Origin of the sequence: Carnobacterium sp. FSL E2-0243 (genome assembly GCF_038003605.1) — a bacterium.
In the GTDB taxonomy this organism is placed as follows: Bacteria; Bacillota; Bacilli; order Lactobacillales; family Carnobacteriaceae; genus Carnobacterium; species Carnobacterium maltaromaticum.
Genome location: NZ_JBBOPM010000001.1, coordinates 3,287,275 through 3,402,617, shown reverse-complemented (window position 1 = coordinate 3,402,617; position 115,343 = coordinate 3,287,275). Strand labels below are relative to the sequence as shown.

90 protein-coding genes, 3 rRNA genes and 1 other annotated feature (2 of these 94 only partly in view) are annotated in these 115,343 nt (G+C 35.6%); of the genes, 80 read left to right on the top strand and 13 right to left on the bottom strand.

Features of this window, described 5'->3' with window-relative positions:
* Nucleotides 1-1,155 carry the start of a 5'-nucleotidase C-terminal domain-containing protein gene (locus tag MHI00_RS17745; protein WP_445662557.1) on the bottom strand. Its footprint begins 1,608 nt before the window's first position, so 1,155 of the gene's 2,763 nt are visible here — the first part of the coding sequence; its start codon is at nt 1,153-1,155; the stop codon falls past the left edge of the window.
* A gap of 267 nt (nt 1,156-1,422) precedes the next feature.
* Entirely contained in the window at nt 1,423-2,061 is a 639-nt protein-coding gene (locus tag MHI00_RS15915; RefSeq protein ID WP_341114856.1) for a PepSY domain-containing protein, read from the bottom strand.
* A 156-nt stretch (nt 2,062-2,217) separates the two neighbouring features.
* Between MHI00_RS15915 and MHI00_RS15910 the strand changes: the two genes are divergently transcribed.
* From MHI00_RS15910 to MHI00_RS15855, 12 genes are all read left to right on the top strand, one after another.
* Complete coding sequence (locus tag MHI00_RS15910; protein ID WP_332490478.1) at nt 2,218-2,754, top strand: GNAT family N-acetyltransferase; 537 nt, start codon at nt 2,218-2,220, stop codon at nt 2,752-2,754.
* Between the two features lie 236 nt (nt 2,755-2,990).
* On the top strand, nt 2,991-3,632 hold the full coding sequence (locus MHI00_RS15905; RefSeq protein ID WP_057001552.1) for a FadR/GntR family transcriptional regulator: 642 nt from the start codon (nt 2,991-2,993) through the stop codon (nt 3,630-3,632).
* Nucleotides 3,619-4,788 (top strand): MFS transporter, encoded by a 1,170-nt coding sequence (locus MHI00_RS15900; RefSeq protein ID WP_229252431.1) that lies wholly within the window; start codon nt 3,619-3,621, stop codon nt 4,786-4,788. The genes MHI00_RS15905 and MHI00_RS15900 overlap by 14 nt, the downstream gene beginning before the upstream one ends.
* Nucleotides 4,789-4,916: 128 nt before the next feature.
* Nucleotides 4,917-5,690 carry a nucleotidyltransferase domain-containing protein gene (locus MHI00_RS15895; protein ID WP_341114846.1) on the top strand — a complete coding sequence of 258 codons (774 nt, stop codon included), beginning with the start codon at nt 4,917-4,919 and terminating at the stop codon, nt 5,688-5,690.
* 247 nt (nt 5,691-5,937) lie between these two features.
* On the top strand, nt 5,938-6,654 hold the full coding sequence (rsmG, locus tag MHI00_RS15890) for a 16S rRNA (guanine(527)-N(7))-methyltransferase RsmG (protein ID WP_229252432.1): 717 nt from the start codon (nt 5,938-5,940) through the stop codon (nt 6,652-6,654).
* 88 nt (nt 6,655-6,742) lie between these two features.
* Nucleotides 6,743-7,651 (top strand): nucleoid occlusion protein, encoded by a 909-nt coding sequence (gene noc / locus MHI00_RS15885; protein WP_010051881.1) that lies wholly within the window; start codon nt 6,743-6,745, stop codon nt 7,649-7,651.
* Nucleotides 7,652-7,810: 159 nt separating this feature from the next.
* Nucleotides 7,811-8,575: a ParA family protein gene (locus tag MHI00_RS15880; protein WP_010051883.1), complete on the top strand. Its 765-nt coding sequence runs from the start codon at nt 7,811-7,813 to the stop codon at nt 8,573-8,575.
* Nucleotides 8,565-9,458 carry a ParB/RepB/Spo0J family partition protein gene (locus tag MHI00_RS15875; RefSeq protein WP_015077828.1) on the top strand — a complete coding sequence of 298 codons (894 nt, stop codon included), beginning with the start codon at nt 8,565-8,567 and terminating at the stop codon, nt 9,456-9,458. Before MHI00_RS15880 ends, MHI00_RS15875 begins: the two co-directional genes overlap by 11 nt.
* Nucleotides 9,459-9,491: 33 nt before the next feature.
* Nucleotides 9,492-9,680, top strand: coding sequence for a DUF951 domain-containing protein (locus MHI00_RS15870; protein WP_010051885.1), 189 nt, complete (start codon nt 9,492-9,494; stop codon nt 9,678-9,680).
* 32 nt (nt 9,681-9,712) lie between these two features.
* Nucleotides 9,713-10,813 (top strand): redox-regulated ATPase YchF, encoded by a 1,101-nt coding sequence (ychF, locus tag MHI00_RS15865; RefSeq protein ID WP_010051886.1) that lies wholly within the window; start codon nt 9,713-9,715, stop codon nt 10,811-10,813.
* A 106-nt stretch (nt 10,814-10,919) separates the two neighbouring features.
* Nucleotides 10,920-11,606 carry a DUF1129 domain-containing protein gene (locus MHI00_RS15860; RefSeq protein WP_015077826.1) on the top strand — a complete coding sequence of 229 codons (687 nt, stop codon included), beginning with the start codon at nt 10,920-10,922 and terminating at the stop codon, nt 11,604-11,606.
* 166 nt (nt 11,607-11,772) lie between these two features.
* A complete protein-coding gene (locus MHI00_RS15855) occupies nt 11,773-12,915 on the top strand; it encodes a DUF916 and DUF3324 domain-containing protein (protein ID WP_341114840.1) in 1,143 nt (380 codons plus the stop codon).
* 118 nt (nt 12,916-13,033) lie between these two features.
* Here MHI00_RS15855 and MHI00_RS15850 read toward each other — a convergent pair whose 3' ends face one another.
* The gene (locus tag MHI00_RS15850) at nt 13,034-13,384 is read right to left on the bottom strand and encodes an antibiotic biosynthesis monooxygenase (protein ID WP_010051889.1); all 351 of its coding nucleotides are present in this window, start codon (nt 13,382-13,384) and stop codon (nt 13,034-13,036) included.
* 440 nt (nt 13,385-13,824) lie between these two features.
* Between MHI00_RS15850 and MHI00_RS15845 the strand changes: the two genes are divergently transcribed.
* Both MHI00_RS15845 and MHI00_RS15840 read left to right on the top strand, forming a co-directional pair.
* Complete coding sequence (locus MHI00_RS15845; protein WP_010051891.1) at nt 13,825-14,385, top strand: hypothetical protein; 561 nt, start codon at nt 13,825-13,827, stop codon at nt 14,383-14,385.
* Between the two features lie 121 nt (nt 14,386-14,506).
* Entirely contained in the window at nt 14,507-15,067 is a 561-nt protein-coding gene (locus MHI00_RS15840; protein WP_010051893.1) for a sugar O-acetyltransferase, read from the top strand.
* A gap of 54 nt (nt 15,068-15,121) precedes the next feature.
* Here the strand turns inward: MHI00_RS15840 and MHI00_RS15835 are convergent, their stop codons facing one another.
* From MHI00_RS15835 to MHI00_RS15825, 3 genes are all read right to left on the bottom strand, one after another.
* Nucleotides 15,122-16,579, bottom strand: coding sequence for a glycoside hydrolase family 1 protein (locus MHI00_RS15835; RefSeq protein WP_332629656.1), 1,458 nt, complete (start codon nt 16,577-16,579; stop codon nt 15,122-15,124).
* 72 nt (nt 16,580-16,651) lie between these two features.
* Nucleotides 16,652-18,076 carry a PTS transporter subunit EIIC gene (locus MHI00_RS15830; protein ID WP_010051896.1) on the bottom strand — a complete coding sequence of 475 codons (1,425 nt, stop codon included), beginning with the start codon at nt 18,074-18,076 and terminating at the stop codon, nt 16,652-16,654.
* Between the two features lie 313 nt (nt 18,077-18,389).
* Nucleotides 18,390-18,974, bottom strand: a complete 585-nt coding sequence (locus MHI00_RS15825) for a nitroreductase family protein (protein ID WP_187958218.1) — start codon at nt 18,972-18,974, stop codon at nt 18,390-18,392.
* A 330-nt stretch (nt 18,975-19,304) separates the two neighbouring features.
* Between MHI00_RS15825 and MHI00_RS15820 the strand changes: the two genes are divergently transcribed.
* The 26 genes from MHI00_RS15820 (at nt 19,305) to MHI00_RS15695 (ending at nt 53,921) form a co-directional block, all read left to right on the top strand.
* Nucleotides 19,305-20,207 (top strand): helix-turn-helix domain-containing protein, encoded by a 903-nt coding sequence (locus tag MHI00_RS15820; protein WP_187958217.1) that lies wholly within the window; start codon nt 19,305-19,307, stop codon nt 20,205-20,207.
* A gap of 155 nt (nt 20,208-20,362) precedes the next feature.
* Complete coding sequence (locus MHI00_RS15815; protein ID WP_010051899.1) at nt 20,363-20,593, top strand: hypothetical protein; 231 nt, start codon at nt 20,363-20,365, stop codon at nt 20,591-20,593.
* Nucleotides 20,594-20,612: 19 nt separating this feature from the next.
* Entirely contained in the window at nt 20,613-21,878 is a 1,266-nt protein-coding gene (locus MHI00_RS15810) for an efflux RND transporter periplasmic adaptor subunit (RefSeq protein WP_135057478.1), read from the top strand.
* Nucleotides 21,862-22,560 carry an ABC transporter ATP-binding protein gene (locus tag MHI00_RS15805; protein WP_015077818.1) on the top strand — a complete coding sequence of 233 codons (699 nt, stop codon included), beginning with the start codon at nt 21,862-21,864 and terminating at the stop codon, nt 22,558-22,560. Before MHI00_RS15810 ends, MHI00_RS15805 begins: the two co-directional genes overlap by 17 nt.
* Nucleotides 22,547-23,806, top strand: coding sequence for an ABC transporter permease (locus MHI00_RS15800; RefSeq protein ID WP_187958225.1), 1,260 nt, complete (start codon nt 22,547-22,549; stop codon nt 23,804-23,806). The genes MHI00_RS15805 and MHI00_RS15800 overlap by 14 nt, the downstream gene beginning before the upstream one ends.
* Nucleotides 23,807-23,884: 78 nt before the next feature.
* Entirely contained in the window at nt 23,885-24,556 is a 672-nt protein-coding gene (locus MHI00_RS15795; protein ID WP_187958216.1) for a response regulator transcription factor, read from the top strand.
* Nucleotides 24,553-25,998 (top strand): sensor histidine kinase, encoded by a 1,446-nt coding sequence (locus MHI00_RS15790; RefSeq protein ID WP_187958215.1) that lies wholly within the window; start codon nt 24,553-24,555, stop codon nt 25,996-25,998. Before MHI00_RS15795 ends, MHI00_RS15790 begins: the two co-directional genes overlap by 4 nt.
* A gap of 436 nt (nt 25,999-26,434) precedes the next feature.
* Nucleotides 26,435-27,268 (top strand): ABC transporter permease, encoded by an 834-nt coding sequence (locus MHI00_RS15785; RefSeq protein WP_010051965.1) that lies wholly within the window; start codon nt 26,435-26,437, stop codon nt 27,266-27,268.
* Complete coding sequence (locus MHI00_RS15780; protein WP_010051966.1) at nt 27,261-28,040, top strand: ABC transporter permease; 780 nt, start codon at nt 27,261-27,263, stop codon at nt 28,038-28,040. Before MHI00_RS15785 ends, MHI00_RS15780 begins: the two co-directional genes overlap by 8 nt.
* Nucleotides 28,041-28,063: 23 nt before the next feature.
* A complete protein-coding gene (locus MHI00_RS15775; RefSeq protein ID WP_341114826.1) occupies nt 28,064-29,104 on the top strand; it encodes an ABC transporter ATP-binding protein in 1,041 nt (346 codons plus the stop codon).
* A gap of 26 nt (nt 29,105-29,130) precedes the next feature.
* Nucleotides 29,131-30,189, top strand: a complete 1,059-nt coding sequence (locus MHI00_RS15770) for an ABC transporter substrate-binding protein (protein ID WP_010051971.1) — start codon at nt 29,131-29,133, stop codon at nt 30,187-30,189.
* Between the two features lie 97 nt (nt 30,190-30,286).
* Entirely contained in the window at nt 30,287-31,999 is a 1,713-nt protein-coding gene (locus MHI00_RS15765; RefSeq protein ID WP_341114823.1) for an adenine deaminase C-terminal domain-containing protein, read from the top strand.
* Nucleotides 31,996-33,315, top strand: coding sequence for an amidohydrolase (locus tag MHI00_RS15760; protein WP_229252442.1), 1,320 nt, complete (start codon nt 31,996-31,998; stop codon nt 33,313-33,315). Before MHI00_RS15765 ends, MHI00_RS15760 begins: the two co-directional genes overlap by 4 nt.
* 134 nt (nt 33,316-33,449) lie before the next feature.
* Entirely contained in the window at nt 33,450-34,046 is a 597-nt protein-coding gene (locus MHI00_RS15755; RefSeq protein ID WP_010051975.1) for a TetR/AcrR family transcriptional regulator, read from the top strand.
* A gap of 139 nt (nt 34,047-34,185) precedes the next feature.
* Complete coding sequence (locus MHI00_RS15750; RefSeq protein ID WP_010051976.1) at nt 34,186-35,262, top strand: ABC transporter permease; 1,077 nt, start codon at nt 34,186-34,188, stop codon at nt 35,260-35,262.
* Nucleotides 35,263-35,266: 4 nt separating this feature from the next.
* Nucleotides 35,267-35,935 (top strand): ABC transporter ATP-binding protein, encoded by a 669-nt coding sequence (locus MHI00_RS15745; RefSeq protein WP_341114818.1) that lies wholly within the window; start codon nt 35,267-35,269, stop codon nt 35,933-35,935.
* A gap of 105 nt (nt 35,936-36,040) precedes the next feature.
* On the top strand, nt 36,041-36,520 hold the full coding sequence (locus MHI00_RS15740) for a glutathione peroxidase (RefSeq protein ID WP_087115065.1): 480 nt from the start codon (nt 36,041-36,043) through the stop codon (nt 36,518-36,520).
* A gap of 91 nt (nt 36,521-36,611) precedes the next feature.
* A complete protein-coding gene (locus MHI00_RS15735) occupies nt 36,612-38,066 on the top strand; it encodes a helix-turn-helix domain-containing protein (protein WP_341114815.1) in 1,455 nt (484 codons plus the stop codon).
* A gap of 395 nt (nt 38,067-38,461) precedes the next feature.
* Nucleotides 38,462-40,012, top strand: coding sequence for a helix-turn-helix domain-containing protein (locus MHI00_RS15730; RefSeq protein WP_341114813.1), 1,551 nt, complete (start codon nt 38,462-38,464; stop codon nt 40,010-40,012).
* On the top strand, nt 39,996-40,220 hold the full coding sequence (locus MHI00_RS15725) for a hypothetical protein (protein WP_332629619.1): 225 nt from the start codon (nt 39,996-39,998) through the stop codon (nt 40,218-40,220). Before MHI00_RS15730 ends, MHI00_RS15725 begins: the two co-directional genes overlap by 17 nt.
* 87 nt (nt 40,221-40,307) lie before the next feature.
* Nucleotides 40,308-41,291, top strand: coding sequence for a WxL domain-containing protein (locus tag MHI00_RS15720; protein ID WP_341114810.1), 984 nt, complete (start codon nt 40,308-40,310; stop codon nt 41,289-41,291).
* 27 nt (nt 41,292-41,318) lie between these two features.
* Nucleotides 41,319-41,978 (top strand): WxL domain-containing protein, encoded by a 660-nt coding sequence (locus MHI00_RS15715; protein ID WP_341114808.1) that lies wholly within the window; start codon nt 41,319-41,321, stop codon nt 41,976-41,978.
* A gap of 35 nt (nt 41,979-42,013) precedes the next feature.
* Nucleotides 42,014-42,712 (top strand): WxL domain-containing protein, encoded by a 699-nt coding sequence (locus MHI00_RS15710; protein WP_341114807.1) that lies wholly within the window; start codon nt 42,014-42,016, stop codon nt 42,710-42,712.
* Between the two features lie 84 nt (nt 42,713-42,796).
* Nucleotides 42,797-43,933: a DUF916 and DUF3324 domain-containing protein gene (locus tag MHI00_RS15705; RefSeq protein ID WP_341114805.1), complete on the top strand. Its 1,137-nt coding sequence runs from the start codon at nt 42,797-42,799 to the stop codon at nt 43,931-43,933.
* A gap of 38 nt (nt 43,934-43,971) precedes the next feature.
* Nucleotides 43,972-49,491, top strand: coding sequence for a hypothetical protein (locus MHI00_RS15700; RefSeq protein WP_341114803.1), 5,520 nt, complete (start codon nt 43,972-43,974; stop codon nt 49,489-49,491).
* A gap of 674 nt (nt 49,492-50,165) precedes the next feature.
* Nucleotides 50,166-53,921: a hypothetical protein gene (locus tag MHI00_RS15695; RefSeq protein ID WP_341114801.1), complete on the top strand. Its 3,756-nt coding sequence runs from the start codon at nt 50,166-50,168 to the stop codon at nt 53,919-53,921.
* Between the two features lie 49 nt (nt 53,922-53,970).
* Here MHI00_RS15695 and MHI00_RS15690 read toward each other — a convergent pair whose 3' ends face one another.
* Entirely contained in the window at nt 53,971-55,410 is a 1,440-nt protein-coding gene (locus MHI00_RS15690) for a helix-turn-helix domain-containing protein (protein ID WP_016356297.1), read from the bottom strand.
* A gap of 485 nt (nt 55,411-55,895) precedes the next feature.
* Between MHI00_RS15690 and MHI00_RS15685 the strand changes: the two genes are divergently transcribed.
* The 8 genes from MHI00_RS15685 (at nt 55,896) to msrA (ending at nt 67,636) form a co-directional block, all read left to right on the top strand.
* Nucleotides 55,896-57,227, top strand: coding sequence for a haloacid dehalogenase-like hydrolase (locus MHI00_RS15685; RefSeq protein ID WP_332489704.1), 1,332 nt, complete (start codon nt 55,896-55,898; stop codon nt 57,225-57,227).
* Nucleotides 57,228-57,438: 211 nt separating this feature from the next.
* Complete coding sequence (locus tag MHI00_RS15680) at nt 57,439-58,989, top strand: Mur ligase family protein (RefSeq protein ID WP_341114797.1); 1,551 nt, start codon at nt 57,439-57,441, stop codon at nt 58,987-58,989.
* A 123-nt stretch (nt 58,990-59,112) separates the two neighbouring features.
* On the top strand, nt 59,113-59,802 hold the full coding sequence (locus tag MHI00_RS15675) for a response regulator transcription factor (RefSeq protein WP_010050017.1): 690 nt from the start codon (nt 59,113-59,115) through the stop codon (nt 59,800-59,802).
* Nucleotides 59,803-59,855: 53 nt separating this feature from the next.
* On the top strand, nt 59,856-60,989 hold the full coding sequence (locus MHI00_RS15670; RefSeq protein ID WP_015075269.1) for a sensor histidine kinase: 1,134 nt from the start codon (nt 59,856-59,858) through the stop codon (nt 60,987-60,989).
* 132 nt (nt 60,990-61,121) lie between these two features.
* Entirely contained in the window at nt 61,122-62,441 is a 1,320-nt protein-coding gene (locus MHI00_RS15665; RefSeq protein ID WP_010050021.1) for a serine hydrolase, read from the top strand.
* Between the two features lie 214 nt (nt 62,442-62,655).
* A complete protein-coding gene (locus MHI00_RS15660; protein WP_341114792.1) occupies nt 62,656-65,268 on the top strand; it encodes a cation-translocating P-type ATPase in 2,613 nt (870 codons plus the stop codon).
* A gap of 93 nt (nt 65,269-65,361) precedes the next feature.
* Nucleotides 65,362-65,605, top strand: a binding site (T-box leader).
* A gap of 79 nt (nt 65,606-65,684) precedes the next feature.
* Nucleotides 65,685-66,968 carry a serine--tRNA ligase gene (gene serS / locus MHI00_RS15655; RefSeq protein ID WP_010050025.1) on the top strand — a complete coding sequence of 428 codons (1,284 nt, stop codon included), beginning with the start codon at nt 65,685-65,687 and terminating at the stop codon, nt 66,966-66,968.
* 137 nt (nt 66,969-67,105) lie between these two features.
* Nucleotides 67,106-67,636 carry a peptide-methionine (S)-S-oxide reductase MsrA gene (gene msrA, locus MHI00_RS15650; RefSeq protein ID WP_087115583.1) on the top strand — a complete coding sequence of 177 codons (531 nt, stop codon included), beginning with the start codon at nt 67,106-67,108 and terminating at the stop codon, nt 67,634-67,636.
* 131 nt (nt 67,637-67,767) lie between these two features.
* Here msrA and MHI00_RS15645 read toward each other — a convergent pair whose 3' ends face one another.
* Entirely contained in the window at nt 67,768-69,240 is a 1,473-nt protein-coding gene (locus MHI00_RS15645) for a helix-turn-helix domain-containing protein (protein ID WP_341114787.1), read from the bottom strand.
* A 584-nt stretch (nt 69,241-69,824) separates the two neighbouring features.
* Here MHI00_RS15645 and MHI00_RS15640 point away from each other — a divergent pair.
* From MHI00_RS15640 to MHI00_RS15575, 14 genes are all read left to right on the top strand, one after another.
* Complete coding sequence (locus tag MHI00_RS15640; RefSeq protein ID WP_016356301.1) at nt 69,825-70,529, top strand: Crp/Fnr family transcriptional regulator; 705 nt, start codon at nt 69,825-69,827, stop codon at nt 70,527-70,529.
* Nucleotides 70,526-70,747 (top strand): hypothetical protein, encoded by a 222-nt coding sequence (locus MHI00_RS15635; protein WP_015075277.1) that lies wholly within the window; start codon nt 70,526-70,528, stop codon nt 70,745-70,747. Before MHI00_RS15640 ends, MHI00_RS15635 begins: the two co-directional genes overlap by 4 nt.
* Nucleotides 70,748-70,776: 29 nt before the next feature.
* On the top strand, nt 70,777-71,823 hold the full coding sequence (locus MHI00_RS15630; protein WP_016356302.1) for a WxL domain-containing protein: 1,047 nt from the start codon (nt 70,777-70,779) through the stop codon (nt 71,821-71,823).
* A 45-nt stretch (nt 71,824-71,868) separates the two neighbouring features.
* Nucleotides 71,869-72,519 (top strand): WxL domain-containing protein, encoded by a 651-nt coding sequence (locus MHI00_RS15625; RefSeq protein ID WP_229251603.1) that lies wholly within the window; start codon nt 71,869-71,871, stop codon nt 72,517-72,519.
* 23 nt (nt 72,520-72,542) lie between these two features.
* Nucleotides 72,543-73,196 carry a WxL domain-containing protein gene (locus MHI00_RS15620; protein WP_229251604.1) on the top strand — a complete coding sequence of 218 codons (654 nt, stop codon included), beginning with the start codon at nt 72,543-72,545 and terminating at the stop codon, nt 73,194-73,196.
* A gap of 44 nt (nt 73,197-73,240) precedes the next feature.
* Nucleotides 73,241-73,957 carry a WxL domain-containing protein gene (locus MHI00_RS15615; RefSeq protein ID WP_015075282.1) on the top strand — a complete coding sequence of 239 codons (717 nt, stop codon included), beginning with the start codon at nt 73,241-73,243 and terminating at the stop codon, nt 73,955-73,957.
* A gap of 298 nt (nt 73,958-74,255) precedes the next feature.
* A complete protein-coding gene (locus MHI00_RS15610) occupies nt 74,256-75,428 on the top strand; it encodes a DUF916 and DUF3324 domain-containing protein (RefSeq protein WP_341114777.1) in 1,173 nt (390 codons plus the stop codon).
* 97 nt (nt 75,429-75,525) lie between these two features.
* Nucleotides 75,526-76,959 (top strand): helix-turn-helix domain-containing protein, encoded by a 1,434-nt coding sequence (locus MHI00_RS15605; RefSeq protein ID WP_341114775.1) that lies wholly within the window; start codon nt 75,526-75,528, stop codon nt 76,957-76,959.
* Nucleotides 76,960-77,001: 42 nt separating this feature from the next.
* Nucleotides 77,002-77,634: a histidine phosphatase family protein gene (locus MHI00_RS15600; protein WP_015075287.1), complete on the top strand. Its 633-nt coding sequence runs from the start codon at nt 77,002-77,004 to the stop codon at nt 77,632-77,634.
* Nucleotides 77,635-78,224: 590 nt separating this feature from the next.
* Nucleotides 78,225-79,779, top strand: a 16S ribosomal RNA gene (locus MHI00_RS15595).
* A 391-nt stretch (nt 79,780-80,170) separates the two neighbouring features.
* A 23S ribosomal RNA gene (locus tag MHI00_RS15590) occupies nt 80,171-83,092 on the top strand.
* Nucleotides 83,093-83,348: 256 nt separating this feature from the next.
* Nucleotides 83,349-83,464: ribosomal RNA gene (gene rrf / locus MHI00_RS15585) — 5S ribosomal RNA — on the top strand.
* Together the 16S, 23S and 5S rRNA genes form the textbook arrangement of a ribosomal RNA operon.
* Nucleotides 83,465-83,768: 304 nt before the next feature.
* Nucleotides 83,769-85,124: a L,D-transpeptidase family protein gene (locus MHI00_RS15580; RefSeq protein ID WP_010053619.1), complete on the top strand. Its 1,356-nt coding sequence runs from the start codon at nt 83,769-83,771 to the stop codon at nt 85,122-85,124.
* Nucleotides 85,125-85,268: 144 nt separating this feature from the next.
* The gene (locus MHI00_RS15575; RefSeq protein ID WP_015075290.1) at nt 85,269-86,705 is read left to right on the top strand and encodes a 6-phospho-beta-glucosidase; all 1,437 of its coding nucleotides are present in this window, start codon (nt 85,269-85,271) and stop codon (nt 86,703-86,705) included.
* A gap of 207 nt (nt 86,706-86,912) precedes the next feature.
* Here MHI00_RS15575 and MHI00_RS15570 read toward each other — a convergent pair whose 3' ends face one another.
* Entirely contained in the window at nt 86,913-89,225 is a 2,313-nt protein-coding gene (locus MHI00_RS15570) for a glycosyl hydrolase family 18 protein (RefSeq protein ID WP_341114771.1), read from the bottom strand.
* A 43-nt stretch (nt 89,226-89,268) separates the two neighbouring features.
* On the bottom strand, nt 89,269-90,738 hold the full coding sequence (locus MHI00_RS15565) for a glycosyl hydrolase family 18 protein (RefSeq protein ID WP_057001032.1): 1,470 nt from the start codon (nt 90,736-90,738) through the stop codon (nt 89,269-89,271).
* 417 nt (nt 90,739-91,155) lie between these two features.
* Between MHI00_RS15565 and MHI00_RS15560 the strand changes: the two genes are divergently transcribed.
* From MHI00_RS15560 to MHI00_RS15490, 15 genes are all read left to right on the top strand, one after another.
* On the top strand, nt 91,156-93,210 hold the full coding sequence (locus MHI00_RS15560) for a BglG family transcription antiterminator (RefSeq protein ID WP_341114768.1): 2,055 nt from the start codon (nt 91,156-91,158) through the stop codon (nt 93,208-93,210).
* Between the two features lie 15 nt (nt 93,211-93,225).
* Complete coding sequence (locus MHI00_RS15555) at nt 93,226-93,513, top strand: PTS sugar transporter subunit IIB (RefSeq protein ID WP_010053631.1); 288 nt, start codon at nt 93,226-93,228, stop codon at nt 93,511-93,513.
* A gap of 12 nt (nt 93,514-93,525) precedes the next feature.
* Nucleotides 93,526-94,896: a PTS ascorbate transporter subunit IIC gene (locus tag MHI00_RS15550; protein ID WP_015075294.1), complete on the top strand. Its 1,371-nt coding sequence runs from the start codon at nt 93,526-93,528 to the stop codon at nt 94,894-94,896.
* Nucleotides 94,897-94,928: 32 nt separating this feature from the next.
* Nucleotides 94,929-95,642, top strand: coding sequence for a transaldolase (locus MHI00_RS15545; protein ID WP_010053633.1), 714 nt, complete (start codon nt 94,929-94,931; stop codon nt 95,640-95,642).
* A gap of 351 nt (nt 95,643-95,993) precedes the next feature.
* A complete protein-coding gene (locus MHI00_RS15540) occupies nt 95,994-97,262 on the top strand; it encodes a murein hydrolase activator EnvC family protein (RefSeq protein ID WP_341114764.1) in 1,269 nt (422 codons plus the stop codon).
* Nucleotides 97,263-97,840: 578 nt separating this feature from the next.
* Entirely contained in the window at nt 97,841-98,704 is an 864-nt protein-coding gene (locus tag MHI00_RS15535) for a shikimate dehydrogenase (RefSeq protein ID WP_057001029.1), read from the top strand.
* Between the two features lie 64 nt (nt 98,705-98,768).
* Entirely contained in the window at nt 98,769-99,779 is a 1,011-nt protein-coding gene (gene aroF / locus MHI00_RS15530; RefSeq protein WP_015075297.1) for a 3-deoxy-7-phosphoheptulonate synthase, read from the top strand.
* A 28-nt stretch (nt 99,780-99,807) separates the two neighbouring features.
* On the top strand, nt 99,808-100,875 hold the full coding sequence (aroB, locus tag MHI00_RS15525) for a 3-dehydroquinate synthase (protein WP_317913247.1): 1,068 nt from the start codon (nt 99,808-99,810) through the stop codon (nt 100,873-100,875).
* Between the two features lie 53 nt (nt 100,876-100,928).
* Nucleotides 100,929-102,095: a chorismate synthase gene (gene aroC / locus MHI00_RS15520; RefSeq protein ID WP_010053641.1), complete on the top strand. Its 1,167-nt coding sequence runs from the start codon at nt 100,929-100,931 to the stop codon at nt 102,093-102,095.
* 277 nt (nt 102,096-102,372) lie between these two features.
* Nucleotides 102,373-103,488 (top strand): prephenate dehydrogenase, encoded by a 1,116-nt coding sequence (locus tag MHI00_RS15515; RefSeq protein ID WP_081039705.1) that lies wholly within the window; start codon nt 102,373-102,375, stop codon nt 103,486-103,488.
* 11 nt (nt 103,489-103,499) lie between these two features.
* The gene (gene aroA / locus MHI00_RS15510; protein WP_057001026.1) at nt 103,500-104,786 is read left to right on the top strand and encodes a 3-phosphoshikimate 1-carboxyvinyltransferase; all 1,287 of its coding nucleotides are present in this window, start codon (nt 103,500-103,502) and stop codon (nt 104,784-104,786) included.
* Between the two features lie 23 nt (nt 104,787-104,809).
* Nucleotides 104,810-105,313, top strand: a complete 504-nt coding sequence (locus MHI00_RS15505; RefSeq protein ID WP_341114759.1) for a shikimate kinase — start codon at nt 104,810-104,812, stop codon at nt 105,311-105,313.
* A gap of 42 nt (nt 105,314-105,355) precedes the next feature.
* Complete coding sequence (pheA, locus tag MHI00_RS15500; RefSeq protein WP_015075301.1) at nt 105,356-106,204, top strand: prephenate dehydratase; 849 nt, start codon at nt 105,356-105,358, stop codon at nt 106,202-106,204.
* 233 nt (nt 106,205-106,437) lie between these two features.
* A complete protein-coding gene (locus MHI00_RS15495) occupies nt 106,438-108,126 on the top strand; it encodes a peptide ABC transporter substrate-binding protein (RefSeq protein WP_010053647.1) in 1,689 nt (562 codons plus the stop codon).
* A 185-nt stretch (nt 108,127-108,311) separates the two neighbouring features.
* The gene (locus MHI00_RS15490) at nt 108,312-108,776 is read left to right on the top strand and encodes a hypothetical protein (RefSeq protein ID WP_015075302.1); all 465 of its coding nucleotides are present in this window, start codon (nt 108,312-108,314) and stop codon (nt 108,774-108,776) included.
* 105 nt (nt 108,777-108,881) lie between these two features.
* Here the strand turns inward: MHI00_RS15490 and MHI00_RS15485 are convergent, their stop codons facing one another.
* On the bottom strand, nt 108,882-109,094 hold the full coding sequence (locus tag MHI00_RS15485; protein WP_015075303.1) for a zinc ribbon domain-containing protein: 213 nt from the start codon (nt 109,092-109,094) through the stop codon (nt 108,882-108,884).
* Nucleotides 109,095-109,367: 273 nt separating this feature from the next.
* Here MHI00_RS15485 and MHI00_RS15480 point away from each other — a divergent pair, with 273 nt between their 5' ends.
* Both MHI00_RS15480 and MHI00_RS15475 read left to right on the top strand, forming a co-directional pair.
* Nucleotides 109,368-110,798, top strand: coding sequence for a PTS mannitol transporter subunit IICB (locus MHI00_RS15480; RefSeq protein ID WP_341114753.1), 1,431 nt, complete (start codon nt 109,368-109,370; stop codon nt 110,796-110,798).
* A 23-nt stretch (nt 110,799-110,821) separates the two neighbouring features.
* A complete protein-coding gene (locus MHI00_RS15475; RefSeq protein WP_010053655.1) occupies nt 110,822-112,894 on the top strand; it encodes a BglG family transcription antiterminator in 2,073 nt (690 codons plus the stop codon).
* Between the two features lie 90 nt (nt 112,895-112,984).
* On the opposite strand, the gene MHI00_RS15470 is transcribed toward MHI00_RS15475, so the two are convergent.
* Nucleotides 112,985-113,761: a MurR/RpiR family transcriptional regulator gene (locus MHI00_RS15470; RefSeq protein ID WP_341114750.1), complete on the bottom strand. Its 777-nt coding sequence runs from the start codon at nt 113,759-113,761 to the stop codon at nt 112,985-112,987.
* Nucleotides 113,762-113,997: 236 nt separating this feature from the next.
* Between MHI00_RS15470 and MHI00_RS15465 the strand changes: the two genes are divergently transcribed.
* Nucleotides 113,998-114,390, top strand: coding sequence for a hypothetical protein (locus tag MHI00_RS15465; protein WP_010053658.1), 393 nt, complete (start codon nt 113,998-114,000; stop codon nt 114,388-114,390).
* A 187-nt stretch (nt 114,391-114,577) separates the two neighbouring features.
* On the opposite strand, the gene MHI00_RS15460 is transcribed toward MHI00_RS15465, so the two are convergent.
* Nucleotides 114,578-115,343: the 3' portion of a peptidylprolyl isomerase gene (locus MHI00_RS15460; protein ID WP_341114748.1), read on the bottom strand. The gene runs 188 nt beyond the window's last position; 766 of the gene's 954 nt are visible here — the last part of the coding sequence; the start codon falls outside the window, past its right edge; it ends in the stop codon at nt 114,578-114,580.

Here is a 115,343-nt window from a genome sequence, read left to right as displayed (position 1 = left end):
ACTTTGCACAATTCTTGTCTTCCCAACAACCCCATTTGTATATTGATGATTGTGTCCAGCAAAGAATGCATCCACACTGTTATCAGGGCGTGCTGTATTAACCTTATCCATGATATCAGCAGCTTCACCAGAAACGACTTGATTGGTGCTAACAGCAGGAACGTGAGCTAAAACAACAATCGCATTGACGCCTTGATCTTGTAAGATTTTATCATATTTGGCAATGGTTTCGGCTTCATCAAGGAAGTTGTAATCTTGATAGTGTTGTTTAAGAACTAAATTAGGAATTTCAGTAGTGACGATGCCAATAAAGCCAACTTTAACTTCTTTATCGCCATCTTTAACTGTTTTAATTGTATAGGGTTCCCAACCATAAGGGATATTTCCATTTTTATCAGTCATATTTGCAATTACAATATCTTGAGTTGACGCTTCATGGGTGTAATCTTCTGTAATTTGATTGAATTCACCAGGTAAAGGAGCTTGTCCGGTCATAATTCGATTAAATTCACCAAGTCCCTCATCAAATTCATGATTTCCAAGTGTGCCAATTTCAAAATTCATTTTATTTAAAACTTTTATAGTAGGTTCATCTTGTAGCAAACCAGAGTTAGCCGGGCTAGCTCCAACCATATCCCCAGCTTGAACACGAATCGTTGTGCCATCAGGCTTTTCAGATTGGAAATTAGTTTGAGCATTGTTCAAATAAGTTGCTAATAGTGCCGCTTTTCCAGCTTTGCTAAACGCGGTTCCTTCGATATAGGCTGTTCCGGTCGTGCTTAAAGCCCCATGGAAATCATTGATTCCCAATAGTTGAAGAGGGATCGTTTTTTTCTCAGGTGCAGCTTCAGGTTGCGGATCTGCAATTGTGGGTGCATCTGTAATTGTTGGTGTAGCTACATCCTGTTTCAGTGGTTCTTGCTCAGTTTCTGGAATAGGAGGAGTGATTGGAGTTTCTGCAGGTGGTACAGTAATCGCTTCTTCTTCTGGTGCACTAACTTCAGGACTAGTTGTCGATTCATCAGGTAAAGAAGTGGTTTCCTCCGTGGTGACAACGGTCTCATTTGCTAAAACTGGAGGCGCAAAACTACTGATACTTGAAGAAACTAATCCAACAATTAACAGCTTACTTAAAAAACAATTAAACTTTTTCATTTACTAATCAAGCTCCTTTTAATTTTTATTTCCCAACAGTAAAATTTTAACATTAAAGCTAAATTTAAACAATATAGTTCGTTAATAAAACGCTAACAATTTTAAAGAACGCTTTAAAATACTGTTTATTTTTATATTCACGATTAATTGTGAAAAAAATAAATAGGTTGAAAGGTCTCCAACAAATTGTTTTTTACGAATGACAACTAAAAAAAGCGTGGGAATCATCAATAATCTGATGATTCCCATGCTTTTGATAGTTTAGTTTTAATCGTCTTGTTCAGTTTGTAAAATATCCCCACTAACAGAATCAATTTTAACTTCTGTTTCGTTCGATCCATTTTTAATGGTTACTTCATAAAAAGTCTTTTGAACTTCTTGGCTTAGTTTCCATTCAGTAATATCACCTTGCTTATTCGCTTCAGAAAATGCGGCTTCCATTGCTTTTTGAGGTGAAATAATGTTATCTAATAACAGAGCATCATTTTTTCTAGCTGCACCATTTGCATCTTCGGAATCTAAGCGCTCTTCTTTTTGTTTACTTATTTCTTTCGTATCTGCATCGATAAATAGCTCATATTCTTTAGCATCATCAACACCTTCGATTTTGTATCCATAGGCGCCAAAGTTCGTATCAAATTCAATACTCGTAATGGCTACATCAGGGTGCTCTTTTGAAAATAGTTGAATAGCGTCATCTAAGCTAACTTTAAATTCTTGATTTAATAAGCTAGAAGTAGATGTTGTAGAAGGACTACTTTCGGTAGTAGATGAAGCTACTTGTGAGTTAGATGTTGCTTGATTGTTGTTATTTGTTGATGTTTCTTTTGTATTTCCATTTCCACAGGCACCTAGAAGTGCTACTGTTGCGATTGAAATCATACCGAGTACTATTTTTTTGTTCATTTTTAAACATCCCCTTTTCTTATACTAACTATTAAAATAATAACAATTATTGATAATGGGAACATCAGACTATAGTCTGATTTGTTCCTAGGACTATTTTAAGTTACACTAATGTTATCAAAATCGGCTATTTAAGGCAAGTAGGAGGGGTTAATAATGGAAATTAGAACAATTGAAACAGAAGATTATGCAGAAATAAAAGTGTTAATTCAAAAAGCTTTTGAAAACGAGGAACATAGTGATGGTGATGAACAACTTTTAGTGGAACGCATTCGCAAAGAAAAATCATACCAAAAAGAGTTTGAGGTTATTGCTTTAATCAATTCTGAAATTGTTGGACATGGACTATTAAGCCCGGTCATTATTGAACAAAAAGAGAGTTCACTAATTGAAGGTGCTGTTATGGCACTTGCGCCCTTAGCAGTAAAAAAAGAATATCAAGGCAAGGGGATTGGTCGGGCTATTATAGAAGAATTAGAAAATAGAGCCAAGACTGCAGGCTATCAAGGTCTAAGTATTTTAGGAGACCCTGGTTACTATCAAAGATTCGGCTACTTCCCAGCAAAAATCAAGCAAATTGAAGCTCCTTTTGAAATAGAGTCGAATTATTTTCTTATTAAAGAACTAACTGAAAATAGCTTGGAAAATTGTCAGGGGATCGTACGTTACTTACCAGCATTTGGATTGAATTAATTAAAGAATAGCACAAAAAAACGCGGGCAAATTAGTTGCTCGTGTTTTTTTGTGCTAGTTATTTTATTCATAAATTAATAATTTATATTAAATTCTTCAGACACTAAAAATTAACGTGAATTAGAAAAGATAAGTTGATTTACAGCTCTTTTTTTTAGTGAAATTAATTGCATCGTATTTGTAGAAGTGATATGATGATTTTGTAATCATCAGATGATTTGAAAGGTGAGGATAGTATGAGTAATAGAAATCTAGTCAATCAAACAATTCAGAAGTTAGAAAATCTTTTAGGAGAAGGAACTTACCAAGTAGGCGATAAGTTGCCTGTTGAAAAAGTGCTAGCAGAAGAGTGTGGTGTCGGACGTTCAACCTTACGAGAAGCGGTTAAGATTTTAGAACATGCAGGGGTTTTAACTGTGAAACAAGGTTCAGGGACATACGTCAATCAACATCGCGTTGCCACCTATTCAACGGAACAATTATTGGAAATTCGTGAAATGTTAGAAGTTCAATCGGGTAAACTAGCCACATCAAGGTTCACTACAGAAGAACTAATGGAATTAAAAGAAGTCTTATTTGAGCGAAATGAAGCGCTAGAAAAAGGACAGTTTGCGCATTATGTTGAAGCTGATTTAAATTTCCATTGGTTAATTGTAAAAGCGAGTCGCAACCCATTTTTAATTCGGTGGTATCAAGAAATCTTACCTGATTTGAAACAAACGTTAAGTTCATTTGTCTTACGAACAGACAACTATTCAGATAATACCGAGTTACACCAAGTGATCTTTCAAGCTTTAGTAGAACAGGATGAAGCAACTGTAGTGGCTGCAACTTTAGAGAATAATCAGAGGGAGTTAGTTCGTTATGCAAAAAAATGAGAGACGATTAGTTGGCTTGATTTTTGTTGTGGCGTTTAATTTGAGGGTAGGAATTTCCTCAGTACCGGCGCTATTAGAATTAATTAAAAAGGATCTAGGTATTTCTAATTTTCAAAGTAGCTTAATTACAAGTATTCCTGTCATTTGTATGGGTGTTTTTGCATTGACCGTCCCTTATTTTCAAAGAACTTTGGGACGACGTCGAACGATTTTTTTTAGTTTACTTATTTTGGGACTAGGAACATTAGCTCGATTTTTTGTAACAAGTTACAATCTTTTTTTAGTTACTGCATTTATGATTGGTTTTGGAATTGCCATTATCGGCCCGTTGCTATCGGGTTTTATTAAAAGTAATTTTCCCTTTAGATCTGGTTTAATGATTGGTGTTTATTCATTAAGTATGGGCTTAGGTGCTTCTCTTAGTTCAGGCTTAGTTTTGCCACTAACTGAACATTTTAAAGGGAATTGGGGAATATCTCTCGCTTTGTGGGGTGTTTTTGCACTTATAGCTGCCTTGATTTGGCAAATGTTTTCTCCAGTCGAGAGTCAACGTAAATCAGCAAAATCAACGTCTTTTTCTTTACCGTTAAAAAATAAAAAAGCGTGGAAATACACACTGTTTTTTGGAATCCAGTCTGGAATTTTTTATGGAATGACGACTTGGTTAGCCCTAACAGCGTTAGAAAAAGGAGCAACAACCTTACAATCAGGTTATTTTTTAACGTTGTATACAGTTATTCAGATGCTTTGTAGTTTCATTATTCCAACTTTAATGGATCAATTTGGTAAAATGAAGCAGTGGATGTTTTTTTCAAGTGGGCTAGTATTTATTGGTGCCGGTATGATTGCTCTTGCTCCTAGTGTTGTTTTTTTCGTATTAGGAATTATTTTAGCAGCTATCGGACTAGGAGGTTTATTTCCAATTGCTGTCTTATTACCTATTAGAAACACAAAAACAGCCGAGGAAACCAGCTTATGGACCAGTATGATTCAGTCATTTGGCTATATATTAGGCGGATTTATGCCTGTTTTAATGGGAGCAGTAAAGGATACAACTGGTAGCACAATTGCCCCGTTTTTGATAATGGTGTTGCTAAGTAGTGTATTGTTAATACTATCATTCAGTGAGAAAAATGAGCCGTCAATCGATTTATAAAATTGAATAGTTAAATCATATACGTTATACTTAAATAGAACTTATTCAGTAGGCTAGGCATGGTAATTTGTACGAATGCTTGCTGAATAAATACTTAGTATTAAAATGAATGAAGAAAGGGAAATAATATGGATACTAAAATGAAAGCGAAAATAAAAAAATCGTTAGCCTTGATTGAAAAAGGGCATGATATAAAGATTCTATATGCAGTTGAATCTGGTAGCCGTGCCTGGGGGTTTCCATCTGAGGATAGTGATTATGATGTCCGTTTTATTTATGTTCATACAAAAGAATGGTATTTATCAATAGCTCCGAAACGTGATGTGATTGAATACCCTATTGATGATGAATTAGATATTAGTGGCTGGGATTTACAGAAAGCTTTAAAATTGTTACGAAAAAGCAATCCATCTTTAATCGAGTGGCTAAATTCATCAATTATTTATCTAGAAACGGGTGATTTAGCGAGCCAGTTAAGAACGTTAGCTCAAACTCACGTCTCACAAAAACAATTAATGTATCATTACTACCATATGGCTCGTGGCAACTTTCGCGATTATTTGCAAGGAGAGCATGTGAAAATCAAAAAATATTTTTATGTATTGCGACCAGTTTTAGCTTGTTTATGGTTAGAAAAATATCAAGAAGCACCTCCTGTTCTTTTTGATCAGTTATTGACGTTGCCAGATTTGGACTCAGAATTAATTGCGGAGGTCGAAGCCCTTTTGATTCGGAAAAAACGTGGGGATGAGCTCGATTTAGAAAACCAAAATCCTATTTTAAATCAATTTATTGAAGAGCAATTGACACAATTAGAAGTGATTTTAAAATCAGAAAAAGATCAGCCGTCAATGCTAAGCTATGCATTATTGGATGAACTTTTTACTAAATACATGTTGTAGCAAATAAAGGCGCAAAGGATGAGGATCCTGTGTGCCTTTATTTGCTGAATATCAAAGAAATAAAAATTGAAATACAGTGATTTTTACAAAAAATAAACTAATTCCTTCATTATATGTTCAAAAATAGCAAGTAATTAAAAAAAAGTTGAAATAATCATTGCACTTCACAGGTATTTGTATTAAAGTTAGAAAGATAGAGTTGTGAAACAAAAGTGTGTTTCACGTTATCAAAAAGGAGCGTGAATTCGTGAATCCAGAAGAATTTAAGGAAGCCCTTCTTGAAAAGGGAATTCCATTAACTGATAAACAAATGCATCAATTCAATCAGTACTTGAAGTTATTACAAGAGTGGAACGAAAAAATTAATTTAACTGCCATAACGGAAGAGGAAGAAGTGTATTTAAAGCATTTCTATGACTCAATCTTAGCTGGCTTATATGTGGATTTTAAAACAGGGGTCCAAAGCTTATGTGATGTAGGTGCTGGTGCTGGTTTTCCAAGCATCCCCCTAAAAATTGTCTTTCCGAGTTTATCGGTGACAATTGTTGATTCATTAAATAAACGTATCCAATTTTTAAATACGTTAGCAAATGAATTAGAATTAGAAGATGTTCATTTTTATCATGATCGTGCTGAAACATTTGGTCAAAACAAGCAGTTTCGTGAAAGCTTTGATTTTGTGACAGCCCGTGCAGTGGCAAAAATGAGTGTTCTGACGGAATTGTGTTTACCTTTAGTCAAAAAAGGTGGGCTTTTTATCGCGTTAAAAGCGAGCAATAGTGATGAAGAAATGAAGGAAGGCGACCGTGCTATTCGTTTATTAGGCGGTAAAGTTCGAGAAGACATTGTCTGTCAATTGCCTCGTGAAGCTGGAGAACGTCATATTATTTTAATTGATAAGAAGAAAGAAACACCAAAAACTTATCCAAGAAAACCAGGAACACCTAATCGTAAACCCTTATAATCAATTTGACAGTTACAACGACTATTACAAACGAAAAAAATTTGTTACAATAGTATTATTGGAATAGATGACTGAAGGAGAGAAAAAGATGGCTTTGTCTGATTTATTTGGTTCAGGAAAATCAAAAAAGAAAACTGAAGAAAAACTTGATAAAGTTGTGCCGGAAGTAGTCAATGATACTATTGTAAACGAAGAGGCGCATCAAACGATTCAACGAATTGAAGCGAAACAAATTATTCCCAATCGATTCCAACCACGTAAGATTTTTAACGAAGAGAAGTTAAATGAACTTGCTCGGACCATCCATATTCATGGGTTAATTCAACCAATTGTTATTCGGGAGTATGCACCTAATGAATATGAAATCATTGCTGGTGAACGTCGTTTTAGAGCGATGATGCTTTTGGAATGGACAGAAGTTCCAGCAATTGTCCAAGAGATGACGGATACCGAAACCGCATCAGTAGCGTTGATTGAAAATTTACAGCGGGAAGAACTGACTTCTATTGAAGAAGCCAAAGCGTATCAAGGATTGCTTGAGTTAAATGGGATTACTCAGGAAGCATTAGCTCAGAGAATTGGGAAAAGTCAATCTTTTGTAGCGAATAAATTACGTTTATTGAAGCTTTCTACTCCAGCTCAACAGGCCTTGTTAACGCAAGAGATTTCTGAACGTCATGGTCGAAGTTTATTAGCATTAGATGAAGAAAACCAGGGAATTGTAGTTAAAACAATTATTTCTGAAAAGTTAACCGTTAAAGAAACAGAAGAGTTGGTTAAAAAAATCATTGCTGAAAAAGCGGGACCTGAACAGCCTAAGAAAAAAAAGCGCAAAAAAGGAATCTCGAAAGATGTTCGTTTAGCGTTGAATACAATTAAAAAATCAATCACTATGGTAACAGATACAGGGATTGATATGAAAACCGAAGAAGAAGATTTAGAGGATGTCTATCGGATTACGATTGAAATTCCAAAAAGTAAAACCAATGACAAATAATGAGCGATAAATGAATTTCTTCATTTTGAAAGATGCGTAGGAGAATAAGCACGCATCTGCGGCCTATTCTCCTACGTATTTTTATCATATAACGCAGGACCATTAAATAGTTAGTCTGATTTAACAATCACGACTTCTCAATAAATTGGAGGAAAAACAATGGCACGAATTATATCAGTTGCAAACCAAAAAGGTGGCGTTGGAAAAACCACTACTACAGTTAATTTAGGTGCATGTTTAGCCTATTACGGTAAAAAAATACTACTTGTTGATATTGATGCCCAAGGAAATGCTACTAGTGGTTTAGGAGTGCGCAAAGCAGATGTTGAAAAAGATATCTATGATATTCTAGTCAATGAAACTCCAGTTGATGAAGTTGTACTTGAAACATCTCGGGAGAACTTATGGATTGTCCCAGCGACGATTCAATTGGCAGGTGCTGAAATTGAATTAACAACGCAAATGGCTCGTGAATCTCGATTGAAACAAGCTTTAGCCAAAGTCAGTGATGACTATGATTATATCTTGATTGATTGTCCTCCTTCCCTAGGCCATTTAACGATTAATGCTTTTACAGCTAGTGATTCGATTTTAATCCCAGTCCAATGTGAATACTATGCGTTAGAAGGGCTTAGCCAGTTATTAAATACTGTTCGACTGGTTCAAAAACATTTTAATCCTGATTTGAAAATTGAGGGAGTTTTACTAACTATGCTAGATGCCCGTACGAACTTAGGGTATGAAGTTGTTGATGAAGTCAAAAAATATTTCCGCGAGCGTGTTTATAAAACAATTATTCCGCGAAATATTCGTTTATCAGAAGCACCAAGTCACGGCTTATCTATTATTGATTACGATGCACGTTCAAGAGGCTCCGAAGTTTATTTAGAGTTAGCAAAGGAAGTGTTAGCACATGGCGAATAAAAATAGTAAAGGTTTAGGTAGGGGTATTGATGCGCTTTTTGGCGATTATTCTGAACTCGATGAGATTGATGTAACCAATGAAATGGTCAAAGAAATTCCACTAGAAGAAATTCGCCCGAATCCATATCAGCCACGTAAAACATTTGATGAAGAAGCCTTAAATGAACTTGCTGACTCGATTCGACAATCAGGCGTTTTTCAGCCGATTATTGTTCGTGAATCAACGATAAAAGGCTATGAAATCATTGCTGGCGAACGTCGTTTTAGAGCATCTAAGTTAGCTGGGAAAGCGACAGTTCCTGCAATCATTCGTGCGTTTGATGAAGAGAGAATGATGGAGGTTGCGGTTCTAGAAAACTTGCAACGTGAAGATTTGACCTCACTTGAGGAAGCTGAAGCATACGATATGCTGATGAAAAAATTAAAGTTAACTCAAGAAGAAGTTGCCAAACGTTTAGGAAAAAGTCGTCCTTACATTGCGAACTATTTGCGTTTATTAGGTTTGCCAGAGTCTGTCAAAAAAATGCTCCAAAGCGATGAGATTTCAATGGGACAAGCCAGAACTTTACTGGGCTTGAAAGATAAGCGCATGATTATTAAAATTGCCAATAAAGTTGTTCGTGATAATTTAACGGTTAGACAATTGGAACAATTAGTTAACCAGTTAAATCAGCCTAAAGAAGTCGAACAAAAGTCTAATAAAGCAGAGAAAAAACCTTACTATATCCGTGAAAGTGAAGATCGCTTGATGGATAAATTTGGTACAGCTGTTCAAATTAGTGACAAAGGCAATAAAGGTAAAATTGAAATTGAGTATTTATCAACAGATGACTTAACTAGAATTTTAGATATTCTAGAAATTCAATTTGATGATGAAGAATAAAGCTTGAATTTAGAATGAGTGGGTGTGATGAAGATGTATCAATTGAACGATAGCGTTGAGATGAAGAAGCCACATCCATGTGGCACAAATCGTTGGCTAATCATTCGAATGGGGATGGATATTCGAATCAAATGTGAGAAATGTGGTCATATGGTTCTAATGCCTAGAAGAGAATTTGAAAAGAAAATGAAAAAAGTATTACAAACAGCAGACACAAAATAAAAGAACTTAGAAAAGGATCGTGTGAATTAGATATGGCATTAACAGCAGGAATTGTAGGATTACCAAACGTAGGGAAATCAACCCTTTTTAACGCAATTACAAAGGCAGGGGTAGAAGCAGCAAACTATCCTTTTGCAACAATTGATCCAAATGTGGGCATGGTAGAAGTTCCAGATTACCGTTTAGCCCGTTTAACAGAATTAGTAACACCAAAGAAAACTGTTCCAACAACGTTTGAATTTACAGATATTGCTGGGATCGTAAAAGGCGCCAGTAAAGGTGAAGGATTAGGAAATAAATTCTTAAGTCATATTCGCCAAGTAGATGCAATTTGTCATGTTGTTCGTTGTTTTGATGACGAAAATATCACTCACGTTGATGGACGAATTGACCCGATTGCCGATATTGAAACCATTAATTTAGAATTGGTTTTAGCCGATTTAGAGTCTGTTGAAAAACGTCATGCACGAGTTGGAAAATTAGCTCGTACGAAAGACAAGGATGCATTAGCAGAATTTGCAGTTTTAGAAAAAATTAAACCTGTTTTAGAAGAAGGTAAATCTGCACGTACGATTGAGTTTAATGAAGAAGAAGCTAAAATTGTTAAAAGTCTATTTTTATTAACCATTAAACCCGTTTTATATGTAGCCAATGTTTCAGAAGATGAAATTGGAGATGCAGAAGAAAATGAATACGTGAAACAAGTTCGTGAATTTGCAGCAACTGAAAATTCAGGAGTAAATGTTATTTGTGCTCGTATTGAAGAAGAAATTGCAGAATTAGATGATGATGAAAAAGCTGAATTTTTAACTGAGTTAGGAATTAAAGAATCCGGTTTGGATCAATTAATTCGTTCAGCTTACGACTTATTAGGGCTAGCAACATACTTTACAGCTGGAGTACAAGAAGTTAGAGCATGGACATTCGTTAAAGGCATCAAAGCACCACAAGCAGCTGGAATTATCCATTCTGACTTTGAACATGGCTTTATCCGTGCTGAAACAGTCTCTTTTGCTGACTTAGATAAATATGAGAATATGGCAGCAGCAAAAGAAGCAGGTCGTGTTCGTTTAGAAGGTAAAGAATATATTGTGCAAGATGGGGATGTTATGTTATTCCGCTTTAATGTATAATATAGTAATAAAATGAATGGCGGAAATCAAAAAATGGTCTCAGCTACTCATCAGTTTAAATTTTGCCAAATGCAGCTTTAACGCATGTTGAAAGGGGCCTTACTACGTGGAACAAGATACACAAAAGAATGTAGAAATCCAAAATGAAGAGTTGTACCGAAAGTTAACGAAGCGTAACGAACAATATATGATGAGCCTAGATAAAGCTTTAGATGCGGCTAATCTAACCGAAGATCGTAAGCGCGAAATCTATAGCGAGATGTTACCAGTTTTAGTTGAGGGCCAAAAAACAGGTCAGACAGCGCGCCAATTATATGGAACGGTATCTGAACAAATTGGTAAAGTTTTAGATGGACCTAGAAAAGCTGAAGCTAATGCACCTTCTAAAGATTGGATGATTTTTGTTGACGGTGGGTTAATGATGGTAGCTTTAATGTCCTTAGTTATGGGGGCAACTGGTTTAATTGGAAAGAGCCAAGGTGGAAGTGAGATGGGAATTGCCACTCTTGCACTAAACTTTGTTGGTGGTGGTTTAGTAGTCCTACTAATTGCTAAAAACACACCTAATCGTGATGGTAGCAACAAGAAAAAAGGTGGAATTTTCCGCTATATCTTAGTTGTCGGAGCGGCGATGATGGCTTGGTTATTAATTATGACCTTCTCAATGGCCTTTTTACCGGCTTCAATCAACATTATCTTGCCACCAATCGGCTACTTAATTGTAGCAGCCGTAGCTTTTGCAGGGAAAATGTATTTCAAAAAAACATTCAATGTTCGTGGTGGAATTTTTTAATCAAGAAACAACAAGCACACTGTCATTTCGATGATGATGTGCTTTTTTTGTCTAAAGAATGAGTATAGATGTGTTAAATTATCCAAAATACGATTTATAGAGTATGATGTATTTAAGTTGAGAATAATTTTGTTATTTTATTAATTAGAAAGGTGGAAGAATCATAATGAAAATCACTAAAAAAATGGCACTGTTTTTAATGAGTATTGGGTTATTATTCATGAGTTTTTCGATGCGTGTATCTGCAGAGGAAAATCCATCCAATGTCGCGATATCTGCTGTAATACCTGACAATCAAATTGATAAGAATAAAACGTATTTTGATTTATTAATGACACCAGGTGAGGAACAAGAACTCGAGGTTGTTTTGACGAATAGCTCAGATGAAGCTATTACTATGGAATCATCTGTAAATTCAGCTATTACGAATGACAATGGCGTTGTAGACTATAGCCAAGCAAAACCTAAGTATGATAAAACGCTAAAGCATCCTCTTTCAAGTATTGCAACATTTGAAAAGGAGCAAGTGATTCCAGCTAACTCCAAGAAAACAATGAAGATTAAAATTAAAATGCCTGAAACGGAAATTAAAGGCATTATTGCTGGTGGAGTCTATTTATCAGCTAAAGATAATGAAGATGCAGCAAAAAACGGTGATTCAGGCGTACAAATAAAAAATAAATATGTGTATGTTGTTGGAATCCAATTACGCACTCGTGAAGATATTTCTGATGTGCAACCAGATTTAGTTTTAGATAAAAAATTAATTCAGCCAAAACAAGTCAATTATCGCAATTATTTAGGCATCAATTTGCAAAATAAAGAACCCGTATTTATCCGTGATTTAACTGTTGAAGCTAAGATTTATAAAAAAGGCAGTAACGAAGTTTTTGTTGAATCAAAAAATGAAAATTTAAAGATGGCGCCTAATTCAAATTTTAATTATGGCGTAAACTGGAATAATAAAGAGTTTGAAGCAGGGACATATCGTGCGAAAGTTACTGCAATTGCCAAAGATTATGACAATAAAACATGGAATTGGGATGAAGAGTTTACAATTACGGCAAAAGATGCAAAAGACTTAAATGAAAAAGCCATTGATCTTGAAGTCGAAAAAACACCAATCTGGATTTATTTTGCTATTGCTGGTGGGATTTTACTGCTATTAATTGTGATCATCTATCTGATTAAACGTCATATAGATAAGAAGAAAGAAGCGCAACGTAAAGCTCAGTTGCGTAAAAAAAGAGAACTGAAAAAGAAAAAAGAAGCACAAAAAAAGAGAGTACAACACAAAGAAAATGATTAAATCTAGTTAGTAAGTTAGAAGCAGTAAAGTGTTAGGGAGATATAAAGAATAAATCAAAGAGCTAACTCAAAAGATGGTAAATACACATCCTTTGAGTTAGCTTTTTTGGTTGTTATAATTAACCTTCTAAAACAGGTTCTTGACTTAAAACTGTTTCAAATTCAGCAATTTCATTTGAAATAATTCCGGTTCTATGGGCATGTTGTTCACGGGTATCAGCCGTTCTACCATGAGCTTTTTTAAAGCCATCTGTTTTTAGCCAAGCTTTTTGATTCGCTTCATTATCCCAACGACTTGTTACGACAATCTCTGAATAATCAGGATGAGTGTCTTTTTTGCGCCACAATTCAAATCCTAAAAAACCTTCAATTCCAGCGATACTAGCTTGTGCATGTCCACCATTAAAGCGTGTAACAACTTGATCTACATGCTCTTTTTCTATTTTAATTGTATTTGTAACAATAAACATAGTCTATTCCTCCTCTTCATTTTGCTGTTGCAAGTAAGTAATTGTATTAATTGAGAGCGATTCTCAATTAAAGGAACTTAAAAATAAGTATAGCTAGTTAAAAGAGTGTTGTCAATCATTAAAAGTATTGAATTATCAAGGTTTATTGTTACTAATTACACATGATATACTTAAATTGAGACTAGTATTTATAAATAACGAGATACTCCAATTGAAAAAATTATACCGTAACTCTAAAATCCATTTCAAATTCAGAGCCAGTTAGGAATTTTTAGATCAATAGTTGCTTAGAGAAATCGTTTTATTTTTACCATATCACTATCAGTAAAATAAAGTTTTATGTTATACTATAGTTAAAGTTTGTGAGTTGATTAACGGATTTAAATAACCTTAAATCAAACTAACTGACAAATTAAAATTAGTAATGGAGGGTTATAGTTATGAAAATGAAAAAAATAGCATTTATTGCTTCAGTTTTATTGTTATCAATTGGAGTTGCAGCTTGTGGAAATGGTTCGAAAGATTCAAAAGATTCATCTTCAAAAGCAGCTTCATCAGCTAGTTCTGAAGAAGTTGTAACAGGAGCATCAATTAGTGATAAACCTGAGGATATCATCCATGGTTTAGGACCAGATGGTAACTGGATTTTTGCATTAACTGGCGATGCTAAGTTAACAGAAGATTTAGTTGTATCAGGAACTTTTTACGATAAAAATGACAAATCAAGTGATGTTTACCGTAAATTAGCTTTATACACACAAGATGCAGATAAAAAAGTAACAGGCGAATTCAAATTAACTGTACCAAAAATGATTGTTGAATCACCAAACTTTAAAATCCAAAACGGAACAATTGTTGGTGATGTACAAGTTTCTGCAGAAGGTTTTGAATTAGCTGACTCTACAGTTGAAGGAAATGTAACTTTTGATACGCAAGAATTGAAAGATTCTGCTAAATTAGATACAGGTAAAGTAACTGGAACAGTTGAAGTTGCTAAATAATTAAGTGAATGAATCAAAACTTGATTGGCACCTATTTTTTAGGTAAACCAATCAAGTTTTTTTGTATGACTAATTTAGATACTGACGACTATTTTAAATAAATGTTAAGGGGGAGAAGGGAATGAGTTTACAAGAACAAGTTAATTCAGGGAAACCATATGACGATTTTTCTACAGAAGCAGTTTTGGCTCGTGATGTTGCTAAGGGATTAACGCGGAAATATAATAATAAAATCAACTTAGAAGGTACTTATGATCTAAGTATCCTGACAGAGCTTCTTGGCAAGCATGGTCAACAATGTATGATAGAATCTAATTTTAGATGTGAATTTGGCTTTAATATCTCGATAGGTGAGAATTTTTTTGCCAATTACGATTTAATTATTTTAGACTGTAACCAAGTTACAATTGGAAATGATGTCTTATTTGGGCCAAGGGTGGGGTTATACGCAGCCAATCATGCTCAGAACCCAATTGATCGTGCAGCTGGAGAAGTCTATTCAAAACCCATCGTAATTGGCAATAAGGTCTGGCTTTGTGGAGACGTATCAGTAGCTCCCGGAGTGACGATTGGTGATAATAGCATTATTGGAACTGGAAGTGTTGTTACTAAGGACATTCCTGCCAATGTTGTTGCTGCAGGAAACCCATGTAGAGTGATTAAAAGTATCGTTGATGAATAAAAAGATAGCAAAAAAGCATCTTACTCAAAAAATGAGTAAAATGCTTTTTCACTGTTAAGCTAAATCTGTCCCATTACTAGCAATTACTTGTTTATACCAATTAAATGAATCCTTACGAGAACGTTCCAGTGTTCCGTTGCCGTAGTCATCTTGATCTACATAAATAAATCCATAACGCTTAGACATTTCATTCGTACTCGCGCTGATTAAGTCAATACATCCCCAAGGTGTATAGCCGATTAGATCGACGCCGTCTTTAATCGCTTCAGACATTTGCTCAATATGTTGGCGCAAATAATCAATACGATACGAATCATGGATACTACCATCTTCCTCAACTGTATCATACGCCCCTAGTCCATTTTCAACAATAAATAGCGGTACTTGATAACGATCATACATTTTATTTAACGTAATACGTAAACCTTTAGGGTCAATTTGCCAGCCCCAGTCACTTGATTCCAAGTATGGGTTTTTCAGACCGCTCATAAAGTTTCCAACAACTTGTTGCTTCGTAGGATCACCACTTTGAACCATAGACATATAGTAGCTGAAAGAAAGGAAATCAACTGTGTGGAGCAACAATAATTCTTCATCACCTGGTTCCATTTCAATAGTGATATTCTTTTCTTCAAAAAAACGATCCATATAGCTTGGATAGTAGCCACGTACTTGAACATCCGTATAGAACAAGTTTGCATGATCCTCTTCCAAAGCTCGTTGCACATCATCTGGATTACACGTTTCAGCATAAGATTCCATCCGAGCCAACATGCATCCAATCATTGAATCAGGGATAATCTCATGTCCAGCTTTAACGGCACGAGCGCTCGCTACAAATTGATGGTGCGTTCCTTGATAGGCTGCTTGCATATGATTTTCATAGGTTCCAGCTAAAATCCCACCGCCAATGTAAGGACTCATTGCCATCACATTGATTTCATTAAAGGTTAACCAATATTTCACTTTATCTTTATAGCGTTTAAAAACAGTTTCAGCATAATGCACAAAGAAATCAATCACTTTTCGATTAGCCCAACCACCATATTCAGTGGCCAAATGTAACGGCATTTCATAATGAGAAAGAGTCACTAAAGGCTCGATATCATATTTTAGACACTCATCAAAAACTTTATCATAGAAAGCTAAACCAGCTTCATTTGGTTCCGTTTCATCCCCATTAGGAAAAATACGTGGCCAAGAAATTGATAAACGGAACGTCTTAAAACCCATTTCAGCAAAGAGAGCAATATCCTCCTTATAACGGTGATAAAAATCAATACCGCGGCGTTTCGGAAAATTATCGCCCATTTTTCCAGCCAAAGCATCCTCAATTTGTTCCTTCGTATAATCAGATAAAAGTGGACCAGTACGATCTTCCTTTGGTGTAAAAGTAACCATATCAAAAGTTGATAGACCTTTCCCATCAACATCAAAAGCTCCCTCTAATTGGTTTGCTGCAGTAGCGCCACCCCATAAAAAATCCGCTGGAAATTGTGTTTTGATACTCATCGATAAATACCCCTCTCTTATTCATTTAATAGAAGGCTGAGAGAAAAATCTCAGCCTTCAGATAATGTTTTCTTATGCAAACTCTTCGTCTTTAAAACCAAGAACATAGGTAAAGACAAAACCTAGAATCATGCCGACAACACAGGCGATAACTGCGCCCCATAGACCCATATCAAGACCAGCTGGGTTGATATAACTTGGGAAAGCAAAGATACCTAAACCACCCATAATATAGCCAGTAGTATTGAAGAATCCTAGAATACCACCACCGATAGCAGCTGCTGCACAACTTGCGTAGAATGGTTTTTTCAGTGGTAAAGTCACACCATAGATTGCAGGTTCAGTTACTCCAAAGATACCTGAGATAAAGGCTGGAATAGCCAACGTTTTAAGTTTTTGATTTTTAGTTTTCATCCAAACCGCTAAAACAGCACCGATTTGAGCAAATGATGCAGCAAGAGTCATTGCTAGAATTGGATCGCCATTACCAGAAGCAATGTTGTTCATAGCAATTGGAACTAGACCCCAATGTAATCCGAAAATAACAAATACTTGCCAGAAACCACCAAGTAATAAACCAGCAACAACTGGACTTAAGTCATAAATGGCACCAGTCGCAGCTCCTAATAGCATACCTGCCCATGTAGCAATTGGTCCAATAACTAAGAAAGTTAAAGGCACAATAACTAGTAAAGTACAAAATGGAACTAAGAAATTACGAACAACACTTGGAATGACTTTAGTAAAGAATTTTTCGACTTTACTTGAAACAAAAACAGCAAGGATAATTGGAATAACAGATGAAGCATAGCTCATCATAATTACTGGAATTCCTAAGAAAGTAATTTTAATTGGAGATTCAAGCAATGTTCCTTGGAACAATGTGTAAAGTACCGGCATATCTGCTCCCATAACAGCAGCAATAGCAGGATATAACATTGATACCCCAATACTCATTCCAATAAATGGATTCCCACCAAATTTCTTACTTGCAGTATACCCAAGAAAGACAGGTAGAGAATAGAACAATGCATCACCAGTTGCTTGTAAAATAATATAAGTGCCGGACGTACTATCTAGCCATTTTAAGGCTACAAATAAAGCCACAAAACCTTTAATCATACCTGTTGCAGATAAAACACCTAAGATTGGTGTGAAAATTCCTGAAATCATATCGATAAAACGATCGAACAAACTACCTTTTGGTCCGTCATCGGCATCTGATGTATCCATACTATCATCAGTTGATAAGCCGCCGACTTTTAAAACTTCTGCAAAAACTTCAGGTACATGTGTGCCGATAACGACTTGATATTGACCGCCACTTTGCATAACGGTTACAACGCCGTCCATTTTCTTAATTTCTTCGGTTTTAGCAATGCTTTCATCTTTCAATTTGAAACGTAAACGAGTGACACAATGGAAAACACTTTTGACGTTTTCTTTCCCGCCAATTTTATCAAGAATATCTGTTGCTAAATCAGTGTACTTAGCCATTTTTTCCTACCTCCATTTTTTAGGTGTTCACTATTTTGAACAAAAAAAACCTAAACTGATTTGAAGTCGACAGGAATCCCTGCGTTTCAAATCAGCTTAGGTTTTGCCCAGAATTGGTAACAATCCTATCTGATGAATTCATAATACCAGTTGATGAAACTTAATGCAAGCGTTTTCTTTAAAAAGATAAAAAATAAATTTTAAATTAGTGGTATAGTCGCTATTTTTTCACTAAAATAGAATTTTTTTATAAAAAGACACATATTCGCTGGAATATGTGTCTTCAAGATATCTTAAGGCTTAAATTTAGCGGTTATAATAAAGAGCTAGCCCAGTTTTCGATAGGTTGCCTAGTTGCTATTCGTAAAGGTTGTTCTAAATCACGATGTCCTAATCGATAATTCGCAATTAGTTCATAATTACTAGGGAAACCAAGTTCATTTGAGAGGGTAGAATCTAAAATGAAGGGACTTGTTGCCCAAAATCCAACTAGATCCTGCTCCCAAGCAAGGAGTGAAAAGTTTTGAATCAAAGCAGAAGTGGCTTCAATTGAATCATAGTTTTTCCTAGGATTATCCACAAATATCTCACGAGCAAATAAAATTGTTGCAGGTGCTCCTAGGATTAAACGTGTCATTTTGGTAGTCATTCGTTCCCGTGTTTGCTCATCAATAATAACCTGATTGCGTTCATAGCTAGCAATAATTCGCTCATATAACCATTCTTTTTCAGCTTCAGTTGTGACAATTTTTGCTACCCAAGGCTCGTTCTTGCCATGGTATGGTGCGTAGCTAGCTTTTTCTAGCAAAGTAAAAATTTCTTCGGGAGAAATGGGTGTATCTAAGCTCGTTTTTGAGGTGCGACGAGATATAATCGTATCGGAAATAGATTGTTTCATGATTAAACACTCCTTAATAGTAGTATATTGGAACGGACCTAAATAAAAAATAGTCAATCCAAACAGATAATTGAGAAGTATTCTCAATTGGTTAAGTTCTATAGTAACGGAAATTAAAATTAAGTGCAAGTAATAAAAAATATGTATAGTTTCAATCTATAATGGTTATTTTCTAATCATAGTAATAAATTGTTAATTTGTACGATTTTAAAAATATTTACTTAATATTTTACGAAAACAGCTATTATAACTATCTTAATAATGGCGTGTCAGTTACAATAGGATAAAGATATAATTAAAAAGTATAGAAAGAAAGGGTGGAGTAAGTATATGCAAAAACAAATAGGGGATGTTGTAAAAGAGGCACGCAAAGCTAAAAGAATGACACAAAAAGAATTAGCTAATGGTATTTGTACGCAAGCAACAGTTAGTAATCTAGAAAATAATAATAGCGTCCCAGCGGTGCGGACATTATTAGCAATCGGAGAGCGCTTAAAAATTGATTTTTCTGATCTATCAGAGTATCTCCCAGTTTCAGAAAATGGACATCGCGAATTATTTTATCAAGTCAAAGAACTTTTTAAAAAATTAAAATACAAAGAAGCTAAGGATTTATTGCTTAAAAAAATTAAGGTAAAAGACTTAACAGAATCTATTGATGTCAAAGAATATAATTATTATATGGGAATGGCGAGTTTGATGGGGAACAAAAATTTTTCTGATGCTCACTATCACTTTAACTTAAGTATGCAAGCAAGTACAAATAAAAACGTAGATATTCTGGATTCATTGACGACCAACGGAATTGCAGTCGCCTACTTTATGGCGAATGAATTAGATAAGTCAAAGTATTATTTTGAAAAATCTTTAGCTCAATTAGAAGAAATTAGAAAATCGGACGTTCAATTTTCTGATATTGCAGAAAGTATTAAGATTTATTACAATTCAGCCAAATATTATTCTGCAGTCAAAAACTATACTAAAGCGATTGAACTGTGTTCAGCTGGAATTAAATTGCAAAAAGAAGACGGTAGTATTCATGGATTGGAGCTTTTACTGTATGAAAAGGGGATTAATCTTTGTAAACAAGGCAAAATAGAAGATGGTGCGCATATTTTTTATTTAGCCGTCGCACTTTGTGAATTAAATGATCGTAAAGATTTGATTCAAACAATTAAAAAAGACAGCGAAGAATATAAAATCGAATCGCTTGTATTTAGTTATAAAATCTAAAAATTGACTGAACACCCTCTGAAATAGGAGGGTGTTTTTTGTTGTAATCAACATAGATATTTAAACTCCAGATACTCTCCACATTAGCTACATATAGACTGCAGATTACCTTGTTACACTAGGCTTACAAATAAATGAATGGGTGGGAATAAAGTATGAAAAAAAATATACTAGCAAGTTTAATTTTAGTAGTGGGTATGACAAGTTTATTAGCAGGATGTGGTGGCAGTAAAAAAGACTCAGAAGCTGAGAACATGGGAGCAACAGTAACGAATGGCAAGGGTGCAGTCACAGAAACTAAAGAAGGTGGTACTGTATTTAAATCAGAAGATGGTGGAGAAGCCCAATTTAACGAAAGTCCACAAGAAGCTCAAAAAGCAAAATAGAAAGGAGGCTTAAGCCGAGATGAAAAAAAAGAAGCCAATAAAATTAATAAGTAGTGTTGTAATTGTACTAGCAATCATAGCTGGCAGTATTTTTTATTTTACACGCAGTCAAAGCAATGCAAATTCTTTAAGTCAGAAGCTGATTCCACAAACAGTTAAAGAATTATCTGGTGATGGAAACAAAGGGTCCAATTTTTTATTAACAGGAAGTGTCGCGCCAAATCAAATCAGTAAATTAACTTTAGATAATTCAAAAGGAACAGTATCAGAAGTCCACGTGAAGGAAGGCGATTCTGTTGTTAAAGGTCAAAAACTCTACACCTATCAAAATCCAGATGGCGAATTAGCCTTAAAAGAAGCGCAGTTGACTGTCACAAATCAAGCGAACGATTTAGAACAAAAACGTTCAGATGCTAGTTTGAAATGGGAACAACACAATAAAAAACAGGCTGATTTAGATAAGCTAACAACAAAATATAACCAAGCAGGAGCAGAAGAAAAAGAAACATTAAAACAAGAAAAAACACAGTTAGAAACAGAAGTAGCGCAAGCGAAATCTGATGCTCGTACGGCAGATTCATTAATTGGAACTGCTGAAATTGAGCTAGAAAAAGCACAATTAGGTGTAACAAATGCAGAAAAAAAATATGGTTCTAATGATGTTTTAGCTGAAGTTGACGGAGTGGTGAAAAAAGTTGATACTGATCAAATGAATAAGTCTGTTGCTGAAGGCAACAAAGAGACGTTTATGGAAATTACGGACACATCAAGTTTATACGTAAATGGCCAGGTTGATGAATTTAATAAAGATCAGTTGGCAATTGATCAACCTGTTAAAATCATTGACCGGACAGATGAGAAGAAGGTTTGGAGTGGAAAAATAAGCAAAGTGGGAAATCTAGCAGCAGAATCTGGTGGAGACGATGAAAAAAAAGAAGAAGAAAATCCCAATCTGTCTAAGTATCCTTTTAAAGTTATTTTTGATCCAACGGATACTCCTCCACCTTTAGGACGTCATATGTATGTTGAAGTTTTACCAAAAGGAGATGAAGCCAACAAGGTGAAATTACCTTTAGACTTTGTTATTCAAGAGGGCAAAGAATCCTATGTGTGGCTCGTTAAAAAAGGCAAAATTGAAAAAAGTAAAATTGAAGCTGGTGAACCGGATAAAGAAACCAATACAGTTGAAATTACAAAAGGCTTAACTGAAGAAGACCAGATTGTTTATCCCTATTCCACTTTGAAAGCTGGAATGGAGGTTGGCTCAGATGTTAAAATTAACTAATATTTATAAATCTTATTGGCAAGCAGATTCCGAAGTTGAAATTTTGAAAAATATTAATTTATCCATTGAAGCTGGTGAATATGTTTCAATCATGGGACCATCTGGTTCAGGTAAATCGACTTTGATGAATATTCTCGGTTGCTTAGATAAACCAACAAGAGGGGATTACTTAATTGAGAACACAGATGTTTCTTCATTGAAAGACTATGAACTATCTGATTTACGCAATGAAAGCATTGGTTTTGTTTTTCAAAATTTTAATTTAATGCCCCGTTTAACAGCTTTACAAAATGTTGAATTGCCTTTAGTTTACGGAAAAGTTTCTAAAGCAGAGCGCAAAGAGCGAGGGATTGCTGCTTTAAAACAAGTGGGTTTAGAAGAGCGGATGCATTTTAAACCAGCTGAACTTTCAGGTGGGCAGAAACAGCGGGTGGCAGTTGCTCGCGCGTTAGTTACCAATGCTAACTTTATTTTGGCAGATGAACCAACCGGAGCATTAGATTCAAAAACGAGTGAGCAGATTATGGATTTATTTTCTGAATTAAACAAGAATGGAAAAACGATCATAGTCATTACTCATGAGCAAGAAGTAGCAGATTATACAAAACGAAAAATTATTTTACGCGATGGGCTCATTACAAAGGATGAACGGAGTGTGACGGCATATGTTGGAAAATCTTAGTTTATCTTTACAATCCATTTGGGCGCATAAATTACGTTCGATTTTGACGATGTTAGGTGTAATTATTGGTATTGCTGCAATAATTTCAATTTTCAGCATTATCGAAGGAAATACGGCAAACATGAAAAAACAAATTATGGGTGGTCCGAATAATACCATGAATGTTGATTTTGGACCTGCAAGCCAATTTTCTGGAAGTATGGGTATGGGTGGAAATGGAAACGAAAAAAAGCCTAATTATTTACCGATATTCACAGCAGAACAAATGGATCAAGTTAGACAAACGCCAGGAATCAAAAATGCTAGTCTTACCTATCAAAAATCAGCATCTATTTTTCGGGGTTCCAAGTCTGTTAATTCAGAGATAAAAGCTATGGATAAAAATTATTTTGATATGCTACCTCAAAAATTAACGGCTGGAAGATTTTTTACAGAGACGGACTATAAAGGGCAAAACCAGGTTGTTATGTTAGACAAAACGGCCTATGAAAATCTATTTCCAGAAGAAGATGGAATTGGTAAAATTGTTGAACTTAATGGAACTCCATTCAAGGTTATAGGCGTTGTAGAAGATCCAGAAGCAAATAACGAGATAAGTAGCGGTGGAGGCATGATGACTATGGCTATGGGTGGTGGAGAAAATGGAAAAGCGTATGTTCCATTAACTCAATGGCCTAAAGTAGCTGGTGAAATTAACCCAACACCAGCTGTGATTGTTCAAGGAGAGGATACAGATGGATTAAAACCTGCTGCAGAAAAAGTGGCTATGCTTTTAAATGGTTTTATTCCTCAATCGGATTATGTTTTTGGGATAATGAATCTAGAAGATTTTGAAAAACAAATGGATGAATTCAATCGTTCAGAGTTTTATTTGTTAGCAGGTATTGCTAGTATCTCTCTTTTAGTTGGTGGAATTGGTGTAATGAATATTATGCTCGTTTCAGTGACAGAAAGAACACGAGAAATTGGTGTGAAAAAAGCGTTAGGAGCTAGACGTAAAGTTATTTTGTTACAATTTTTGACTGAATCTGTCACGTTAACCTTTATTGGAGGTATAACTGGAATTTTATTTGGCTTAATTGCCGGAAAAGGGATTACGTCGGCTTTGAACTATCCATACATGGTTTCTTGGCTAGCGATTATAGGTAGTATGGCATTTTGTTCAATTATCGGAATCGTATTTGGGTTAATGCCAGCAATTAAAGCATCTAAATTAGACCCAATTGAAGCTTTGCGTTATGATTAGGTTGAGCTTTTAGTGTGGGGTTGGTAAAATAAAAGCTATAAGCTTTTTAAATAAGGAACCGAGGAAGGAGTTGGGTTTATGCAGAAAAGAATTTTGGTAGTCGAAGATGATGAGATGACGAATAAAGTCATTGCTAATTTTTTAGCTGAACAAAATTTTACTGTTTTCTCAGCGCTAGATGGGCAAGCAGGTTGGGATATTTTCCAAAAGGAAACTCTAGATTTAATTATCTTAGACATTATGCTTCCCAAAATCGATGGTTTAGCGTTGCTGGCTCAATTTAGAGAAGTTTCTCAAATTCCAATTATTATGCTAACCGCACTAGATGATGAATACACACAGGTAGTTAGTTATAGTAATCTAATTGACGATTACGTGACCAAGCCTTTTTCGCCTACGATTTTGGTTAAACGAGTTGAAGCGGTGCTCCGTAGAAACGTGCAAGAGGAAGAAAATAGCGGGAAAATTAAATACGGTGAGTTAACAATTGACTTAGATGCTTGCACTGTTGAAAATCAATCTGAAGCAGTTAATTTAACAAAAAAAGAATACGATATTGTTACACAATTAATTAGCCGTAAAGGCAAAGTAGTGACTCGTGAGCAATTGATGGATCAAATTTGGGGCTATGACTATAACCCTAGTGACCGGATTATTGATACCCATATAAAAAATATTCGTAAAAAATTACCCGGTATTGAAATTAGAACGGTCAAAGGAACTGGCTATGCAATCGAGGCAGAGCTATGAGAATCAGAACGAAAAATTTTCTCTTCACGTCGGGAATTATTATTATTGTTGTGACATTAGCTTTTGGTTTGCTTTATTGGATTATGCCCGGATATTATCAGCAAAAAAAAGAATCGGAACTATCTAAAATTATGGAGGATGTTGCTAAACAGATTGAAGGCAAAACAATTAGTGAGACTACTGAAATTTTAGATAAGACAGGCTTGGAAACTGGAGCAGTATGGACCTTGATAAACGGAGAGGACCAATTGATTTATCCAGATGGTCAACTATTAAGTGTCACTCAAGCTGTGAATACCAATGAAGTAGTCGTTAGAGATGATTCTAGTTTTGGGAATGTAACTGAAGGTGGAGCAGCTCAACCCTTAATCACTGCTATGAACATTCAAACGAATGATCTGGGAAATTGGGGGGATGTTATTCAGAAGTATAAATACTTTGTTGATAATGAAGGACAAGTTTATAAGTTAAATGCGATTCGAACTCTCCAACCAATTGATGAAGCAAAAGGCGTATTACTCGATATTTATCCTTGGATTCTGGCTGTAAGTTTTTTAATTGGTGGAATCGGAGCGTTTATCTATTCCTATTACTCCACAAAGCGGATTTATCAGTTATCGATGATTACAAAACAAATGACTGAAATGAATGAAACAACTCGTTGTCCAGTAGTTGGGAAAGATGAAGTCAGCACATTGGCAACCGATATTAATTATCTTTATGGCAACTTACTGACAACAATTGAACAATTGAACCAAGAAATTGAGTTAACTGCTGAGATTGAGCGCTCTAAAGCTGAATTTATGCGGATTGCTTCTCATGAATTAAAAACACCGATTACGGCAATGTCAGGCATTGTTGAGGGAATGCTATATAATGTGGGGGAATTTAAAGATCGCGATCATTATCTAGCTATTTGCAAAGAGATTTTAGCTACTCAAAGCCAGTTAGTGAAGGATATATTATATATATCACGACTGGAAATGATTGAAGGAGCAAGTGAAAGAGAGATATTTTCAGTTTCTGAATTAGTTGAAAAAGAAGTCTTACCAGTTTTTGAACTGATGGCAAAAACAAAAAAATACAAGCTGGAGACTAAGATAGAACCAGTCCAGATTGAAGGCGTTCGTGAAGATTTGAAGAGAGTACTTATGAATCTGCTTAGTAATGCTTTACAATATACTTCAGAAAATGGTCGGATTGTTGTTACCTTAAATGAAGCTGGCTTCGCATTAGAAAATGAATGTGAACCACTGACGTCGGATGATTTGAGTAAAGTCTTTGCCGCTTTTTATCGCCCAGATTATGCGCGAGCTAGAAAAGACGGTGGGACGGGTTTAGGCCTGTATATTGTTGGACAATTACTAGAACGGGATCACTTAACCTATTCTTTTGAGCCAACAAAACAAAAAAATGGCATGGTTTTTAAAATTAAGTGGTAAAAAACTGTTTCCAGAAGGTAAAACCGAACGATTTTTTTTATCAGGAAATTCATATATGAGAAAAGGATGAATAAAACTAAATTGTTTTATTCGTCCTTTTTTGCGCGTGAATATCTTTTTACCAGTTTTTTTGATATAAACACGAACATTAAAAGTTTTATATTGTTTTTAATTTGGTTTTTCTATTGAAAAAACAGTGTAAATTGATTATACTATAAAAGTCGTTTTGTTAATTAATCACTACGTTATTCCTTTCTGAAAAATTAATGTACGTTTTTAAGGACGATTTTAAATAAAGAATATCTCAATGAGCATTTTATTTAGTCTAGCTCTTATGCACCAACGCTTTGGAAAAAGACATTTTTCTTAGAATTTCCTATTTTCTAGTCGAGGCTAAGACTGCGAGTGCAACATTCTATAAAAGGAGGAACCTACCATGAAAAAAAGCATACCTTATCTAATCTTAGCGCCAGGGTTGATTCTTTTGATTTTCTTTTTAGTGATGCCTTTGGTTTCAATTTTATTGCCAACCGTTTTTGAAGGTGGTTTTTCACTAACAGCTTATCAACAGTTTTTTAGCGATAGCTACAACATTAGTATTTTCATTCGGACTATAAGAGTATCCTTAATTGTGACGCTCATCTCAGCCTTATGTGGGGTTCCAACAGCTTACTATATTGCGCGAAGTCCTAAAAAATGGCGCAGCTTGTTAATGGCTTTGACACTTTTTCCCTTGCTGACGAACTCAGTTATTCGGAGCTTTGCTTGGATTAACATCTTAGGCCAAAATGGAGTTATTAATAATTTTTTACTTAGTATCGGCGTAATCAAACAACCAATCGTTATGCTGTATACAGAATTCTCGATTATCGTGGGGTCCATTTACTTATTTTTACCAATTATGGTGATGACCTTAGTTGGAGTAGTTGAAAATATTGATCCAGAAATTATGGAAGCCGCTGAAACCTTAGGTGCCAATCGGTTTTCAGCCTTTATGAAAGTTATTTTACCCTTAAGTATTCCAGGAATTATCGTCGGCAGTGTTCTCGTATTTACCGGAACACTAACCGCCTACACAACACCACAATTATTAGGTGGCAATAAAAATATGCTTTTAGCAACATTTCTCTACCAAAAAGCAATGGCATTAGGCGATTGGTCCGGAGCGAGTGTGATCGCATTCGTGATGATCGTGACCACTATCGTTGTGATGCGCGTCTTCAACTGGATTGCCGGAAAAGCAGATAAGAGAGGTGAACTAAATGCGTAAACAAAGAGGCTTAACCCTATTCGTCGGACTAGTATTCGCTTTTCTCTTCCTACCATTAGTGCTGATTGCGATTACCTCATTTGGCGAAAATGCTACAATCCAATTCCCAATCGAAGGCTTTACCTTTAAATGGTATCAAAACATCTTCGTGTCAGAGGCTTTTGTCGATGGTTTTCTGCTGAGTTTAGAAATTGGACTTCTAGCCACAGTACTTGCTTTGATTATTGGTGTGCCAGCAGCATACGCTTTAGCGAGACATGGGATTAAAGGACGGAAATGGTTAAAGAGCTTTTTCTTATCACCAACGATTGTACCAGGAATCGTAGTTGGGTATTCTTTATTTCAATTTGTTGTAATTCAACTTCAATTACCTGTCTTCCAAGGCCTATTACTTGGCCATTTCTTAATTAGCTTGCCTTACATTATTCGAGTAGTTGGCTCAAGCTTAGAACAACTTGATTTTTCCATTGAAGAAGTTGCTTGGACCTTAGGCTGTACCCGGACTAGGGCTTTTATCCGGATTGTATTGCCGAATATTACATCAGGAATTTTTGCTTCCTTTATGCTAGCATTTATCAATTCCTTCAATAATATTCCTGTCTCAATGTTTTTATCTGGTCCAGGAGTCACAACCTTACCAACATCTTTACTAAACTATATTGAATATAATTATGATCCAACTGTTTCAGCTATCTCCGTTTTATTAATGATTGGAACGATTGTGCTGATGTATATTATTGAAAAAACCTTAGGCTTAGCTGCTATTGCATAACCAAAAGAGGAGGAATTGTTCAAATGTCATTTGTTGATTTAAAGGATATTCGTGTGAGCTATGATGGCAAAACGAACATTTTAGAAGAATTAAATATCTCAATGGAAAAAGGCGAACTCGTTTCATTATTAGGCCCAAGTGGCTGCGGCAAAACCACAACTTTGCGAGTGATTGCGGGACTAATAGAGCCCAACGATGGGAACTTTGTTTTAGACAATGAAGATTTGACTAAAGTGCCAGTCCATAAACGTAATTTTGGTATGGTCTTTCAAAGTTATGCATTGTTTCCTCATCTAACCGTCAGAGAAAATGTTACCTTTGGTTTGAAGTTGAGAAAAGAATCAAAAGAGAATATTGCTACCAGAGTTACTGAAATGTTGAAGGTTTGTGGACTAGAAGATTTTGGCGATCGTTATCCCAAGCAAATGTCTGGCGGCCAACGTCAACGTGTTGCATTAGCTAGAGCCTTAGTTATCGAGCCTAAACTTTTATTATTGGACGAACCTTTAAGTAATCTAGATGCAAAACTACGCATTAATATGCGGATGGAAATCAAACGAATTCAGCGTCAGTTAGGTATCACATCTGTCTTTGTGACTCATGATCAAGAAGAGTGTTTCTCAATTTCAGATAAAGTAGCTGTCATGAATAAAGGGATTATTGAACAATATGATACTCCTGAGGTTATTTACAACAATCCTAAAACAGAATTTGTTGCCCGTTTCATTGGATTTGAAAACTTCTTTCAATTGCAAAAAAAATCAGAATTTAGTTATGTAGCTGAAAATGGAACAATTTTTGAAACGACAAGAAGCTCTGAAAATAATAAGGCGATTGGTACGATTCGCCCAGATGATATTGAAATTGTTCATCCAGAACAAGAAAATAGAACCAATCTACTTGCTGGTGAAATTAGTGTCCGGACCTTTTTAGGGAAAAGTTATCAATATGAAGTCAAAACAGCTATCGGTAAGTTATTAGTTAATGGTTCAGATAAGCAAGTCTACCATTCAGGTGATCGCGTTCAACTTTGCTTGCCAGAACATAAAGTCGTTTTAGTTTAAAAAAATAAAAAAAGTGGGGTAATGAAATGAAAAAAGGTTTAGGTTTTGTAGCAGTTGCATTATTGGGAGCTTTAGTAGTATCAGGTTGTGGGAATAAGGCCGCAGATAAATCAAGCAATGCACCCAAAGAATTAGTTGTATCAACGTTTGGTTTAAGTGAAGATATTGTTCAAAAGGATATTTTTAAGCCCTTTGAAGAAGCTAACAATGTAAAAATCGTTGTTGAAACAGGGACAAGTTCAGAGCGTTATACAAAACTAGAAAATAACCCTAATTCGAAAGTAGATGTCATTGAATTATCGCAATCTAATGCGGCAAAAGGTTTAGATGAAGGTTTATTTGCTAAAATCGATGCAGAAAAAGTACCGAATATGGCTAATTTAACTGACGCAGCTAAAGAAATTGCAACGGACGGAGCCGGTCCAGCTTATGGCGTTAATAGTATCGGGATTATTTACAACAAAGAAGCTGCTGGAATGGAAATTAAAGAGTGGTCTGATTTATGGAATCCAGCTTTAAAAGGTAAAATCTCAATTCCAGATATTGCTACGACTTATGGCCCTTCAATGGTTTACCTAGCCAATGATTATAAAGGTGGAGACATTGAAAAAGATAAGGGTGCCGCAGCTTTTAAAGGCTTAAAAGAATTAGCTCCTAACGTTGTTAAAACTTACGGAAAATCTTCAGACTTAGCTAATATGTTTAAATCTGGTGAAATTGTTGCAGCTGTTGTAGGGGATTTTGCTGTTCCAATTATTACTCAAGCGGATGCAGATGTTGCTTATGTTGTACCAGAATCAGGAACATATGCCAACTTCAATACCATTAACATTACTAAAAATTCTAAAAATAAAGAACTTGCTGAAAAATTCATTGACTGGAGAATTAGTCAAGAGTTACAAGAAGTTACAGCTAAGTCTTTAAACGAAGCACCGACCAATGCCAAAGTGGTTTTAGATGATGCTACGGCAGAAAATAAAACTTATGGAGCCGTTGCAGATCGGGCAAAAGTTATTGATTTCAGCTTTGTTAACGGTCAATTGGCAAGCTGGATTGATCAATGGAATAAAACCTTAAATCAATAATACAGACGATAGATAACCTTTTGCAACTGATAACCGAATGGTTTCTCGGTGCTTAAGGTTATTTTAATAGTGAATTAGTAGAAAAGAGGAATAAAAAATGCAGGTTGATTTATTAGTTGAAAATGCTCAGGTATTCAATACCTTTATCCAAAAATTTGAAGCCAAACATGTGGCGATTGCTGGTGAACGCTTCTTTTATATTAGCGAAGAAAATCTAAAATACTTAGAGCCAAAAGCAACCATCGATGCCGGCGGACGTCATATGATTCCAGGTTTGATTGATTGTCATATGCACATCGAAAGTTCCATGACGATTCCATCTATTTTTTCAAAAGCAGCTTTGTACCATGGGGTCACGACGATTATTGCGGATTCTCATGAAGTTGCTAATGTTTTTGGGTTAAAAGGTGTCGAAGCCTTTTTACAAGCAGAGACAGAGTTAGATATTTTTTATGCGATTCCTTCATCGGTGCCTTCAACCACTGTTGATTTAGAAACAACGGGCGGAGTCATTGGCTTACCAGAAGTTCGTGAATTACTAAAATCACCTAAAGTTATGTGTTTAGGTGAGGCGATGAACTTTAAAGGGATTATTTCTGAACCCGATTCTTTAATTCGTCAGATTATTCGTGAATGTCAAACAACACGTCCAACAATGCCTATTGAAGGACATGTTCCGAAAATTACCAAAGAAGACTTAGCTACATTTATTTATCATGGTGTGACAGCAGACCATACGCATCAAAGCTCGGCATCCATTTATGAAAAAATTTGTAACGGAATGTTTCTTGAAATGCAGGGAAAATCAATTACAAAAGAAAACATCCAGACGATTGTTGACAATCATTTTTATGAATATGTAGCATTAATTACAGATGACGTGATGGCAGACGATTTATTAGAAGGACATTTAAATCAAATTGTTAAAAATGCAATTAAATGTGGTATGCCAGCTGAATGGGCAATTTACACAAGTACTTATACACCTGCTAAACGGATGGGCTTCCAAGATCGTGGCGCGATCGCACCAGGTCAAATGGCTGACTTTATTTTACTAGATGACTTAGCGCAATTAGATATTTATCAAGTGTATAAAAAAGGTCAATTAGTTCACACAAAAGGTGAGAACATTCAAGCACCTGAAGCCACAGAAGATTTTCCAGCAGAATTTTATCAATCGGTCCATTGCAAAATGGCTGAACTTATTGACTTTCAGTTAATCGCACCAGCCGATGCTACAGAAGCTAGCTGTAATGTGATGCAAATTCAAGAAGTTGGGACTTTCACAAAACCAGTCCAACGTATTTTACCAGTTAAGAATGGAATTGTGGATTGGGAAAATAGTGGGTTGGCGTTAGTCGTTGTGATGGAACGTTATGGAAAAAATGGGAACATCGCCTATGGACTTGTTGAAAATACGTTAACCAAAAAAGGCGCAGTTGCTACAACATGGGCCCATGATCATCATAATGTCATGGTGTTAGGAACTTCTGCAGCAGATATGGTTGTGGCGCAACAACGTCTACTCGAGATTCAAGGTGGCTATATTGTTGTAGATCAAGAACGAGTGGTCGCAGAATGTCCTTTGCCAATTGGTGGAATTTTAAGTGCTGCACCATTGTCTGTTTTAGGAACAGAATTGAAAGCTGTACGCAAGGCAATGGTGGATTTAGGCTATAAAAATATGAATGAAATTATGTCGTTTTCAACCCTGTCGTTACCCGTTTCACCGGCGATTAAAATTACAGATATTGGAATGATGGATACTAGAACACAAGCAATTATTCCAGTGATAGCGAGGTTCAAATGAAAACACTGATTCAACATGTCCAATTAGTAACGATGAATGCGACACGAGATGTTTTTCCAGATGGCTATCTCATTATTCAGGACACACGGATTGTCGCATTAGGAGCCATGGAAAATTTGACAGAAGAACTAAGTCACTTTGATAAAGTCATTGATGGTGAACAAGGAATTCTAATGCCAGGGATGATTAATACCCATACGCATATTGGTATGGTTCCCTTTCGTTCTTTAGGAGACGATGTACCAGACCGTTTGCGACGTTTCCTATTTCCATTAGAGCAACATATGACTAAAGAACTGGCTTATCACAGTGGAAAGTATGCTATCGCTGAGATGCAATTGGCGGGTGTCACTAGTTTTATGGACATGTATTATTTTGAAGATGAATTGGCAAAAGCTACAGCAGAAATGGGAAGTCGTGGCATTCTTGGCGAAACGGTCATTGATTTCCCCACTTGTGATGCCCAAGAGCCTCATGGTGGTTTAGCCTATGCCGAAAATTATATTCCCAAGTGGTTAGAAAATCCATTAATCACCCCAGCGATTGCGCCCCATGCTCCAAATACAAATAGTCAAGCAGCCTTAGAAAAAACGACTATGTTAGCAGAAAAATATGATGTGCCTGTTAGTTTACATGTTGCTGAAATGGATTACGAAGTACAGTATTTTATGGACAAATATGGCCTAACGCCAGTTGGTTATCTGCATAAAATTGGCTTTTTAAGTCCTCGTGTGATTGCGGCTCATTGCATCTTCTTGACTGATGATGATATCGAGCTATTAAAAATAACTGGAACAAAAGTGGCACACTGCATCGGCGCAAATACGAAATCAGCCAAAGGTGTTGCACGCATTAAAGATTTACTAGCAGCGGGAGTCCCAGTTGGTTTAGGTACAGACGGACCAAGTAGCGGAAATACACTTGATTTGTTTACTCAAATGAAGTTGTTTGCCAATTTCCATAAAACAACCTTAAAAGATCGAGGTGCTTTTCCGGCGGTTGAAATTGTGGCCTTGGCGACTAATGGTGGAGCAGAAGTTTTAGGCTTATCTAAGGAAGTCGGGTCATTAGAAGTTGGAAAACAAGCAGATGTCGTTTTAGTAGAAACAAAATCAGTTAATATGTTTCCTAATTTTGACCCTTATGCAGTTTTGGTTTATTCTGGAAATGCTAGTAATGTAGAAATGGTTTATATTAATGGTAGATGTGTTGTGGAGAAAAAACAGTTGGTCCAACAGTCATTAAGTAGCTTACAACAAAATTTACAGGCGGAAATGTCTGAATTTAAAAAACGGGCAATGGAATTAGCAGATTAAATAAAAATAGTAGACTGGGAGTTTCCAGTCTTTTTTTGTGCTTATAAAGTAATTATAAAGACAGAGCCTACTAAATATAGTATAGTAACAATTATAAATACTATTTAATTGGGAAATAAAGAAGGTGAATGTAAATGGAAAAGTTGACACGTAAAGAAGAAATGCAGCTGACAAGGGAGAAAATTCTTAAAGAAGCGCAAATTTTATTTATGCAAAAGGGTTATAAGTCAACCTCTACAAGAGAAATTGCCCAACAGAGTAAGATTACTCAACCGGCTCTTTACCATCATTTTAAAGACAAAGAGACGCTATATATAGAAGTCATTCGGGAACTAACAACAAGTGTAAAAAAAGAACTAGATAAAATTCTAAAAAAAGAAACCGACCCAGAAACCAAATTATCTGGGATGATACTGACTTTAATTGATTTACATCCGACGAACATTATGCTGATGATTCATGATATTCTAAATGAGATGCAACCAGAAAATCAATATCTTTTGTTCCAATTAAGCCAAGATACCTATTCTCGTCCCTTCGATGATTTCTTTACAGAGATGCAAGAAAAAGGGCTTCTGCGACCTGAAGTATCAGCAAGAGCGGCAGCTAAGTTTGTGGTGACTAGCATTAGTCCAATGTTTAATGGCAACCAAAAATTTGCATCAAAAACGCCAATGTCTGAACAAGTCCGCGAGTTAACTGATTTCATGCTGCATGGCGTTTTTAAGTAATAGTCATTCGTAAAAACCAATTCAACTTAGAATTGGTTTTTTTTATTTTAAATGACAGTTTTCAAGCAAATCATTTCACTTATCAAATGATAAATGGTATTATTTGTTTATCAATTGATAAATGAATGGGGATGATAACATGTTTTTAGCATGGAACGAAATAAAATACTCAAAAACACGTTTTGCACTAATTGTAGGAGTGATGTTTTTAGTATCATACTTAGTCTTTTTTTTAACAGGCTTAGCCTATGGGTTAGCGCAGGACAATCGTTTGGTAGTCGATAAATGGGATGCTGCAGGAATTGTTTTAAGCAGTGAAGCCAACAATAATTTATCTGCTTCAACGATTTCTAGCGACGATGTAAAAGATATTAAGGCTAAAGAAACAGCAGAATTAGGGCAGTTAGCCGGAGTTATTACCAAAAAAGGTACTTCTGAAAAAATTAATATTAATGTTTTTGGCGTCAATCAAGATGAGTTTATTAATCCAAATGTAACAGAAGGGCGCACCTTTGAAAAAGAAGGTGAGGTTGTAGTTGATGACAGCTTGAAAATAAAGGGACTGAAATTAGGAGATAAGATTCGACTATCTACCAACGGAGCAACGTTGAAAATTGTCGGATTCACCACAAACAGTAAATTTAATACAGCTCCGATTGTTTACATGGATATGGCAGAGTGGCAAGCGGCAAAATTTGGTACAACTGATCCGTCAGCAACTCAGAGAATTAGCGGGGTCGTCGTCAAATCTGGAAATATGAAAGATTTAGGTTTAGATAAAGATAAGGTTAGTGGGATTACGTCAAAAACCTTTATTTCAAATATTCCAGGTTATACGGCACAAACCTTAACTTTTAGTATTATGATTGGCTTTTTATTTGTAATTGCGGCCTTCGTGATTGGTATTTTTATCTATGTCTTAACATTACAAAAAAGCAGTATGTTTGGTGTTATGAAAGCTCAAGGAATTGCAACAAGTTATATTGCTAAATCAATTGTTGCCCAAACCTTTTTATTAGCAACGCTTGGTGTTGGGATTGGCTTAGTCTTGACGTTAGGTACAGCTCTTGTCTTACCCGAGGCAGTTCCTTATATGACAAATTATCTATTTTTAGCAGGTTTTACAGTGGTATTGATTAGTGTTGCTATTTTAGGCGCACTGTTCTCAGTTCGAACAATTGTGAAAATTGATCCACTAGAAGCGATTGGAGGGTAATCTTATGAATTTATTAGAACTTAAACAAGTAACCAAAAAATTTGGGAAAGGTCATACTGAAGTCACGGCCTTAAAGAAAACCGATTTTGCTATTAAAGCTGGAGAATTCGTTGCGATTATTGGACCTAGTGGATCTGGCAAAAGCACATTATTAACGATTGCTGGCGGACTACAAAGCCCGACAGAAGGCGAAGTTTTTATTAACGGGAAAAATTTTAGTAACGTCAAAGAAAAACAACGTTCAGCATTACGTTTTAAAGAGCTAGGCTTTATTTTACAAGCGTCAAACCTAATCCCTTTTTTAAGTGTTAATGATCAACTAAAGCTTGTCAATAAAGTGGAAAAAAAGGCATTTGATCAAAAAGCAACAGATAAGTTATTAGAAGATTTAGGTGTGCTAAGTTTGAAGAATAGTTATCCAAAAGATTTGTCAGGTGGAGAGCGTCAAAGAGTTGCAATTGCTCGTGCCTTGTATCATCATCCAAGCGTTATTTTAGCAGATGAGCCAACAGCGAGTCTTGATTCAGAAAAAGCTTTTGAAGTTGTTGAGATTTTAGCGAAAGAAACCAAAGAAAAACAAAAAGCTACGATTATGGTCACCCATGATCAACGTTTGATTGAGCGTTGCGATAAAGTCTACGAAATGCGAGATGGCATTTTGAAATTGTTATGATAAGAATAGGTTGAAATAAGAGTGAGAAAAAGTATTTTAGGGTATACTGTAGATAGTCAATAGAATCAAAAATTAAATTTATTAGCTTGAGGAAGGGGAACTAACATGACTATTTATGATTATACAGCAACGCTAGAAAATGGTGAAACCTACTCGATGGAAAAATATCGGGGAAAAGTACTCGTGATTGTAAACACAGCAACTAAGTGTGGATTAGCGCCTCAATTTGAAGATTTAGAAACAATCTATGAGACTTACCATGAAAAAGGACTAGAAGTTTTAGGCTTTCCTTCTAATCAATTTAAACAAGAATTAAGTACAAGCGAAGAAGCAGGAGAAGCTTGCCGATTGACTTATGGAGTTACTTTTCCGATGCATGAAATTTCAAAAGTAAATGGTGACGATGCGAATCCAATTTTTTCTTATTTAGTTAAGAATACTTCAGGTGTTTTGGGAAGTAAAATTAAATGGAATTTCACAAAATTTTTAATTGATCAAGAAGGAAATATTGTAAAAAGATATGCACCAAAAGATAGTCCTAAAAATATGATTGAAGATATTGAAAATTTATTAGCTAGAAAGTAGATTTATATATAAGGATATCGAAAAAAATTTTCAACTAATTTTTTCGACTTCCTTTAAAAAGAAGCGAATAAAGAAAAGAGAGTTGGTTGGTATGAGAAGAATACTGTCGCCACAGGACAGTCGTATTTTACATTTAGTTGAATTTTTGTATGATAAAGATGAGTTATTTATGCGTGATCTTGGTGATGAACTTAATGTATCTTTTAAAACGTTAAAAAGAGACATCGAGTATGCGAGATTAATTTTATATCCTATTGACATTAAAGTTAGTGGAAACAAAGGTGTAAAGCTTGTCATTCCTTCTAACTATTCGATTACCTATCTCTACACTGCTTTGCTTTCTGCTAGCCTTGAATTTAGATTCCTTGAAAAAATTTTTTTATGTGAAACGTATACAGTAGATGAACTAGCAGAAGAGTTATTTATTAGTTCCTCATCGCTGAGAAGAATGGTGAGTAGAATTAATGAAATAATGCAGGAAGAAGAGATGGAAATAAATTTAAATCCAGTACAAATTATCGGAAACGAACTAAGAATCTATAATTTTTTTCTTCATTACGTTGTAGAACGATACTATTTTAAAAAAACTATTTTTACAAAGTCACAAATAGAGGCAGTTAAGGAACTTGTCGATTTTGTATTAAAAATAGATTATGTTGAATTAGAATATCGAGACCGAGAACGAGCAGAATTATTCCTTCTAGTACAATTAACTCGAATGAAAAATAATCACTTTATCCCAGAAGAACCCAATCTTCACCGACAAAAAATTTTTTTGGATGTTGATACTTCGATTATCGAAAAAAAATTAAAGGATTCATTTTACAAAGAGTTTAGTAGCCAAAACCTGATTCAATTATTTTCAATATTTTCAGACGGGAAATGGTCTTTTACTTATAATAAATTACTAGAATACTCAAAAACAAACCTTGAGCTTAGGCAAACAAAAGAAAAATTTGAAGCATTAATTGATAGTATAGCTTCTAAATATAAAATAGAACAAGCTAGTAGAGAAGATATCTTAGTTCATTTATGTAATAGCCGAATGTTAGATTATGGAACTTATCATATGCTCTACGATAACTTAACAACTATTGTGAAGCACTTTAAGCATGACTATTTTGAAGGGATTGAGTTTATACGATTAAAATTAACTGAGATTTTTGAGGGTGAGGTTTTAAAAGAATACAAATTAAATGAATATATCTGTATATTGATTATTCATTGGAATAAATTTTTAATCGAACTTGAGAAGGAAATAACGCCATTAAAAATAGGCTTTGTTTATGATGTGAAAGAACAGTATAGAAAACTGATTCAAGATGAAATTAGTAATAGATTTAAAAATCGTTTTACTATCAAAGTTATTAATAGTGATGGCTTAGCGGATGTAGAAAAGGTAAAAAATCAATTTGATTTGATTCTTACTAATTTGCCTGGTGTTGTTGTTCCTGGTTTAGAAGTCATTTGTTTTCCGATATATCCAAAAGAAAAAGATTGGTCCAAATTAGAATCGTTCTATTCAAATTTTAACTTTTCTAAATGAACATAACTGGGATTTAAATTTCACACTAAAAACAAAGTAAAATAGATATGTTCAGTAAAGTGAATGGGACAATTAAATAGAGAGCATTTCAAAAACTCCAAGTTTGGTAGGAGTTTTTGAAATGCTTTTTTTTCATAGATAGAATAGAATAAAATTCGTTAGGAGGAAATAGCAATTAATTTTTTTTGGAAAAAAATGAAAAAATAACAATTGTAAAGGGGGTATTTATCATATTTGTTGGCGTTCATACAAATAAAAGTAATAAAGTAAGTAGAAAATAGTGGAATAAAGGGAATAAACAAGCATTTTTTTTAAGGAATTATGTGAAAAGAAAAAGAAAAAAATTGTGCTATTCTTAGAATATAAACTAAATAACAGAAAAGAGCAGACCTAAAATGTTAGAGTTTTTAGATTTAGAGTATGTAAAAATGGTGAAAATATTAGATTTTATTAATAAGTCTGTTAAACCAGTATCGCTAGATGAAGTAGCAAAACATATTAAAAGTGTAAAAAAAACTGCGAATACGCTTTTAATGCTTATTAAAAGTGAGTTAAAAGATTTTGATTTTGAAGTTAGAATGAATACTAATAAAAAATATTACTTAAAAAAAAAAAATGATTCTCAAAAAAAATCTGATTACGTTAATCTAGATGCTTTTATATTAACTTGTGGAAAGAGATCAATTGTCTTCAGTATGGTAGAAGAATTGTATCATAAAGGGTATATCGATGTTGTTAAGTTTTGCACAGAAAAGTATATTAGTTCAGCTACTTTTTCTAGAGCTAAAAAACAATTAACCAGGAGCCTTGCTAAAAGCAATTTAAAGCTAGCGACTCATTTAAAAGGGGGAATTATTGGAGAAGAGTACTATATTAGAATTTTTTATTTCCAATTTTTTAATACATTTTATAATTCTGTTGAATGGCCTTTCGAGCAGAGTCAAAAAATAGAGATGGAGCGTCTCTATCAAAAAAAAATCAAAAAAATGACGCAGGAATTGAATTTTATACAAAAGCGAAAGTTATATTATTTAATTTCTATTGTTAGGAAAAGACTATTACAAAATAATACTATGCTAAAAAATACATACTCTTTTAATGAGTTCATAAATTATAATAAAATTTATGAAATATATGTAGAATATATAAATGACCACGGCATTTGGAATGAAGAACGCCGTGCTAATGAAACTAATTTTTTAATGTATATGATGTATTCAGAGCAGATTCTTTCAATAAGTGAAGAAGCTTTAGGAAATTTCATTCTATTTTCACATAACAATAATGAATGTTTACGAATTAACCAAATATGGGTAGAAGAATTCAAAAATAGTTTTAAACTAAAGATTTTATTAAAAGATGAACTTCAGCTGTATCAAGATTTATACATTTTAAATTATCCTGCGGAATTAGCATTAGATAGAAGGTCTGTATTTTTTAAGTATGAAAATAATCCAGATTCAATCATTTTAAATCAAAAAATATATCAACAAACAGAACAGTTTTATTATAAATTGATAGAAAATAAGGAATTTTCAGATTTTATAGATATTCATGAGCTAAAAACTGTAAAAGAGACAGTTATGATTAAAAAATATTATCACTATATTTACACGTATCTATTCAATAAAAAAGAAATTGATCCAATTAAAATTTTTATGTCCAATACACTTGATATATTAAGTGAAAAATTCATAAAAAAGAAACTTCTTTTACTATTTGGAGGGAATATTGAGATAGAGAGTCATTTAAATAGTCAAACTAATTTGATTATTACGAATAGCTCAATGGGACAAGATTATACTGAGGAAGTCATGATAGCGTCGGATAAGGATATACCTAGTTTGAATAAAATTATCTATATTATTCAAGAAAAGATTTATGCGCAAATTAATGAGTGTGAATTAAATGAGATGGGGGAAATTAAAATTGAGAATAGAGGATAAGTGGGATGATGGAGTTCTATATTATATTGAATTTAAAGCATTTTTAGAGGATGGGTTTAAAACGATAAGAAAGAACTTAATTCTTCCCGAAGAGCTAGATTCTTTAGAGTTAGAAAAATTAGTTAAAGAAAATTTTAATTTAGTTGCACAAGTTCAGTCAGTAGAATATGGTGACGAAGTTTTGTTGTTAAAAAAAAATAAAGACTAATTTGAGTGGGGTTATTAAAGGTTTTATTGGGTTTTAGGTAATCCCTTTAAAAAAACCTAAAGTAAAAGTTAGCAGGAGGTGAAAAAAATGAAGCTAATAAAGCATATTCTATTATGGGGTCTGAGCTTATATTTACTTTTTGTTTTCTCTTCAACAAGTATGGCAGATACTGCGACCAGTCAAGCGGGTATTTCTTTTACTGAACAAGAAGAAATAAGAGTAGAAGAGGACGGTGGCACGCTTCAAAAAAATCAGGTTTTACCTAAAACAGAAGGTAATAGAATAGGCTCAAAATTGCCACAAACAGGAGTATGTGAAGATACAAATTTACTTATAACAGGGTTGGTTTTTTTAGGAGCTGCAATAGCAGTTGAAAAATTAAGGACAAAACGAGGAGGAAGAAAAATGAAATTAAAAACAATGACAATGTTAGGATTGATTGGGAGCGGTATGTTGCTAGGTGCAAGTACGTCAACTGCTGCACCACAAGATGTGGTTACAGGCAGTGAAGATGGTAAAGGGGGCACATCTCATGGGTATATTAATTTAACTCCAGGAGACACAGACGATGAGATAACAGAGCCCGAAGAACCAACAGTGCCACCAGGCGGTACCGGAAATAAAGGAATCTTAACCTTAGACAATATAGCACCACTTCTATTCTCTACTCATAAGTTAGATGGGAAAGAACAGGTATACACATCAGTTGTTGAAAACTCAAATATTCAAGTAACAGATAAACGTGGTGAAGAAGCTGGTTGGAATGTTCAAGTATCACAAACACCATTTAAAGACATGATAGATGAAACAAAAGTATTAAAAGGAGCGAAATTAGTTTTACCAGCAGGAACAGTCAAAGCAGAAGGCAATATTTCTCTTGCACCAACTGTGCGTTCAGTTGAAATCAATGCTGATTTAGCTGTGTTAATGAATGCGGCGACAGGATCAGGCGCGGGAACTTGGAGAACCGTGTTTGATAAAGATGAGATTAAATTAACTGTCCCTGCTGGAAACAAAAAAGGCGAATATATGTCGACTGTGACATGGACATTAATGGATGCACCAGAATAAAAATAAATTAACGGAGGAGAGATAATCATGAAAGTAAGAAACTATTTAGTTATTGGTACAGGAATTTTAATGAGTGTTGTAATTTTAGGAAATCAATCTGTGGAGGCAGCAGAAGCAAGTGCTGGAACTTCAAAAGCGAATTTTGAATTACAAGCTGGGGATGATACAACTGTTCCTGAGATACTAGATCCAGGTATTAAACCACCAACAGGAAACAAAGGTCCATTAAGTTTAGATGCAGTATCTAGCTTTAATTTTCCAACAAAGAAACTAGGCTCAGAATCGCAAGCGCCACTTGAAGCAACTCCGGTTGAAGGGACGAAATTAGGCTTACAAGTTACCGATTCTCGTGGACAAGATTTAGGTTGGAACTTAAAAGTTAGTGCAACAGCTTTTGAAACGACTGGTGAAAATAAATTAACCTTAAAAGGCGCAGTCATGACGATTCCAGAAGGTAAATTAAGTACAGATGAAGGTGTTGACCCATTGCTAACACCAACAGCTTACAAAGTAAATCTATCACCAACAGCGGCGAGTATTATGAGTGCAACAACAACTCAAGGGCGTTCAAGATGGAGCAATGACTTTGAAGGAAATGGAGAAAAAGTCACATTAGCAGTACCTTCAGGAAACAAAGTAGCGAGTTATGTTTCAACAATTACATGGTCATTGGAAGATGCACCTTAAATAGATCAGAGAAATAAAAAGGATGGTAGAGAAAAATGAAAAAAAGTTCATTAATAATCACAACAATAGCCTTGGCTTCATTCGCTTTTGGAGGAGCAGAAGCACAAGCAGTAGTATCAAGCACACATACTTCCGATAATAAGATTAATTTCACTTCTGGTGAAGGCGTAGTATCTCCACCAGTTAATCCAATAAATCCAGATAATCCAGATGTACCAAATCCAGTTGACCCAACAGACCCAGATAATCCAGGTACAGGACAAGATGGTCCTCTATCAATCGATTATGTTTCAAATATCAAATTTGGTGAACACAAAATTACTGGTAAAAACATTGCTTATAAAGCGAAGAATGCCAATCCATTTGTCCAAGTAACTGATTTACGCGGAGCTAGTGACGGTTGGAGCTTATCGGCTAAAATGAGCGAATTTAAAAGCGGAAATAAAGTCTTACGAGGTGCAACGTTAGCCTTTAAAGATGGTGTTGTCAAAGCAGGAAGTTCAAGCAATATTTCTGTAGCGCCAACTAAGTCAGATATTTTATTTGATAATACAGAAAGTAAAACAGTTATGAATGCCAAAGATAAAGGTGGCCGCGGTACATGGCTAACTGTCTGGTCAGGAACAGATCAAGCCAATGAAGCAATCCAATTAAATGTGGTTGCTGGCACACCAGAAGCGAATACAGAATATACGTCTTCTATTACCTGGGAATTAGCAGACGCACCAAAATAAAGTAGTAAATTTAAAATTCGATAGGGAGGACCGATTGTTCAATGGTCCTTTCTATTCTAGTTAGGAAAAGGGGAACACAATAAGATGAAAAAAATAATTTCGATACTCGTTGTCTGTCTAATCGGGCTCCAACATATGCCAATGATAGGAGAAGCTGCAGAAACGATGGCTTATTCTGTTAAAGCAAATATACCAGAAAACCAAATCAACAAAACACTTACTTATTTCGATTTAAAAATGGAACCCAATCAAAGACAAGACATTACTTTAACTGTCAGTAATTCCAGCGATGAGAAAGCCACGATTCTTATTTCTCCAAATGTAGCGATGACCAACCAAAATGGGGTGATTGATTATAGTAAGGCAGATGAAAAAGTGGATTCCACGCTGAAAAATCCGGTGACATCCATTATTTCGAAAGCTCAAGAAGTGACATTAGAACCAAAAGAAACGAAAGAAGTGCCATTCACTATTCAAATGCCCGAAAAAGAATTTGACGGGTTGATTTTAGGTGGATTTTATATTTCTAAAAAAGAAGACAACTCAAATACCAAAGATAAAGAAAAAGATGTGCAAATCAAAAACAAATATTCTTATGTCATTGGACTCCAACTACGAGAAAATACAAATGAAGTTAAGCCAGTTATGGAATTAAACGAGATTAAACCAGCCTTATTAAATTACCGAACAGCAGTCACAGTAAATCTGCAAAATACAGAAGCTACGATTATGAAAGACGTATCTGTCGATGCAAAAGTCATGAAAAAAGGCACTACAAAAGTACTTCATGAAACCAAAAAAGAAGGACTATCAATGGCACCGAATTCGAATTTTGATTTTCCGATTAATTGGGACAACCAAAGTTTAGACCCAGGCACCTATAGGTTACAACTCATTGCCCAATCAGGAGAAGACAAGTGGGAATTTGAAAAAGAATTTAAAATTTCTGCAAAAGATTCAACCGACTTAAACAAAGAAGCTGTTGAATTAGAAAAAACAGAACCGAACTGGATCTTGATTATTTCAGTGGTTGCAGGAATAACGATCTTTCTTATTCTAGTAATCGGATTCTTTATTTACCGTCATCAAAAGAAAAAAGCGGCAGAAAAACGCGCACGTTTAATGAAACAAAGAAAACGGAAGAAGCAACAAGAATTAAGAAAAAGGAAAAGTAGTTCAGAATCGACAAGAGGAACAAGTAATAAAACTAGAAGGAAATAGAATGAGCCAGATTTACTCTTTAAGAAAGGAGAATCAAGATGCTAAAAAAAAATAAAAAAATAGTAGCTCTTCTTTTTTCACTGATTTTAATTTGTGGTACTGTTTATGCAAATTACGAGTTTTTAAAAGGACGTATATTTGCAGAGATGGATGAAGAAACTAGTGAAGGTATTAGTACTAGTAGTTCTGAAATCAATACCCACGAAGTAAAACTAGATAGCAGTAGTGAAGAAAATAGTAGTGAAGAAAATAGTAGTGAAGAAAATAGTAGTGAAGAAAATAGTAGTGAAGAAAATAGTAGTGAAGAAAATAGTAGTGAAGAAAATAGTAGTGAAGAAAATAGTAGTGAAGAAAATAGTAGTGAAGAAAATAGTAGTGAAGAAAATAGTAGTGAAGAAAATAGTAGTGAAGAAAATAGCATAGAAACCAACTCACTTACTGAGTCACAAGAGGAACTCTTACAGCCCCAACAAGCAGAAAATATAGTCAGAGGAATGAGCGATAGTGGTTGGGAAGTTGGTGCTGCAACGAATACTATTGAAAAAAATGGCAATAAAATCAGTTGGAATAATGGTGGATCTTGGTGGTATACCTATAATAACAATAGCTGGATATATAATACGTCAATAGAAGCTGCTTTGATTATAAATGGAAGTTTTTTAGCTGGAACATCTGAAAATACAAGCTATGGTTTTTTATGGGGCAGTAAAAATGAATCTGTTTACTTTATTAACTCGACAACAAATATGTTGAAGAGGAGCTTCCCGTATAAAACGTATCAGATTGATATTTTTCAACAATTATTGGACGATGGATCAGTGGAAATCAGTTACCAAGTCACAAATAAAAATAGTGAAACTCAAAAAATTGGTGTCAGTCAGTATGTCGATATTTTAGATTCTTCTCCAATACGAGTACTTAATGATTTCAAAGGATTGAATGTGACAGCGACGAATTCAGTGGCTATGATGCCAGATGCAGAAACGATGCCAAACTGGTCAACAGGGGGATACGGTATTTTGAAAGGGTTCAATGGATATAGTCCAAAAACGGTAGCTGGGATTGGCTGGGAAACTGGAATAAGACAACCCAATTCATCTATTGAGTTAAAAGAAAATCAACCCCTGGCTCTAGGTGATTCAGAAGCAGTTATGAAAAATCCAGGGGTTCTAGTTGCACCTGGGGAATCCGCTATCTTTAAGCAAATTATAAAGTTTGGCGGAATGGTTCCACCGGCTCTCACGGTAGATCAAAAAATGGGTTCTATGTATACTAGCGAAAGTTTTGATATCACGGGAACCATTTCAGACAGTAATAATCAAAACTATCGCTTGTATTTAGAACTAGATGATGCTGGCAAAACGTTAATCCCGTTAAAGGATTTCAAAAACATTCCCTTCCAAGAAGTTCAGAATTATCAAGCAACAATTGAAGGGAAATATTTTACTCAGGGAAATCACACTGTGTCAATCATTGGCATTGATGAATATGGTGCTCGTTCGGTAGAGCAAAAGCTGACTTTTGCTATTCGAGAAGTCAGTGGTGTTCCCTTAATTCAAAAAGTGAAACTAGGTGAAGAGCTAAATCCGGATTTAACTACCCTATTTAAAGATATTAAAGGAAATGGTACAAAGCTAAAAAATGTTGCCGAATTCGATACAACAAATGTAGGATTTCAATGGGTAGAGGCTACCTTGATTGATGATGATTTGAAAGAAGGAACGTTTAAAATTCCAGTTTCAATCTACAATCCTGTTAGTACAGTCTTTAATGAGACAGATAAAATTAGCCTAACTGCAAAAAATATAGGCTTTACAGTAAGTGAAATCGATGCCGCAATCAAAAAAAATCGTTTAAATGAGTTGATTCTCCGAGAAAGCGAAGCCAAAGCATGGCAAATGGAGAATGGAGTAGAAGCAATTTTATCGGTTCCTACCCATACAATTAAAGCTCAAATGGGGAATTATGAGGCCACCATTCGAGCGACAAGAATAGATACGAATAAAACGCTAGAAAAGAAAATTTCCTTCTCTGTAACAAATGCTCCCCTACAAGATGGCTGGGAATTTGGAACAGCCAATGATGTTATTGAAAAAACAGGCAATAAAATCAATTGGAATAATGGAAATTGGTGGTACACATACAATAACAATCCCTGGGTATATGGGACTTCAATAGAAGCAGCATTAATTGTGAATGGTAGCTTTTTAGCAGGAACCAGTGAAAATACGAATGGTGGGTTTTTATGGGCAAATTTAGCAGAATCCGTTTATACTAAAAATTTAGCAACAAACACATTGAAACGGAGCTTCCCCTATAAAACCTACCAGATTGATATTCTTCAAAAAATGTTAGATGAGGGATCAGTGGAAGTTAGTTATCAAGTGACGAACAAGGCTTCTGTTCCACAAAAAATTGGTGTCAGTCAATATGTTGATATTCGTGATTCTTCTCCAATTAGAGTACTCAACAGTTTTAAAGGACTGAACATGGCAAACACGAATTCATTAGCTATGATGCCAGATGCAGAAACGATGCCAAACTGGTCTACGGGATATTATTCAAGTTTACATGGTTTCTCTGGATATAGTCCAAAAACAGCCAATGGGGCTGGCTGGGAATCGGGTAAAAAACAACCTGATTCATCTGTTGAGTTAAAAGAAAATAAGTCATTGAATTTAGGTGATTCCGGTGCAGTCATGAAAAACCCAGGTGTGATGGTACAACCAGATGAATCAACTATATTTAAGCAGACTTTAAAATTTGGCGGAATGATTCCTCCGACGGTTACAGTAAATCAAAAAAGTGAAGAAATGTATACAAGCGAGAGTGTTGATATTACTGGAACCATTTCCGATGTCAATAATCATAACTTTCGCTTGTATCTAGAAATGGACGATACGGATAAAACATTGATTCCGCTAAAAGACTTTACAAATGTACCTTATCAAAAAACACAAGATTATCAAGTAGCGATTGAAGGAAAACATTTTACAAAAGGAAGTCATACAGTATCTATTGTTGGGATTGACGAGTATGGTGCTCAATCAGAGGCTAAAACGATGTCTCTTACAATCAAGGAAGTAAGTGGAGTACCATTAATTCAAAAAGTAAAAATTGGTGGAAAGATTCAAACAGATATAACAAAATTATTTGAAAATATTGTCGGAAATGGAACCAAACTTAAATCGGTTTCTGAGGTAGATTCTACAACAGTTGGATTCAAGTGGGCAGAGGCAATCTTAATAGACTCGGATTTAAAAGAAGAGGTATATAAAGTACCTGTATCGGTTTATGATGATAAAACGACGATATTTAATGAGGTAGATAAGATTGTTTTGGACGTAAAAAATATAGGACTTACATCAGAAGAGATAACTAAAGCGAACCAAGAAAATCGTTTAACGGAATTGATTCTACAACAAAGTGAAGCCAAAGCTTGGCAAGCTGAAAATGGGGAAGAATCTATTGTAACAGTCTTCTCACATGATGTGAAGTCAAAATTTGGAAGTTATAGTGCAACGATTCGAGCAACAAGAACGGATACAAATAAAATTCTTGAAAAAAAAATTATTATTTACACCACAGATGAACCATTAAAAGATGGGTGGGAATATGGAACAAAAAGCGATGTGATTTCAAATAATGGCTATAAGATTGAATGGAACAATGGGGCATGGTGGTACACCTATAATGGGAGTAGATGGATGTTTAATACGTCTATTGAAGCGAATTTAATTATAAATGGTGCGTTTCCAACTAATACATCAGATACAGTTCACTCAGGTTTTTTATGGAAAAATCTAGATGAATCGACTTATAGCATTCATAAAGAAACCAATTCTCTAAGACGTACATTTTATTATTTAGATCGATATAAAATTAATCTAATTCAACGATTGTTAGGGAATAATGCTGTTGAAATCACATATGAAGTGCAGAATATGGGAGCAGATACGCAAAAAATTGGGATTAGTCAATATGTTGATACCTTTGTTGGATCAGATTCAGTACCCGTTACACCGATTAATAATTTTGAAGGTATTAATCTAACGTATGGTCAATCTTCTTTGGCTATTATACCTGACACAAAAACAATGCCAAACTGGGCAGCTGGACATTACTTCTCAACACAAAATTTTAGACAATACAGTACGCAAAACGCTGATGGTCTTGGTTGGGAAACAGGAAAACGATATCGTGATTCTGGAGGTAGTTCGTATCCTTCACCGGTGGAGTTAAAAGAAAACCAGCCTATTGATGTAAACGATTCAAGTGTTTCAATGAAAAATCCAGGTTTAAATGTTGGGAATAATGAGAGTGTTTCATTCAAACAAATCTTAAAATACGGTGTACTTGCAGCACCTCAAGTGACATTGAATCAAAAAAAAGCTTCCATGTATCAAAATGAAAAAATAGTCATTGATGGAACTATTTCAGATGCAGATAATATGAATTACCGTGTGTATTTGGAAATGGATGACAAGGATAAAACGTTAATTCAATTAGCTGATTACACGAATATTCCTTATAATGTCGTCCAAAACTACCAAGGAACGATTGAAGGAAAAGACTTTTCTCCAGGAATTCATACAGTTTCTATTATTGGCATTGATGAGTATGGGACTCGTTCAGTCGCCCAAAAATTTGAATTAACCATTACTGAACTAAGTGGTGAACCAAACATTCAAAAGGTTAAAATTGGTGAAGCGATTAGCAATGATTTAAAAACCTTATTTAAAGAAGTCAAAGGCACAAATGTTACTTTAAAAAATCCAATATCATTAGATTCTTCCGTAATAGGTTTTCAATGGATAGAGGCAACGTTAACTGATGGGAAGCAAAAAGAAATTACAGAAAGAATTCCAGTGAATGTTTATAATCCCGAAAGTACTGTATTTAATGAGGTAGATAACCTCGTATTGGATGCCAAGAATACCTCTTTTGAGTTAGTTGATGTTCGCCAAAGTGCTGAAGAGGGAACTTTAGATGATTTGGTCTATCAAAAGGTCGAACCTAAAGCATGGAATATGGAAGATGGTACTGAAATTCCAGTTGAACTCATTACAAATGGGATTGAACCAGTATTTGGAAATTATAGTGCTACTTTTAAAGGAACACGAGTGGACTCAGGAGCTAGTTTACAAAAAGCTAGCCAGTTAGCTGTTGGTGGTGAACTTAAATTTAAAGAGTTACCGAAAAAGTTGGATTACAAAACAACGAAGTTAAGTCAAAAAACGCCCTATGTGGAGCGTATGCACTCTGATTGGAAAATTGAAATAGAGAACACAATTGGTTCAAATTGGTCGCTGTTTGCCAGTGCTAATCCATTTGAAGATCAGGCAAAAGAAAAATTAAGAAGTGCATTGGTTTTGAAAAAGAGCCAAACACAAGATGTTGTTATTAATGGAACAAGTCAAAAAATCGCAACAGGAAGCGAAACCTTCCCAACGATTCAATGGGCAGAAACAGCAGGACTTTTATTAAAAGTCAGCCCAGATGCCAAAGTTGGAAGCTATCAAGGTGAGGTTACCTGGTTGTTATCTGATGCACCGTAACTATAACTAGTAAGAAAGAAACTTAGCAAGTAGCGTTGCTAAGTTTTCTTTCTTTTTTTAGTTGAAATTACAAATGAAAAGGAGTTACCTATAATCGACAGCCATATTTAGGTCACAATTGTTTGATTTATTATTAAATGAGACTAGTTGTCTACTTGGGTAGCAGATTTTTGATAAATCGTCTATACCTAAAAATGAACAGGTAACCTACATATTTTGGATATTAAAAGAAACGATAGTAATGTTTTTTAAATCTCTAGAAATCAATGGATTTAAGACAGTTATTAGTCTTTATTTCAAAGAATAGACTAATTTAAGTTGAACCTATTGACCTAAACTAGCAAATGAAACCAAGTTAAAACAACAGTTAATCGATTATTTTTCCAGAAAACTAAAATATCTATAAAAATAAGTGGAAAATAGTGATGTTAATCCAAAAAAAGTCGGCTAGGTAACCATTTTTTGGGATGAAAGGGAAACGAAATTAGGTTTAAATAGATTATGTCTATTTAAATACTCTATTCCAGTTTAAGCTATAACCTAAAAATACTTTTATAACAAGTTTGTATAAGGAGGTTAGTTCTATGAGGACAACCTATTTTTAGCAAATAAATAAATCAATTAAACAAAAGAAGTTAACATGTATAGACATAGAGAGAAGGAAATTGAAAATAATGAGCAAACATAAAATAAAAATAATTTTCATTTTTATATTGAGTTTAGCTGGTGTGACTTTATATGGGAATTATGAAGTTTTTAGGGGACATATTTTTGCAGAAACAAATGAAAATATTACAAGAAGCGAAGCAGAAAATAGTCTAATAGAAGCTAGTGGAGCAACAAACGTTGAAAAAAAAGAAGAACAACCAACCAATCAAGAAATAGGGACAGAGTTAGATACTGGCTGGGAAATTGGAACAGCTGCTGATTATTTTGAAAAAAAAGGCAATAAAATCAGCTGGGAAAAGGGAGCATGGTGGTATACCTACGACAAAGGAAGTTGGGTATTTAGAGATTCAATCGAAGCGACTTTGATTGTTAACGGGAATTTTTTAAGTGGCACCTCAGAAAATACAAATGGGGGCTTTTTATGGGCGAATACAAGTGAGTCAATTTATATGGTGAATCATGAGAAGAGTATGCTAAAGCGTAGTTTTCCTTATAAAACGTACAACATTGAGATTATTCAACAGTTATTAGAAGATGGATCTGTAGAAATAAGTTATCAAGTTACAAATAATAATTTAGAAGCTCAAAAAATTGGCATTAGTCAATATGTTGATATTGGTGATAATTCGCTAATTAGAGTTTTAAACGATTTTAAAGGGCTGAATGTAAGCAATGTGAAGTCTTTGGCAATGATTCCTGACCCAGAAACTATGCCTAATTGGGCCGCATCTAGTTATGGATCTTCTTTGATGAATTTTACGCCATATAGCTCAAATACAGCTGATGGATTGGGTTGGGAGTCTGGAAAACGGTATCGAAATATTCTGGCAGTTTTAACTCCTCCAGTTAAGTTAAAAGAAAATCAACCGATGGATCTAAGTGACTCTGGTGCAGCTATGAAAAATCCAGGAATCACTGTTTTACCTAAAGAAACTGCTGTGTTTAAACAACGGTTAAAGTATGGAAAATTCATTCCACCAGCGCTGACAGTAAATCAAAAAAGTGGGGATCTATATACAAGTGAAAGTTTTGAGATAACAGGAACTGTTTCTGCTGTAAGTAGCTCAAATTATCGTTTATATGCGGAATTGGATGATGCATGGAAAACCTTAGTACCATTAAAGGACTTCAAAGATATTCCTTTGCAAGAAGTCCAAAGTTATAAAGCAAGTATTGAAGGTGGGAAAATTTCTGCAGGAAACCATACTGTTTCAATTGTAGCGATAGATGAATATGGTGCTCGATCCGATGTTCAAAAAATCAATTTTCTAATCCGTGAGGTAAGTGGAACCCCGATAATTCAAAAGGTAAAATTAGGTGAGGAACTTACCCAGGATTTAACTAAATTATTTAAAGATGTTAAAGGAACAGGGACTAAACTAAAAGAACTAGCACCATTTGATTCCACAAAAATAGGTTTCCAATGGGTTGATGCCACATTGATTGATGACAATTTAAAAGAAGAAATTGTTAAAGTTCCAGTGACAATCTATGATCCTCAAAGCACAATTTTTAATGATCTAGATAATCTAATTCTTAACGTGAAAAATGCTAAATTGACCATAGCAGAAATAAATACAGCAATTGAGAAAAATAGTTTAGATCAGTTGCTGTTGGAAAAAAGTGACGCCAATGCATGGCAAATGGAAGATGGAAAAGAAACTAATTTATCCATCACCGCCCAGACTTCTAAACCGCAACTAGGAAGATACGAAGCCACGATTAGAGCAACAAAAAAAGGTACAGCTAAATTTGTTGAAAAGAAAATATCTGTAATTGTAACGAAGGAGCCGCTAGAATCGGGCTGGGAATTAGGTGCGTCAACTGATTTTGTTGAAAAAAATGGCAACAAGATTAATTGGAATAAAGGGAATTGGTGGTACACCTATAACGGCTCTCCTTGGGTCTATACGACTCCAACTATGAGTACAATTGAAGCTACCTTGATTATTAATGGGAGCTTTTTACCTGGGACTAGTGAGGAGAGAACGAAAGGTTTTTTATGGGGGAATCAAGTTGAATCCCTTTATACTCGGAACACATCAACGAATACTTTAAAACGTAGCTTTATTTATCAAACATACCAAATTGATCTTATTCAGCAACTATTAGAGGATGGAACAGCAGAAGTCACATACCAAGTGACGAATAATAACCCTGAAGCTCAAAGAATTGGGGTCAGTCAGTTTGTTGATTTAGTGGATGCCTCACCTCCAGTTGTAAGTGTACTAAAGGATTTTAAGGGATTCCATATGTTACATTATGTACAACCAGTAGTCGTAATGCCAGATCCAGAAACGATGCCAAATTGGGTCGTTTCTGCTCAATCAACCTTGAAAAATTTCCAACAATATAACTCACAAACCGTTGATGGCGTTGGTTGGGAATCAAAAAAACATTATTGGAATGGCTCTAAGCCACTAAATCCACCGTTAGAATTACAAGAAGGACAAGCAGTCAATAATTTAGGCGATTTAGGGATGGCCATGAAAAACCCAGGGGTAACTGTTCTTCCAGGCGAAGCAACGACTTTCAAGCAAAGAATTAAATTTGGAGGAATGGTTGCGCCAGAGATTACATTGGATCAAAAAATTGAATCGTTATATAAAAATGAAAGCATTGATATAACAGGAACTATTTCTGATATCAATAATAAAAGTTATCGTTTATATCTTGAAATGGACAATAAAAATAAAAGCATGATTCCTTTGCTAGATTATGCGGATGTTCCTTTCAATGAAGTTCAAAACTATCAAGCTAAAATTGAAGGTAAGCTATTCTCAGCAGGAAAACATATAGTTTCGATTGTGGGCATCGATGAGTACGGTTCACGCTCTGTGGCTAAGCCAATAGAATTGACAATTAATGAATTAAGCGGCGAGCCCAAAATTCAAAAGGTTAAACAAGGTGAAGCAATTAGCAACGATCTGAAAAACTTATTTAAGGTAGTCAAAGGAACGAATGTAACCCTAAAAAATCCGCTGTCTATTGATTCATCAGTAATCGGTTTTCAGTGGGTTGAGGCAACATTAATCGATAATCAGCAAAAAGAAGTGACTGAAAAAATTCCTGTTAATGTTTATAACTCAGAAAGTACAGTATTTGATGACGTAACTAATAGTGCCTTAGATGCTAAGAACACTTCGTTTGATCTCGTGGATGTTCGTCAAAGTGATCAAGAAGGAACTTTAGATGAGTTGGTTTACAAAAAAGTTGCACCTAAAGCCTGGAATATAGCAGATGGTACGGAGCTACCTATAGAGCTTATTGCAAACGAAATTAAACCCATTCTTGGCAGTTATGTTGCTACTTTTAAAGCAACTAGAGAAGACTCTAGCACGAACATACAAAAAAATAGTGATATAGTAGTTGGCGGAGTACTTAAGTTTAAGGAAGTTCCCGAAAATTTAGATTATAAATCAGCTAAAATAAACCAAAAAATACAATATATAGAAAGAAAACAACCAAATTGGAATATGTCATTAGAAAATACAATTGGTTCAAACTGGTCATTATTTGCTAGTGTAACGCCTTTTGAAAATCAGTCCAAAGATAAGTTAAATAGTTCTTTGGTTTATAAAAATGAGAAAATGGAAGAAGTAGCTATCAATGACACAAGTCAAAAAATAGCAACTGGGAATGAGACCTACTCAACAATTCAATGGGCAGAATCAGCTGGGATGTTATTAAAAGTTAATCCAGATGCTAAAATTGGACGTTATCAAGGTGAAATTAATTGGGTGTTATCTGATGCCCCATAAAATCAAAATAAGACTTAGCATACTACGCTGAGTCTTATTTTTTCACGAGTTAATTTAATTTAGTATAATAAATCTCTTCCAATTTTTTCAACAAAGATCTCCATTCCTTTGGACTAGGAAAAGTCAGCCACAGAAACAGTTTATCAAGAGAGACGGAAATTAAATCTGGAGGTAATGGGAAGTCTGAAATAATTAAATCTAAGTCTGGAGAAGTAGAAGAATAAAATTCAACTGGAACAGAACTTATTTTTTTAATTAAACTTTGAATCCAATCGGTTTCTTCTTGCCCTACTTTTGAACAAACTAAAAGACGAAGTGGCGGAGCTCCGTTGATTAATAATCTACGAATCAACAGCGTAAAGCTTAGTACTTGGAAAGGAGCGATATGGAATTCTTCTTCTTGTGTGGAAAGGTAACTAAAAAATTGCATTGAATATCTTAAAACATCTGGGTTTTCTTCTCTGAGAACTTCAGTAACTGAATTAACTCCAAAAGAGCTAGTACCGCCGTGGAAAGTCTTATTTTTTTCATAAATTAGGGATAAGTTTAAGTATAAATATACATAATCTTCATTACTTAAAATTGTGTCAAAGTAATTTGTATAATAAAGAATCCATTGTTGTGCAAATTTAAGTTCAGGTATTTTCTGAATAGGAATTAAGTTTGTTACTTTTTTAGGATAAATTGTTGAAGTGACGCATAAAAAATAAAGACTGTGAATTTCTAGACTCTGTTGGGCAGGCATTAATTTATTAAAATAAGGTGCAGTTAAGTTTTTAAACTGAGCATAAGAATAATTAATTTCTTTGATAGGATAAGGAATTACTTCGGATACTAGGTAGCCTTGAGAAATTCGAGTTAAAGAAATATTTAAATAGAGTTGGAAATAAAGAAAATGTGGAATGGATAAATTTAAATCTTGTTTTATTCTGTTAAGGTATTCAGTATCTTTCAAATCAGGATGTTTGTATTCCCCTGTTGAACGAAAAATTTCCCAAAAGAAAACCGAAAAAAAATAACGAATTTGCTTTTCTTCACCAATAAGGAATTGTTTTTTTGTGAAATCTAGTTCTAAATCAAACTCAGCAAGTACTTCTTTTAAAGGTGTAATCCGACGATAGAAGGTTGTTCTACTGACAAAAAAGTTTTCTATAATTTGATCTAAAGAAATCTCAGCTTCTTTAAAAATGGATTGTACGAGTTCAACACATAAACTTCTTTCCATATAGTAACGATAAAAATTTTCTAAAGAAAAATTTGTGGAAAACGTAGCAATGATTTTTGTTTCTGTAACTTCTAGCGTAAGCTGATTTTCCCACTGACAATCAGCAATATCTCGTTCAAGATCTGTGATAATTTTTAAAATAGTTCTGCGATCGACATTTAAAAAATCTGAGTAATAATTAATTGTTTCTTGAGGTGTTTTTTTATAAAAATGCTCAAGTAATTTTAAAATTAGATGGAAGGGTTTATCTAATAATTTTTTCAAATGAATGTACCTACTTTCTGGTGTTATCTAAAGGGGAAGGAGAGACGTTATTTTAATAAAATAAACAAATTTTCATTCTTAAATTATACACTAAAAACGTTATTAAATAAAGGTTATGAGCATTTTTTTGCAAAAAAAAATAAGTTTTAAATTATTGTTTATAGTAGTTTTTCTTGTGAAAAATAACACGAGTAGATATCTTTATTTGGTATATAAAAAAGGATAGATAAATACGTTAAAAGAATTAATATAATGGATTCCTTCAACTAGAATTATATTTAAATGAGAATTAGATTATTGTTAGAAATGAATTGACGAAAGAAAACGCTTCCTATATAATTAGAAGCGTACAGATATCTGTTTGTTGAAGCAACGAGGCTTCTAATTAACATACGCAGAACTAGCGATGAAGCTAGGGAGAGCAGTTATTTAGGGGACTCTTTTTGTCCCACTTTAGAAAAACATAAAGAGGGGAAGGAAGCAAAATGAATAGAAATCAAAAAATAAGTAGAGGTGTATTTATTCTTTTGGGAACGATGATTGTATTAGGCGGGTGTGGAGCCAATAATAATAAAAATGAAACAAAAAAAGAAGTGCCCTCAGAAAGTTCAGTTGCAAAAAAAGAAGTCGAATTAAAAGTAGGCAATTGGGAAAAGACAAATTACGCAGCCTTAAAAACGGCCATATCAGAGCACGGTACATTGAGTGAAGATTATCAAAAAAGTCCAAAACCCTATGCTGTTTTTGACTGGGACAATACGACAATCATCAATGATATTGGAGAAGCAGTTTTAACGTATCAATTAATGAATTTGCGTTTTAAAATGAATCCGACAGAATTAGAAACAGCACTGAAAACCAATATTCCTGCAGATGATTTTAAAGAAGAATGGAACAATAAAGCTGGGGGAGCCGTTAATATTGAAAAAATTGCAGCTGACATTGGTTCGAGTTATCAAGCTTTATATCAAAATTATGAAGGTTTAGCTGGTAATCAGTCATTGGAAGAAGTTAAGAAATTCCCAGAATATGTAGATTTTAGTAGCAAATTGCGCTACTTATATGAAGCCATTGGCAGTTCCTTTAGTTCAGATATAAGTTATCCCTGGGTCACTTATTTAGTGAGTGGGATGACCTCGAAGGAAGTTCAAGATTTAAGTCAAGAGGCAGCAGATTATTGGCTGGAGCAAGATTTGGGTGAAGAAACATGGACAAGTCCTGCAGATTTAAAAGGACAAGCTGGGGAACTAGCAGTCACCTTTAAAACCGGAATTCGTACTGTCCCAGAAATGCAAGATTTATACCAAACATTGATGGCGAATGGGATTGATGTTTATGTCTGTTCAGCTTCATTTATTGATGTGATTGTTCCTTTTGCTACCCATGCTAAATATGGATACCAGGTACCTAAAGAGCAAGTCTATGCGATGGAATTAAAGAAAAATGCAGAAGGAATCATCCAAGCTGAGATGGATCCAGACTATGATCAAACGCAGGGAAAAGGCAAAACGGATACGATTATCAAGTTCATTGCACCTAAACATGAAAATGTTACGCCTATTTTAGTTGCTGGTGATAGCAATGGCGACGTAGCGATGCTTTCAGATTTCCCAGATTTACAAGTTGGATTAATTTTTAATCGAGTGAAAGACGGTGGGATTGGAAAGCTAGCTAAAGAAGCTACCGAATCTGCGGGAAATAAAGATCAGCGTTACTTTTTACAAGGTCGAGATGAAAATAAAGGCCAGCTTATCCCAAGTTCAAAATCAATTTTATTAGGTGAAACTGAAGAAAAATTACTGAATGTTGCAAAATAAAAATAGTGTGATGGAACTCTCTTTCTGAAAGGAAGGAGAGTTCTTTTTGAATTTAAGGCAAAAGTATGTAGAAATTCATAATTTTTTTAAATAAGGGCTTATTTTACCAATATTTATTTGAAATTTGATTAAGATATCGCTATCATTAAGACATGCTTATGCAATTAATAATATTTACCAATAAATAGCGATGAAGAGAAGTGATGAAAAAATGACAAAAAGTATTTCAATGAAGGAAATCATTCAGTTACTAAAACAATACAATCAATTTTTAGGATTCATGGCAAACAATGAAATGAATCATTCAAAGTTAATGACTAGTGTGTTTGAACAAATCCATTTTGATTCTAGAAAAGTTGTCGAAAATTCTTTATTTATTTGTAAAGGAATCAACTTTCAATCTGACTATTTAATTCAAGCAATTCATGCCGGAGCAACTGGATTTGTAATGGAAGAAAAACAACGAAAAGAACTTGATATGACTCTGGAAATCCCTGGAATACTTGTTAAACATAGTCAAAAATCTATGGCATTAATAGCCATGCATTTTTATGATTATCCACAAAAGAAACTAAGAATTATCGGGGTTACAGGTACAAAAGGCAAAACAACCACTTCTTTTTTTATTAAGCGTATTTTGGATCAGCAAAATGGCAATAAAACGGCTCTTTTTTCTACTGTATTTACAGATGTTGGATTAGGCCAAACACCAGCTGAATTAACCACACCAGAATCATTAGATTTATATCGATTAATGGATCAAGCCGTTGGGAAAGGTTATCAAGACTTGGTTATGGAGGTTTCGTCTCAGGCTTATTTAATGCAGAGAGTCTATCAATTAGAGTATGATTTAGGTATCTTTTTAAATATTTCACCTGATCATATTGGTGAAAATGAACATGTAGATTTTGCAGACTATTTAAAGCATAAATTAAAGATATTTAAGCACAGTAAAGCCGTTGTGATACATACCGATACGCTGGCTTTATCTGAAATTAAGAAAACTGCTGAAGAAAGTACGCCAAACGTTATTTGGGCAGGTGAAGCAGAGGGAGTAGCTGGAACAAACTATTCACTAGCCAAGGTGGAGCATCAAGCTGAATCTGTCCAATTTCAAATTGTAGAAAAGAAACTTTTTGAAGCAGAACAAAGGAGACTTGCTACACGTTTTTGCTTAAACATAGTCGGAGCTGTTAATCTAGAAAACGCTTTGGTTGCGATTGCAGCTACCCGCTATTTAGGTTGTAGTGAGGCAGAAATTAAAGCTGGCTTAGCCTCTGCAAAAGTCCCAGGTAGAATGGAAATTATCCCTCATAAAGAGGCAATGATTATTGTGGATTATGCGCATAATGCGATTAGTTTACAAAAGTTGTTAATGTGGACAAAGGCACGCTATCCTGATGGGCAACAAATTGTTGTTTTTGGTTGCCCAGGTAACAAAGGTTTTTCTAGGCGTCAAGATTTAGGTGAAACCGCAGGGCAATTAGCTGATTATGTTATTTTGACGGAGGATGACCCCGGGTTTGAGGATCCGCGAGCTATTTGTGAGGAGATTGGGTCTCATTTAAACGGATTTGTATCGTATGAATTTATCTTGAATCGGGAAGCTGCAATCACTAAGGCTTTAAAACGGGTTCAAGCGGGTGATGTTTTGTTGGTGGTTGGCAAAGGGAGCGATGCTTTTCAGTTACGAAATGGGGTTAGGGAATCTTATGTGACAGATAGCCAAGTGATTAAAGATCAATTACAGTTTGTTTTATAAGAAAAGGTTAAGAAAGCCGATGGTAGCAATCTTTCTAATGGTGTTTAAGGAAAACTTTAGCAATATCTGTTATGATTAGTTTATAATTTAAAAAAATAATACCTAATAATAAGGAGAACACTTATGAAAATTTTAGTAGTAGATGATGATAAAGAAATTGTAGAACTATTAAGTATTTATATAAAAAATGAAGGTTACGAAGTTGAGAAAGCCTATAATGGGAAAGAAGCGATGACGAAAATTGTCACAAATCCTGATATTGATTTAATGGTGTTAGATGTTATGATGCCTAAAATGGACGGAATTGAGGTTGTTAAAGAGTTGCGTAAAGAATCTCAGATGCCTGTTTTAATGTTAAGTGCTAAAACAACGGATATGGATAAGATTCAAGGGTTAATAACGGGAGCGGATGATTATGTTGCGAAGCCGTTTAATCCACTTGAAGTCATGGCCCGTATTAAATCATTGTTGCGCAGAAGCAATTATCAAGTAACGAATGATGAGCCTGATATTTTAGAGATTGGTCCATTAGTTATTCAAAAGGATTCACATGAAGTGACGACTATTTCTGGAAAATCAATCCAGTTAACAGCGTTAGAATTTGGGATTTTGTACTTGTTAGCAAGTCATCCTAATCGTGTTTTTAGTGCAGATGAGATTTTTGAACGTGTTTGGCAACAAGAAAGTTTAGTTTCAGCTAAGACTGTAATGGTTCATGTGAGTCATTTACGTGACAAAATTGAAGAAGCAACTGGTGGAGAAAAAGTGGTTCAAACCGTTTGGGGCGTTGGTTATAAAATCGAAGCGCGCTAAAACTAAAAAAAAAGTAACTTTCAAGCAAGATGAATAGGAGATGTAAATAAGATTTGAAGTTAACAGGTAAAGAAAAAAGTGAATTGATATTTGAAGGATTTATTACAGCGGGCTTAATTTACTTGCTTTATTTAGCTGTCCTGATTATTTTCGATCAACTAATTGTTGTTTCACCAGATGTCAGAGATTCTATTTGGATTTTTAAAACATCAGTCACAATTGGAAATACACAGATTCTTTCATACAAAATTATTTTTATTGCGTTTCTTGTCATCACTGGGATTATTACTATTTTTTGGCGTTTAAAACGTCGCTATAAACAAATGCAGCTTCGTCATGTTATTAGTGAGCTGCATTATATTGCTGAGGGTCATTACGATCATCGAATTCCTTTTGAATTACCAGGGGATATGAACAAAGTAGTCGACAGCATTAATGTTTTAGTTGATAGTACTGTGACTGCGATGGAAGAGGAACGTAAAATTGAACAATCTAAAGATGAGCTCATTACGAATGTGAGCCATGATATTCGTACGCCTTTAACTTCAATTATTGGTTATTTGGGTTTAATTGAAGATCAGCAATATCAAAGCCAAGAAGAGTTGCTAAAATATACGCATACAGCTTATATTAAAGCGAAACAAATGAAAATTTTAGTAGAAGATTTATTTGAATATACGAAGGTTCGGCAACATACAACACCTTTAAATTTAACTGAATTTGACATGTTAAAATTGTTGGATCAATTGGCAGCTGATTTTGAATTGGATGCTGAGAAAAAGGGAATGACAATTGAGGTCGAACCTGGATCAGCAGCGATTCCAATGGAAGCTGACGCAGAGAAATTAGTTCGTGTTTTTAACAATTTAATTTCGAATGCATTGAAATATGGTGTTGGTGGGAAAAAAATTACGATTGAAGCTCAAAAAGTGGGTAAGGAAGTCATTATTGCAGTTAATAATGATGGCCCTATTATTCCAGAGGAAGCCCTAAATCAATTATTTGATCGCTTTTATCGAGTAGAAGAGTCGCGTTCGCAAGAAACAGGCGGAACAGGCTTAGGTTTGGCAATCGCTCAAAGTATCGTCACCTTACATGGAGGGTATATTTATGCCCGCTCAAGTCAAGAGTTAACAAGCTTTGTATTGCATTTACCAATTCGACAACAGCCATATGAAAAAGGCTAAACTGGAATATCGGATGAACGACTTATTTAGGGCGTAAAATTAAGAAAAAAAGAACTTAATTTTCCTTGTTTTTTGCTAGCAATTTCGCTACCATAGAATAAGAAATAAAAAACATTGAGGAGAATTGACTAGATGAAAAAAAATAACAAATTAACACTCGTTTTCGCGCTTATTTTAGCGGTGGGAACTGTTTTTCCAAGCCTATTAATCGGTGGAAAAGAAGCTTTTGCAGCTGAAGCACCAACTATTAATGCGGCAGCAGCATTTGCAATTGAGCCTAAGACTGGTAAAGTTCTATTAAACCAAAATGGGGATGCTCAATTGGGAATTGCTTCAATGACTAAAATGATTACAGAATATTTGGTTTTAGAAGCGATTAAAGAAGGTAAATTAACTTGGGATCAAAAACTGTCAATTGATGACTACTCTTACAATGTTAGTCAAAATAATGAATTATCTAATGTTCCATTGCGTAAAGATTCGCAATATACGGTAAAAGAATTGTTTGAAGCTATGGCTATCTATTCAGCAAATGCAGCAGCAATTACATTGGCTACGGCTGTTTCGGGTAGTGAGCCAGCTTTTGTTGATGCAATGCGTGAAAAAGTTAAATCGTGGGGCGCTAAAGATTTTTATTTAGTGAATGCAACTGGTTTAACAAATAGTGATTTACATGGCAATATTTACCCTGGAAGTGCAGATACAGATGAAAATACGATGACTGCTCGGGATATGGCGATTGTTGCTCAACATTTGTTGAACGATTTTCCAGAAGTTCTAGATACTGCCAAAATTCCAACAATGGATTTTAGAAAAGGGACAGAAGACGAAATCCACATGGAAAACTGGAACTGGATGTTACCTGGTTTGATTTATGGTCGTGATAATGTCGATGGCTTAAAGACTGGAACGACTGATATTGCTGGAGCTTGTTTTACTGGAACTGCTGAAGAAAATGGAATGCGTGTTATCACTGTTGTTATGAACGCTGGTGATGGCGAAACGAATAAAGGTGCTCGTTTTGAAGCAACCTCTCAAATCATGGATTATGCATTTGCTAATTGGGAAATGAAAGATATCGTGAAAAAAGGCGATTCAAACAAAGCTTTAAAACCTTTAACAGTTGATAAAGGTAAAGAAGATAGTGTGAAATTGATTATCGATGAAGATTTAAAAATGTTAGTCCAAAAAGATACAGACGTTAAAAATTTAAATGTTACGTTTACAATGAAAGACGGTCTTTTAACAAGCGACAATAAAATTGAAGCACCTGTTAAAAAAGGTCTAGAAGTGGGTACTGCACAAATTGTACCTGCTAACGATACTCTAGGCTACGTTGACGGTTCACAAGGGAAATCAGTTAAAGTTGTGACTGAAAATGCAGTTGAAAAAGCTGGGTTCTTCTCATTAATGGGACGTAACATCAGCGAATTCTTCAGCAATTTATTTTAATCTAACAAAAATAAGAATTTAATTTCTCTACTAATTTTTATTGACTTTAGTTAAGATAGTGTGTAGTATATGAATCACTGTAACAAAACAATTGAAAAAGGCTCAGAAAATCTTTCGCCGGAAAGATTTTCTATTAGGCCAGATAAATCAACCCAAGGCTTTAAGGTTGATTTGTCTGGCCTTTTTATTTTTTTATAGAAAGCAGGAAAAGATAATGGAACAGACAAAGAATAGTATTTACAGTAGCGATATAAGCAAAAAATTAGAGGTGAACGTGAACCAAGGACTTTCAAATGAGGATGTCCAGCAACGTTTGTTGAAGTATGGAAAAAATGAATTAGTCGGCATCAAGGAAAAAACGCTGTGGGATCATCTCCTACATTCCTTAAAAGATATCACCATCATCATTCTGTTGGTAGCTACAGGAATATCCACATATGTGGCATTTACTTCACATCCAGATGATTTTACTGAACCTGTCGTGATTTTTTTGATTGTTCTTTTGAATATTTTCTTAGGAATTAGAGAACAAGTAAAAGCTGAAAAATCAACAAAAGCGTTAAAAAGTTTTCATGTCCAAGAAGCTAAGGTAGTCCGTGATGGTAAATTAGGACTTTATGAAACGGGCGAATTGGTGCCAGGAGATATTATTCAGCTAGAGACTGGTGATAAAGTCCCCGCAGATGCAGTCATTCTTGACGAGATGAATTTGTTTGTAGATGAATCATTATTAACGGGGGAAAGTGAGCCAGCCGCAAAGGATAGTAGCTATCAACCAAGTGGAAATGAAGGCATTGGCGATCGGAAAGATAAGCTGTTTTCTGGATCGTTAGTTGTTAGTGGGAAAGCGACGGCTATTGTGGTGGAAACCGGTATGACTACCGAAATCGGGAAAATATCAAGTCTTTTAGAAACGGAAACCACCTTAGCACCGATTCAAATTAGAATGCAAAAATTAGGAAAAGTATTGAGTATTGTTGCGTTGTTAGCAGCGTTAAGTGCAGTTGGGATTGGTTGGGTACGCGGGGAAACGGTCCCAGAATTGTTAATGATTGCAATTTCTCTGGCAGTTGCGGCAATTCCAGAAGTATTACCAGTAGTTGTGACAATTTCACTGTCTTATGGAATTAGTACCATGGCTAAAAAGAATGCGATTATCCGAACGCCAACAGCAGTTGAAACTATTGGACATGTTTCTGTGATTTGTTCAGATAAGACCGGTACATTAACGCAAAATAAGATGGAAGTCGAAAAAATTTGGGCTGGGTCGGAAGCCGCTAAATCTGTTAAGCATGAATTAAATCAAACAGAAAAAGAATTAATTAAGTATTTTTATTTAGCCAGTTCAGCCAATCAAAACCAAAAAATAGGGAACCCGACTGAATTAGCTATCTTAGATTTAGCATTACAAGAAATAGAAGATAAACAAGCTTTAGAACAAAACTACCAGAAAATTCATGAAATTCCTTTTGATTCTTCTAGGAAACGAATGACCGTTGTTTATCAAACGGTCGAAGGCTATCTTTCTTTGACAAAAGGAGCTTTTGACCGCTTGGATCTGGCATTAAAGAATAAGGAGGAAGACGAAAAAATAAAAGCCGTTCACGATGAATTTGCGAATCAAGCGTTAAGGGTCTTAGGTTTAGGAGTGAAAAAATTCAAGCAACTGCCAGCCGATTTATCAGATGAGTTTCTTGAAAGCAACTTGGAATTTGCCGGTTTTGTCGGCATCATTGATCCTCCAAGAAAAGAAAGCTATGCTGCAGTCAAAAAAGCTTCTGAAGCTGGGATTAAGACGATTATGATTACAGGTGACCATTTGATTACGGCTAAAAGGATTGCCGAAGATATTGGGATTTTAAAGGCTGGTTTGAAAGTCATGGATGGGACGGAATTAGCAAGCTTAACGGACAAGCAATTAGAACAGGTAATTGATGAGTATCGCGTATTTGCCAGAACGTCCCCAGAAGACAAGATTAGAATTGTAAAGGCTTTGCAAAATAAAAATGAAATTGTCGCTATGACAGGCGATGGAGTCAATGATGCACCTGCCTTAAAAGCTGCAAATGTTGGGATTGCCATGGGAAGTGGTACTGATGTAGCCAAAGAAGCTGCTGATATGATTTTAGTAGATGATAACTTTTCAACTATTGTAGCAGCGGTCCAAGAAGGAAGACGTGTCTATAGCAATATTCGGAAATCAATTTATGCCATGCTGGGCTGCAACCTTTCTGCTGTTATGATTGTGTTGATTTCGTTGCTAATGGGTTGGGGCGCTCCAGTAACTGCTATTCAGTTATTGATTATCAAAGTGGTTGCAGATGGAATTCCAGGGTTCAGTCTATGTGTTGAAAAATCTGAGTCTGAAAGCATGAAGCAACCACCTGTTGTAAATGGTACGAGTATTTTTCATGATGGATTGCTTAAAAAAATTGGTACGATTTCGCTTGTATTTACAGTCGTCACTCTGATTGCTATTTATATTGGAAAATTCGTGAGTTTTAATGGGAGAGTGACCCCTAGTCTAGAAATAGCTCAGTCCATGACTTTCGTTGTTTTAGGATTAACGACCATTGTGCATATGTATAACTGTAGAAGTAGGCATTCGGTTTTTAAGACGAATTTTTTCAGCAATAAACTTTTAGTCACAACGACGATTAGTGGAGCGATGATCATTATTCTATTGCCGATGATTCCATTTACAGCTACTATTTTTGGATTAGTTCCACTTAGTAGCTATCATTGGCTGGTAATAGGTATCTTATCAATGATTCCTTTAATCTTTATTGAAATCCAAAAAGGCATGAATCGTTTTGGGCGTTTATAATAGAGAAGGAAAATTGCGGAGACCCCTAACTTAATTTTTGTAGCTTGATTTTTCAAGTTAATTTAGGTATGATAAGAACAACAAGTAAATAATTTGAACGTTAGTAGCATGGCCTAGTAAATCAAATAAATACCTGAAAGAGAGTCAGTGGTTGGTGGAAACTGATGGTTTATTTTTTTGAATCCCTCATGTGAAGTGAATAATGAACCTTGCTTTTAAAGCAACTTAAATTATTTCGGCTACAGACCGTTATCTGTCTTTGAGTGTAGATAGAACGAGAACGTTGTATCTAAATTTGGGTGGTACCGCGAATGTTATAAGTCCTTTCGTCCCTTTTATAGGGAGGAGAGGGCTTTTTTATTTTTTTTCCTATCGGATAGGCAAAGGACAACTAAAAAAAGAGGAGCTGGATAAGTATGTTAGATATCAAAAAATTAAGAAGCGATTTTGCAACAGTAGAAGCTAAATTAGCTACTCGTGGCGTGAAAAAAGAACTTTTAGAAAATTTTGTTGAATTAGATGAAAAACGTCGAGAGTTAATTGTAAAAGCTGAAAAGTTGAAAAAATACCGAAATACGGTTTCTGGAGATATTGCTTTATTAAAGCGTAACAAAGAAAATGCCGATGATAAAATTAAAGAAATGCGTGAAGTTGGAGATGAAATCAAAGTCTTAGATGATGAATTAGTTGCAATTGATACAGCTTTATCAGAAATTGCCGCAACATTACCTAATCTTCCACATGATTCAGTTCCGGTTGGAGCAGATGAAGACGAGAATGTTGAATTACGCCGTTGGAGTACGCCTAAAACCTTCGATTTTGAACCTAAAGCGCATTGGGATATTGCTGAAGAACTAGATATTTTAGACTTTGAACGTGGCGCGAAAGTTGCCGGCAGTCGTTTCGTTTATTATAAAGGTCTAGGTGCTCGTTTAGAACGTGCAATCTATAACTTTATGCTAGATTTACACACAGGAGAACATGGCTACCAAGAAATGATTACTCCTTATATGGCAAATGCAAAATCTATGTACGGAACAGGTCAATTCCCTAAATTTAAAGAAGATGTTTTCCAAATTGAAAACGAAGATTTAACGATGATTTCAACTGCTGAAATTACCTTAACGAACTACTATCGTGATGAAATCTTAGCAGATGAACAATTGCCGATTTATTTCACGGCATTAAGTCCATCATTTAGATCAGAAGCTGGGAGTGCAGGACGAGATACTCGTGGGTTGATTCGCTTGCATCAATTTAACAAAGTTGAAATGGTTAAATTTAGTAAACCAGAAAATTCATATGATGAGTTAGAAAAAATGACGGCTAATGCTGAAGCTGTTTTACAAAAACTAGACTTACCTTATCGTGTTTTATCATTATGTACAGGGGATATGGGCTTTTCAGCCGCTAAAACCTATGACTTAGAAGTTTGGATTCCAGCCCAAGATGTCTATCGTGAAATCAGTTCATGTTCAAATTGTGAAGATTTCCAAGCACGTCGCGCCATGATTCGTTACCGCAATGAAGAAACAGGTAAACCAGAACATGTTCATACTTTAAATGGTTCAGGTTTAGCAGTTGGGCGGACATTTGCAGCTATTTTAGAAAATTACCAACAAGCCGATGGTTCTGTAAAAATTCCAGACGTGTTGATTCCATACATGGGTGGCGTTACTGAAATCAAAAAAGCAAAATAAAAAATCGTAAATAGGAGATTAAGATGAAAATCTTAGTCTCTTTTTCTATATATTAGAAGCAGACTATTTTTTATCTAAAGGGTAGAATGCTATACTCACTATATATCATTTAATTCTTAGTTAGGAGAGTGACAGAAATGACAGAAAATCATGAAGAAAAAGCGATTTTTGCTGGAGGCTGTTTTTGGTGTATGGTGAAACCTTTTGATACACAACCAGGAATAAAATCTGTTGTTGCGGGTTATACAGGCGGACATACAGTCAATCCAACATACGAAGAAGTTTGTAGCGAAACAACGGGGCATACAGAAGCTGTTGAAATCACATTTGATCCAACGATTTTCAGCTATCAAAAATTAGTAGAAATTTATTGGCAACAAACCGATCCAACAGATGCTAGTGGACAATTTGCCGATCGAGGTTCATCTTATCGTCCTGCGATTTTTTATTTAACAGAAGAGCAACGTGAAATAGCTGAAGCCTCAAAAAAAGCACTAGCTGAAAGTGGCCGTTTCAAACAACCGATTGTCACTGAAATTGTGCCAGCAATGCCTTTTTATCCTGCCGAAACGTACCATCAAGATTATTACCAAAAAAATCCGATGCACTACAATCGCTATCGTCAGGGATCAGGTAGAGCTGGGTTTATTGAAAAAGCATGGAAATAATAATAGTAGATATATGACAAAAAAACATAGTAAAACTCAGATATAAATGGGTTTTCTATGTTTTTTTATTTATATAGAATGAAAATTATAATTAGCTAACTTAATGATAAAAAGCTTATATACATATTAGATTAAGATAGGTTTTTGAAGTATATTTTCAATAATTTTTTGACTAGCGGGACCCATTCTGTGAAGTTAGGAAAGTCTAACCATGGGAAGTAAATATCTGGGTTATCTGAGATGAATTTTTTAGGTAAAGGGAAATCAGAAATGATTAAGTCTAAGTTAGGATTCCATCCTTGATGAAATTGAATTGGAATTGGGCATATTTCTGCAATTCGTTTTTCTACCCAAGAGTTTTCTTCCGTGCTTATTTTTGAACAAACAAGAACGTTAACAGGTGGTAAAGCCTGTAAAATAACCCTTCGAAGTAAAAGAGTAAAATAGAATTTTTGGAATTTATCTACATGTAATTCGGGCTCTTTTTGACTGAGAAAATGAAAAAATGGGTTGACTTGGTCTAACAAGTAACCATCATCGGAATACATAGCTTCTTCCAAAGAGTTGAATCCAACTGAAAGACTGCCACCTGTATAAAAAATTTTTTTTAAATACAATACATATAGATTAAGAACTAAATAAACGTAGTCTTTATTTGCAAAACTTACCTGGAAATATTCGGAAGCATAGGAAATAAATTTTTGAACTGTCGTCATAATAGGGGAAGACCAAGGCATGCTACTTAATGAAAGTTCTTTACTTATATTTGGTGAATAGATATTACATGTCGTAAAACTAAAGTAAAGAGTATCCATCTCGGCTTCAAGCTCAGATGGAGCAAGAGAATAATCAGAAAAATCAGGAGAGACCAGTTTTTTAAAGTCCGAATAAGAAAAGTTGAAAATGGCTGCTTCAGGAAGACTATAGTCCGGACTAGAACTAAGTACGTATCCTTGCTCAATTCTGGTTAAAGCAATTTGAAGCTGTAATTCTATAGCCAAAATAAAAGGGATTGTTAAGTTTTTTCCAGAGGTTAGAAATTTAAGTTCTTTTTTTTCTTTATTGCTAGAACTTGTTTCAGAATAAGGAAATGAACGGAATACTTCCCAAAAAAGAGTGGAGAAGAAATAACGAATTTGTGTTTCTGATCCAACTAATTTATTTTTAGAATCAGTGAAATCTAGGCTTAAATTAAAATCATCTAGTACTTCTTTTGAGTATTTAATCCGACGATAGAAAGTGGCTTTGCTAACATAAAGGTATTCACATATTTCATCAATACTATCAGAAGGATATTTAAACAAGCTAAGGAAAAGTCTAACAGCAAAACTTTCTGACATATAATGAGAGAAAAAAACTTCAATAGAAAAAAAGGGGCTAATTGTTGTATATACACTTTTATCAATGATTTCAATAGTAAGCATATTTTCCCAATGATTGCGTGAAATATCCAGTTGTAAAGTATGAATTGTTTTTAAAATAGTTCTACGATCTAGTTTAAGCTGTTCTGAAAAAAAGGTAATTGACCTTGATGGATAGTCTTTATTTAGTTGTTTTAACAAAGATAAAATAGGAATAAAATTGGGGTCTAGTAATCTTTTCATAGATAAAGGCTCCTTTTAATTTTAGATCTTATATATTTTTAAAGTATAGAAAAAAAACAATAAAAAAACAAGGAAATACTATTGATTACAATAGGAATATAATTAAAATCTTATCTTTTGTACATATTTAAGCACACAGTGATAGAGTTTTAAAAAAAATGCACAGATTTAAAATAAATAAAGTAAATAACATTAAAATTACTGTTCTGAATCTCACAGCATGTTTTTTTTTTTGCAGTAAAAGGAATCGCCTAATTAAACAATAGACTGTAAGATGAATTTTGTGTTTGAGAAAAAATCTTAACTATATCTATTTAATAATCATTATAGGTGGAAAATAAGTCGATTTATCAGACTAGTAGGTAATGAAGATTGCTGAGAATAATCTAGTATAAAATCAGTATATTTAAAAAAAATTATAAAAAAGTAGTAATTTAATAGAATTGTGAACGCCTGAAAACTATATGTATAGAAAGTTTTTAGATTGTGAACAGTAATAGAGTGATGTTTTTTTATATTCTAAATATAACTAGACATTATTCTTATTGCTAATATAAACATGTAGTCTAGAAAGGAAGAGAAAAATGGAAAGTTTTTTTGAAAATGACTTTTATTTTAAGGAGAAATTTCAAGACAAATATAAAGAACGTAAATATGAAAAAAATGATGTTATTAGTTATCGAATAGGAAAAGAAGTTTCCAATAAATTGTTTATTGTATCATCAGGTGTCGTTTTAGTAGAGACTCAACTTGATCAAAATATAACGCCTTTTTATTCTTTTGTTGGGCAAAATAACATATTTGGATGGGAAGACATGGATACAAATAATGCAGTTGTAGTTACGGTAACTGCTCAAGAAACAACTTCAATAGTTGAAGTTGACCGAGAGTTCTTTTTTGATCATGTGTATATTAATCCGGATCTTAGTCGTAGATTTTTAAAAAAAATTAGACAAGAATTTTATTTGTTAGTTGAAAGTTATCAATACGTAAATAAACCTCCTAAAGTGAAGTTATTGAATAGTTTATTAAACTTATCAACTAAACTAGATTTAAAGCAAAATGAAAGTGGGGAGTTAGAGCTTCCTAAATACATTACTCCAACCTTTATTAGTAAGTATGTTCGATCATCAGAACCCAATATATCTAAGGCTGGGACTTACTTGGAGAGAAAAAAAATAATTAAACGGAACCCTTATCGCATTATAGACCAAGAAAGAGCTAGAGTTTTATTACAAGAATGGTCAGGAGGAGAGGCACGTTCCTTTGAAAAGGAGAAGTTAAAATGATTGAGGAATACTGGCAAGATAGTTTTATTTATTATGTAACTTTTACAAGTGATTACTCTAAAACTAAATATACACGGGCATTAATATTTAAAGCTGAAAAATCTGTAGATGAAATAAAAAATATCGTGTTAACCAAGTTTAAAAATGTATTAGAGGTAAATAGAATTGAAGAATTTGAGGATGGACTTCTTTTGAAAAAAGAGTTTTTAACTAGTTAATGAATGATTTAATGAAGGGAGGTGATTAGATGAAAAAAGTGGGCTTGTTTGTTATTTTCATAGCGTGTATTGGTTTTTTTTACATCGGAATAAATGAATACGTCTATGCTGCCGAATCAACAAACAGTCAGGTGGGAATTAGGTTTATCGAAGGAGATCCAGAGGACTCTTTTGATAAAGAAGATAATGGTGGTTCAGCTAATAATGATTTTTCTGGTCACTCAGATAACAATGATTTTAGTTCTAATTTGCCAGATACATCAGGTAAGACAGAAAATAATTTACCGCAAACAGGTGAAGTGAACGGAAATCTATCATTATTAGTAGCGGGATTTTCAAGTCTGTTATTGGGAATAGTTATGATTTATATAAAAAAAAGAAAAGAGGAAAAGAAAATGAAAACATCAAAATTAGTTTTAGCAAGTGTAGCAACAACATTATTGTTTAGCGTATCAATGATCGCTTCAGCAGCAACTGATCAAAACGAGGTAACGGGGACACCTGATGGTAAAGGAGCGACATCACATGGTTATGTTAAATTAACGTCAGGGGACCAAGAAACTGGTCCAACAGAACCAATTGAACCATCTGTTCCAGGAGGAGCAACAGGGAATACAGGATCTTTAACGATTGATAATGCAAGTCCGCTATTATTTGGAGAAAATAAAATTGAGGGTAGCAAAATGGTATTTGCTACAACTACTCAAAACCCAAATGTTCAAGTGACTGATAAACGTGGGGAAGGCCAAGGTTGGAACTTACAAGTCACAACAGCTGATTTTGTTGATCAAAAAGATGCTAAAAAAATATTAAAAGGTGCTGAACTAAGCTTGCCAGTAGGTACTGCAACACCAGCAATAGGAAATATCTCAGTTGCACCAAGTGTAAACGCAGTTGTATTAAGTTCAACAAATGCAAAAGCTCAAACTATTATGGCAGCTAATAAAAATAATGGATTAGGTACTTGGATGGATAAATTTAATGCTTCAGAAGTTAAATTAACCGTACCTGCAGGTAACTTAGCTGGAGAGTATGTATCAACACTAACTTGGAGTTTATTAGATGCACCAAAATAGTTTTATAAAAATAAAACAATACAATACAAAAGGAGAGTAATCATCATGAAATTATCTAAAATAACAACAGCCAGTTTGGTTGCACTAACAGGTTTATCACTAGCTTCTACTAGTGCTTATGCAGCAGAAGTTGGAACACAAAAAACACAAGCAGATTTTGAGTTAAAAGCAGGTGAAGGTGGAACAGGTCCAGTTGACCCAATTGACCCAATTGACCCAATTGAGCCACCTATGAAGGGGCCTTTAACACTTGACGCAGCTTCTAATTTTAACTTTGGGAGCATCAAATTAGGTGAAGGCGATGGTATTTATACCGCTATTAAAGAAGATAATTCTGTTTTAGGTATTCAAGTGACGGATAGTCGTGGTACAGGTGCTGGTTGGAATGTTGATGTTAGTATGACTGATTTTAAGGGACAAGGTACCAATATTTTAAAAGGTGCAACATTAACAATCCCTAATGGATCTGTCAATACAACTAGTGCAGATAAAGTTAAAGCACCTGTCACAAAAGAAGTAAAACTAAATGCAAGTCCAATTTCAATTTTTACAGCAACTAAAGATAATGGAATGGGGACATGGACGAATTTATTTGAAGGAAAAGATAAAAAAGTTACATTAAATGTTCCAGAAGGTAACTATGTGGATCAATACACAGCAAAAATTACATGGTCACTACAAAATGCACCTAAATAATTAAATAGAAAAGGATGTTTAAAATGAAACTAACAAAAATAAATATGTTCAGTTTAGTGGCTCTAGCTGGATTAGCTTTAAGTTCAACTTCAGTATTGGCTGCAGAAGCAGGGAGCACTAGCACTCCTACTAATATTACTCTTGAAAAAGGGGACGATACTGGTGGTGAAACAGATCCGATTATTCCGATTGATCCACTTGATCCTCCAGCTGGAGGTTCATTACGTATTGATGCAGCCTCAGCATTTAATTTCGGCTCATTAAAATTAGGTTCAGCAGTTTCAAAAGATGTGGTTGTTCCTAAAGATCAATCTATTGGTGTACAGGTAACTGATTTTCGCGGATCAGGAGATGGTTGGGCACTGACTGCAAAAATTGATGATTTGAAAGGAAAGAAAGTGCCAACTAATATTTTAAAAGCATCTATCTCTATTCCAAAAGGAAAAATTTCTACAACAGCTGATGGCGATATGCAGGCTCCAGCAGTAGCAGTACCCTTAACTTTAAGTAAGGCTGCAGCACCAGTTATGACTGCTAAGAAAAATAATGGTTTAGGTATTTGGGCAAATGATTTCAATGGATTAGATGGGACTGTAACTATCAAAGTTCCTACCAATGCCTATATTGACCAATATAGTGCGAATATTACATGGTCATTGCAAGATGCCCCAATGTAATTGAATAGATTATTTACTATAAAAAAGATAAGAGGAGAATAATAATGAAAAAATTAGAAGTATTAATGATGGTAGCAGCAGTATCAGGTTCTATGTTAGTAACATCTAGCTCAGCTTTTGCGGCAGTTGCAGATACAACAACTTCAAAAAACTCAGTAAACTTTGTAGCTGGTGGTTCAGAAGGTGAAGACCCAATGGGACCGCTTGATCCACTAAATCCAGATAATCCAAATCCACCTTCACCAGTTGATCCAATGGATCCAGAAAATCCAGGAACAGGACATGTTGGTCCATTAACAATTAATTATGTATCTAATATTAAATTTGGAGAACAAAAAATTTCAGGTAAAGATATTACGTATAACGGATTAAATGCAGATCCATTTATTCAAGTTACAGATATTCGTGGTACAGGTGCTGGATGGAGTTTATCAGCTAAATCAAATGGTTTTGCTAACGCAGATGGTAAAAAAGTATTAAAAGGCGCTGAATTATCTTTTAAAAATAGTCAAGTAAAAGCCGGAAGTAAAAATAATATTTCTTTAGCACCAGTTGCTTCATCTATTGTGTTCAATAATACAGCTAGTCAACCAGTTATGAGTGCTAAAAAAGAAGCAGGTAAAGGAACATGGCTTAATGTTTGGTCAGGAACAGATCAAAGTAATGAAAATGTTCAATTGAAAGTTCTAGCAGGTACTGCAGAAGCAGATACAGAATATACTTCAACAATTAATTGGGAATTAGCAGACGCTCCTAAATAGAAGTTAGTTTCTTTATACAAAAAATGAAATGAGGCTATGGGGGAATTACCCCAGCCTTGTTTTATTAATAGAGAAATAAAGCAATGTCTATACTTAGTTCTAGGCTCTAGAAGAGCTGAATGTAATTATACTGATGGGTTGAATAGATTTTGGAAGACACTACTTGACTAGAAGTTAAATAAAAAGTAGCTTGGCTACGAAACTGTTGTTCTAACGAATACCTTACCGAACTAGATAAACGATCTAGTTCGGTAAGGTATTCGTAAATAAACTGAAAATAAGTTGGAGGTACCATACAATGAAAAAAAAATTCCTGATAGTTTTATCTATAATCTTTATATGCATCATTAGTTTTCCAAAAGAAAGTCAAGCTGATTCAATGGCTTATTCAGTAAAAGCGGATATTCCAGAAAATCAAATTGATAAAGCGAAAACCTATTTTGATTTAAAAATGACCCCGGGTCAAAGGCAAGAAATTAGTTTAACTGTATCAAATAGTGGAGATGAAGAAACGAGTATTTTTATCACTCCTAATAATGCCACAACAAATCAAAATGGTGTTATTGATTATAGCGAAGAAAAAGCAAAATTAGATTCTACCTTAAAAATACCATTAACATCCATTATTTCTGGTAAGCAAGAAGTGAAATTAAACCCAAAAGAAACAAAGCAAGTTACTTTTGTGATTCAAATGCCTGAAAAGGAATATAGTGGAGACATTTTGGGTGGCTTTTATATTCAAAAAAAAGTAGATGATACGAAAGCCAAAAAGGATGAGAGTGTTCAGATAAAGAATCAATACTCCTATGTTATCGGAATACGATTAAATGAAACAGATACTATGGTTTCTCCAAAAATAAAATTAAATAAAGTTAAACCAGCATTAGAGAATTACCGTACAGCTATAACTGCAAATATACAAAATACGGAATCAAAAATTATCAATGATTTAGATATAAATGCATCTGTAACTAAGCAAGATTCAACAACTGTTTTGCATGAAACTAATAAAAAAGGATTATCAATGGCACCAAATTCAAATTTTGATTATCCGATTAGTTGGGACAATGAACAACTAAATCCTGGTAAATATACTGTGCATATCAAAGCAAAATCAGGCGATGCAGATTGGAATTTTGATAAAAATTTTGAAATTAAATCAGATGTATCTACTAAACTAAATAAAGAAGCTGTGGAAGTTGTAAAACCTGAACCAAATTGGATAATGATTATTTCGATTATTGTAGGTATCGTGATTCTAATTGGGGCACTTCTCATTTTTATGATTATAAAAAATGAAAAGAAAAAACGTTTGGAGTTAGAACGCAGAGCGCGACTAATCAGAAAAAAACGTAAACAACAAGCAAAAAAAAGAGAAGAAACTAAAAGTAAAAATAGTTCAACCAAATCAAAAGTGAAAAAAATACAAACTAAACAAAAAAAGGAACAAAATAGAACAAATAAAAACTAAATGAAGATTAAGAGAATTAGCTAATCTAAATATATGTTATTTGGATTAACTAGTTTTCTTTATTTCAACTAATAGTCAACATAAGGAAGTGATTAAAATGGATTTATTATTAGACGCCATGCAAATGAGAAAGTATAAATTACTTTCCTATTTATATTACAATCAAGGAGCAGATTTATCAGTTGCTACCCTTAGTAATGTGTTTCAAGTTAGCAAAAAAACAATTGTAGCAGATTTAATAGAAATGGAGAAAAAGAGTACTACTATAGCAAATAAAGCAGTGATTAGAATTAAAATTGATAAGGGAAATATTCAATTTATAATTTCTAAAAAGACGTCAATTTTAGAAATTCGACAATATTTTTTGGAAGAATCAATCGCTTTTAAATTGTTAATTAATCTTTACCAAAAGCAATTTATTAAATTGAAAAATTTTAGTTTAACCTACTATTATAGTCCGTCAGTTGTCTATAAAAAGGTTAATGAATTAAAAGTAAAGCTAAAAGGTTATGGATTAACAATTAAATCGGAACATGGAAGTATATACTTAGGTGGGGAAGAAGAGGAAAAACGTTATTTCTATAGTGAAATTTTTTATTATGTGTACGGAGATAGAAGTTCCCTGTTAGATACTGAAAAAAAGGTTGCTGAAAATTATTTAAAAAAATCTAAAATAAGAAGTAATCTTATTCAGGAAAGTAAGCAAGTCAGAATATGTATTTTTATCGCTGTTTCTCTCCAAAGGATGAAAGATTTTCCTTTAGTAAAAAGTAGGCTTCCTTTCTTTAGAGATAGTATAGCTATGGAAAAAAAATTTTATTTATGTTTAGAAGACAGCTATCCTCAATATAGTAAGATACAATTGAAAATAGAGAGTCAATGGATGATTACATTCATTTATGAAGAAATAAATCCAAATGTGTCAGAAATGGATAATCCTTTATTTTTTGAAGGATTGAAAAGAGTTTCAAACCTCTTTAACTTTTCTTTAACTAGTCAGGAAGGAAAAGAGTTTAAACAATTAATGACTATGTACTGCAGAAGTAAAAAAAATAATTTGAAAAATACTGTATTTTCGCAATTATCATTTCTAAATGAATCTGTTTTAGATATCTCTCCGGAAATATTTTTGCAGGTATTAATAAAAGAAAATTATAAAAATGAATTTGAAACACTTTTGTATCCACTTAATTTAGAAGAATGCTCATATATTTTAAAAATTAGTGGCGTAGGAATTAAAAAACTAAAGTTGACCTTTGTTAGCGAATATCCAAAAGTATGGGAAAAATTTTTATATCGAAAAATTTTAACGCTAGAAATTGAACAATTTTACAAGTGGTCAGATGATTTTACTAATGCAGATATTGTTATAACGGACAATGTATACTCTTTTATAGACGATAAGCAGCTACTTTTAATATCTCCATTTCCCTCAGACAGAGAAATAAAAAAAGTTCAAAATCAGCTTATTTCATATATAAATAGTAGTTCAATAAATCTAAACCCTCCATTAAAGAGAGAAAAGGTATGATACAATGATAGGTACAATATCTTATGAGGAGGAGCAAAAGAGATGGCAAAACTATATTTTGTAAGACATGGAAAGACTGAATGGAATTTAGAAGGTCGCTTCCAAGGTGGGTATGGAGACTCCGCATTATTGGAGGAAGCAATTGAAGCCGCAAAAGAAACAGGGAAAAGGTTAAGTGAGATTTCCTTTGCCCATGTGTATACAAGTCCACAAAAAAGAGCAAAAGATACAGCAGAGTATATTATAGAAGAAAGTCGTTTAAATTTACCATTAACAGAGGTTGATGGTTTACGGGAAATAGGCTTCGGAGATTGGGAAGGTCAGCCTTTTTCCTATGCAGAAGAGAACCATTTAGAAGCCTATATTAATTTGAAGGCACACCCTGAAAAATATGATCCAAGTGCTTTTAATGGAGAAACATATGAAGAGCTAATTGAACGTAGTCAAAAAGCTGTGGAAAAAGCAGTTTCCAATCATCCGGGCGAAGATTTATTATTTGTGGCTCATGGAGTGACGCTATTAACAATCATGCATACACTTATTGGTAAAGAGACTGGCGATATTCGTTCTAAAGGACTTCTCAGTAATACGAGTATCAGTATCTTGGAAATAGACGAAAAAGCCGGATATTCTATTGTTAGTTGGAATGATACAACTCATTTAGAGGTTAAGTAAGCAGAAAAAAGAGTGGGTGGTTTGATTACATCTACTCTTTTTTTGTACAAAATAGAATTTTATTCAATAGATAATGCTTCAAATGTAGCTTAAATAGTCAATTTTGCATAAAAATGAATAATAAAATGGAACAATTTATAATTATGCAAAAGATTAATAAAAAGAGCTAGAGGATTTTAAGCGAATTATTTTGTTTTTTTGAAGCTTCTTTGTTCGGTAATTTTATCTTTAATAGTAGTTTTGTATCTTTTGGAAAACGCATTGTTCATATTTGTGAATTAATTTAATTTATTTACCAAAAAGTGTTGACGAAACTTGCTGTAGCTGTTATATTTATACATGTCGCCGGGACGTAACAACGTCTCGACGGAAAACGAAATTAAAAAAAGTTTTAAAAAGTGTTGACAACAAATTAACCATGTGTTAATATTTAGAAGTTGTCAAAACGACAAACGAAACAACTTAGACCTTTGAAAACTGAACAAAGTAAGACGAACCAAATGTGTAGGATGACTCAACAAGGTTGAGTCAAACAAGCAAGAAAGTGAATAATTATTCGCTAGCAAAACTAATGAGCTTCAAGCATCATTTTATATGAGAGTTTGATCCTGGCTCAGGACGAACGCTGGCGGCGTGCCTAATACATGCAAGTCGAACGCACGAAGTTGAAGAGCTTGCTCTTTAACCAAGTGAGTGGCGGACGGGTGAGTAACACGTGGGTAACCTGCCCATTAGAGGGGGATAACATTCGGAAACGGATGCTAATACCGCATAGTTTCAGGAATCGCATGATTCTTGAAGGAAAGGTGGCTTCGGCTACCACTAATGGATGGACCCGCGGCGTATTAGCTAGTTGGTGAGGTAATGGCTCACCAAGGCAATGATACGTAGCCGACCTGAGAGGGTGATCGGCCACACTGGGACTGAGACACGGCCCAGACTCCTACGGGAGGCAGCAGTAGGGAATCTTCCGCAATGGACGAAAGTCTGACGGAGCAACGCCGCGTGAGTGAAGAAGGTTTTCGGATCGTAAAACTCTGTTGTTAAAGAAGAACAAGGATGAGAGTAACTGCTCATCCCCTGACGGTATTTAACCAGAAAGCCACGGCTAACTACGTGCCAGCAGCCGCGGTAATACGTAGGTGGCAAGCGTTGTCCGGATTTATTGGGCGTAAAGCGAGCGCAGGCGGTTCTTTAAGTCTGATGTGAAAGCCCCCGGCTCAACCGGGGAGGGTCATTGGAAACTGGAGAACTTGAGTGCAGAAGAGGAGAGTGGAATTCCACGTGTAGCGGTGAAATGCGTAGATATGTGGAGGAACACCAGTGGCGAAGGCGACTCTCTGGTCTGTAACTGACGCTGAGGCTCGAAAGCGTGGGGAGCAAACAGGATTAGATACCCTGGTAGTCCACGCCGTAAACGATGAGTGCTAAGTGTTGGAGGGTTTCCGCCCTTCAGTGCTGCAGCTAACGCATTAAGCACTCCGCCTGGGGAGTACGGCCGCAAGGCTGAAACTCAAAGGAATTGACGGGGACCCGCACAAGCGGTGGAGCATGTGGTTTAATTCGAAGCAACGCGAAGAACCTTACCAGGTCTTGACATCCTTTGACCACTCTAGAGATAGAGCTTTCCCTTCGGGGACAAAGTGACAGGTGGTGCATGGTTGTCGTCAGCTCGTGTCGTGAGATGTTGGGTTAAGTCCCGCAACGAGCGCAACCCTTATTACTAGTTGCCAGCATTCAGTTGGGCACTCTAGTGAGACTGCCGGTGACAAACCGGAGGAAGGTGGGGATGACGTCAAATCATCATGCCCCTTATGACCTGGGCTACACACGTGCTACAATGGATGGTACAACGAGTCGCAAGGTCGCGAGGCCAAGCTAATCTCTTAAAGCCATTCTCAGTTCGGATTGTAGGCTGCAACTCGCCTACATGAAGCCGGAATCGCTAGTAATCGCGGATCAGAACGCCGCGGTGAATACGTTCCCGGGTCTTGTACACACCGCCCGTCACACCACGAGAGTTTGTAACACCCGAAGCCGGTGAGGTAACCTTTTAGGAGCCAGCCGTCTAAGGTGGGATAGATAATTGGGGTGAAGTCGTAACAAGGTAGCCGTATCGGAAGGTGCGGCTGGATCACCTCCTTTCTAAGGAATATTACGGAAATCCCACACATTCGTTTTTACTTTGTTCAGTTTTGAGAGGTCTAACTCTCAAAACGATTCATCTCTATTCATTAGAGGTCAATCACATTTTGTTCTTTGAAAACTGGATACTGTTTAAAAAGTAATTAAAGTAAGAAACCGAGAAAACACCGCGTTTTAAATGAGTTTTTTAATTAGTTCTTATCGTAAGATAATGAATAAAATCATTGACTAACATCATGAGATTCCTTCGGGAATACCATCGATAAAAATTTAGTTGTAGTGGTTTCTAATTCGAGGGCATGAAGGGTTTGAGAAGCAGAGCGTACTAGCGTACGTGAGCATCGCAGAACACGAAATGGACGAAGAAGTAGGAAGTAATACAGATAAATTAGGTTAAGTTAATAAGGGCGCACGGTGGATGCCTTGGCACTAAGAGCCGATGAAGGACGGGACTAACTCCGATATGCTTTGGGGAGCTGTAAGTAAGCTTTGATCCAAAGATTTCCGAATGGGGGAACCCAGCATTTTTTATAGAATGTTACTGCTAGCTGAATACATAGGCTAGTAGAGGTAGACGCAGAGAACTGAAACATCTAAGTACCTGCAGGAAGAGAAAGAAAATTCGATTCCCTGAGTAGCGGCGAGCGAAACGGGAAGAGCCCAAACCAAAGAGCTTGCTCTTTGGGGTTGTAGGACACGACATTAAGAGTCATAAATGAGTTTTGTAGAAGAAGCGATCTGGAAAGGTCCGCCGAAGAGGGTAAAAGCCCCGTAATCGAAACAAAGTTCACTCTGTTGTGTATCCTGAGTACGGCGGAACACGAGAAATTCCGTCGGAATCCGCGGGGACCATCCCGCAAGGCTAAATACTCCTTAGTGACCGATAGTGAACCAGTACCGTGAGGGAAAGGTGAAAAGAACCCCGGAAGGGGAGTGAAAGAGCTCCTGAAACCGTGTGCTTACAAATAGTTAGAGCCCGTTAATGGGTGATAGCGTGCCTTTTGTAGAATGAACCGGCGAGTTACGATTACATGCGAGGTTAAGTTGATAAGACGGAGCCGTAGCGAAAGCGAGTCTGAATAGGGCGAATGAGTATGTGGTCGTAGACCCGAAACCAAGTGACCTACCCATGTCCAGGTTGAAGGTGCGGTAATACGCACTGGAGGACCGAACCCACGTATGTTGAAAAATGCGGGGATGAGGTGTGGGTAGCGGAGAAATTCCAATCGAACTTGGAGATAGCTGGTTCTCTCCGAAATAGCTTTAGGGCTAGCCTCGGAATTAAGAATCATGGAGGTAGAGCCACTGTTTGGACTAGGGGCCCTTCTAGGGTTACCGAATTCAGATAAACTCCGAATGCCATTGATTTATATCCGGGAGTCAGACTGCGAGTGATAAGATCCGTAGTCGAAAGGGAAACAGCCCAGACCACCAGCTAAGGTCCCAAAGTTACTATTAAGTGGAAAAGGATGTGGGGTTGCTTAGACAACTAGGATGTTGGCTCAGAAGCAGCCATCATTTAAAGAGTGCGTAATAGCTCACTAGTCGAGTGACCCTGCGCCGAAAATTTACCGGGGCTAAATAGTACACCGAAGCTGTGGATAGAACCTTAGGGTTCTATGGTAGGAGAGCGTTCTAAGGGCGTCGAAGCTAGACCGTGAGGACTAGTGGAGCGCTTAGAAGTGAGAATGCCGGTATGAGTAGCGAAAGACGGGTGAGAATCCCGTCCACCGTATGACTAAGGTTTCCTGGGGAAGGCTCGTCCTCCCAGGGTTAGTCGGGACCTAAGCCGAGGCCGATAGGCGTAGGCGATGGACAACAGGTTGATATTCCTGTACCAGTTTCTTTTGTTTGAACAATGGAGGGACGCAGGAGGCTAAGAAATGCGCACTGTTGGATATGTGCGTCTAAGCAATGAGTCTTGAGGTGAGTTAAATGCTTGCTTCTATACGGACAAGTTGTGATGGGGAGGGAAATTACAGTACCGAAGTTTCTGATGTCACACTGCCAAGAAAAGCTTCTAGTTAGAAAGAAATTGCCCGTACCGCAAACCGACACAGGTAGTCGAGGAGAGTATCCTAAGGTGTGCGAGAGAACTCTCGTTAAGGAACTCGGCAAAATGACCCCGTAACTTCGGGAGAAGGGGTGCTGATCGAAAGATCAGCCGCAGTGAATAGGCCCAAGCGACTGTTTATCAAAAACACAGGTCTCTGCAAAATCGAAAGATGACGTATAGGGGCTGACGCCTGCCCGGTGCTGGAAGGTTAAGAGGATTGGTTAGCTTCGGCGAAGCTAAGAATTGAAGCCCCAGTAAACGGCGGCCGTAACTATAACGGTCCTAAGGTAGCGAAATTCCTTGTCGGGTAAGTTCCGACCCGCACGAAAGGCGTAACGATTTGGGCACTGTCTCAACGAGAGACTCGGTGAAATTATAGTACCTGTGAAGATGCAGGTTACCCGCGACAGGACGGAAAGACCCCATGGAGCTTTACTGCAGTTTGATATTGAGTGTTTGTACAGCTTGTACAGGATAGGTAGGAGCCATAGAAGTCAGGACGCCAGTCTTGATGGAGGCATTGGTGGGATACTACCCTTGCTGTATGACCACTCTAACCCTAGCCACTAATCGTGGCTGGAGACAGTGTCAGACGGGCAGTTTGACTGGGGCGGTCGCCTCCTAAAGAGTAACGGAGGCGCCCAAAGGTTCCCTCAGAATGGTTGGAAATCATTCGTAGAGTGTAAAGGCAGAAGGGAGCTTGACTGCGAGACCTACAAGTCGAGCAGGGACGAAAGTCGGGCTTAGTGATCCGGTGGTTCCGCATGGAAGGGCCATCGCTCAACGGATAAAAGCTACCCTGGGGATAACAGGCTTATCTCCCCCAAGAGTCCACATCGACGGGGAGGTTTGGCACCTCGATGTCGGCTCATCGCATCCTGGGGCTGTAGTCGGTCCCAAGGGTTGGGCTGTTCGCCCATTAAAGCGGTACGCGAGCTGGGTTCAGAACGTCGTGAGACAGTTCGGTCCCTATCCGTCGCGGGCGCAGGAAATTTGAGAGGAGCTGTCCTTAGTACGAGAGGACCGGGATGGACACACCGCTGGTGTACCAGTTGTTCTGCCAAGAGCATCGCTGGGTAGCTATGTGTGGAAGGGATAAACGCTGAAAGCATCTAAGCGTGAAGCCCCCCTCGAGATGAGATTTCCCATCACGTAAGTGAGTAAGACCCCTGAGAGATGATCAGGTAGATAGGTTGGAAGTGGAAGTACAGCGATGTATGGAGCGGACCAATACTAATCGGTCGAGGACTTAACCAAGAAATAAACGGTGAAGAACGTTTCCAAAACAATTACTTTTTAAACAGTTCCAGTTTTGAGAGATCAAACTCTCTACAACTAAATAATTGAATCGCAGTTTAGTGTCGATGTAACCATCAACCTAAACAAGCATTTTTTAACAAATTGCAAGCTAATCAAGGATGTAACTGAGCGAACCCCGGAATGCACTAGTGTGCATGAGGAGTGGAGTAAAGGAAACAGACGCAGAGTAGCGCCGCAAGTTGTAAAAAAATTGTGTGGTGGCGATAGCGAAAAGGATACACCTGTTCCCATGCCGAACACAGCAGTTAAGCTTTTCAGCGCCGAGAGTAGTTGGGGGTTTCCCCCTGTGAGGGTAGGACGTTGCCACGCAAAAGATTCAATCGAAAAAATGGACTATTGAAAAATAGTTCTTTTTTTGTTTATTCAAGGCAAATAATTAGATAGAATCTTCATTATTTAGTAAAATAAATGAAGGAATATATATTGTCGAGTTAAGTAATAAGTAAGCTACGATAAGAATTATGAAGAAATTCTTAAATAAGTTAAAATAAGATGGGTAATGTAATATATTTGTTTATTATTTGTCATGAAAATGATACACTATAAGAAGGCTAACTAAAAATTAGTGAAAGCTAAAATAAAGCAATAAGATTGCTAAAAAGGACTGAGATTTATGAGCCAAAAGAAAACAATTATTGGGCTAATTGCAGCAATTGTTGTGGTGATAGCTGGTATTTATATTTTTAAAAGTATCGGATACCAAAATAAATTTTTACCAAATACAGTAGTAGATGGCCTTGCCATTGAAAATAAAACTGTTTCAGAAGCCAATAATGAATTGAAAAACCACTACCAAAATAAAGAATTTAGTGCAACAGAAAATGGTAAAGAACTTTTTACTTTTAAAGGCGTAGATATTGGGATTACAGATGATTTTACAAAAGATTTAACTAAGTTGAAAAATGACCAAAATGGCTGGAGCTGGCCAGTACGTATGCTTAAAAAAACAAGTACAAAGAGTGAATTGAAAGATGTAACTTATGATCAAGCTACGTTTGATCAATTTGTTGAAAATTTACCATTGACGAATGAGTCTCGTGTCAAACCTGAAAATGCAAAAGTTGAAAAGACTGCAGCTGGTTTTACTATTGAAAAAGAAGTAATGGGAGATACCTTTGATTTAGACAAAGTAAAAAAAGTATTAGCAGAAAGTATTAATTCTGGAAATACTAAAATAAAACTAGAAACTAGTTATCAAAAACCAACAGTTATGTCAGATGATGCTGGTTTGAAGGAACGTTTGGCAAAACTAGAGTCTTTAAGTAAGTTGACTATCACGTATAATATTAGTGGTCAAAAAGAGACCGTACCTCCAGCAACATTACTAAGCTGGTTAAGTGAAAGTCCTGAAGGTGAAGTAACTGTTGATCAAGCAGGTGTGAAAGTTTATTTACAAGGCTTAAGTGATAAACATAGCACCTATGAAAAAACAAGAACTTTTAAAAGTACTAGACGTGGTGAAGTTCAAGTGCCAGCTGGGACCTATGGTTGGACACTACAAGTTGATAAAGAAGCACCTGCTCTTGCTGCTGATATCTTAACTAAAACAGATTTACAAGATCGTAAACCAATTGTTGCCGGTTCTGGATATGGCGTAGATGTGGGAAATACCTATATTGAAGTTGATTTAGTGAATCAGCATATGTGGTATTATCGTGAAGGTGCACTTGTTTTAGAAACAGATGTTGTAACCGGAAAACCTGCCACTCCAACTCCTGCTGGTGTATTCTCAGTTTGGAATAAGGAACGAAATGCAACCTTAAAAGGAGAAGATTATGCAACACCAGTTGATCATTGGATGCCAATTGATTGGAATGGTGTCGGTATTCATGATTCACCATGGCAACCTGCGTACGGTGGAACACTGTATCAAACAGTTGGTTCTCATGGATGTATTAACACTCCACCAGCTGTAATGGTGCAATTGTATGAAAAAGCTGATTTAGGAACACCCGTGTTAGTCTTTTAATCAATAATTATATAAACAATGTTTGCTATGGTGAAATTTAACCTAAGCAAACATTGTTTTTTTTCTTGACCTGTAATGCATTACATATGGTATGATACAAAAGTAAAGCGTTATCAGAAAATGAATCCAGGGGGAATTGAACTTATGACAAACGAATCAAATTTTCCAAAAAACTTTTTATGGGGTGGCGCAATTGCTGCTAACCAAGCTGAAGGAGCTTATTTAACCGATGGAAAGGGCTTATCACCAGTAGATATTTTACCTGATGCGGCTCATGGACGTTGGGAAGCGTTATCTAATCCTAAAAAAGCAATCGAAACAAAATACGACTTCTATCCAAGTCATGAATCAATTGATTTTTATAATCGCTACAAAGAAGATTTGAAAATGCTACATGAAATGGGCTTTAAAACATTTAGAACGTCTATTTGTTGGGCACGTATTTTTCCAAAAGGTGATGAAAAAGAACCGAATGAAGCAGGACTAAAATTTTATGATGATTTATTTGATGAATGTCATAAATATGGGATTGAACCATTAGTAACAATTAATCATTTTGACACGCCGGTAGCTTTATTTGAAAATTATGGTGGATGGAAAAATCGTCAACTAGTTGATTTTTATTTGAATTACTGCGATGTGATTTTCAAACGTTATAAAGGGAAAGTTAAATATTGGATGACTTTTAATGAAATTAATATGATTTTGCATATCCCATTCTTTGGTGGTGGCATGGATGTTAGTGAAGAAGAAAATCCAGCACAAGTGAAATACCAAGCAGCGCATCACCAATTAGTAGCTTCTGCAATGGCAACTAAATTAGGGCATGAAATTGATCCTGATAATCAAATTGGATGTATGTTAGCAGCAGGTGCAACGTATCCAAATACGTGTAATCCAAATGATGTTTGGGCTGCTTTAGAAGCAGATCGTGAAGGGTACTTCTTTATTGACGTCCAAGCACGCGGGTATTATCCAAGCTACAGCAAACGTTTCTTTAAAGAAAACAATATTAAACTTGAAATTGCTGATGGCGATTTAGAGGTATTGAAAGAAAATACAGTTGATTATGTTTCATTTAGCTACTATTCTTCACGCCTAACAAGTGCGGATCCAGAAGTAAATGCTGAAACAGAAGGCAATGTTTTTGCCACTCTTAAAAATCCTTACTTGAAAGCTAGTGAGTGGGGTTGGCAGATTGATCCACTTGGTTTACGCGTAACAATGAACCAAATCTATGATCGTTATCAAAAACCATTATTCGTTGTTGAAAATGGCTTAGGTGCAGTTGATACTGTTGAAGCAGATGGATCAATCAATGATGATTATCGTATTGATTACTTGCGCGAACATGTTAGAGAAATGGGTGAAGCCATTGCTGACGGAGTAGAATGTTGGGGGTATACACCATGGGGCTGTATTGATTTAGTGAGTGCGGGAACTGGTGAAATGAAAAAACGTTATGGTTTCATCTATGTTGATAAAGATAATGATGGAAATGGAACGCTTGATCGTAAGAAGAAAAAATCATTTGACTGGTATAAACAAGTTATTGCCAGCAATGGTGTTACATTAGATTAATCCTCTTAGAGTGCTGAAATTCAGCACTCTTTTTTTATGGGAAATTAAAAATAAACTCACGAAAAAACCGAACTAATTTCTCAGTTCGGTTTTTCTATATAGCATTATAAGGGATAGGGATTAGAAAAATTAATGAGCTTAATTTAGGTGAAGTGTTCAAATAAAACGCTCATAATTAATGATATAGGGGGAACTATTCAATAATTGTTAATTTACTAATTCCCATGGTCCCCATTGCTCTGTACCAGGGATATTATTTTGAGTCCACCATTTAGCTTTATACGTTTTACCGCCATAAGTGACTGAATCGCCAGCATTATAGGCTTTTGCTGCATCCCAAGCAGGTGCAGTACCTGGATCTGGGACAGTTGTGTCAGCTGTAGTAGTTGCAGCTAGAGTGCCACTTTTAGCTGAACTATTGCCACTGGCATCAAATGCAGTTACTTGATAACTGTATTTAGTTGAAGCAGTTAGTTTTGTATCGCTAAATTTAGGTTCAACCGTTGTACCTACTTCAATACCATCACGATAAATTTTATAACCGGCTACTTTAACATTATCTGTAGAGGCAGTCCAAGTTAAATCAATTTGATTTCCTGTAATAGTACCTGTTTTTAAACCAGTCGGAATGCTCGGTGCTTCTTTGTCACTAGGATCTGGTTGAGGTGTTGTTTGGTCATTTTTAAAAATAAGTTGTTTGCCTAACTCACCACTATTTTTTGCCATTCTTTGTGCTAAATTAATTTCACTAATGCGTGAAACATCTGCTGTTGCTGCACTAGATTTCAAACGGAAAGTATAGCTAGAGCCTTGTGGAATTTGTTGAGCATCGTAAACACCACTTAAATCAATCACAGTGTTGCCATTTGCAACACTCACTTGACCAGCTTTGTAGTCTCCAGCAGATAACACTTCATTGCTGTTTGTTGGAATAGTAAATTTAGGCAATTTAATTGTTTCAAAGGAAAGCTCAGTTGCTTTTAAGACTTCATTGCTTTCATTTGCTTTTTCGTTATTTTTTACTGTGATTTCATATCCAACACCGTTTTCGCTATAAGGTGTTACGGTTACAGCGATGTCTAAAGGTGCATAAATCGTTGTAGAAGTTGGCAATGTTGCATCTCCGAACAAGCCTTTTTTAATACCGGTAGTTAGTTCATCACGTTTTGTTGAAGTAGTTGGTTTATCTTGTGATTGCATCCAAGAGATGACCCCACCTAGTTTTTGGTCTTTTACATATTTTGTTTTAAAATCAATTGAGCGTAGATTGTCAAAGCTGTAAAATTCACCTGTTTTTTTGCTATAAAGATAAGGCGCTTTTGCAACATCATCCCAATATTCAGTTAAGCCATCAGATTTAGTCAATAAAGTTGAAATACTGCGGTAAGCCCAAACTCCACCAGCACGGCCGCCATCACCAGTTGCTAAGGCTTTTTCATTTGGAGCGCCATATGTTGGACTCAAATCAGCATCTTTATTATTTTTTTCAGCTGCTTGGAATAAACCTGGTTGTGCTGTATTTGTTCCCGGAGCAACTTTGTTCCACCCACGAGTATAGAAGGCTGAACCAATAACGATTTTACTTGAATCAACACCTTGTTTTGTTAAATAGTTAACGGTTTGATCAACCGATAAGCCTTGAGCATAATCCGGATCTGCAGGATTTCCGTATAATGAAGTATGATGTCCACTTGTTGGACTCCAGGCACCACGCATGTCATAAGTCATCATATTAGCAAAATCAACAATTTTAAATAATGCTGGAATATCGACCCCATTAGCTAACGTATTTTGTGAAGCGGGAAGAGCCACGGTTAATTCATAGCGTTTTCCAATGTCTGTTCCTTGATTGTCTAAGGCTGTTCTTAAATCTTGTAGCAGAGTGATATAGTTTGCTTTATCAGCAGGTGTCGCATTAGGTGTTCCTTCGTCGTTTTTATTGTCGACTTTATCAGGCTCTCTAACAGAAGCTGGATATTCCCAATCTAAATCAACAAAATCCATATTAGTATATTTAATAAATTTCATGACGTTTGCCACAAAGTTAGCTCTGGCAGTAGGATTGGCAGCAACAGGAGCAAAATTAGCTGATTTTGACCAGCCACCAATAGAAACTCCTAGTTTTAAGTTAGGATTTGCGACTCTTAAATCTTGCAGTGCATTGATAACACCAGCATTAGCTCCGCCCCATTGAACTCCTTCTTGACCAACAGGTGCTCCAACTGCAGCATCTTTATCAGTGAATTTTAAATTGCCACTACTATCAAAGTCCAGAAAAGCAAAATTTAAATGAGTTAATTGGCTAGCAGGAATATCTTTTGGATAAAAGTTACCTTCGCCACCCCAAATCGACCAATCACCGTAATACATCACATTACGATAAGGGGCAGTTGTGGCAGTAGCTTCCGCAGCTTTTGCTGGTAATGGTGCGGCTAAACTACCAATTGTAGTTGTTGCTAATGTTAAAGTAAGTGCTAAAGCGGAGACAGTTCCAAATAATTTACGGTTATTCTTTTTCATTTTTCCACCTCATCTATTTTTTTAGAAAGACTATGATTGATTACTAGATTAGTTTCCATACTTGTGCAGTCCCTGGAGTTTCTCCTTGAGTCCACCACTGTGCTTGATACGTTTTACCTTGATAGATTACTTTATCGCCACCAACATAAATGGCTGTAGCACTCCAAGTTGTTTGTGGTTCTGCGGCTGTTGTTACTTTAAGTGGAGCACTGATAGTTGATTTATTACCAGCAGCATCTACAGCTTGAACAGTGAAATCATAGGCAGTGTTCGCTTTTAAGCTAGTTGCTAGATAATTTGTGCTACGAGTATCTCCTACTAATTGTCCATTTGCAAAAACTAAATATTTGGCAACGCGAACATTATCGGTTGAAGCTGTCCAACTCAGTGACACTTGATTGAATTCAACTTTATCTGCTTTTAATGCAGTCGGTTGCGTAGGTGGTGTTGTATCAGGAATTGGAGTAGTTGATCCAGTTCCAATTAAGTCTGCATATGAGTTAGCAAACCCACCATTATAGCCAACACCAGCACTATTTTTACCTTGATCCCAGTTAACAGACCAAGTCATTAATCCTTTAACAGGGTTTCCATCTGTTTTCAGTTTATCAAAGGCTTGGTAAACTGCTTGTGGATCTTTAACAAAACCAGTAGCTGCGGCATCGTTGTTGGCTGGAATACCTAAAACTAATTTATTAGCAGGAATTTGGATATAACCACGAGTACCATGAATTAGTGAGTCTGCCATATAATAAAGGAATTCAAATTTTTTGCTATCATTATTTTGTGCAATCCAATCACTACCAACAGAAACGCCATCGCCACCTTGATTGTATAGTTGAGGCGCAATGAAATCGTAATAGCCTTCTAATGAAGAAATATATTTTGCATAAGGAGCATTAGGTTTTAGATATGGGAATTCTGGTGCCATTGAGACGATAAAATTTTTACCTTCAGCACGATAATGATCTTTAACTAATTTTAGTGCTGCTGGAATCACAGTTTGATTATCGCCGGCAGTGATTGCTAGTTGTTCTAAGTCGATGTCTAATCCATCAAATCCATAAACTTCAACTAATCGAATGATTTCATTGGCAAATGCTTGTTCCATACCAGAACGCAATTCAATGTGAGCGTCAGCTCCACCAAGGGAAATTAAGACGGGGCGACCTTGTTTATTTAATTCACCAACTTGGGCTCTAAACTCTGCATCAGTTGGACCATCAGGTTTAAAAGTTGGGATGCCAGTACCTTTCATAAATGCGACTGCTACTACGTTGTAAGCTTCGGGTACTTCTCTTAAATCAAGATCTTTAGATGTGCCACGTTGATAGCCATCATTGCCTTTAGATTGCCAACTGTGATAGAAGCCCATTAAGATTTGTTTATTAGAAATATCGGGCATTACGGAAGCGTCATCTGTTGCAGCATGGCTCTTAATTCCATTGAAAGATAAACCTGCTAATATTACTGCACCAGCTAAAAAACCTTTTAAATAAATTCTTTTCTCCATCTTGAAATTCCTCCTACGTTATATTTAAATATGAACAAGCTTTTTAAAACTTGTTTTAAAGGCTTGCATAAGTGTTAATTGCAAATAGCATGCCAAGTTTTGTAGTTATGTAAAACGCTTTCTTAAAGCTTTGCGGGTAACACACTCTTTTTTACACACTAAAAAAACAATTACAATCATTACACAAATATGAAAATGAAGATTTCTTTTTTATTTCCATTTTAATAATAGAAATCGGATAATATTGCTTTTTAGTCAATGGTAGATTTATGGAATTTTACCCTGTTAAACTGGTAAAATTCATTTTAAGAAGAGCACAAAGCTAAAGTAAATAGAGTCTAACAATTAGGGCTAAATAAAGATGTTAAAAGTAAGCGTTTTATCGTAAGGTTAAAGCTATAAAGAAGGAGTAAAAAAATGCTAACAAATGAATCTATTTTTTTAATTAATTCTTTGACAGAACAAAATGGTAAATCGGTAAAAGAACTTGCTAGGCGCTATCAAATTTCACAAAAAAAGCTCTGGTATGAAATTGACCAGATTAATATTGAATTGGCTTTTCTACAGTTGCCAAAAATCCAATTGGAAACTGGTAGGCTAGTTATTTCAAATCAACTGAAAGAAGGGTGGAAGGCAGAAAGAGAACGTTTGAAGCGTCGTGATATTCAGTTTCAAGAGGAACGGATTTATTTAATTATTTTATATACTTTTATCGCTCAAGAAGCTATTTCAAATAGTCATTATCAAGACTTGTTGCAGGTTAGCAAAAATTCAGTCTTATTGGATTTGAAAAAGGTTAAGAGGTTATGTAGTAGCTATCATTTAGAGTTTAGTTATAGTCGAAAAATGGGGTATCATTTTATCGGTTCAGAACAGAATATTCGTAAGTTAGCAGAATATGCAATTAGTAAACTACTCGCTCTTTCAATTGGTGAATGGACATTGACGCTAATTTTTCAACTTTGGCAAATTATTCCTAGTCAACATGAAATTAGTCAAGAACTATTAGCCTTATCAAAAAAATATCAAGTCACTTTTGTGCAAGAACGTTTAACAGAATTTATTTGGTTGCTGTGTTTATTAAAAGTTAGAAAACAAAGGAAAGTCGTTTTATTTAATGCAAAAGAATTAGTATTTATCAAAAAGCAGCCTTTGCATAATTTGGGTCAAGAAGTAGCCAAACAATTATTAGATTCTGATTCAGAAATGGAAGGAGCTTTTGTAACAACGCGACTATTGAGTGCGTTACAGGGGACGAAACAATTTCATCAAGACAAAAAATTTAAAGAGTTAACTATAGCGATTATTGAACGTGTTCAAGTGCTGACAGGTACTATTTACCCTGATAAAAATAGTTTGAGTCGCAGTTTATTTGAACATTTAGTGCCTGCTTATTTCAGAATTTTTTTTGAGATACCTTTAGAAAATCCATACGGTAGTCAAATTAAAAGAGATTATAGTGAACTGTATTATTTGGTAGAGAAAGGGCTGAAACCATTGGCTGAAAGCTTGGGTAAAGCTATTCCTAGTCATGAAATTGCGTATTTTACAATTCATTTTGGCGGACAGTTACCGGTTATAAAACGCCTAGTACCAAGTTTAAGAGCATTAACAATTTGTCCAAATGGAATCAGTTCCTCTTTAATGATGAATGCGCAGTTGAAAGAATTGTTTCCTCAGATTAAATTCCATCCAGTTCATAGTCTTGATCAAGCTAAGTTAATTCCAGAAATAGAGTATGATTTAGTATTTGCGACAACGTATTTTCCAACGACAAAAAAAGTGTATTTGGCTAAACCAATGCTAAATCCTGTTGAAAAAGAGATGTTAAAACGTACGGTTTTAGATGATTTTGAAAACCAAACTGGTTCTCAAGCTGTGGATGTTGCGGCATTAATGAAAATTGTAAAGAAACACACAGAAATAAAAAATGAAAAAGCCTTATATGAATCATTATCTAGCGCGCTTTATGGTATCGATTCAGAGCAACCCCAAGGAGGAAGAACATTGACCGAGTTATTAGAGAAACGTTTTATTCAATTTAGTGATGCAAGTTTAGATTGGCAATCAGCTATTGCTCTTGCAACGGAACCTTTATTAAAAGCAAATTTTGTAACTGAAGCGTATGTTGCTGCAATGATTGAAAATGTGAAAGAAATGGGAGCTTATATTGTGTTGGCTCCTAAAGTAGCCGTGCCGCATGCGAGGCCTGAGGATGGAGTTCAACAATTAGGCATTAGTTTATTACATTTAAGCCAGCCTGTGAATTTTAATTTGACTCAGGAATATGATGAAGAGCGAGAGGTACAGTTGATATTTGTGTTGGCAGCCATTGACAATGTCGGTCATCTTACTGCTCTGAAGCAACTTTCTCAGATTTTAGAGGATGATGAAAAGATTGCTGCTTTAATCGCCACAAAAGATCAAGATCAGCTGTATCAAAAGTTAAAAGATGAGGGAACAGCCAATTGAAAGGGGAGATTTATAATGATTAAAGTTGTAACGGTATGTGGGAATGGGATTGGGAGTAGCTTGATGCTGAAATTAAAATTAGAAGAAATTGCTAAAGAAAATCAAATTGAAATTGATGCAGAATCGATTGACTCCAATGCAGCAGCAGGGAAAGTCGCGGATTTATTTGTAACAGTCAAAGAGTTTGCCGATGTTTTTAAAGATAATCAAAAAGTTGTATTTACAAGAAGTTATATGAATAAGAAAAAAATTAAAGAAGATGTATTGCCAACATTGTTAGAGTTAACGGAAACAAAAAAATAGGGGGCTAAGTAAATGGGGATATTAGAATTTTTAAAAGACGTACTCAGTGAACCGGCGATTTTAATGGGATTGATGGCCATGGTTGGATTAATTGCATTAAAATCACCACTTCATAAAGTGTTGACAGGGACATTAGGTCCAATTCTAGGGTATTTAATGTTGGCGGCTGGTGCTGGAGTTATTTCATCTAATTTAGAGCCGTTGTCTAAAATGATTGAAGTTGGGTTTAAAATCAAGGGAGTCGTGCCAAATAATGAGGCAATTACTTCAGTAGCGCAAGATTTATTAGGTGTCGAGACAATGACAATCTTGATCTTTGGCTTAATTTTCAATCTACTCATTGCTCGCTTTACACGCTATAAATATGTTTTTTTAACTGGTCATCATAGCTTTTTCATGGCGTGTTTATTATCAGCAGTTTTAGGAGCTGTAGGATTTAGCGGTTGGCAAATGATTTTAGTGGGAGGTTTCTTCCTAGGTGCATGGAGCTCAATTTCACCAGCAATTACACAGAAGTTTACTTTGAAGGTGACGGATGGCGATGAAGTAGCGATGGGACATTTTGGTAGTTTAGGCTATTTTGTTGCTGGGGCAATTGGTCAAGCTGTTGGAAAAGGGAGTGCTAGTACCGAAGATATCAAAGTTCCAGAAAAATGGAGTTTTTTAAGAAATACAACCATTTCAACAGCTTTAACAATGGTCGTTTTCTATTTAGTAGCTGCAATTGCAGCAGGACCTGAATTTGTTGCGACTTTATCAAACGGAAAATCGCCTTTTCTTTATGCTATTTTATGCGGCTTACAGTTTGCCGTTGGTGTAGCGATTGTTTACGCAGGAGTCCGCATGATTTTAGCCGATTTAATTCCAGCTTTCCAAGGGATTGCTACAAAAGTAATTCCGAATGCTGTTCCTGCTGTTGACTGTGCTGTTTTTTTCCCGTATGCACCAACTGCTGTAATCCTAGGTTTTGTTAGTAGCTTTATTGGTGGTTTGCTAGGTATGTTCATTTTAGGGTATGCAGGAAGTGTACTCATTATTCCAGGTTTAGTTCCGCATTTCTTCTGTGGCGCAACTGCAGGTGTTTATGGAAATGCAATGGGTGGTAGACGAGGTGCAATTATTGGCGCGTTTGTGAATGGCCTTGGTTTAGCGTTCTTACCGGCATTACTTTTACCAGTGCTAGGAAGTTTAGGATTTAGTAATACGACGTTTGGCGATATTGATTTTGGTGTTATTGGGATTGTATTAGGTAAAGTGGGTGAATGGATGGGTGCTGTTGGTATCTATGGATTGGTAGCAATCCTACTGATTGTACTAATCTTACCAACAATTATACGTCCATCTAAAATAGCGATTAACAATGGCGAAATGGATGTTGATTAATTAGTTTTATGAAATGAAATGGAGGAATTAAAATGACACAAGAATTAACGATTAAGATTTATGCGGATGGAGCCGAAATTGATAAAATGGTGGAAGCCTATCAATCTGGGAAAATAACTGGTTTTACAACGAATCCTTCCCTGATGAAAAAAGCTGGGATTACTAGTTATACGGAATTTGCGGAAAAAGCAGTCGCAGCAATTCCTGATTTACCTATTTCCTTTGAAGTGTTTGCCGATGATTTTGTGACAATGGAACAAGAAGCTGAAAAAATAGCTAGCTTTGGGAAAAATGTATATGTGAAGATTCCTATTTCAACAACTAATGGTGAATCCTCAATTCCACTAATTAAAAAACTTTCTGAAAAAGGTCTCTCATTAAATGTAACAGCTATCTTAACAATTGAACAAGTGACAGAAACAGTTGCAGCCTTTAAAGAAGGAACAGAGAATATTGTCTCAGTTTTTGCTGGACGTGCTGCGGATACGGGCGTTGATCCGATGCCGTTAATGCGGAAAGCTGCTGAGATATGCCATAGTAAGCAAGGTACAGAACTTTTATGGGCCAGTTCTCGTGAAGTCTTAAATATTTTTCAGGCGCAAGAAGCAAAAGCGGATATTATCACATGTACGCCCGAAATTTTGGCAAAACTACCGATGATTGGGATGGATTTAAAAGAATTGTCCTTAGATACAGTTAAACTATTTAATCGGGATATACGTGCTCTAGGATATTCTATACTTTAATAGATAGTTAGCTAAAAACTCTACTTAAACGAGATGAAAAAATCGTTTAGGTGGAGTTTTTACATAGTGAAACTTAAAGGATTTAAAAAGTTAGATAAAGAGAGTTTTTGTGTTTAGTTAGGAATTAAAACTAAATTAAGTTGAAAATGAAATCTTAATAATTCATAAATGAAGCTCGAAAGATGATAGGTACAACACCTTGACTAGCTAGTAATGATTTGACACTTGTTTGTAACCAAAAAGAAAATTATAAAGTTGGAAAACTGTGCTATACTACAAAAAGTAAGTATAATTGCTAGATAAGATAGCTACTTAAGATAGTAGCGAAGGAATGTACAGGGGGAAATAAATTTGACTAAAAAAGTTATCCAAACAGTTTTGTTGATTGCGTTATTTGCAACGCCAATTGTCACAACTACAACTGTTTTTGCTGAAGATTTTGATACAAAAATTCAAGAGCAAGATAAAAAAATTAATGAACTTAAAAATGAATCACAAAATACAAAAACCGACTTAGAAAAAATAACAACAAACGTGACTCAAAATGAAGAAAAATCCAAACAAATTTTAGTCGATATGCAAGCGACTCAAAATAAGATGGATACATTGCAACAAGAGAATCAAGAATTGACGGTAAAAATTGATCAACGTGAAGACCAGCTAGAAAAACAAGCTCGTGTTGTTCAAGTAAATGGAGATACGCAAAATTACATAGATTTTGTGTTAGAGGCAAAGTCAATGTCGGATATCATTGGACGGGTAGATGTTGTCGCACAGATGGTTTCAGCTAACCGAGCAATGGTTAAACAACAGGCAGATGACAAAGCGCAAGTCGTAAAACAAGAAAAAGAAGTAGCGAAAAAGAGTGATGAACAAAAGGTTTTAGCAGCAGATTTAGCTAAAACTCAAGAGAAATTGCAAACACAAAAACTAGAAAAAGAATCAATTGTCGCTCAAATAGCAGCAGATACTGCGACCGCAGAAGGCGATAAGAATAAATTTTTAGCCCAAAAAGCAGCAGCAGAAAAAGAAGCTGAAGACTTGAGAATTGCCAAAGTTGCAGCTGACAAAAAAGCGTCTGAAGATGCTGAAGCTGCACGTGTTGTCCAATTAGCTAATGCTAAAGCAGCAGAAGCGGCTAAGAATACAACAGTTGCAGCAGCTCCACCAGCTGAAAATCCACAAGGTGGAGGAACGCCATCTGTTAGTACGGGGGCATACGGGAGACCGACTAATGCTCCAGTGTCTTCTTCTTATGGACCTCGCTCTGGATATGATGCCAATGGATTCCACAAGGGAATTGATTTTGGCGGTGCGGTAGGTACGCCTATCTATGCTTCAATGTCTGGCCGAGTAGTGATTGCCCAATATGACGGGATGCCTGTTTCTGGCTATGGAATCGCAACAGTCATCCAACATGACAATGGAACATGGACTCTCTATGCTCATCAATCATCACAGTCTGTTAAGGTTGGGGATGTTGTGACTAAAGGTCAACAGATTGGTGCAATAGGTGCTACAGGCCAAGTTGATGGCGCACATTTACATTTTGAAATTAGAACGGCTCAAGATGGCGGAATGGGTAATGTTGTTGATCCTGCTCCTTTATTAGGCTTATAAGAGTTGTCCAAAATAAATGTAGCGAAGTAAGAAAAAGTTTTGATTAAAATATAATGAGTTTTAGAAGTATGAATGCCATGCTACTCTAAGGTTTTGGAAGAGAAGCTTGGCATTTATGCTGAAGTAGTTAGATAAAAAAATAAAAAAACAATTGACAGATGCCCAAAAGTTTTCTATACTAGGGTCAATTCAAAAATTTAGTTATGGAGTGAACGGACATGAATCTTTCTAAAAATAATAAACGACAATTGAATAATCGTTACTTTAGCTATTTTAGGTAGGTTTGTAGTCATGTTACTCATGGATGCAAACACAAACACTGTTTGTATCTATGATGGCTAGGGAATTTTAAGTTGACCAAATTCGCCACATAGATTCGTAAGAAAATCTATTGTGGCTTTTATATTTTTTACAAGAGGCGTAGTACCCTTTCGTAAGAGGAGCATCCACTTTAGATTTTTGATAAATCTGAATGGGATGCTTTTTTTGTTAGCTAGGTTCTACTTGTAACGTCACTAAGTTTTATGAAAGTCTGTATTGAGGCTAGTTTTTTTGAATAAGCGAGGAGGAAGTTTAATATGTCAGAAAGAATTACTGGACACACGGAGTTAATTGGTTTATTTGCAACACCGATTCGACATAGCATTTCACCACAAATGCACAATGAATCTTTTGCAAGATTAGGATTAGATTATGCTTATCTAGCATTTGAAGTTGGGAAAGAAGAACTTCCAGCAGCGATTCAATCGATTAAAACATTAGGTATGCGTGGCGCCAATTTATCGATGCCAAACAAACAGCTAGCTTGTCAGTATATGGATCATTTATCACCAGCCGCTAAAATGGCAGGAGCTATTAATACAATCGTCAATGATGATGGAGTTTTAACTGGACATATCACAGATGGTACAGGTTTTATGAGTAGCTTAGAAATGAATGGTATTTCAATTATTGGCAAACAAATGACTATTCTGGGTGCCGGCGGAGCAGCAACTGCGATTCTAATTCAAGCAGCACTTGATGGCGTTGGAAAAATTTCTGTTTTTAATGCGAAAGATGCATTCTTTGCAACAGCAGCTGATAAAATTGCTAGTATTAAAGCGGAAACGGGTTGCGATATTCAGCTACATGATCTAGCGGATGAAGACTTATTACGTCAAGAAATAGCTGCTAGTGCTATACTTGTAAATGCAACAGGAGTAGGAATGAAACCTTTAGAAGGGCAGTCGTTAATTACTGATGCGAGTCTGTTGCGTTCAGATTTAGTTGTAGCAGATGTGATTTATACACCTAGTGAAACAGCACTTTTAAAATTAGCGAAGGCACAAGGCTGTCAAACTTTAAATGGTTTAGGCATGCTAATTGGCCAAGGAGCAGCTGCTTTTAAACTATGGACAGGCAAAGAAATGCCAGTAGCAGAAATTAAAGAATTACTATTTTAATTAGATAGATTAAAAATAAAACGGACTAGAAAGCATAGCTTTCTTAAAACAGGAGGAATTATCAATGATTATTATTATGAAATCAGGAGCAACTTTAGAAGAAATTAATGCGGTTGTGTCACGCGTGAAAGAAGAAGGCTTAAATGTACAAATGAACGATGGCGAAGAAAGAATGGTTATTGGCGTCATTGGGGATACAAGTAGAGCACATGATTTACCATTTGCTAGCTACGATGGTGTAGATCGTACAGTTCAAATATCCTCTACCTACAAATTAACCAGTCGTGAATTCCATCCAAGCCCAACGGTTATTGATGTTGGTGGCGTTAAAATTGGTGATGGTAATTTAGTTGTGATGGCAGGTCCTTGTTCAGTTGAATCAAGAGAACAAATTATTGAAACAGCTAAAATTGTAAAAGCAGGTGGAGCACAATTCTTGCGTGGTGGAGCATTTAAACCTAGAACGTCCCCTTACGCTTTCCAAGGTTTGAAAGAAGAAGGACTAAAATACATGCGTGAAGCAGCTGATTTAACTGGTTTGAAAGTTATTACTGAAGTCATGGATGTTGAAAACTTGCCATTAGTTTGTAAGTACGCAGATATGTTACAAGTTGGAGCACGAAATATGCAAAATTTCCAATTACTTCAAGCGATTGGAAAAACTGGTATGCCTGTAGCTTTAAAACGTGGTATTTCAGGAACGATTGATGAGTGGATTCATGCAGCAGAATACATTGCTAATGAAGGCAACTTTAATATTCTTTTCGTAGAACGTGGAATTCGTTCATACGAACCATACACTCGTAACACATTTGATTTAAGTGCTGTACCGGCAATTAAAAAATTAAGTCACTTCCCAATCATGGTTGATCCAAGTCATGGAACAGGCAGATGGGATATGGTAACACCGATGGCGATGGCAGGAGTTGCTGCTGGGGCGGATGCATTGATGGTTGAGATTCACCCTGAACCAGAAAAAGCATTATCTGATGGACCTCAATCATTAACTCCTGAAAACTACATGGATATGATGAATAAAGTCACAAAACTATCTGCAATGCTGAAAGAAATTTAAATCTAAACAAGTTAGGAGCTGAAAATCAATGGAAATCAAAGTAACATTACCACATCATAGTTATCTTTTACAGATCCAAGCTGGCTTATTAGAGCAATGCGGGGATTGGGTTAAAAGCTTATGGGCACCACAAAGGATTGTAATTGTAACAGACGAAAATGTTCAGAAGCTATATGGTCAGAAAGTTTTAGAAAGTGTGAACGCAGCAGGTTTTGAAGCTAGTTTGGCTGTTGTTCCTGCTGGAGAAACGAGTAAAAACTTGGCTGTAGCAGAAGAACTGTATGAGGCATTTTTAACAGCCGGTTTGACAAGAAGCGATGGTGTGATTGCTTTGGGTGGTGGTGTTATCGGCGATTTAGCTGGATTTGTTGCTTCTACTTACTTGCGAGGATTGCATTTTCTACAAATTCCAACAACGTTGTTAGCGCAAGTTGACAGCAGCATTGGCGGAAAAACCGCAGTTAATTTGAAACAAGGAAAAAATATGGTTGGAACTTTTTCTCAACCAGATGGAGTTTTGATTGATCCTTTAACGCTAAATACGCTAGAGCCAAGACGAGTTCGAGAAGGAATTGCTGAAATTGTAAAATCAGCGGCAATTGCCGATTTAGGTTTGTGGCACTTACTATCTAGCTTTAAAGATGAAACTGAATTGTTAGAGCATGCTGAAACGGTTATTGCTGCATGTTGTGAGGTTAAGCGTAAGGTTGTAGAAGAAGATGAATTAGACACGGGAAATCGTTTGAAATTAAATTTTGGTCATACTATTGGTCACGGCTTAGAGCAAGTAGCAGGCTATGGAGTTTGTACACATGGCGAGGCAGTTGCGATAGGGATGATTCAAATGAATCAAGTGGCAGAAATGAAGGGTTTGACTGCAGCTGGAACGACAGAAAAGTTAAAACAAATGCTACAAAAATTTCATTTACCAATTGAATGGACACCATGGGAACCAGTAAAATTAATGGCAGCGATGGTTCATGATAAAAAAGCCAGTGGAGATACAGTTCGAATTATTCAATTAAAAGACATTGGAGAAGCGACTATCGTAAAAATTCCTTTGTCCGAACTAGGTGAGTACGTAAATAAGGTGTGAAAAAAAGTTGTTCGGCTTGGGTAGCAAGTGAAAAGCAGAGGAGGATATAGATTATGAGATATTTAACAGCAGGGGAATCGCATGGTCCTGGATTAACAGCAATTATTGAAGGACTTCCGGCGGGAACGCCGTTATTAACGGAAGATATTAATAAAGAACTAGCTCGTCGTCAAGCAGGATATGGGCGTGGTGGTCGTATGAAAATTGAAAAAGATCAAGCTATTATTACTGCTGGAATTAGACACGGTGAGGCTCTAGGCTCTCCGATTGCTTTAACGGTTGAAAATAAAGATTGGAAAAATTGGAAAACAGTGATGAGTATCGAACCAATTGAGGAAGAGAAGGTTGGTCAACGTCGTGTATCTAAACCACGTCCAGGTCATGCTGACTTAGTTGGTGGAATTAAATACGGTCATCGTGATTTAAGAAATATTTTAGAACGCTCAAGTGCTAGAGAAACAACGGTACGTGTGGCTGTTGGCGCGATTGCTAAAAAATTATTACATGAATTAGGTATTGAAGTAGTGGGACATGTTGTTGAAATTGGTGGAGTTCAAGCCAATTTGAAAAATAAATATACCATTGATGAAATTCGTGAAGGCTCTGAAAACTCACCTGTTCGTTGCTTAGATCCTGAGGTTGAACAAGAAATGATGGATAAGATTGATGAAGCGAAGAAAAAAGGCGATACAATTGGTGGCGTTGTAGAAGTCGTTGTTGGTGGTGTGCCAGCTGGACTGGGTAGTTATGTTCAATGGGATAAAAAATTAGATGCTAAGATTGCTCGAGCAATTGTGAGTATTAATGCTTTTAAAGGTGCTGAATTTGGTGTTGGGTTTGATATGGCTCGTAAACCAGGTAGTGAAGTTATGGATGAAATTCTTTGGGATGAAAATACAGGCTACACGCGTGGGAGCAATAACCTAGGTGGTTTTGAAGGTGGAATGACAAACGGAATGCCGATTGTAGTTCGTGGCGTGATGAAACCCATTCCGACATTATACAAACCGTTAATGAGTGTGGATATTGATACAAAAGAAGAATATAAAGCGAGTATTGAACGCTCAGATAGTTGTGCTGTTCCAGCTGCAAGTGTGGTTGCCGAAGCTGTTGTTGCTTGGGAAGTAGCTGAAGCGGTGTTAGATAAATTTGATGGGGATTCTTTTGAACGGTTGAAAGCTGAAGTTGCTGAATACCGCCGCTATGCGAATAACTTTTAAAGGATAAAGTTACTAGGTATCAAGGCTAGTTTTTATGAGCCAGCCCTTCGGAAAAAAGATAAAATCCCCACAAAGTAAAAAGATACTTTGAGTGTATTTTTCTATTTTTCTGCCAGGTCTAAACGGCTCAACAAACTTTTTATCAAGGCTAGTTTTTATGAGCCAACTCTTCGAGAAAAAGATAAAATTTCGAGGTGACAAAAAGCGTCACATCAAATTTCCCTATTTTCTTGCCAGAGCTAAACGGCTCAACAAACTTTTTATATAGGGGGTGGAATTGTTGGAAAAGCAGCAAGTTTTGATTGTGGGATTAGGTCTAATAGGGGGCTCAATCGCCTTAGATATAAAAAAGGAACATCCAAATACTGAAATTATTGGTTTAGATATTCAAACAGACTCACTCGTTATGGGGCATAAACTAGGTATAATTGACACAATTGGCACAGATTTGGCTAACGAAGCACCTAAAGCTGATTTAATTATTTTCTGTTGTCCAGTGAAACAAACGGAGCTTCTAATTAAAGAATTAGTTAGGCTCCCTTTAAAAGCATCTGTTTTGGTTACGGATACGGGAAGCACGAAAAGTAGCATCGTTGAAACTGCAGAAATATTGGGGGCTGCCGGGATTGCTTTTATTGGTGGTCATCCAATGGCTGGATCGCATAAGTCAGGTGTAATTGCCGCTAAAATTGACCTTTTTGAAAATGCGTATTATTTATTAACGCCAGCGTCAATGGATGAGCAAAATAAATTAGCTGTTGCCCAACTACAAGAGTGGCTGAAAGGTACAAATGCTAAGTTTATGGTTTTATCTCCACTAGAACATGATGAAATTACAGGTATGTTAAGTCATTTGCCTCATATTATTGCTGCAGGGTTAGTCAATCAAACAACGGAATTTTCTGATATTCATCCTCAAGCACGACGTTTAGCTGCAGGTGGTTTTAGAGATATGACTAGAATTGCTTCATCCGATCCAGTGATGTGGACGGATATCTTATTAACGAATAAAACTGTGCTGTTAGAGCTTTTAGATGACTGGAAAAGTTCAATTGGAGAAATGATGGGTTATCTTAAAGATGAAAATCATACGGCTATCTATCGCTTTTTTGATGAAGCTAAAGAAACTCGTGATGCGATGCCAATTCATAAAGATGGAGCATTGCCAGCCTTTTTCGATTTATTTGTAGATGTACCTGATTATCCTGGAATTATTTCTGAGGTTACTGGCTATTTAGCCGAGGAAGAAATTAGTGTTATTAATTTGAAAATTTTGGAAACTCGAGAAGATATTAATGGTATCTTACAATTAACGTTCCAAAATCAAGCAGATTTAGAGCGTGGTAAAGCTTGTCTAAAAAATAAAAGTAGCTATCGATGCTATGAAAAATAAGTAGGGATTAAATGAAACTAGTAACGAATAAGAACAATTTGAAAGGGACAATAAAAGTTCCTGGCGACAAATCAATGTCTCATCGCAGCATTATGTTTGGTTCAATTGCAGAAGGAACGACACGGATTAAGCATTTCTTACGAGCAGATGACTGTATGAGTACGATTGCTGCTTTTAGAGCACTTGGTGTGGAAATCGAAGAAACTCCAGAAGAAATTATTGTTTATGGTAAAGGCTGGGATGCATTAAAAGCTCCAACCGAAGCTATTGACATTGGCAATTCAGGAACAACGATTCGATTACTGATGGGAATTCTAGCGGGGCGTGATTTTGAAAGCACGCTATTTGGAGATGAATCCATAGCGAAACGTCCGATGAATCGTGTCATGCTTCCATTAAATCAAATGGGTGCTCATTGTGTTGGTAGTCATGAAACTGAATTTCCGCCAGTGACTGTTCGGGGCACAACGTCTTTACACCCAATCAGCTATCAAATGCCAGTCTCTAGTGCGCAAGTGAAAAGTGCCATTTTATTTGCTGCGTTACAAGCCGATGGAGAAACAACCATTATTGAGAAAAAGAAAACACGAGATCATTCAGAGCATATGATTCGTCAATTTGGTGGAGAGATTTTTGTAGATGACTTGACAATTAAAGTTAAAGGGAAGCAAAAATTCACAGGGCAAACGATGACAGTACCTGGCGATATTTCATCCGCAGCGTTCTTTATAGTTGCCGGTTTAATCGCTTCTAATAGCCAGATTTGTTTAACAAATGTGGGCTTAAATCCAACTAGAACCGGAATTATCGACGTCGTTGAGCAAATGGGTGGTAAGTTAACCATTAGCGATGCTAGCCGTGATACAGGGAAACTAGCAGGCACAATCACAGTTGAAACTAGCCAGTTAAAAGGTGTTGAAATTGGTGGAGACTTGATTCCTCGTTTAATTGATGAATTACCTGTAATAGCTTTATTAGCGACTCAAGCAGAAGGCATCACGATTATTAAAGATGCAGCTGAATTAAAAGTGAAAGAAACCAATCGGATTGATGCAGTGGTCCGTGAGTTAACCACATTAGGGGCTAAGATAGAAGCGACTGATGATGGTATGATTATCTATGGAAAAACAAAATTACATGGTGGGGAAGTAACCAGCTATGGCGATCATCGAATCGGAATGATGCTTCAAGTGGCAGCTTTAATTATAGATGATGGTGAAGTTGAATTGGAAAAAGCTGAGGCTGTTTCTGTTTCTTATCCGGAATTCTTTAAGGATATCGTCTCATTGTGTAACTAAAATAGGATCGGGGCTGAATACAAATGGATCAGATTATATTAACGGGTTTTATGGGAGCTGGAAAAACAACCGTTGGAGAGATTCTCTCAGAGTTGACAGCTCTTCCTCAAATTGACATTGATAGTGAAATTATTGCAGAGCAAGGTTGTCCAGTATCGGAAATATTTGAACAAAAGGGCGAGCAAGGATTTCGTGATTTAGAGCACCAAAAATTAAAAGAAGTACTTCAAAAAAAAGCGATTATTTCTACCGGTGGTGGAATTGTTTTACGACCTGAGAATCGTGAGGTGCTTAAGAGTTTCTCACCTGTAATCTATTTAAAAACAGATCCAGCAATTTTTTTAGAGCGTTTAGAAGGAGATACTACGAGGCCTTTAGTGCAAGAAAAAACACCTGCTGAAATTCGTGCTATTTTTGAACCACGAATTCAGCTCTATGAAGAGACCGCCGATTTTATCATTGAAACAGATGAGCTAAATCAAGCAGAAGTCGCAGCGGCTATTCTAAAAGTATTAGCTGAGCAATAAAAAGTATATGAACAAGTTGTATCATTAGTGAGGAGGAAAAAGATGAAAGTTGCATATTTAGGTCCAGCTGCTTCGTTTACCCATATGGCTTCTGAAAAAGCCTTTCCTAATGCAGAATTAATTCCAAGTGTAACGATTCCTGATTGCATTAAAGCATTAGAAGACGGAACTGTTGAGAGCGCGATTGTCCCAATTGAAAATACAATTGAAGGAACCGTAAATGTAACCTTAGATTATCTTTTTCACCAAGCAAATATTCCGATTCAAGCAGAGCTCGTTTTACCAATAGCGCAACATTTAATGGTACATCCAGATAATGTTAGTAAATGGCGAGAAGCTGAAAAGGTTCTATCACACCCGCAAGCTTTGGCTCAGTGTGAAACGTATTTGAGTGATGAATTAGACAAGGCAATTCGCGAGGCAACTCCGTCAACAGCCTATGCTGCAAGGCGCGTTGGAGAGCAAGTAGAACCTGTTTTAGCCGCGATTGCTCCGAGGTTATCAGCTAAGGAGTATGGGTTGACGATTGTCGCGGAAGACATTCAAGAACTTGAGCTCAATCAAACGCGTTTTTTAGTGTTAAGCCATCAACCCGTTAAAATAGAGTTGCCTTCGACTAAAGAAAAAATTTCGATAAGCGTTACCTTACCGAATAATATGCCAGGAGCCTTACATAAGGTTTTAGCTGCTTTTAGTTGGCGTCAAATTGACCTTTGTAAAATAGAATCTCGGCCTTTAAAAACGACCCTGGGCGAGTATTTTTTCTTAATTGATTTGTATGTAGGAGATCAAGAAAAACTGATTGATAACGCGATTGAAGAAATTCAGCTAACTGGGTGTAAAACGAAAATATTTGGATGTTATTCCGTCCATACAATCCCAATTAGTTAAAAATAACGATAGATGAAAAGCTCTATTTTAAATACCTTATGGTGTTGACAGGGCTTTTTAATCTGTATGTAAAGTTAAATAACGACTTAATATGCGTTAGTAATTTTTAAATTGTCAGAAAATTCATAATTTTGTTGCATTTTAAAGTTGAACCCTGTATATTAGATACAAGTTCTTTTTTTGATAAGTTAAACATGACAAGAACTTAAGGAATAAAAAAGGGGTCGGGGACAATGAAAGTAAATAAAAAATGGTTTGGTATTGGGCTACTAACGTGTTCAGTTATTTTGGCAGTTGGTTGCTCAAATAATAAGACAGATGACAAAGGTACTACAGCAAGTAGCGACACATCTGAGGGGAAATTAGCTAAAGAGCAAGTATTAAATTTAACAGAAGTTGCGGAATTGCCAACTGGGGATACGGCATTATCAACTGATACTGTTGGGTTTACCGTTTTTAATCAAGTCTTAGAAGGTTTGTATCGCTTAGATAAGGACAGCAAACCAGTTCCAGCATTAGCTAAAGAAGAAGCAACCGTTAGCGAAGACGGATTAACGTATACATTTAAATTACGCGAAGACTCAACATGGTCTAATGGCGATAAAGTTACAGCAAATGATTTTGTTTTTGCTTGGCAACGTGTGGCAAATCCAGAAACAGGTTCACAATATGCCTACTTGCTTGAAGGTGTTGAAAATGCCGAAGCAATTATATCTGGTGAAAAAACTCCCGATACATTGGGGGTTAAAGCAGTTACTGATTATGAATTTGAAGTGAAGATGGAAAAACCAGTGCCTTATTTTATTTCATTAATGGCCTTTCCAACGTTTTTCCCACAAAATGAAAAATTTGTGACAGAGAAAAAAGACAAATATGGTACTTCGGCAGATACTATGATTTTTAATGGTCCATTCATTTTTAAAGATTGGGATGGAACTAATTTATCTTGGAAGTATGAAAAAAATCCTAATTATTGGGATGCTGAAAATGTGAAATTAACTGAAATCAATGTAGATGTTGTGAAAGAAACAGCGACTGCTTTGAATTTATATGATGCAGGCAATTTAGATCGTGTACTATTAACTGGTGAATACGCGAAGCAATTCCGTGATACTCCAGAGTATAAGATTACAACGGAAGCTCGTTCTGCTTATATGCAATATAACCAATTACGCGAGGGCAAGAAAACTATTTTTGCCAATGAGAATATGCGTAAGGCTGTAGCTTATTCCTATGATCAAGATTTATTAGCAAATGAAATTCTGGCAAATGGTTCACAAATATTAACTGGTTTAGTTCCTGCTGATTTAGCAGCAAATCCAAAAACAGGTGAAGATTTCCGCAAAGAATCAGGAGATTATTTACAGTTTAATCAAAAAGAAGCTAAAAAATATTGGGAATTAGCTAAAAAAGATTTAGGCGTTGATAAGGTTGAATTTGACTTAATTGCAGATGATGATGAATCCAATAAGAAAATTAGTGCTTTCTTGAAGGATCAAATTGAAACTAGCCTGCCAGGAACAACAGTAAATGTTCGTTCATTGCCATTTAAAGTTCGTTTAGAGGTAGCAACAAATCAAGAATACGATTTACAACAAGGTGGATGGGGCGCAGATTTTGCTGATCCTGTGAACTTTATTGACTTACTACAAACAGATGGTGCTTATAATCGTTCAGGGTATAGTAATAAGGAGTATGACGCTTTATTGGCAGATTCAAAAGGCAAAAATGCGAATAACCCAGAAGCTCGTTGGGAAAACTTATTAGATGCTGAGAAAATTTTGTTAGATGATGCAGGTGTGTCTCCAATGTTCCAAAGAGCAGCAGCTAGCTTACAAAAACCGTATGTAAAAGGTATTTACTCTCATCAAGTTGGAGCACAGTTTACGTACAAAAATGCTTATATTGAAGAACATGAGTAAGAAGATAATTTAAGAATACAAAAGACCGGCTTTGTATATAGCGGTCTTTTTGTATTAGGATCTTTTTATACTGCCAGTTCTTATGAGCCAACTTTTCGAAGTAAAAAGCTACTTTGTGTATATTTTCTTATCTTTTTATCAGAGCTAACCGGTTCAACAAACTTTTTATACAGGAGGCAACGAATATGCGTTTAATTAACATTGAAACCTATACACCGGGAACAAATACTGTTCCAACTGACTTGATTTATCCGCTGGATCATACACAGGCGACAAAAACAGAATTAGAAGAAATTTCGCTAGCGACTGTTGCTTTTTATCAAAAAATAGCAACTGAACTTGGCTTAACAGATTTTGCTTCTTTGCAGGGGGTTGCAGTCTTTCCAAAAACGATAACGGACCCACGAGCAGATATCCATTTACATTTTATTCGAGGAGGGACTCGGGTGGCACCTGTTCTTCAACCGGAACAACAAGCAACGAACTTAGATGAAGAAAAAGGTTGGTTAATAGAAAAAATGGGTGATAAAGAACTTACTATTTATTTAACGATACCAACAAATAATATTTATCGACAATTACGTTATCTGTCACTAACTGAATGTCTTTATTTTTTTAAGGCTAATATAATAAAGCAACTTCAACAATAAAAAAGCTCAAAAGTAAGGATGGGTTGTTAACCGCAACATTACTTTTGAGAACTTAATTATCTAAAAAATCCCCACTTTTCTATAAAGGAAAAGTGGGGATTTTGTTTAGCCGCCAATTAAGAAGTCTAAGACGTTCCACCCATCAGAAGTTTGGGCTTTGTATAGTTCAGTAAAGCCACAATCATGGCAACTAATTGTAATAAATTTTTTATTTTGTACATCGAATATTTTAGCAAAATTGCCACCTGTTGCTTGAAATTGATCATGCTCATAAGAGTGGCAGCCACATTTTTCGCAAATATATTGTTTTTTATCCATTGTTCAGTAAACTCCTTTATTTGTTTTTCTAAAATTAGTTTACCATAGTAAAGGTTTCTTGTTATCCGTCTAAAGGTTGATGTTTTTCTCCGTACTAAGATGGTTTTTAGTTCTTTTTATTTTTATGATGAATTATGAAGTTTCATGTGTTGCTTAATGGACTAGAAATAGCATACTATGAAAGGGATAAGTTAATTATTTCTTAGTGTATTCGAAAGGTTATTCATAGTTGTTTAAATTTTTTAGTTGGAGTGTTACCAGGGGGAGCGAGTTATGTTAAAGAAAACAAATAAAATTAGATTTCAATTGCAACAAGTTGGTAGTTACTTAAGTGGGATGATTATGCCAAATATTGGTGCTTTTATTGCGTGGGGACTTATTACGGCGCTATTTATACCGGCAGGCTGGTTTCCTAATGTAAAGATTGCAGCGCTTATTGAACCCATAATGGTTTATTTATTGCCTATTTTGATTGGATATACAGGAGGAAAGCTGGTTTTTGGGACACGAGGTGCGGTTGTGGCCACACTAGCAACGACAGGCTTAATTGTAGGAGCAGAGATGCCAATGTTGATGGGGGCTATGGTAATGGGGCCAGTCGCAGCTTGGTTATTAAAGTCTTTTGATAAGCTCATCACTGGAAAAGTTCCAACAGGTTTTGAAATGTTAGTGAACAATTTTTCCGCCGGAGTTATGGGAATGTTGCTAGCGATAACCTCGTTATTTGCTGTCGGACCAGCAATGGAATACTTGAATGGGTTGATGGTCAACGGAATTAATTACTTGGTTCACCATCAATTATTATCATTGATCAGTCTGTTAGTAGAACCAGGGAAAGTTCTATTTTTAAATAATGCAATTAATCACGTTGCACTAGGACCATTGGGAATCGAGCAAGCGACTGAAACAGGAAAGTCAATTTTATTTTTAATTGAGGCTAATCCAGGACCAGGATTAGGAATTTTGTTGGCCTATACTTTTTTTGGAGTGGGAAGTATGAAACAAACAGCTCCTGGAGCAGTCATTATTCAACTTTTTGGAGGAATACATGAAATCTATTTTCCTTATATATTAATGAAACCAGCACTAATCCTAAGTGCCATTTCAGGGGGAATAGTCGGAATTCTGACTTTTTCATTGTTTAATGTGGGATTAGTAGGACCGGTATCACCAGGTAGTATTCTAGCTATTTTAACATTGACGCCTCGCGGTGATTATTTAGGCATTATAGCAGGAATACTGACAGCAGCTACCGTTTCATTTAGCATTTCTGTTTTGATAATTAAGTTTTCAAAAGTGAGTCTAGAAATTGATTTAAGTACTAAAAAGCAAATGGGTGAATTAAAAAGAGTCAGTAAACCCTCAAAAAGTGAAACTGAAACAACAAATGAGGCGAAGAACCTCAAGCAAACAAGTGAATTTCCCGAAATCGTAAATAAAATTATTTTTGCCTATGATGTTGAAATTGGAACAAGTGCAATGGGGGCGTCTATTTTAAGGAAAAAGATGCAGGAAGCAGGGATGGAAATTGAGATTAACCATGCCTTAATTGATCAAATTTCAAAAGATAGTGGAACTATTATAATCACGCAACAAGAATTAACGTTACAAGCACTCAAAAAATTTCCCGAAAGCTACCATATATCAGTGGTAAGTTTTATGAAAAATATGGAGTATGATGCATTGATAAAAAAATTAAGCTAATTCGATAAAATAGGAGGGAAAAGATGTATTTATCAGCTAGAGCACGTTTGATTTTAGAATTTTTGTTAATGAATAAGGCTAATGTAACTAATGCTGTATTGGCATCTGAATTAGATGTTAGCGAACGAACGGTACGACGAGACTTACATGAAGTTGAAGCAATACTTGATACGTTCCAACTAAAGTTAAGCAAGGAAAATAGTCAATTAAGTATTATCGGGACAGAAATAAATCGTCAGAATTTTAAATGGCAGCTATTAGATCTTGCTCATAATGAGTTTACACCTTTAGAACGTCAAAACTTTATTTTAAAAACATTGTTGCGTGAAACAGAGCCACTTAAGTTAATGGCATTAGCTACTGATTTGAGTGTCACGATTTCAACTATTAGTAGTGATTTAGTGAAGTTGGAGGAAGTTTTAGGGAAGGATGTTAGTATCGAACGTAAACGAGGTTCAGGTATACGTTTAAAAGCTAGTGAAAATAAAAAGCGTGAAATGATGAGTGATTTATTTGGATCAGCACTTCCCAAAAATACTCTTTACCACTACTTCAATCAGCAAATGGAGGAAGCCGAAGTACAAAGTATGATCGAAGATAAGTTGCTTAACTTACTAGATGCAAATTTGTTAAATCGGGTTGAACAAGTCGTACGTGAATGGCGCACGGGTCTAAAGAATAGTGTGACAGATGATGCTTACTTAACTCTAATCGTGCATATTACAATTTCAATTGAACGTTTGTTAAACGGACAACATTTAGTGACGGTACCAGCGAATCTAGTTGAAGCGATTGATTACCCAGAGTATCAGATAGCCAAAGCCTTATTGGCAGAATGTCTTGAAATGGAAGAAAGTGTGGTACCACTTGGGGAAGTAGCCTATGTAACTATGCATTTACGTGGCGTTAAGTTTCAAACTGAAAAAATTGATTTAGCTGGAATTGAAGGAATCCAAGCTGTTACGCTTGCGAATCACTTAATAACAAGAATAGCAGATGAAATACATTATCCTTTAACAGATCCAGCTCTATTCAAGGGATTAGTGGCACATTTACGTTCGGCATTAAGGCGTTTAGATCAAGATATGCGGATTCAAAACCCGTTGATAGATTCGATAAAAAAAGATTATCCTGATTTGTTTCAACTTGTACGAAATGCATTCGATGAGGGGTATCCTCGTAAAAATGCACCAGATGAAGAAATCGGCTATTTAGTTTTGCATTTTGGGTCAGCAATTCTACAAGTGAAAAAACAAGAGGTTTTCAGTGGCTTGGTGGTTTGCTCTAGCGGAATCGGAACATCAAAAATGCTTATGACACGTTTGCAACAAGCATTGCCACAGTTGAAAAAGTTAAAGAGTACATCACTTTTTGAAATGCTCCATCATGAAGTCGCAAGTTCCTATGATGTGATTGTGTCAACAATTGATCTAGGGAAGGTTGATTTCGATTATTTTTTAGTCAGTCCGATTTTATCCGAGGCTGAAATTATCCAAATTGATGTTTATTTGCAAAAAAAACAAGGTGTTTTACCGAAATATCCAATTAAAGAAGCTGAAAAATTTAATTTACAAGGATCGATTCATCATTTTGAAAAATTAGAAGAGCAAGTTGGAACAGTATTAGCTCTTTTAAAGACCTTTCAAGTTTTCCCAATTCAGCAAGTTGTCAAAAATATTGAAGAAGTTAGCGAAGTGATTACTAAGGTGATTTACCAAAACCAGCCAAAATCAAGAATGGACTATTTAATCAATGCTTTGACTGTAGAAGAGCAGCAAGGTGGAGTCGGTATTCCAGGGACTACTTTGGCCTTATTCTTTATTCGTAATGAAATGATTTCCCGGCCTTTATTTCAAATTTTTACACTAAGAAACCATGTGAGGCTTCAGGCAACAGATAAAACTGAAATTGAAATTTCAACAGTATTGGTTTTGTTAGCACCAGAAAAATTAGCTACTGGTAGCATTGATATTTTAAGTAGACTTAGCACTTTAATGATTGAAAGTGATGAGGTGATTCAAAGTTTTGAATCAGGGGATAGAAATAAAATTACCTCTTTAGTGATTCAAAAACTACACCAATTTATCGATAGTTAATCATATTATTTTATTATAAAAAAAGCAGTAAGATTTGATCCGACTCCGAAAAACTAGATTTTTGGGGTCGGATTAAAAAAAAACTGTTTTTTATTTAGAGGAATCCGAAACTAAAGACATAAGTACATCAAAAATCATTATCACCGCTGAGTCGTAAGCATCATGATTTAAGCTTTGCGAATGATCATCCCTAATTTCGAATTGAGCATCAAGCAATTGTCTAAAGTTAACAGATTGCTTTGATCCAAGAAAGCCAATCATTATTACTTTTTTTTCTTTAACATAGTCTATTTTTTTTAATAAAGATTCAGTTGCGGAGTGTCTATTAAATACAAGAATTAACATTGTTTCATTTAATTTTTTTTCAAAATTCAATAGGGTATCTTTGCTACTTGAAACAAGTACTCGAAAACCTTTTGATTGTAATTTATCAGCGATATAAGTGATGAATGCATCTGATTCATCGCCAATTATTTGAACGACGTGACTTGTTGTTAAGGACTGTGTAAATACAGTTACATCTCGAATAGACAGCGCATCTAATGTATCTTGGTAGTCCTTCATGTACATAGTAAAATGGTTATTTAAATTAGCACTCAATAGTTGTGTTGCTTCAGTTGGGGAATGGTCAGTATACTCTAGGCGTAACTTTTCTGTAAAGGCAGTATAGCCACTAAAACCTAATTTTTTACATAAACGAATAATAGTTGCTGTTGAAGTTGTTAATTCTTTGGCAACCATGCGAATGCTACAAGGTTGTTCATTTTGGCTATCAGATAGTAAAAAAGCTAAAATTTCATGTTCAATTTGGCTTAGATTTTGCCCTTTAGAGTAGTCAAAATAATGTTGGTGTGTCAGAAAAATCACTTCTTTCTCCTTTTATCTTATAGGGATAGTATACCATAGCAAATCGAAGGGATAACAATCGAAATAGGGGTTGGTTTGAATTGCTTTAAAAAAGGAACTTTTTGTTAAAGATCAATTTAAAAGAGCTATTTTGATAAAAGTTCCTTTTTTTAGTTCGTTATAAAATATAGGGTATAATCAAGAATGAGATTTTTAAAGAGGCGACTAATAAATAGATTTAAAGGAGTTAGATAATAATGGCAATGAAAGAACAAGACGTTTTGAATCACTTAGAAAAATATGGGTTTAAAGGAGAATTTGGCAAGTCCATTTGGGCAATGCCCTCTTCTTTACTGAATGGATTTAATTATATCAATGTTAATTTTAGGTACCAAATTTTAAACTTCTCTGAGGACGGTGTATATGTAATCGATGTTGGTCAAGCAACAAATAAAATAGTTGATGTGGTACCACAATTGATTCCAGCTAGTGCGCTTGTGAGTGTTACTCTAAAAAAAGGCTTTTTAACAAATAAAGCTTATATTTCAACAATCTATGGAGATATAAGCTTTAAAGTAATGAAAAATATTATGAATAAAAAATGGCACAAACAAAATTATGAAAATTTGCAGGAAAAATACCCTGGATAAGCATGACAAAAATAAAGAAAAGGCTGAGAATTTTTTTCTCAGCCTTTTTTTCAAAGATTTTCATAGTCGAAAGACTGACCATGCGTGGATAAAAGCTTTGAAAGGATGGTGTTATAGTTAGTTTAACAAGTTAAACTTAAATAGAACTTAAAAAATTATTCCTTTGTTCCGAAACGCATTTAGTCTCTTATTCAGAATCTGTAGTAGAGCTAGTTGTGGTTTCATCTGTAGAAGAATCACTCGTAACAGCACTACTAGAGGTTGTAGTTGTTAAATAAGCAGAAAGAGCATTTTCAAGATCACTGTCTTTGATTTGAACATTTGCAGCTTTAAGCAAAGTAGTCAATATCTCTGTTGTGAAAGTTGAATCGGCTAAGTTCGCCGTTACAGCCATTTCCGTTAGTTCAGATTGATAATCTTGCCATGTTTTTGAAGTTGAAGTTGGATTGACAACCATATTAACAATATAGAAACCTGCATCAGTGCTAATTGCTGTTTTTGTGAAGTCTCCGTCATTTAATTTGGCTGCGGCATCCGTCACTGTAGTATCGTAGGTTGTTCCTGTAGAGATATTATAAAAGCCTGCATCACCGCCATTTTCACTAGTTGTTGTATCGGTAGAATACTCAGCGGCTAAATCTTTAAATTTTTCACCAGCATCTAATTTAGTAATGACTTCCTTAGCAGTATCCTCATCTGCAACTAAAATAGTTTGGAAGTACAAACTGTTCTCCCACAATTCTTTATAGTCAGCATCGGTTAAATTTGTTTTATCTTTAACCGCAGCCTCGATTAATAAATTTTGTTTAATTGTAGCTTTATAGGCTGCCCCATTAGCATAGCCATATTGAACCAAGATTGATTCAAAAGCCTCAGTACCGCCATACATTTCAGCGACTTCATTAAATTTAGCATTTACTTTTTTTGTGGTAGCACTATCCCCATATTTTTTA

Bases quoted from the DNA above. Each gene is read 5' to 3' on its own strand.
- MHI00_RS15815 (WP_010051899.1), top strand. From the start codon at position 20,363: ATGAAAAAAAATATACTAGCAAGTTTAATTTTAGTAGTGGGTATGACA.
- ychF (WP_010051886.1), top strand. From the start codon at position 9,713: ATGGCATTAACAGCAGGAATTGTAGGATTACCAAACGTAGGGAAATCA.
- MHI00_RS15720 (WP_341114810.1), top strand. From the start codon at position 40,308: ATGAAGCTAATAAAGCATATTCTATTATGGGGTCTGAGCTTATATTTA.
- MHI00_RS15735 (WP_341114815.1), top strand. From the start codon at position 36,612: ATGAGAAGAATACTGTCGCCACAGGACAGTCGTATTTTACATTTAGTT.
- MHI00_RS15565 (WP_057001032.1), bottom strand. From the start codon at position 90,738: ATGGAGAAAAGAATTTATTTAAAAGGTTTTTTAGCTGGTGCAGTAATA.
- MHI00_RS15705 (WP_341114805.1), top strand. From the start codon at position 42,797: ATGAAAAAAATAATTTCGATACTCGTTGTCTGTCTAATCGGGCTCCAA.
- MHI00_RS15900 (WP_229252431.1), top strand. From the start codon at position 3,619: ATGCAAAAAAATGAGAGACGATTAGTTGGCTTGATTTTTGTTGTGGCG.
- pheA (WP_015075301.1), top strand. From the start codon at position 105,356: ATGAAAGTTGCATATTTAGGTCCAGCTGCTTCGTTTACCCATATGGCT.
- MHI00_RS15490 (WP_015075302.1), top strand. From the start codon at position 108,312: ATGCGTTTAATTAACATTGAAACCTATACACCGGGAACAAATACTGTT.
- MHI00_RS15765 (WP_341114823.1), top strand. From the start codon at position 30,287: ATGCAGGTTGATTTATTAGTTGAAAATGCTCAGGTATTCAATACCTTT.
- MHI00_RS15545 (WP_010053633.1), top strand. From the start codon at position 94,929: ATGACACAAGAATTAACGATTAAGATTTATGCGGATGGAGCCGAAATT.
- MHI00_RS15870 (WP_010051885.1), top strand. From the start codon at position 9,492: ATGTATCAATTGAACGATAGCGTTGAGATGAAGAAGCCACATCCATGT.
- MHI00_RS15645 (WP_341114787.1), bottom strand. From the start codon at position 69,240: ATGAAAAGATTACTAGACCCCAATTTTATTCCTATTTTATCTTTGTTA.
- MHI00_RS15825 (WP_187958218.1), bottom strand. From the start codon at position 18,974: ATGAAACAATCTATTTCCGATACGATTATATCTCGTCGCACCTCAAAA.
- MHI00_RS15715 (WP_341114808.1), top strand. From the start codon at position 41,319: ATGAAAGTAAGAAACTATTTAGTTATTGGTACAGGAATTTTAATGAGT.
- MHI00_RS15680 (WP_341114797.1), top strand. From the start codon at position 57,439: ATGACAAAAAGTATTTCAATGAAGGAAATCATTCAGTTACTAAAACAA.
- MHI00_RS15845 (WP_010051891.1), top strand. From the start codon at position 13,825: ATGAAAATGAAAAAAATAGCATTTATTGCTTCAGTTTTATTGTTATCA.
- MHI00_RS15570 (WP_341114771.1), bottom strand. From the start codon at position 89,225: ATGAAAAAGAATAACCGTAAATTATTTGGAACTGTCTCCGCTTTAGCA.
- MHI00_RS15730 (WP_341114813.1), top strand. From the start codon at position 38,462: ATGTTAGAGTTTTTAGATTTAGAGTATGTAAAAATGGTGAAAATATTA.
- MHI00_RS15855 (WP_341114840.1), top strand. From the start codon at position 11,773: ATGAAAATCACTAAAAAAATGGCACTGTTTTTAATGAGTATTGGGTTA.
- MHI00_RS15610 (WP_341114777.1), top strand. From the start codon at position 74,256: ATGAAAAAAAAATTCCTGATAGTTTTATCTATAATCTTTATATGCATC.
- MHI00_RS15780 (WP_010051966.1), top strand. From the start codon at position 27,261: ATGCGTAAACAAAGAGGCTTAACCCTATTCGTCGGACTAGTATTCGCT.
- MHI00_RS15850 (WP_010051889.1), bottom strand. From the start codon at position 13,384: ATGTTTATTGTTACAAATACAATTAAAATAGAAAAAGAGCATGTAGAT.
- MHI00_RS15810 (WP_135057478.1), top strand. From the start codon at position 20,613: ATGAAAAAAAAGAAGCCAATAAAATTAATAAGTAGTGTTGTAATTGTA.
- MHI00_RS15775 (WP_341114826.1), top strand. From the start codon at position 28,064: ATGTCATTTGTTGATTTAAAGGATATTCGTGTGAGCTATGATGGCAAA.
- MHI00_RS15745 (WP_341114818.1), top strand. From the start codon at position 35,267: ATGAATTTATTAGAACTTAAACAAGTAACCAAAAAATTTGGGAAAGGT.
- MHI00_RS15495 (WP_010053647.1), top strand. From the start codon at position 106,438: ATGAAAGTAAATAAAAAATGGTTTGGTATTGGGCTACTAACGTGTTCA.
- MHI00_RS15795 (WP_187958216.1), top strand. From the start codon at position 23,885: ATGCAGAAAAGAATTTTGGTAGTCGAAGATGATGAGATGACGAATAAA.
- MHI00_RS15580 (WP_010053619.1), top strand. From the start codon at position 83,769: ATGAGCCAAAAGAAAACAATTATTGGGCTAATTGCAGCAATTGTTGTG.
- MHI00_RS15760 (WP_229252442.1), top strand. From the start codon at position 31,996: ATGAAAACACTGATTCAACATGTCCAATTAGTAACGATGAATGCGACA.
- MHI00_RS15835 (WP_332629656.1), bottom strand. From the start codon at position 16,579: ATGAGTATCAAAACACAATTTCCAGCGGATTTTTTATGGGGTGGCGCT.
- MHI00_RS15575 (WP_015075290.1), top strand. From the start codon at position 85,269: ATGACAAACGAATCAAATTTTCCAAAAAACTTTTTATGGGGTGGCGCA.
- MHI00_RS15625 (WP_229251603.1), top strand. From the start codon at position 71,869: ATGAAATTATCTAAAATAACAACAGCCAGTTTGGTTGCACTAACAGGT.
- MHI00_RS15630 (WP_016356302.1), top strand. From the start codon at position 70,777: ATGAAAAAAGTGGGCTTGTTTGTTATTTTCATAGCGTGTATTGGTTTT.
- MHI00_RS15880 (WP_010051883.1), top strand. From the start codon at position 7,811: ATGGCACGAATTATATCAGTTGCAAACCAAAAAGGTGGCGTTGGAAAA.
- MHI00_RS15475 (WP_010053655.1), top strand. From the start codon at position 110,822: ATGTATTTATCAGCTAGAGCACGTTTGATTTTAGAATTTTTGTTAATG.
- MHI00_RS15615 (WP_015075282.1), top strand. From the start codon at position 73,241: ATGAAAAAATTAGAAGTATTAATGATGGTAGCAGCAGTATCAGGTTCT.
- MHI00_RS15915 (WP_341114856.1), bottom strand. From the start codon at position 2,061: ATGAACAAAAAAATAGTACTCGGTATGATTTCAATCGCAACAGTAGCA.
- MHI00_RS15910 (WP_332490478.1), top strand. From the start codon at position 2,218: ATGGAAATTAGAACAATTGAAACAGAAGATTATGCAGAAATAAAAGTG.
- MHI00_RS15755 (WP_010051975.1), top strand. From the start codon at position 33,450: ATGGAAAAGTTGACACGTAAAGAAGAAATGCAGCTGACAAGGGAGAAA.
- MHI00_RS15480 (WP_341114753.1), top strand. From the start codon at position 109,368: ATGTTAAAGAAAACAAATAAAATTAGATTTCAATTGCAACAAGTTGGT.
- MHI00_RS15600 (WP_015075287.1), top strand. From the start codon at position 77,002: ATGGCAAAACTATATTTTGTAAGACATGGAAAGACTGAATGGAATTTA.
- MHI00_RS15805 (WP_015077818.1), top strand. From the start codon at position 21,862: ATGTTAAAATTAACTAATATTTATAAATCTTATTGGCAAGCAGATTCC.
- MHI00_RS15640 (WP_016356301.1), top strand. From the start codon at position 69,825: ATGGAAAGTTTTTTTGAAAATGACTTTTATTTTAAGGAGAAATTTCAA.
- MHI00_RS15785 (WP_010051965.1), top strand. From the start codon at position 26,435: ATGAAAAAAAGCATACCTTATCTAATCTTAGCGCCAGGGTTGATTCTT.
- noc (WP_010051881.1), top strand. From the start codon at position 6,743: ATGGCTTTGTCTGATTTATTTGGTTCAGGAAAATCAAAAAAGAAAACT.
- MHI00_RS15830 (WP_010051896.1), bottom strand. From the start codon at position 18,076: ATGGCTAAGTACACTGATTTAGCAACAGATATTCTTGATAAAATTGGC.
- MHI00_RS15770 (WP_010051971.1), top strand. From the start codon at position 29,131: ATGAAAAAAGGTTTAGGTTTTGTAGCAGTTGCATTATTGGGAGCTTTA.
- MHI00_RS15790 (WP_187958215.1), top strand. From the start codon at position 24,553: ATGAGAATCAGAACGAAAAATTTTCTCTTCACGTCGGGAATTATTATT.
- aroF (WP_015075297.1), top strand. From the start codon at position 98,769: ATGATTATTATTATGAAATCAGGAGCAACTTTAGAAGAAATTAATGCG.
- msrA (WP_087115583.1), top strand. From the start codon at position 67,106: ATGACAGAAAATCATGAAGAAAAAGCGATTTTTGCTGGAGGCTGTTTT.
- MHI00_RS15660 (WP_341114792.1), top strand. From the start codon at position 62,656: ATGGAACAGACAAAGAATAGTATTTACAGTAGCGATATAAGCAAAAAA.
- aroB (WP_317913247.1), top strand. From the start codon at position 99,808: ATGGAAATCAAAGTAACATTACCACATCATAGTTATCTTTTACAGATC.
- MHI00_RS15505 (WP_341114759.1), top strand. From the start codon at position 104,810: ATGGATCAGATTATATTAACGGGTTTTATGGGAGCTGGAAAAACAACC.
- MHI00_RS15560 (WP_341114768.1), top strand. From the start codon at position 91,156: ATGCTAACAAATGAATCTATTTTTTTAATTAATTCTTTGACAGAACAA.
- MHI00_RS15895 (WP_341114846.1), top strand. From the start codon at position 4,917: ATGGATACTAAAATGAAAGCGAAAATAAAAAAATCGTTAGCCTTGATT.
- MHI00_RS15555 (WP_010053631.1), top strand. From the start codon at position 93,226: ATGATTAAAGTTGTAACGGTATGTGGGAATGGGATTGGGAGTAGCTTG.
- MHI00_RS15465 (WP_010053658.1), top strand. From the start codon at position 113,998: ATGGCAATGAAAGAACAAGACGTTTTGAATCACTTAGAAAAATATGGG.
- MHI00_RS15740 (WP_087115065.1), top strand. From the start codon at position 36,041: ATGACTATTTATGATTATACAGCAACGCTAGAAAATGGTGAAACCTAC.
- MHI00_RS15535 (WP_057001029.1), top strand. From the start codon at position 97,841: ATGTCAGAAAGAATTACTGGACACACGGAGTTAATTGGTTTATTTGCA.
- MHI00_RS15685 (WP_332489704.1), top strand. From the start codon at position 55,896: ATGAATAGAAATCAAAAAATAAGTAGAGGTGTATTTATTCTTTTGGGA.
- aroA (WP_057001026.1), top strand. From the start codon at position 103,500: ATGAAACTAGTAACGAATAAGAACAATTTGAAAGGGACAATAAAAGTT.
- MHI00_RS15635 (WP_015075277.1), top strand. From the start codon at position 70,526: ATGATTGAGGAATACTGGCAAGATAGTTTTATTTATTATGTAACTTTT.
- MHI00_RS15750 (WP_010051976.1), top strand. From the start codon at position 34,186: ATGTTTTTAGCATGGAACGAAATAAAATACTCAAAAACACGTTTTGCA.
- MHI00_RS15485 (WP_015075303.1), bottom strand. From the start codon at position 109,094: ATGGATAAAAAACAATATATTTGCGAAAAATGTGGCTGCCACTCTTAT.
- MHI00_RS15695 (WP_341114801.1), top strand. From the start codon at position 50,166: ATGAGCAAACATAAAATAAAAATAATTTTCATTTTTATATTGAGTTTA.
- MHI00_RS15700 (WP_341114803.1), top strand. From the start codon at position 43,972: ATGCTAAAAAAAAATAAAAAAATAGTAGCTCTTCTTTTTTCACTGATT.
- MHI00_RS15875 (WP_015077828.1), top strand. From the start codon at position 8,565: ATGGCGAATAAAAATAGTAAAGGTTTAGGTAGGGGTATTGATGCGCTT.
- MHI00_RS15710 (WP_341114807.1), top strand. From the start codon at position 42,014: ATGAAAAAAAGTTCATTAATAATCACAACAATAGCCTTGGCTTCATTC.
- MHI00_RS15840 (WP_010051893.1), top strand. From the start codon at position 14,507: ATGAGTTTACAAGAACAAGTTAATTCAGGGAAACCATATGACGATTTT.
- MHI00_RS15665 (WP_010050021.1), top strand. From the start codon at position 61,122: ATGAAAAAAAATAACAAATTAACACTCGTTTTCGCGCTTATTTTAGCG.
- MHI00_RS15905 (WP_057001552.1), top strand. From the start codon at position 2,991: ATGAGTAATAGAAATCTAGTCAATCAAACAATTCAGAAGTTAGAAAAT.
- aroC (WP_010053641.1), top strand. From the start codon at position 100,929: ATGAGATATTTAACAGCAGGGGAATCGCATGGTCCTGGATTAACAGCA.
- serS (WP_010050025.1), top strand. From the start codon at position 65,685: ATGTTAGATATCAAAAAATTAAGAAGCGATTTTGCAACAGTAGAAGCT.
- MHI00_RS15550 (WP_015075294.1), top strand. From the start codon at position 93,526: ATGGGGATATTAGAATTTTTAAAAGACGTACTCAGTGAACCGGCGATT.
- MHI00_RS15675 (WP_010050017.1), top strand. From the start codon at position 59,113: ATGAAAATTTTAGTAGTAGATGATGATAAAGAAATTGTAGAACTATTA.
- MHI00_RS15605 (WP_341114775.1), top strand. From the start codon at position 75,526: ATGGATTTATTATTAGACGCCATGCAAATGAGAAAGTATAAATTACTT.
- MHI00_RS15820 (WP_187958217.1), top strand. From the start codon at position 19,305: ATGCAAAAACAAATAGGGGATGTTGTAAAAGAGGCACGCAAAGCTAAA.
- MHI00_RS15620 (WP_229251604.1), top strand. From the start codon at position 72,543: ATGAAACTAACAAAAATAAATATGTTCAGTTTAGTGGCTCTAGCTGGA.